This is a genomic window from Kitasatospora sp. NPDC058063 (genome assembly GCF_042885395.1).
Lineage (GTDB): Bacteria > Actinomycetota > Actinomycetes > Streptomycetales > Streptomycetaceae > Kitasatospora > Kitasatospora lactacystinica.
Map to the genome: position 1 here is coordinate 56,913 of NZ_JBHVSD010000024.1, position 103,637 is coordinate 160,549.

Sequence of the window (103,637 nt, forward strand, 5' to 3'; positions counted from 1 at the left end):
CAGCAGCTGCGGCAGCAGGAGCAGGGACAGGCCGCGCAGCCCGTAGTAGACCGTCAGCAGCACCCGGGAGTCGACCCGGTCGGTGAGCCAGCCGCTGAAGACGGTGCCGAGCACGTCGAACACGCCGATCAGCGCGAGCAGGCTCGCGGCGGTGGTGACCGGCATGCCGTGGTCGTGCGCGGCCGGGATGAAGTGGGTGCCGACCAGGCCGGCGGTGGTGGCGCCGCAGATCGCGAAGGAGCCGGCCAGCAGCCAGAACGCCCGGACCCGCGCGGCGTTGCGCAGCACCCGCAGCGAGCGGGCCAGGGCTCGGCCGTCGGTGACCGTCGCGGCCGGGGCCTCGGTCGCACCGTACGGGAGCAGGCCGAGGTCGGCGGGGCGCTCGCGCATCAGCAGCAGCACCGGGACGGCGACGGCGCTGGCGGCGAGCGAGACCACGACCACGGCCGAACGCCAGCCGTGCTGCTCGACCAGCCAGGCGCCGATCGGCAGGAAGACCAGGTTCCCCGCCGCTCCGGCGGCCGTCAGCACTCCGGTGACCAGGCCCTGGCGGGCCCGGAACCAGCGCCCGGTGATGGTGGTGGCGAAGGCTCCGGCCATCGAGCCGCTGCCGAGGCCGACCAGCACGCCCCAGCAGAGCACCAGTTGCCAGGGCTCGCGCATCAGCATGGTCAGCCCGGAGCCGACCGAGATGGTCAGCAGCGCGCAGACCACCACCAGGCGCACCCCGAACCGGTCCATCAGGGCGGCGGCGAAGGGGGCGGTGAGGCCGTAGAGCGTCAGGTTGACGGAGGTGGCGCTGGAGATCGTCCCGAGCGACCAGCCGAACTCGTTGTGCAGGGCGTCCATCATCAGGCTCGGCGTGGAGCGGAAGCCGGCCGAGCCGAGCAGGACGAGCAGGGAGACGCCGGCCACCACCCAGGCGTAGTGCACCCGGGGGCGCTCGGCCGGGTCGGGCGGTTCGGAGCGGGATGCGGGGGCGAGGGCGCTGCGTTCGGTCACGCGAACGAGTGTTCCGGGCCGCCCGGGGCCGGACGAGTGGCCTGAATGACAGCTTTCGCAAGATTCGGGCCATGGCCCGCTGTAGCCTGGCCCGGACCCACCGACGCCCGAGGGGACGGCATGGCACACCTGGTCGCGGTACTCGCCCTGGAGGGCGTGATCGCCTTCGAACTCGGCATCCCCGCCCGCATCTTCGGCGGCGCCAAGGACCCGGCCGGACGGCCGCTGTACGAAGTGGCCACCTGCACCCTGGACGGACGGCCGGTCACCACCAGCGCCGACTTCCGGGTCATGGTCGACCACGGGCCCGAACTGCTGGAACGGGCGGACACCGTACTGATCCCGGCCTCCGCCGACTCCGCTCCGGCCGTCGCCGACGCCTGCTTCACCCCGCCCCTGGCCGCCGCGCTGGCCCGGATCCGGCCCGGCACCCGGCTGATGTCGATCTGCACCGGCTCCTTCATCCTGGCCGCCGCCGGCCTGCTGGACGGCCGCCCGGCCACCACCCACTGGCGCTACACCGAGCGCTTCGCCCGGCTGTTCCCCAAGGTGCGGCTGGACCCCGACGTGCTCTACACCGACGACGGCGACATCCTCACCTCCGGCGGGGTGGCCGCCGGGGTGGACCTGTGCCTGCACGTGGTGCGCCGCGACCACGGCAGCGCGGTGGCCAACGCAGTGGCCCGCAACTGCCTGGTACCGCCGTGGCGCGAGGGCGGGCAGAAGCAGTACGTGGAGGCCCCGAGCCCGGTGGACTCCGGCGGCAGCGGCACCGCCGCGGTGCGCGCCTGGGCGCTGGAGCACCTGGACCGGCCACTGGCGCTGCGGCAGCTCGCCGACCGGGCGGGGATGAGCGTACGGACCTTCACCCGGCGCTTCCGCGAGGAGACCGGCGCCAGCCCCGGCCAGTGGATCACCACCCAGCGCACCGAGCGGGCCCGCCAGTTGCTGGAACGGACCGATCTGACGATCGACCAGGTCGCCCGGGAGTCCGGTTTCGGCACCGCCGCCTCGCTGCGACTTCAGCTGCGCGGCCGGCTCGACGTCGCACCGAGCGCCTACCGGCGCACCTTCCGCTCCGTCCCGGAAGACCGCGCCTCCTGAGCGCGGCCCGGCGACCGCCCGACCGGTGGCCGGATCCCGTCGCGCGCCGGCGGCGGATCGGATGGCGGCAGGCCGCGCCCACCCCGAGCACGGTACGGCAGGCCGCCATCCAACCCCGGCGCGCGAGCCCTGATCCCGCGCCACACCCTCCGCACTCGCCGAGGAGCGGCCCGTGACCGGCCGTCCGCGGTCCGCCCTGCCGGCACGAATCCCCTGGACAGCGGCACCGCGGCGGTGGACGGACATCCCCTCGGCGTCCCCTCGCGACGGAGCGCCGCACCCAAGCGTGATCAGTCGGATACGTCACGTCAATGGGTAGTCCGAAATTCGGAATGGTTGCGTCACCTTTCGGCCGGTGATCGGCACCGTGATCGGCACGGTCCGACGGCCGCCGCGAAAGCCGCTATTGCGCCAAAGCCGCCCAGTCGACGTCGACCAGCGGATCCGCGGGACGGGCGTCGCTGCCGATCTCGCACCAGACCCGCTTGCCCGAGTCCTCCGGGTACCAGCCCCAGCGCTCGCAGAGCAGTTCGACCAGCTCCAGGCCGCGTCCGTTGGTCGCGTCCTCGTCCGCGCCCGCGTGCCGCGGCGTCGGCGCGGCCCGGCTCGCGTCGGCGACCTCCACCCGCAGCGGGGCGGCCGGTCCGCCCTCCTGCGGGCCGTCGGCCACCGGCAGACAGAGCCTCAGCACGGCCGGACAGCCCGTGTGCACCACGGCGTTGGTCACCAGCTCCGAGACCACCAGCACCACCGTCTCGGCCATCGGCGCGTCCGGGTCCACCCCGTGGTTCAGCAGCCGCGAGCGCACCCATCGACGGGCCCGGCCGACCTCGGCGGGGTCAGCCTGCACCGCCAGCTGTACCTGAAGAACCTGCACCGCTCCACCACCCGCACTCGCAGTTCGGCCATAGTCCCGATCGGGCCGGATCGGCCGGCGGGCCCTCGCACGTCGCCCGGCGCCACCCGAGCCGTGCCCGGGCGCCCGCCCGGTCTGTCCGTCCGCGCCCGCTCGCCCGCGCCGTCTCGTCGGTCGGGCACCCGGCCGCGACACGAATACGCCTCAGGATGGGCGGGGGGACGGACCGCAGCAAGCGCTTCGGGCATATTCCGGCGATCGGGCGACAGCGCGGTGCATACTGTCCCGCTCACTCTCGCGAGGCTCGTACCGGTGATCGTCCGACCCGGCCGACCCGCTGGTCCCGCAGTCGGGAACCTACCGCCGTGCGCCCCGCGCACCCCGCCCGCCACTCACGAACCACCCGTGCGACATATGTCCGACGGCTCTCGAACGGTGGCATCGGCGGACGGGTCCCACCGGCCGACCGTCGTACCGTCCGACGATCCGGCCCGGGCGAGGGGCCCAGAGGGACCCGGCGAGGGATCCGGGCCGGGAGGCACATCCATGAGGAGGGGTGATCCGCCAGGAACGGTTCCGTTCTTGCCGCAATCGCCCCCGGCGCCGCCCGGCCGCAAGATACCGTTGGGTAAGCCAGCGACCCCGGTCAGGAGGGTGGTTCCCGATGGCCACCCCGGAGCGGACCCCGCGCTGGGACGAGCAGTTGCAGCGCCGCCTCGCCCGCGGCGAGGAGACGGCGCTCGGCGAACTCTACGACCAGCTCGCACCGATGGTGCACGGCCTGGCCGGACGGATACTCGCCGACCGGGCCGCCGCCACCCAGCTCACCCGGGAGGTCTTCGCCCACGTCTGGGAGCACCCCGAGGACTTCGACCCCGACCGGGGCACCCTGCGCTCCTGGCTCGGCGCGCTGACCCACCACCGCGCGGTCGAACGGCTGCGGGCCCGGCGGGCCGCCGAACTCGCACCGGGCGCGGAGGCCGAGATCCGCGCCGTGGCCACCGCCGCGAGGATGCAGTACGTGGTCGACTCCCTGCCCCAACCCCTGCGTGAGACCATCGCGGTGACCTACTACGACGGCCGCACCTACCGCGAGACGGCCCGACTGCTCGGCATCAGCGAGCAGGCCGCCAAGCAGCGGATGCGGCTCGGTCTGGAGCTGCTGGCCACCGAACTGGCCGACGAACGCGCCCGCCAGGACGGCACCGGGGACGGGAACGGGGAGACGTGAGCAGCACTGAGGAGCGGCACGACGCCCTGCGCTCGATGCTCGGCGCGTGGGCCCTCGGCGCCTGCCCGGCCCGCGAGGCCGCCGAGTTGGAGCAGCACCTGCGCGACTGCCGGGAGTGCGCCGAGGAGGCGGCCCGGCTGCGCGAGGCGGCCGACTGGCTCTCCCTGGACGAGCCGCTGGACCAGCCCGGCTCGCTGCGCCAGCAGGTGCTCGACTGGTGCCTGGCCCGTCGGCCGGCCCAACTGCCCGTCCCCGCCTGGGGCATGCCGTACACGGCGGAGACCGCCAAGCTCGACGCGCTGCTGCGCGACCTCGGCCCGGAGGAGTGGCAGGAGGTGGCGGAACTGCCGTGGCACGGCGGCACCGAGCGGCTGCGCCCGGCGGAGGTGCTGGGCCACCTGACCGCGGTGGACGGCTTCCTGGCGCTGGCACTCGGCCTGCCCGACCCGGTGCCGGCCGCTCCGGGCCCACCCGCCGCACCGGCCGGGCGGCGGGTGCCCCCGCAGGAGCCGGCCGCCGGACCGTCCGTGCCGCGCGTCCCGCCGCAGGGCGGCCGGTACGCCGGGGTCACCGCGCGCACCGCCCGGCTGATCGCCGACCAGGCCGGCCTGGCGCCGCAGTCGGTGCGCTCCCGCTGGCGGCGGCAGGCCCACGACCTGGTGCGCAGCGCCGCGCTCGTGCCGCAGGGCAACACCCCGGTCGACTACGGCTTCGCGGTGCTGCCGCTGCGCGACGCCTTCGTGGACCGCGCCTTCGAGTGCTTCGTGCACGGCGAGGACGTGGCCCGGGCGGTCGCCTACCCGTACGACCCGCCGACGCCGCAGCACCTGCGGCAGATGGTGGAGCTGGTGGTCCGGCTGCTCCCCCGGGCGCTGGCCGGGCTGCGCGCGGCCCGGCCCGAGCACGCCGGGGCGCCGGGTGCGCCGGAGGGCGGGGCCCGGACGGCCCGGCGGGTGCGGCTGATGGTCGACGGCCCGGCGGGCGGCGAGTGGCTGATCGCCCTGGACGGCGACGGCGCGGCCGTCGGCAGCGGCGGCCCGCCCGGCGGGGAGCCGGTGGCGTCGATGGTGCTGGACGGCCTGGAGCTGTGCCAGCTGGCCGCCGCGCACCGCGACCCGGACCGGCTGCCGGTCGGCGAGCACGGCGACCGGGCCGCGGTCCGCGAGGTGCTGCACGCGCTCCCGCTGCTCTCCCGGCCGTAGCGGCCCGCCGTCCGCGCGAACGCCTACGCAAAACGCCCGCGCGGAGCGGTCACGCGAAACGCCTGCGCGGACCGGTCACGCGAAGACGACCGTACGGGTCCCGTCCAGCAGCACCCGGTGCTCGCTGTGCCACTTCACCGCGCGCGCCAGCGCCTGGCACTCGACGTCCCGGCCGAGCGCGACCAGCTGGTCGGGGCTGACGTCGTGGGTGACCCGGGCCACCTCCTGCTCGATGATCGGGCCCTCGTCCAGGTCGGCGGTGACGTAGTGCGCGGTGGCGCCGATCAGCTTCACGCCGCGCGCGTGCGCCTGGTGGTACGGCTTGGCGCCCTTGAAGCTCGGCAGGAAGGAGTGGTGGATGTTGATCACCCGGCCGGACAGTTCGGTGCACAGCCGGTCGGAGAGCACCTGCATGTAGCGGGCCAGCACGACCAGTTCGACGTTCTCCTCGGCGACCAGGTCGAGCAGCCGCTGCTCGGCCTCGGCCTTGGTGTCCTTGGTGACCGGGATGTGGTGGAACGGGATGCCGTAGCTCTCGGTCAGGTCCCGCAGGTCGGTGTGGTTGGAGACGACCGCGGCGATCTCCACCGGCAGGGCGCCGATCCGGGTGCGGTAGAGCAGGTCGTTCAGGCAGTGCCCGAACTTGCTGACCATGAGCACGATCCGCATCCGCTGCTCGGTCGGGTGGATCTGCCAGTCCATCCCGAAGGAAGCGCCGATCGCGGAGAAGCTGGCCCGCAGCTTGTCGGCGGTGACGGGCTCGGGGGCGGAGAAGTGCACCCGCATGAAGAAGAGCCCGCTGTCACCGTCCCCGAACTGCTGGCTGTCGATGATGTTGCAGCCGGTCATGAAGAGGTAGCTGGAGACAGCGTGGACGATGCCCTGCTTGTCGGGGCAGGACAGCGTGAGGACGTACTGGGCGCTGACCGGCTGCTGTTCCACTGGGAGTATCCCGTTCTGAGGTCGTGACGTGCGTGGATGGTCCAGCGTGTCACATCCCGGACACCCGCCGCCCCGCTGCCCGTACTGCGGGACGGCGGCGGTCCGGCGGGTCAGAGCTTGGTGAGGATGCGCAGCACGTCCAGCGACTTGGGCGACGCGTCCGGGTCGTCCCCGTCGCCCGAGGCCAGCACGACGTGCGCCTCGCGGGCGGCCCGGACGGTCTCCGGCCAGCCGGGGTGGCCGAGGTAGGCGGAGGCCGGCGCGTCCGCACCGACCTCGTGCAGCATCTGCACGGCCCGCAGCACCGCGACGTCCACCAGCGCGGCCTCGGCGGAGTCGCGGAGGATCGTCCCGATGTACTTCTCGGCCGACCAGCGGTCCAGCCAGGTGTCCTCGACGAGGCGGTAGACGGCGTCGGTCACGTCGCCGTACCCCTCCCGGCCGGTCAGCCAGGTCTCCTGCTGGAAAGCGGGGTCGGACAGCATGTGCAGCGCCGAGCGCAGTCGGGCTCGCCAGCGCCACCAGGGCAGGTCGTTGAGCGGCATGCCGCCCATCGTGCTGGAGCGGTGCCCCGGACGAGAAGGGTTTCGGGCGGACCGATACGAAGAATCTGTGCTGGCGGACATGGTGAACGATCGTACGTTCCCCGTCTGTTCGTGCTCCACTCGCGATCTACACGCGTACCACTCCGGATTTCGGCGGCCGTTCGCCATCCGTTCGCATTTCGGCCCTCTCGGCTTGTGACGCCGGGGCTTGGCTTGCTCCGGTGCGCCGGAGTGCGCCCCAGAGAGGGAATAGCGATGACCAGCCGAAGGGACTCCTTCCAGGCCCGTCCCCCGATCGTGCGGCGCCGCCGCCGACGCCCGATCGCAGCCGCCGCCACCGCCGCGGCCCTGCTCCCCACCCTCTTCTCGGCCTCCGCGTGCGGCGGACCGGCCGATGCCTCGACCACCGGCGACGACCTGACCGTGATGACCTGGGCCCCGGCCGGCACGGGCTCCGCCGACCGCCCGGGCATGACGGCGCTCGCCTCCGCCATCGGCCAGGACGTCAACGCCAAGGGCGGCGTGAACGGCCACCGGCTGCGCGTGATCACCTGCAACGAGCACAACACCGCGGACGGCGCCCGCGCCTGTGCCCAGCAGGCGGTGGACGCCAAGGTGGTCGCCGTGATCGGCTCCTACAGCCAGTGGGGCGAGGCGTTCATGCCGGTGCTGGAGCGCGCCGGCATCCCGCTGATCGGCGGCTACGGGCTCTCCCAGCCGGAGTTCTCCAGCCCGCTGTCCTACCCGGTGGACGGCGGCATGCCGGCGCTGATCGCGGGCAACGGCCGCCAGCTGGTGGACGCCGGCTGCCGGACCGTCTCCCTGGTCCGCCCGGACACCCCGGCCGGCGACAACCTGCTCGGCTACCTGGGCACCGCCCTGCGGCCGGCCGGGATCAGGCTGACGGACGTCAAGGCGCCCGAGCAGTCCTCCGACTACACCCCGGTGATCCGCAAGGCGATCGGCAAGGACGAGCCGGGCAACTGCATCACCAGCGCCCTGGCCGCCGAGCCGACCGGCAACCTGCTGGACTCCTACCGGCGGCTGAACGCGAAGAACACCCGGATCGCCTCGGTGATCGGCAGCGTCCAGCAGTCGGTGGTGGACTCCACCGGCGGCGACTCCGGCCCGCTCGGCGGCGCCTACGTCACCAGCTGGTACCCGCCGGAGTCGGCGAAGATCTGGGACGGGCTGCGCGCGGTGGTGCGCACCGACACCACCGGCGGGCACCCCATCGACGTCTCCGACCCGGGCGTGCAGACCACCTGGGTCGCGTACGAGGTGTTCCGGACGGCGGTGCAGAAGCTGGCGGAGGGCGGCCGGACGGTCACCCCGAAGACGGTCTCCTCGCTGCTGGACAGCGGGGAGGGCATCGACGTCGGGATCACCCCGCCGCTCAACTGGGGCACCACCAACATGCTGCCCAGCGGCGGGTCGCCGCGGCTGGTGAACACCTGGGTCACCTACCAGGTGGTCAAGAACGGCCGGATGACCCTGCAGCAGCCGGGCTTCGTGGACATCCGCTGGGCGCTCACCGGGGGCCGTCCGCCGGCCTGACGCGGGCTGACCAGGGCGAGAGAGGGGGACGGGCCTTTGCGGCCCGTCCCCCCTCGTTCACCGGCCACCGTCGTTCACGGACCGGCGTCCCCCGTCGACCGCCGTCGCTCAGAGGTCGCCGTCGCTCCGGTTGGGCAGTCCGGTCTGGGCGGCGATCGCGTTCCAGAGCGTGGCGGACTGCTTCTTCGCGGTGGTCGCGGTGCCGCTCGCCTGGACGGCGTTCTTGTAGTGCTGGTTGTCCTGCTTCTTCGCGTCGCAGGAGCCCTGCGCGTCCTGCGCCCAGAGCGCGTACTCGTCGTCGGCCTGGGCCGAGGCCGTCCAGGCCGCGTTGAGCTGGTCGACCAGCTGCTGACCGCCGGGCAGCTTGTCGGCCTTCAGCTGGCCGAGCTTGCTCTGGAGCTCGCGCCGCTTGCCGGCCGCGGCCGTCAGCGCCTGCTGGGACTCGGGCAGCTTGTCGCACTTCTGCACCGAGGCGACCGCGGAGACCACCGAGCTGCGGCTGTCGCTCGCGGTGCCCAGCAGGTCCGACAGCGGCTGCGCCTGGGCCTTGACCTCCGGGTCGACGGCCGCGCCGGAGCCGCTCGCGCTCGGCGCACCGGGGGTGGTGGTGGCGCCGGCGGTGGCGGCCGCCGGGGTGGTCTTCCCGTCGTCCTTGGTCTCGTCGCCGCCGCTCATCAGGACGGCGACCAGGATGCCGGCCGCCGCGCAGCCCGCCACCACGCCGCCGATGATCAGCTTGTTGGACGAACGTCCGCCGCGTCCCGAGCCGCCCGCCCGGGTCGCGTCGTGCCCCTGGTCGTACCCCTGGCCGTAGTCCTGCCCCTGCTCCGGGGCGTAGCCCTGGTGGTGGTCCTGGGCCGGGTAGGCCGGCTGCGGCTGGGCGGCCGGCGGATAGGCCTGGTACCCCGGCGCGGGCTGCGGCTGCGGGTAACCGGGCTGGGCCTGCGCCGCCGGGTAGCCGGCCGCCTGCGGGTCGCCGGCGGGGTACGGCGGCAGGTACTGGGTCTCCGGAGCCGGATCGGGCTGCGGGGCACCGTACCCGGGCTGCGGCGCGCCCCACGGGGCCCCCTGCCCCGGCATCGGCCGGCCCGGCAGCGAGTGCCCGGGCATCGACTGGCCCGGCGCCGGCTGCGCGGGCATCGCCTGGGTCGGCAGCGCGTGCGCGCCCTCGCCGAGGTACTCCGGCTGCCCGGACGGCTGTCCCACCGGCGGCACGGCCGAGTGGCCCTGCGGCTGGCCCGGCTGCCCCTGCGGCTGGCCCTGCGGCTGGCCGGGCTCGGGGCGGAACAGGTCGTCCAGGTTGAAGTCACCGGAGTTCGGGTACGAGCGGCGCTGACTCAACGCGATTCCTCACCTGTGCAGGACCGCGCACTGACGGCGGACCACATCTCGTCGGTTCTTGGGAGCATCACAGTTCCTTGGACGTCGCGCCCACGCTACCGGTTCGCCTCACCGGGTGACCACGTGGGCGGGACATCCATCACGCTCCCTGCACAGACGATCCGCGACCGCCCAGGGCCCGGGCCGCCCCCGGGCCCGAGGCGCGGAGGCGGGCCCGCGCCCGGGACACGGAGACCGGCCCGGCGTCCGCTAGGCCGCCTCGGCGTCCGCGCGGGCGTGGAACTCCCGGACCACCCGCTGCTCCCGGTAGGGCTCCAGCCGGCGCCGGAACTCGTCCAGGTACTCCACGCCCCGGTTGGACCGCAGCCCGCTCAGCAGCCGGACCGCCTGGGCGCCCGTCTCGCAGGCGCGTTCCAGGTCCCGCTGCTGGAGCTGGGCGGTGGCCAGCAGGACGAGGTCCACCGCACGGCGCCGGACCCGGGTCGGCGGGTGCAGGTCGAGCGCCCGGCGGGCGTAGTGCTCGGCCTGGCCGGCCTGCTCCAGGTCCCGGTGGCAGTGGGCCAACTCGTCGGCGAGGTAGGCGTCGTCGAAGTGGGCGATCCAGTCCGGGTCGTCCTCCGGGCGGCGCCGCTCCATCATCTCCAGGGCCCTGGCCGACACCGTCTCGCAGGAGCGGGCGTCGCCGAGCAGGGCGTGGCCGCGGGCCTCGGCGGCGTAGAACATCGCCATCGCCGTCGGGGTGGCCACCGAGCGGGCGCCCTCCTGGGCGGCGCGGGCGAGTTGGGCGATCTCCCGCGGGTTGCCGAGGGTCGCCGCCAGGTGGCTCATCGAGGCGGCCAGCACGTAGCCGCCGTAGCCGCGGTCGTCGGCGGCCTGGGCCAGCCGCAGCGCCTGGATGTAGTAGCGCTGGGCGAGGCCGGGCTGCCCGGTGTCCACCGCCATGTAGCCGGCCAGTTCGGTCAACCGGGCCACGGCGGCGAAGAGTTGGCGACCGGTCTCCTCCCGGTAGGCGCCGCCGAGCAGGCCGGAGACCACCGAGTTGAGGTAGTGCACCACCACCGGGCGCACATGGCCGCTGCCGAAGCGGTGGTCCAGGTCGACCAGCATCGTGGTGGTCGCCCTGATCGCGGCCACGTCGGTCGGGCCGACCCGGGGGCCGCCGGCCCGCGCCACCACCGGGTCCGGCGGGGTGATCAGCCAGTCCCGGCTGGGTTCCACCAGCGCGGAGGCGGCGACCGTCGCGCCGGTCAGGAAGTCCCGCCGGCCGACGTCACTGCGCCAGAGCTCGCAGACCTGCTCCAGGGCGGCACCGATGGTCGGCGCGAACTGGAGCCCGATGCCGGAGCTCAGGTTCTTGCCGTCCGCCATGCCGATCTCCTCGACCGACACGCTGCGGCCGAGCTTGCGGCCCAGGGCCTCGGCGATCACGGCCGGCGCCTGCCCGCGCGGCTGCTGCCCGCGCAGCCAGCGGGCCACGGAGGTCTTGTCGTACCGAAGGTCCAGCCCGTGCTCGGCGCCGCAGAGGTTGACCCTCCGGGCCAGGCCGGCGTTGGAGCAGCTGGCCTCCTGGATCAGTTGCTGCAGACGCTCGTTGGGCTGTCGTGCGACGAGTGGTCTCGCGGCCATTGGGCTTCGCCTCCCCACACCCTCCGGTCCCGGCCGGCGGGCGACGATTCTGCTGATCTGTTGCCGACTGTCCGACCGTCCAAGGAATCTGACACCAGGTTAGCGATCAGCAACGCCAGCGGGATACCCACGGTGACGAACCGCACCCCCCTTGCGCCCTGGGAAATGCTCCTGTGCGCCCCCACTGCGCCTGCCCTCGGCCCCACCAACTCGGTCGACTAACCGGAACGGGTGACATTGCCGGGATGCACCCAACCGGGCGCCATCGGGCCGTAACCAGCCTCACACACGGTAGTTGAGTACCCCGTGGAAGACATCCCCGACGCCTCGGACCGGAACGAGAAGGCCGCTCCACCCCCCTTGCTCGTCGAAGCCGTCGGCTACGCCGAGAACCGCCACTGGGAGGTGGCCCCGGGCGCCTGGCTGATCGACGACGGCGGCGGCGGTGTCCGCTGCTCCTGCGGGGACCACCGCTGCACGCTGCCGGGCGCCCACCCGCTGGACGCGGACTGGGCGCGGACGGCGAGCGCCGGCCCCGGCGCGGTGCGGAGCTGGTGGACCGACCGGCCCCGGGCGTCGATCCTGCTGCCCACCGGGCGCTCGTTCGACGTGCTGGACGTCCCGGAGACGGCCGGCTGCCTGGCGCTCGCCCGGATGGAGCGGATGGACCTCCAGCTCGGCCCGGTCGTGGTCCAGCCCGCCGCGCCCGGGCGGATCGGGCGGCGACTGCACTTCCTGGCACTGCCCGGGGCCGCGGCCAGGCTCCCGGAGATGCTCCGCCGGCTCGGCCGGCCGCCGGGCCGGCTGGACCTGGTCGCCCGGGGCGAGGGGGACTGGACGGTCGCCCCGCCGTCCCGGATCGGCTCCCTCGGGTACGCCCAGTGGGCCCGCTCCCCCTCCGCGCTCAACCGCTGGCTGCCGGACGCCGCCGAGCTGATCGGCCCGCTGGCCTACGCCTGCGCCCGCGAGACGCCCTCGGGCCGCGCCGCCCGGGCCGCCCGGCCGACGCCGGTGGGCTGAGTTCCGCCGGTTCCGCCCGGCCCCTCGAACGGCCGCCCTCCGCCGATCGGGTGAGGGTGCGCACCGCGCGACACAACGCGCGCGAGTGACGGGCCTTGTCCCCCACCGGGGACGGGGCCCGTCATACGCATGTCCGGATAAGGCTTCCGTGTACCCGCTGGTCAACGGGAGAAGCCCCTCGTACGAGTGACGGCACTCAAGGATTGCCATGATCGGCCGAGGGGAGGAATTGCGGTGTGTGGGGACGCCGGCAGGGGCGCTCGGACGGGGAAGCCGGGCGGCGGCGACGGAGGGGAAGCGGGAGGGAAAAGGAGGGGACGGGGAGGGGCGGGAGGGAACGGGGAGGCGAGCGGGCCCGCTGCATGGAGAGCAGCGGGCCCGCTCGACTGTTCGCGTCCGGCGCCTCAGGCCTGGGCGACGAAGACGTGCTGGGCGATGTCCTTGCCCAGCTCCGCCGCGTTGTCGCCGGTGCCGACCAGCACGCCGCCGACGCCGGCGCTCACCTTGACCGTGGAGCCCGGCCGGACACCGGCCCGGCGCAGGGTGCTCATCAGCGCGCTGTCGGTCTGGATCGGCTCGCCGATCCGGCGGACCACCACGTCGGCCCCGGCCTCGCCCGGCTTGACGGTGTCCAGCGGGACGAGCCCGGCGTCGAAGCCCTCGCCCTCGGCCTTGGTGTCGCCCAGCTCGTCCAGGCCCGGGATCGGGTTCCCGTACGGCGACTGGGTGGGGTGGCCGAGCATGGCGAGCACCTTGCGCTCGACCGTCTCGCTCATCACGTGCTCCCAGCGGCAGGCCTCCTCGTGCACCTGCTCCCACTCCAGGCCGATCACGTCGACGAGCAGGCACTCGGCGATGCGGTGCTTGCGCATGACGCGCACCGCGAGCCGGCGGCCCTCCTCGGTCAGTTCGAGGTGGCGGTCCCCGGCGACCTGGAGCAGCCCGTCGCGCTCCATCCGGCCGACCGTCTGGCTGACCGTGGGGCCGCTCTGTTCCAGGCGCTCCGCGATCCGGGCACGCATCGGGACGATGCCCTCCTCCTCCAGCTCCAGGATGGTGCGAAGGTACATCTCAGTGGTGTCGATCAGCCCAGACATCGCCGCTGGCTCCGTTCTTCGGTGTCCTCACCGCCAATTCTGACGTACCGGACCGACAACCGGGCCCGCCCCGGGGCTCCGGAGGCCCGTTTTGTTCCTGTTGACAACGATGCCACCGGGGCGCGACCGTGCTCGCCGAAGCTTTCTCCACCGGCGGTCTGGACCACCCGGACCACCCCACCCGGCCGGAATCCCCCACCGGCAGAGAGCGAAGGCAGCAGATGAACGACCTGGTCGGCCGGTACTTCGACGCCGCGATCTCCCACCTCCAGCGGGTCCGCGAGGAGGAGGCCGACACCATCGAGGCCGCCGCCGCGCTGCTGGCGGAGGCGATGACCGAGGGTCGCCGGGTCTTCACCTTCGGTGCCGGGCACTCCGCGCTGCCGGCCCAGGACGTGGTCTACCGGGCCGGCGGACTGGTCCCGGTGAACCTGCTGAACGTGCCCGGGACCGCCGGGGTGACCGTGATGCCCGCGCCGCTGTCCAGCGCGCTGGAGCGGGTCTCCGGGCTGGCCACCGCCACCCTGGACCTGACCCCGGCGACCGCCGGGGACCTGCTGTTCGTGATCTCGCTCTCCGGCCGCCAGGTGATGCCGGTCGAGCTGGCCCGCTACGCCCGGGACCGCGGCCTCAAGGTGGTCGGCGTGACCTCGCTGGCGTACCCGCGGGAGGTGCCCTCGGCGCACCCGACCGGCACCTACCTGAAGGACCACTGCGACGTGGTGCTGGACAGCAAGATCGCGGTCGGCGACGGCGAGCTGACCCACCCGGGCGCCGAGACCACCTTCGGCCCGGTCTCCACCATCGTGACCAGCGCGCTGATGCAGGCCGTGGTCGCCTCCGCGGTCGGCCGGCTGGCCGACCGGGCGGCCGCCGGGGAGTGCCCCGCGCCGCCGCTGTTCCGCTCCGGCAACGTCCCGGGCGGCACCGAGTGGAACGCCGAGCAGATGGCCGAGAACACCGAGCGGGTCTTCTACACCTACTGAGCGGCACCCGCCGGGCCGCACCCGCCGGCCGCGCGCACCGGCCCGCACTCCGCCCGGCCGCACCGGCAGGTCGCCCGCGCACATCCGCCGACCGGTGCGCGCCCCCGCCACCTCCCGCACGCTGGGTACCGGCATGAACACGGGGAGTACCGGACAACCACCGGGGCTTCCCGGCCACATCCGGCCGCCCCGGCCGTCACCAGGCGTACCGGCGAGTCCCCCGGGGCAGGAGAGCGGTGCGACCGGAGCGACTGGTGGGGGCCGAACATGGCGTCTGTTGCGGGACGGACCGGGTGGGTGCGTGAGCGGGACCTGCTGCCCGAGTTCTTCTGGGCCGCCGACTCCGCGTCGCTGCGCGGGCAGCGGCGCTCGGTGCTGCTCTCCGCCTGGGAACTGGTCCTGCTGGTGGTCGCCGCGGCGACCGGCTCGGCCGACGGCGAGCCCTGGGCCTGGCCCGCGGCGGCCGCCTACCTCGGCGCGATCGTGCTGGCGGTGGTGATCAGCCGGCAGAACCCGCAGGGCCTCTGGTACGAGGGGCGGGCGGCCGCCGAGTCGGTGAAGACGCTGGCCTGGAAGTACGCCGTCCGGGCCGACGCCTACCAGCCCCCGCCGCGCGCCCTGCCGGACGCCGAGGGCCTGTACCGCTTCCAGCTCTCCGGGGTGCTCGGCGCGTTCCGGGACAGCCCGGTGGCCGTCCCGGACGCCGGGGTGGAGATCACCCCGGCCATGCACGACCTGCGCGGCCAGCCGCTGGCGGTGCGCCGCGAGGTGTACCTGGCCGAGCGGATCCAGCTGCAGCACGACTGGTACCGCGCCAAGGCCCGCTACTGCGCCCGCGCCGGGCACTGGGCCGGGGTGCTGGGCGTGCTGCTGCCGGCGCTCGGCCTGGTGCTCGCCCTGCTGCGGGCGCTCGGCGCGTTCAGCTACGACGCGCTGGGCACGGTCTCGGCGGTGGCCGCCTCGGTCGCCGCCTGGGCGCAGCTGCGCCAGTACCGGCCGCTGGCCGCCGCGTACGCCCTGGCCGCCGAGGAGCTGGCGCAGATCCAGCGCCAGCTCGCCCAGCTGGACCTGGAGTCGATGGAGGCCGAGGAGATCTGGGCCCGCCTGGCCCGGGACGCCGAGGACGCGATCTCCCGCGAGCACACCACCTGGCAGGCCCGCCGGGAGGTACGCACCACCACCGACCGGGAGCACGCAACCGACCCGGAGCACTGAGGAGGCCGCAGGTGTCGTTACGGATGATCAAAACGGCGGACGACCGCGCGCTCGCCGTCGAGTCCCTCGGCGACCCGCGCGGCCGTCCGGTGTTCCTGCTGCACGGCATGCCCGGCAGCCGGGTCGGCCCGCACCCGCGCAGCACCGTGCTGTACCGGCTGGGCGTGCGGCTGATCTCGTACGACCGGCCGGGCTACGGCGACTCGACCCGGCTGTTCGGCCGCCGGGTGAGCGCCGCGGCCGCGGACGTGCGGACCATCGCGGACGAGTTCGGGCTGGACAGCTTCGCGGTGCTCGGCCGCTCCGGCGGCGGCCCGCACGCGCTGGCCTGCGCGGCGCTGCTGCCGGGGCGGGTCAGCCGGGCGGCGGTGCTGGTCGGCCTCGCGCCGCGCAACGCGGCCGGCCTGGACTGGTACGCGGGGATGACGCCGTCCAACGTCCGCGCCTACCAGGAGGCCGAGCGCGGGCACGGCCGGATCGCCGACGCGATGGAGTTCCGCTCCCGGCAGATCAAGGACGACCCGGTCCGGCTGCTGAACGGGCTGCGCACCGAACTCTCCGCCGCCGACCGGGAGGTGGTGGCCGACAGCGGACTGCGGCGGATGCTCCAGAGCAACTACCGGGAGGCGTTCCGGCACGGCGCCGACGGCTGGATCGACGACGTGCTGGCCTTCACCGCCGACTGGGGGTTCGAGGTCGGGTCGGTCCGGGTGCCGACCTGGCTCTGGCACGGCGCGGACGACCAGTTCTCGCCGGTCGACCACTCCCGCTGGCTGGCCGACCACATCCCGGACGCCGAACTGTTCCTGGAGCCCGGCGCCGCGCACTTCGGGGCGTTCCGGGTGATGACCACCGCGCTGGCCTGGGCCGCGGGCTGGGGCGGCCCGGGCTCAGACCTCCACCGGCGTCAGGGGCGCTGAGCCGCCGAGCACCGCCAGCACGTTGTCCACCGCCAGGCCGCCCATCGCCTGCCGGGTGCGGACGGTGGCGCTGCCCAGGTGCGGGGCGAGCACCGCGCGCTCCTGGGCGAGCAGCGCGGACGGGACGGCCGGCTCGTGCTCGAAGTTGTCCACGGCGGCGGCGAACAGCGCGCCGGACTCCAGCGCGGCGGCCAGCGCCTCCTCGTCCACCACGCCCGCGGTCATGCTGACCACCACCGCGCCGCGCGGCAGCAGGGCGAGGCGGCGGGCGTCCAGCAGGTGCCGGGTCCCCTCGGTGAACGGGCAGGTGACGACCAGCACGGTGGAGGTGGCGAGCAGGTCCTCCAGCGGCTTCCAGTCGGCGCCCTCGGCCTGACCGGTCGGCAGTTCGCGGCGGTTGTGGTAGCTGACCGGCATGTCGAAGGCGCGGGCCCGGCGGGCCACCGCCCGGCCGATCCGGCCCATGCCGAGCACGCCCAGCGGGGTGCCGGCCAGCTCCAGGCCGAGCAGGAAGTTCGGCGCCCAGGTCCAGGACGCGCCGGAGCGCAGCAGCCGTTCGCCCTCGCCGAGCCGGCGGGTGGCGGCCAGCAGCAGTGCCCAGGCCATGTCGGCGGTGGCGGTGGTGAGCACGCCCGGGGTGTTGGTGACCAGGACGCCGCGTTCGGCGCAGGCGGCCACGTCCACGTTGTGGTAGCCGACGGCGTGGTTGGCGACGACGGCCAGCTGCGGGCCGGCCGCGTCGAGGAACCCGGCGTCCACCCGGTCGTCCAGGGTGGTGATCACGGCCCGCCGGCCGCGGACGGCGTCCAGCAGCGCGGCCCGGTCCATCGCCAGGTCGGAGTCGTGGCAGGTGGCGGCGTGGTGCGCGGTGAGCCGTTCGACGACGCCGGGGGCGAGGCGCCGGGTGACCAGGACCGGGGGCGGGGTGCTCATGGTCAGGGAGCGTACCCCCGGTCCGGCGGCGCACCCTCGTCCGGCCGCGCGCCCCTGGTTCGGGTGCGCGGCCCTCGCCGGCAGCGCACCCCGCCCCCCTTCCCGGTCAGACCGGCTGCGGCTCCAGGTCGCGGTTGATCCGCTTCCAGCCCCGCGCGGAGACCGTGTTGGGGTGCTCCTCGCCGACCTGCCGGATCAGCTCGGAGATCGCCCGCGCCCTCAGCTCGGCCGCCTGGGTGTGCCGCCCGCCGGACCGCAGGGTGATCGCCAGGTTGGCCTCGCAGGCCACCGCGTCCGGGTGCTGGGCGCTGTAGCGGTCGCACAGCCCCTGGTACGCGGCCCGGCCGAGCCGCTCGGCGCGGTCCAGCTGCCCGTCGTCGCCGTACGCGTTGGCCAGGTTGATCATCGCGTTGAGGGTGTACGGGTGCTCCGGCCCGACCGAGCGGGTCAGCCCCTCCACGGTGAGCCGGCCGCGCTCGATGGCGCCCGGGACGTCGCCGCTGCCCCGCAGGTAGATGCCGAGGTTGTTGGCGCAGGCCAGGGTGAACGGGTGCTCGTCGCCGAACAGCCGCCGGTGACCCTCGAAGACGGTGGAGCAGAGGTCGCGGGCGGCCTCCTTGTCTCCGGAGGCGCTGTGGTCGGCGGCCAGGTTGAGCGCGCAGGCGAGCGCGTCGGGGGCGTCGGCGCCGTAGCGCTCCAGGTAGCGCTCGTAGGTCTCCTTGGTGATCCGGCGGGCCTCGGCGAGCTGGCCGATCCGGCGCAGCGAGACGGCCAGCGACTTGGCGTTGCGCAGGTTCTCCGGCAGGTCCGGGTCGAGCACGTCGCCGAGGTCGGAGGTGACCTCCTGGAGCAGGTCCACCGAGCCGCGGTAGTCGCCGAGTTCGCGCAGGTCGCGGGCCAGGTTGGACTTGGTGGACAGGGTGTAGGGGTGCTTGGGGCCGAGGACGGCGGTGCGCCGGTCGAGGGTCTCCTGGTCGAGTTCGCGGGCCGCCTCGCTGTCGCCGACCAGCCGGTAGTCGATCGCCAGGTTGTTCGCCATGGAGAGCGTGCGCGGGTTGTCGTCGCCGAACAACTCGCGGAACTGGTCGAGGATTTCACGGTCGAGGTCGAGCGCGGCCTGGAACCGGCCGAGCGCCCGGCGGTCGGCGCCGAGCGAGCCGGCCGTCATCAGGGTGTACGGGTGGTGCTCGCCGAGCAGGCCCCGCTGGCGCTCCAGGGTGTCCTCGTCCAGGGCCAGCGCCTCACCGTAGTTGCCCTGGGAGCGCAGCACGTTGGCGAGTTGGAAGCGCAGCAGCAGGGTCTGCCGGTCGTTCTCGCCGAGCTTGCCGGTCCACTCCACGTCCAGGGCGTGGCCGAGGTCGCGGGCGCGGTCGAGCTCGCCGCGCTTCCACAGGTAGCGGACCCGGTCGATGAGCAGCTGGCGGGTGTCCGCCTCGTCGCAGTTGTGCGCCTTGGACGGCGACAGGTGCGGCCAGATCTCGTCGAAGGCGGGCCAGTTGGCCGGGTCGTCGGTGTCGCCGAGGACGGGCCGGGCGCCGGTGAGGATGCGGTGCACCTCGTGGACGGCGATCTCCTGCTCGTCGGCGGTCATCCCGGCCCGGATCACCGCCTGGACGAGCCGGTGCACCTGGAAGCTGTTGCTGCCGGCGTCGACCTTGGCCAGCGCGTACCGGCCGATCGCCTGGATCACCTTGCCCAGCATGAACTTGTCGCTGAGGTCGGCGTCGAACTTCACCAGCGCCCGGATCATCTGGTCGCTGTAGAAGAGGTTCATCGAGATCGGCTCGGGCGCGAAGAACGCGCAGAGCTGGAGCAGCCGGACGGCCGCCGGGGACTGCTGGCGCAGCCGTCCGATCGACACGTTCCAGGTCGCGGCGACCGGCGTCGGGTAGTCGGCCGGGCGGCCGACGGCCAGTGCGCGGGCGGCCTCGGCGTGCAGCTGGGAGACGTAGGTCTCCACCGGGGTGCCGGTGGTGTCCAGCCAGGCGGCGGCCACCTCGACGGCCAGCGGCAGGTCCCCGACCGCCTCGGCGACCCGGTCGGCGTCCGGGCGGGAGAGACTGCGGGCGCGCCGGCACAGGTGCTCGACGCTCTCGCCGCGGGTGAAGACGTCGACCTCCAGCGCCTCGGCGTGCCCGGTCCAGGCCTGGTTGCGGGAGGTGACCAGGATGTGGCCGGAGCCGCCGGGGAAGAACCGGCGGATCTCGGCGGGCTCGTCGGCGTTGTCGAAGATCAGCAGCCAGCGCGAGGTGGGCACGCCGCGCCGCAGCGCCTCCCTGGCCGCCTCGGCGGCCTCGGTCACCGAGTCGCCGACCCGCAGGCCCAGCCGGCGGGCGAGTTCGGCCAGCGCCGGCGCGACCAGCTCGGTCTGCTCGGCGTCGATCCACCAGACCAGGTCGTAGTCGGACATGAAGCGGTGGGCGTACTCCAGCGCCACCTGGGTCTTGCCGACGCCGCCGAGCCCGTACAGGGTCTGCGGGGTGGGCAGCACGGCCGCCATGCCGCCGCGCAGCTGGTTGCGCAGCTGCTCCAGAACGGCGGAACGGCCGGTGAAGGAGGGGTTGCGCGGCGGGACGTCCCACACCGAGGGCTTGCTGCCGGGGAAGCGCGGGCCGCCGCTGGGCGCGTCGTCGAGCGGGGTGTCGCCGCGGCCGAGCGCGCGCAGCAGGCTCTGGATCGACTGCGTCTCGTCGCGGCCGACCAGGTCGACCGGGTTGCGGTTGCTGAACGGCGCGGTGAGCCGCACGTCGCCGACCCGGACGGGCAGCAGCTGGCGGCGGGTGCCGGAGGGGTCGGAGCTGACCACCGACTCCCACAGCGCCCGCGCCTGCGGGGAGCGCTGGTAGGCGGGCGAGAGCACGGCGACCGTCCGGTACGCGGAGTCGATGCCGCGCTCGGTCTCCTCGCGCGGGTCGGTGCCGGCGCTGAGGTCGCGCGGCAGCACCCGGAAGCCGGCCCTGGTCAGGACGGACTCGATCCAGTCCGCCCACATCCGGTCCTCGGGGACGTAGGAGAGGTAGAGGTCGGCGGGCACGGAGGGGCGGCGGCGGGTGAACGCGTCCACGAAGCGCAGCCGCACCTCCTCGTCCACCGGCGGCAGGCCGGCCGCCCGGCCCTCGGTGATCATGGAGGTGAGCCGCTCGCAGGCGGCCAGCATCGAGGTGGGCGTGCCGGTCTGGTCGCCGAAGGTCGCGAGGATCTCCTCGTAGGCGTAGAACGGCCGGTACGGGATCTCCACCGAGCCCCAGTACTGGGCGAGTTCCTCGCCGTCGAAGCCGGCCGGCAGCCCGTCGAAGCGGACCCGGGCGAGGGCGCGGCCGGCGTCGGCCTTCTCCTTCTCGCCCTCGTCGATGCGCATCGGGACGGGCAGGATGCGGATGCCGCGCTCGCGGTAGCGGTCGTGGATGTGCTGGGCGATCCGGGAGGCGCCGTCGATGGACTGGTCGCTGAGGGTGAAGCAGACCACCAGGTCGTCGGGCATCTGGACGGTGCAGATCTCGGCGATGTCGGACAGGCCGGTGCGGGAGTCGATCAGCACGTAGTCGTAGCGCTTGGCCATGTCGGCCTTGAGGGCGTCGAAGAACTGCCCGCCGTCGAAGCGGTCGTAGAAGATGTCCCAGTCGAGGTGGGTGACGGCCTCGGAGTAGTCCCGGTTGAACTGGCCCGCGGAGAGGAAGTCCAGGCTGCCGCCGGCCGGGAAGTGCGGCCAGGTGAGCGAGAGCGCGTGCGGGTGCACCCGGGCGAAGTCCAGGTGCCAGCCCTCGGCGTGCTCGACCGGGCGCAGCGCCTCCTCGCGGTACTCGGCGATCAGGTCCATCATCCCGGTGGTCCCGGCCAGCGAGGCCGGGTCGAGGAACGGGTGGAAGAACTTGGCGAGGCCGGGCGCCTCCAGGTCCCAGTCCACGGTGAGCACGCGGAAGCCGTTGGCGGCCAGGATCCAGGCGGTGTTGGCGAGCGCCATGGTGCGGCCGGTGCCGCCCTTGTACGAGTAGAAGGTGATGATCCGGCCGTTGCGGTCCTGTTCCGCCGCCTGCCGCTCGGCCTCCCGCTGGGCGGCCAGGTCGGCGGAGGTGAGCCCGCCGAGACGGAGGTTCCTGGTGCGGTTGTCAGTCATCGCGGTCCTCGTCCTCCCAAGGGCGCCATCCCGTCATCGGGTTCATCGCCGTCGTCGCGGTACGGGTCGTGCTCGCGGTGCGGGTCGTGCTCACGATGCGGGTCGCGCTCACGGTGCGGGTCGCGCTCGCGGTGCGGGTCGTCGCCGTTGTCCCGACGTCGGTGGGTGGTGCTGGTGGTGCGGCCGGTGCCGTTGCCGCCGGCTCGGCCGTCGGAGCGGTCGTCCCGGTCGTCGCCCCGGTCGTCCTCGAAGGGGTCGGCCGGGGATCCGTCCGGTCCGTACCCGCCCGCGCCGCGCCGGAACGCGTCCCGCAGGCTCGGCCGGGGCGGCGGCGGTTCCTCCGGTTCGGCCCGGGTGCGGCCCTCGAACGCGTACTTGGCCTTCATCGCCGCCCGGGGCAGCGCGTCGTCGAAGTCCTCCAGGGAGTGCAGCCCGGTCGGTCCGGTCGCGCCGAGGAAGCTCGGCCGGCTCGCCCGCCGGGTGATGCGCAGCGTCTCGTCGGTCAGGTCGCCCAGCTCGTCGGCGCGGTCGGCGCACTCCGGGTCGTCGCCGTTGAACGGCTCCAGGATGCTCACCCAGGTGGCGTCCGAGCGGTCGAAGCGCCGGACCAGTTCGCGCCGGCGCGGGTCGCGCAGCGCCCAGCGGTCGAGCAGCAGCAGGCCGGGCGCCTCGGCGTTGCCCCCGATGATCGACTCGACCTCCTCGTCGAACTCGTGCACGGTCGGCTGGAACCCCAACTGCCGGGCGAGGCGCGCCGCGTGCTGGGCGATCGGCGAGCCGACCGGCCGGTACGGGTGCCAGTCGGTGCGCCGCTCGCCGTAGTAGTCGGGGCTGCGGTCGGCGGGCAACTCGTTCTGGTGGTAGGCGAGTACGGAGATCCGCAGCTGCTTGGTCGGGGCGGTGACGTTGAACGCGCTCGGCAGGCCGTTGAATCCCAGCCGCCGCCCGACCGGGATCACCGTCTCCTCCGCGACCTGCACGATCCGGGCCGCCAGCCGGTGCACCGCCAGCTCGTAGGCGGAGCGGAAGTAGCTGAGCTTCATCAGGGCGTACAGGCCCTCGGTGGCGTACTCGGGCCCGAAACTCGCGTGGTTGAACTGGAGTTCACTGGCCACGTTCGGCAGCCGGTAGCGGCTCATCGGCGCCCACAGCACCGGGACGATGCCGCTGGTGCGCTCGGAGTCGAGGTTCGCCGGGTAGACCGGCCGGCGGGTGAAGGCGTGCCATTCCTGGCCGCACGGAACGCTGTTGAAGTACCTCGGCGAGTACAGGGGTACGAAAACCCGGCAGGTCGCCAACTCGTCGGACAGTCGTTCGGCCCACAGCTCGCCCTGGTGCATGGACTCGTCCATGAAGCCGACCGCGGCCCCGTCCGGGACCGTGGTGAGCTGGAGCACCGCCTCGCAGAGGTCCCGGTACAACTGCCTGACCCAGTGGTTCGGGTCGCTCGCGCCCCGCGCACCGGCCTTGGGGGTGTGCGCGTAGGAGAGGAAGAAGTACGGCCGGGCGTCGTCCTCGTCCCAGCCCCGGTCAGTCACACGCGCCTCCCCCGGGCCCGTCGGCAAACCTGCCTCCCGCAGCCCCCGTGCGGCGGGGCTTCAGTGTAGGAACGACTGACACCCCAATGGAATAGCACAACGTCTCGCACGAATTGACATGACCGAAACGATGCCGCCAACCGTGCACTGGGACCAGTACCCTCGATACGGCCGCCACGCACCACCAGGAGGGCACTCGTGGACCACCTCGACTGGCAGAGGTCCAGCACCAGCAGCGACAAGGATGACTGGATCGAGATCGCCTCCGAGGGCGACCACGTCTACATCCGGCAGTCCGACGACCCCACCCTCGTCGTCACCACCACCCGCATCAAGTTCAACGCCTGGGTGCTCGGCGCCAAGGCCGGCGAGTTCGACCACTTCGTCGCCTGACCCGCCCGACCCCGCCCGGCCGGCACCCCGCCGGTCGGGCGCTCGGCCGGCCGAGCCCGAGGATCACCCCCCGTAGCGGGCGGCCAGGGCCCGTACCGTCCTGGCGATGCGGTCACGGAGTTCGGCCGGTTCCAGCACCTCGACGTCGGCGCCCAGCCGCAGGAACTCCCCGTGCGCGTGGTCCAGCGACTCGATCGACACCCGGGCCTCCGTCCAGCCCTCGTCCGCGGCGGCGACCCCGAGGCGCCGGGCGCCCTCCGGGGTGAGCCGGACCAGCGCCTCCCCGGTGTGCAGCCGGGCCCGGAAGTCGGCGAGGTAGCCCGTCCAGTACGCGCCCAGGCCGAAGCCGTCCGGCACCGCGAACTCCTCGTCCAGCGCGCGCAGTCCGACGACCTGATCGACCCGGTACGTACGCATCCCGCCCGGACCGGCGGCGACCAGGTACCAGCGCCCGGCCTTGAGCACCAGCCCGTACGGCTCCACCCGCCGCTCGATCTCCTCCGGCGCCCGCCAGCGCCGGTACCGCAGCACCACCGCCCGCCGCTCCCACACCGCGGCGGCGACGTCGGCCAGGTGCGGGGTCTCGTCCGCCGCGCCGTACCAGCCGGGCGCGTCGAGCAGGAAGCGCTCCTGGATCCGCCCGGCATGCTCGCGCAGCTCCGCCGGCAGGGCCGCCCGCAGTTTGAGCTGGGCGGCGGTGAGCGCCTCGCCGAGGCCCAACTCGGCGGCGGCGCCCGGGAGTGCGGCGAGGAAGGCGGCCTGGGCCTCGTCGGCGGTCAGCCCGGTGAGGCGGGTCCGGTAGCCGTCGACCAGCCGGTACCCGCCGGCGTGCCCGGCGTCGCCGTACAGCGGGACTCCGGCGGCGGCGAGCGCCTGGACGTCCCGGTAGACCGTACGGACGGAGACCTCCAGCTCCCCCGCCAGCTGCTCGGCGGTCAGCCGGCCCCGGTTCTGGAGCAGCAGGAGCAGGGCGACCAGCCGACTCGCGCGCATGCCGCCCAGTATCCACTGACAGGAGGTGTCAGGAGAGTGCTCCTACGCTGCGGCGCATGAACGACTTCACCCGCACCGGGGCGGCCACGGCATGAGCCTCGTCGTCGAACTCCGCCAGTACACCCTGCACCCCGGCGCCCGGGAGACCCTGATCGAGCTGTTCGAGCGCGAGTTCGTGACCGGCCAGCAGGCGGTCGGCATCACCGTCGGCGGCCGCTTCCGCGACCTCGACGATCCGGACCGCTTCGTCTGGCTGCGCGCCTTCCCCGACATGGCCGACCGGCGGCGCGCCCTGGAGGCCTTCTACGGCGGCCCGGTCTGGCGGGAGCACCGCGACGCGGCCAACGCCACCATGGTCGACAGCGACGACGTCCTGCTGCTGCGCGGCCCCGGATTCACATCGCGTGCGGGCGGCCGCGAGGTCCTCGCCACCATCTGCCACCCGGCCGCTTCGGCGGCCGTCCACGGCGGCGCCTTCGACTCCTTCGCCACCGAACACCTGCTCCCGGACCATGCGTTGCACCGCACCGAGCACGCCGAGAACGATTTCCCCCGGCTGCCCGTCCGCACCGGCGAGGACGTCCGCGTCTGGTTCGGCCCCGCCGAGCCGGCCCCCTGGCCGTCCCGGCGGCTCCGGCTGGAACCAGTCGCGCCGTAGCCGCCGGGTGCACGCCGGCGTGCCCGTTGTGCCCGCTCCCTCAGGGGCCCATGACGTTCGCCCCCGCGGCCCGGCGTGGGCCGGGGCACGGGGGACGAGGCCGGCTCACGCGCCGGGGTGCGCGGGCAGGGCGAGCCAGTCCAACCAGGAGATCTCACGGCCGAGGAAGCGGGGCCGCTCGAACGGCCAGTCGGCGGCGATCCACCGCGGCACCAGGGCGTCCATGGCCCGCTCGACCTCGCTTCCCACCAGCTCGTCCACCACCCACCAGGCGATCTCGCCGTCCGCACCGGCCTTCGCGGGCGGGTCGATGTAGACGCAGCCGATCAGGGCCGTCTCGGCCGCGTCGAGCAGCGCGTAGTTGAAGGACTGGTGTGCGGCGATCTCCTTCTCGTGCCGCAGCAGGTCGGCCTGGTTGGCCTCGAAGGTCATGGTGGCCGCGGGCCAGCCCCAGGCCGGACCGAAGAGGGTCCACAGCCGTTCGCGCGAGCCCATCACAGCCGGGTAGTCGAGCGGGGCATCCGCCTCCCGGACCGGCCGCAGGTGATGGGCCCCGCCCGGCAGCGGCACCTGGACGGGATGGACGAAGTCATCGGGAAGCCAGCTCATGGCGCCCGACCGTAGCACCGCGCGGACGTCCGGCCCCCCTGGATTTTCCCCGCACCCGCCGCCCCTCCACCCTCCGCCGAATCACCAACCCCCTGACGTCTCGCATGGGAAGTCGGCCGGGCCGACTTCCCGCGCACGCGATGGGGACGGGCGGGGCGAGGAGGAGGGGCGGGACCGGGTGTCGAGGGGTGAGAACGAGGAGCGGGTTTCAGGGGCGGCCGCGGCGCAGGACAGCCTCGGCGAGGTCGACGGCCTCCCGCACCGGGACGAGCCGGCAGTCGGCGGTGCCGATGCGGGCGGTGGTGATGCCGCGGGCGGTGCGCAGGACCTCCTCCCCGAGCCGGTCGAAGTGGAGGTCGTCGAGGTCGGGGGCCCGGAAGGTGGTCCAGCCGTCCGCCCCGACGCAGCGGTACTCGCGCACCGGGACGTCGGGCATCCGCAGGTCGGCCAGGTGGAAGGCGGTGAACCGGCCCATCGGCACGCCGAGCATCAGCACTCGGGCGTCCAGTTCGTAGAGCCGCCCGAGCGGCGACTCCGGGCCGAGGTGGGAGGTCAGCGGGTGGCGCCCGGTGATCTCCCGGGCGAGCCGGCCCACGGCCGCCCAGGAGGTCTGCGGGTGGTGGCTGCGCAGTGCGCCCGGGTGGGTGCGGACCGCCTCCGACAGCGCCCCCATGGAGGGCGAGGCCGGGGTGGTGGCCGGATCGAAGCGGGGCATCCGGGCCTGGTAGTCGGCCACCGCCGCCGGGGAGAGACCGGCGGTGGCGCGCTGGTGGACGCGGGAGGTGGCGGAGTTCTCGGGTGTGGCGGTGTAGGCGACCAGGGTGCCGTCGGGGCCGAGGAGTTCGAGCAGGGCCTCGACCACACCGGCCGCCCCTCCGGGCACCGGTCCGAGGGCGCGCAGGGACGCCTGGACGTGCAGCACCGTGCCCGGACGGACCCCGAGGTCGGCGAGGTCGCGGACGAGGGGATGGACGGGGGAGGCGACGGCGACGCCGCCGCGGGGTTCGGTGAGGATGGCGTTTCCCCGGGGTTGATGGCCCCGGGCGAGGGAGGACCCGGGGCGGCGGGAGTGGGAGGTCAGACCCCGGCCCGTTCGCGCCGTACCCGGTCGGCCGCCTGCTCGGCGGCGGCGGGCAGCGGCAGGGCGAGCCAGGGTGCCACGGTGGCACGCATGCCGTCGGCGAAGCGCGAGCCGGTCCCGGTCAGGGCCCCGGACGACGCCAGCCGCTCCACGGCTTCGGCGGTGTACCGCCGCCAGAGCGCGAACTGCTCCCGCGCCCGGTCGGCGGCCGGTCCCGGCAGTCCGTCGTACGCGCGGGTGCGGGTGCCCCAGTACTCGGTGACGGCCAGGTGGGCGTACGTGCCCTGGAGCAGCCCTTCGAGCGGCCGGGGGTCGGGCCGCCAGGGGGCGAGGTACAGCGTGGTGTCGGCGCGGTCGTACAGGTCCGTCAGGTCCAGCACCGCGCCGAGCTTGACGTGCTGGAACTCGTGCGCGAGCAGCAGGGCGAGGGTCGGCGCGGTGGCGGGCCGGGCGATGCCGACCGCACCGTACGCCTGTCGGGCCGCCGAGCTGACGTCCCGGCCGGTCGGGCCCGGCCGCAACGGGGTGACCGTCGCCAGGCCGGCCCGGATGCCCTCCGCGTACCCGGGCAGGTCCCGCCCGAGCAGCTCCCAGGCCTCGCGCAACGCGCCCGTCCAGTCGAGCAGTTCGCCCTCGGACAGGCGGTCCGCCACCGGGTGGTCGTGGCAGTCGCGCAGCGGGTCGGTGTCCTCCAGGGCGACCGTCCAGCCGCCGGCCAGCCGGATCCGCCGCAGCGGCTGGTCCGGCACGGTGTGCACCGAGCCGTCGGACGCCCGCACCTCGAAGCCGTCGGCCCGCCCGGTGACCACGGCCTCGCCGTCGGGTACGGCGATCCGGCCGAGCGTCGGCAGGTGCAGCCACCCGCCGCGGACGGGCACCGCCACCGCGTCCCCCCGCCCGGCCCGCACCGCGGCGGCCGCGGCGAGCGCGGCCAGTGGGCCGAGCCCGACCGGCAGGTCCCCGGCGAGTCTGCGGGCCGCCCAGGAGCGGGCGTACGGGTGGGCGAGCACGGTGTCCACGGCGGCGGGGGCCGCCGTGTCGAGCTCCGTCAGCAGGGCCCACGCCTCGGCCCGCCCCTGTCCGGAGGCGTCCCAGGCGGCGGCCAGCATCGCCCGGGTGAGGGCGAGTTGGGAGCGGCCGAGCGCGGCGATGGTCTCCGCGCTCCCGTATCCGCGCGCCAGCTCGTCGAGTTGCGACGGGGTGAGCGCGCCGGGCGGCAGCGGCTCGGCGCCGGGCCGGGCGGCCTCGGCCGTCCGCGCCGGAACGCCGGTCGAACCCCCGTTCCCCGCAATGCCGTTGATGAACGTCATGAGATCACCGCAGTAGACGGAGGGATGGTCGAAGCTGCCTCCTCCATCGTCGCTCCGATAGCGGTGGGCGTACAGCCCGCCACCGCAGGAGCGGACCACGGAGCAGGCGCGGCAGGCCTCGCTCAGCCCGGCCAGGCCGGACTGGCGGGCGGCGATGCCGGGGTGGCGGGCCAGGTCGTCAAGGCTGTGCGCGAAAACGTTCATGCCGGTGACGGGCGCGCCGTCGTACGCGGTCTTCAGGCTGTCGGCCTGCTCGAAGGTCCCGTCCGTCTCCAGGACCGCCAGGTCGGAGGGCTCCAGGCCGAGCGACTCGGTGAGACTGGAGAATCCGCGCAGGGTCCGGTGCACGGACTCGAAGGTCCGTACGGCGAACGGCCGTCCGTCCGCTTCCCACAGCCCGTGGACGGTCAGCAGCCAATCGGCGTACGGGGTGGTGGCCGGTCCGGCGGGGCGCGCGGGCGGATCGTCCCAGGTGGCATGCGGAAGCAGGAAGTCCACGGCGGGCGGGCGGAGTTCGGCCAGCGCCCGGTACACGGCCACCGGGTCGTTCTCGACGTCCATCGTGCACAGCAGCCCGGCGAACAGGTGCCGGTACTCGGGCGCGTTCAGCAACGCGACCGCCCGCAGCACCTGCGGGTGGCTGCTGCGTCCGTCGGCGAACCGCCGGTGGCGGTCGTTGGCGGCCCGGTCGCCGTCCAGCGAGATGCCGACCTTGATGTCCTGCTCCGCGAACAGCGAGCAGAAGTCCCGGCTCAACAGCACGCCGTTGGTGTGGATGCGCAGGTCGAGCACGCAGCCGGGCGGGAGTGCCGCCCGGAGCGTCCCGGCGGCGCGGCGCAAGCGGTCCGGGCCGGCGAGCAGGGGTTCTCCCCCGTGCAGGACGACCCGGACGGCGGGCAGCCGGTGGGCGGCCGCGTGCTCACCGATGCGCTCGGCGGCCTTGGCCATGATCCCGTCCGCGATGACCTTCGGCCGGGAGCGCCAGCTGCTGTCCGCATGCTCGTAGACGTAACAGTGGTCGCAGGCCAGATCGCACCTGCTGTGCATCTTGACCACGAACTGCGTCAACGGCAGCGGAATCGACGTCGTCATGGAACTGTTCGGCTCGGTTCGGTCTGCTCGGTCTGGGTTCCGCTCGGAGGTCCGGGTCGGGTCAGATCGAGGAGTTGAAGGCAGCGACCGGCACGAGGCCGGATTCCGCGCCGGGGAGCGCGCGCTGGAGCCGGGAGGCGAGCTCTTCCGCGCCGAGCGCGGCGAGATCGGAGAGGGAGGGGCGTTCCGGCGTCTCCTGAGGGTCAGTGAGCTTGCCGGCCGGCCTGATGCTGGTTACCGGAGTCATATTCGTTTCCTTAGGCGCGGTTAGGACCTGCCGAGGGTGGGTAAGCCCACCCGGTTGCGACCAATGTAGTGCCAGCGAAGACTCCGCGCGGCACCTTGCGGACTCACGTTGAACTCCCCAGGCGGTCCACGTCGCACGACAGCGCGCTGAGCCCCCAGAATTCACCCGTTCAGCGGTCGCGCACTTCGCCCTGGCGCACGCCGAAGCGCACCGCCGGGACGAGCGACCGGACGAACACCCGGGCCCGCATCCGGAGGAGAACCCGGAGGAGGACCCGGACGGGAACCGGGACCAGCACCTGAACCAGTACCTGGGCACACCCCGGGAGTGCCCGGGGAAGCCCTCCGACAAGCACACCATCCGGCCAAGCGTCCGATGTCCGGGATTCATTCCCCCGGCTCGCCGAGCTCCCGGACGGTCCGCACCAGCTCCTCGGTGAACTCCAGCCCGCTCGACGTCAGTTCGCCGCAGCCCAGGAGCGTCCGCCCGGCGGCCAGGGTGTGCGTCCGCCAGCGCGCGAACTCCCCGTGCGCGCGGGCGGCGTCGCCCGGCCCGGCGGCCGCCTCCGCCCGCCAGAAGTCCGCCACGCCCAGGTGCGCGTACGCCCCCTGGAGCAGCGCCCCGGCCGGGCGCGGGTCGGGCCGCCAGGGGGCGTGGTGGACGGCCGGGCCGTTGGGGCGGTGCAGCGGCACCAGGTCCAGCAGGGCGCCGAGTTGGACGTGGAGGAACTCGTGCACCAGGGCCAGCGCCAGCAGCACCGGATCGCCCGGCAGCGAGGCCGCCACCGCTCCGTAGGCCCGCCGGGCGGCGGCGCTCACCGCCTCCCCGCCGGGGGCGGGCCGCAGCGGGACGACGGTGGTCACGCAGGCCGCGACGGCCGCCGCGTGGCGGCGGTGACGGCGCACCAGGATGTCCCAGGCCTCGGACAAGCGCTGTTCCCAGAGCCAGAGTTCGTCGTCGGCGAGCGGACCGGCCGGCGGACGTCCGTAGTCCACCCGGCGCGGGCCGGCGTGGTCGATCGACGGCGCCCAGCGCAGCCCGTCGCACTCCAGCGCGAGGGGCGCGCCGGAGCCGGGGCGGAGGAACTCGCCCAGCCCGCCGAGCGGAACGTCCTCCCCCGCCGCCGCGCCGCGCAGGCAGTCGGCCGCCCAGGCGTCCAACTCGGGCCGCAGCAGCACCTCCTCCCACTGCTCCCGGTCGTCCCGCTGCAGCGCCCGGACCCGGGCGTACGCCTCCCGGTAGCCGTCGTGCTCCGGCACCGCCCGGCGCAGCGCCAGCAGCAGCAGCGCCCGCTTGCTCAACTGCCCGCCGCGCAGCAGCCGGACGGCCTGCGGCCCGCCGCGCGCGCCCGCGATCGCCCGGAACGTCTCCCGGTCCACGCCGTGCCGGGGCAGCCCGTCCGCCCCGCGGGCGCCCGGTACCCCGGCCGCCACCACCTCGCCCGTACCCGCCACCGGTCCTCCTCCTCGTCCGTTCGGCTCCCGGCCCGGTCGGCCGGCCCATCGCCCAACCCGCCGGGTCCGCCCGCAGTCTCCCCGCGCCGGGGCGGATCAGCCGGACGGCGGCCGGGCATGACCCGGACGGGTGAGCCGAACCGCCGCCCGCCGACGCCCGACGCCCGACCGGAACCCACCGCCCACCGCCCAACGCCCGCCCCGCACCGGTCCTCAGCTCCCCGCCAGCCCCGCCACCCCCGCCCGCAGGCGCCCCGCGATGTGCCGGACCAGCCGGTCCAGGTCCGCGCAGTACACCGACGGGTGCCCGAAGCCGTCCCCCGCGTACCGGTGCGCGTACAGCCCCCCGCCGCAGACCCGGGCCAGCGGGCAGCCGGCGCAGACCGGCCCGAGGCCCGCGAGGCCGCGCTGGCGGGCCCGGAAGGCCGGGTGCGCGCCCGCCCGCGCGAAGCCGTGCCGCCACACGTCCAGGCCGGTCCCGGGGGCGCCGTCGTAGGCCACCTTGAGGCTGTCCGCCTGCTCGATCGTCCCGTCCGCCTCGACCACCACCAGGTCGACGGGCGCCAGCCCGACCGCCTCGCTGGCCGCCCGCCCGCCGAGCAGCAGCACCGCCAGTTCCTCGAACAGCCGCACCCCGGTCTCCCGCCGCGGCGCGTCGTACCAGCGGTCGAAGGCGGCGATCAGCCACTGCCCGTACGGCGCCGGCTCCGCGCCCGACGGCGGCGCGTCCGGCACCGGCCGCGGCCGGACGCCGGGCGGCGGCTCCCGCCAGGTCGCGTGCGGCAGCAGCAGGTCGATCCGGGGCGGCGCGAACTCCAGCAGCGCCTCGTAGGTGGCCACCGGGTCGGACTCCAGGTCGACGACGCACAGCAGGCCGGCGAAGAGGTCCCGGTGCCGGTCCGAGCCGAGCAGCCGCACCGCCTCGGCGGTGCGTGCCCAACTGCCCGCGCCGGAGGGCAGTCTGCGGTGCCGGTCGTGGCCGGCCCGGGTGCCGTCCAGCGAGACCCCGACCGCGACCCGGTGGCGGTGCAGCACGTCGAGCAGGGCCGGTTCGTCCAGCAGCCGCAGCCCGTTGGTCTGCACGGTGAACCGCGTCCGGGGCCGGACGGCCGCCAACTCGGCCAGCAGCGCGTCCAGATGGGCCGCGCCGACGAGCAGCGGCTCGCCGCCGTGCAGCACCACGGACACCTCGTCCAGCCCGTGCTCGGCCGCGTGCTCCTCGATCCGCCGGGCGGTGCGGCGGACGGTCGCGAGTTCCATCCGCCGCGGCCGCTCGCGCCAGCTCTGGTCCGCGCCCTCGTACACGTAGCAGTAGTCGCAGGCCAGGTTGCACCGACTGTGGATCTTCAGCAGGAACTGCCGGAACGGCACCATGCCGGTGAGCCTAGGCCACGCCGGCCGACCGTCCGTCACACGTGCGGCGGCTCCACGTCGGAGTCCAGCCGCGTCCCGGCCCGCACCGCGATCGTCGTCGGGTGCTCCTCCCCCAGGGTGATCCGGGCCCGCCGGATGCAGTCCGCCCGCAGCTCCGCCGCCCGCTCGGCGTACCCGAGGGCGGCCATCGACAGCGAGAGGTTGGAGTTGATGCCGATGGAGTCGTAGTGGTCCTGGCCGAGGGCCTCGGTCATCAGCGGCGCGGCCTCCAGTTCCAGGTCGAGCGCGTCCTGGAGCTCCCCGGCCAGCGACAGGTCGTTGGCGTGGTTCATCATCGCGATCGGGATGTAGAGGTGGTGCGCGCCGAGGACGGTGCGGAACTGCGCCAGCGTACGGCCGGACAGGTCGCGCGCCTCCGTCGCGCGCCCCGCCAGCCGCAGGTACACCGAGAGGTTGTTGGCGCCGGCCAGCGTCACCGGGTGGTTCTCGCCCAGGTAGTCGCGGTACCGCGCCAGCGCCCGTTCGGCCAGCGGGATCGCCCGCCCGGTGTCGCCGAGCGCGTTCAGGTCGCTGGCCAGGTTGGTGGCGGCGGCCAGGGTGTCGGGGTGCTCGGGGCCGTTGATGTCCAGGTAGCGCTGGTAGATGTCCTCGTCGATCTCCAGGGCCTCGTGGTACCGGCCGGCCCGGCGCAGCGCCACGGCCAGGTTCTTGCGGGCGCGCAGGGTGTCGGTGTGGCTGTCGCCGATGGTCTGCTGGTAGATCCGGACGGTCTCCTCCAGCAGGTCCAGGGCCTCCCGCAGCCGCCCGGTCTCGCGCAGGTCGCGGGCGTAGTTGGAGGCCGAGGAGAGCGCGTAGAGGCTGTGCGCGCCGAGCGCGTCGCGCTGCTGGAGGTAGTTGCTGCGGTGCCGTTCCAGGGCGGCCCGGCGGTCGCCGGCCAGGTAGTCGGAGACGGCGAGGTTGTTGGTGATCATCAGGGTGCGGGGGTGGTCCGGGCCGAGGGTGCGCCGGGCGGCGTCCAGGGTGCGGCGGTCGAGCGCCCGGGCCTCGTCGTAGCGGCCGAGGAAGCGCAGGTCGGCGCCGAGGCTGTTGGCGACGGCGAGGGTGTGGGAGTGCTCCGGGCCCAGGGTCGCGGTGAAGCGCTCCAGGATGTCCCGGTCCATCTCGTACGCCTCCTGGAGGGCGCCCTGGGAGCGGCGGATGTTGCTCAGCTGGGTGCGCAGCATGAGCGTCTGGGCGTCGTTGTCGGCGTCGAAGCCGGGCCCGCCGTAGCCGTCCTGGCGCCAGTGCTCCAGGGTCCGTTCGGCGAGTTCCCGGCCGGACTCGTGCAGGCTGCGCTTCCACTGGTAGCGGACCGAGTCGATGATCCACTGCCGGACGTCCTCGTCGGCGCTGTCGAGCGCTCCGGACGGCCAGAGGTGGGGCAGGAGTTCGGCGTACTCGGCCCAGTTCACGGGCACGTCCGGGTCGCCGGGGTTGGCGGTGGCGAGCGCGGCGTGGACGACGCCGCGCAGTTCGGCCCGCCGCTCCTCCTCGACCTGGTCCCGCAGCACCGCCTGGACCAGCCGGTGCACGGTGATGGTCTCGCTGCCCTGGTCGGTGCGGGCGAGCCCGAAGCGGTTGATGGCGCGCAGGAACTCGCCGATCGCGAGCTTGTCGCGGGGCGCGCGTGGGGGCAGCCGCAGGGCGCGGGTGACGGCCCGGCTGTAGAGCAGCCGCATCGGGATGGCGTCCGGGCCGAAGAAGGCGCAGATCTCCAGGATCTGGGCGGCCGGGGCGTTCATCCGGCGCAGTTCCTCGACCGAGATGCGCCAGGTCGCGGCGGCCGAGTGCGGGTAGTCGGCGGCGCGCAGCCGGGTGCGCTCCAGCATCTCGGTGAGCTCTTCGTCGAGCAGTTCGAGGTAGGTGGCGATCGGCATCGACGTCTCCTGGAGCCAGACGGCGGCCTGGCCGACGGCGAGCGGCAGGTCGCCGAGGCGCTGCGCGACCTGGTCGGCGTCCTCCGAGGAGAGCCCGCCGTTGAAGCGGCGCAGCAGCCGGACGCTCTCCTCGCGGAGGAAGACGTCGACCTCCACCAGGCCGGCGTGCCGGGCCCAGCCCTGGTTGCGGGAGGTGATCAGCACGTGCCCGCCGGAGGAGCCGGCCGGCTGCCAGGGGGCGAGCTCCTCGGGGGTGCCGGCGTTGTCGAAGACGAGCAGCCACCGGCGGTACGGCTGGCCGCGGCGCAGCGCGTCGAGCACGGCGGCGGCGGTGTGCGCGACGTCGTCGCTGGTGGGCACGCCGAGCCGGGGCGCGAGTTCGGCGAGCTTCTGCGGGATGTTGGCGGGCTCCTCGGCGGGCACCCACCAGACCACGTCGTAGGCGGCCTTGAAGCGGTGCGCGTACTCGGCGGCGATCTGGGACTTGCCGGCGCCGCCGAAGCCGTAGAGCACCTGGCTGAGCACGGCGGCGGGCCCGCCGGTGAAGCGGTTGCGGAGCAGTTCGAGCAGCTTGCCGCGGCCGATGAAGGCGGCGTTGCGCGAGGGCGCCTCCTGGACCTGCGGGGCGGTGCCGGGGAACCGCGCGGGGGCGGCGAACTCCCCGCTGTCGGTGTCCGACTGGCGGCTGCTGCCGGGCGGTGGGCCGAGTTCGGCGTAGAGCTGGGACTCGGCGCCGACCGCGGAGGAGCGGACCAGGTCGGGCACCGGCGGCCCGGTGAACGGGCGGGGCACCGGCTCGTCCGAGTCCTGGAGCCGGAAGGCGACCAACGACGGTGATCCGGAGGCGAGTTCGCGCCCCTGGAGGAGCTGCCAGACCTCGGCCGCGCGGGGCAGCGCGGTGTACTCGGGCGAGAGCAGCGCGAGCAGCCGGCCCTGGCCGTCGACCGGCCCGGCGACCTCCGGCGGCCGGGAGCCGCTGTACGGCTCGGCGGCGCTGTGCAGGGAGGTCTGGTAGCCGAAGCGGGTGAGCGTCCCGGCGGCCCACTCGGCCCACATCCGGTCCTCGGGGGCGTAGCTGACGAACACCTGGCGCGGAACCGCCCGGGCGGAGCGCAGGTAGGCGCCGTAGAGCCGGCGGCGGGTCTCGGCGGTGAGCGGGCGCAGGGCGCGGACCCGGCCGTCGGTGATCCAGCCGGCCAGCCGCTCGAAGGCGTTGAGCAGGCTGCGGGCCTCCTGCGGCCGGTCGGCGACGGTGGCGGGCACCTCCTCGTAGGCGTAGAAGGGCTTGTACGGCACCTCGACGTCGGCCCAGTAGCCGGCCCGGCGGTCGCCGGCCAGCCAGCGGCCCAGGTAGGGGGCGAAGGCCTCGCGGGCGTAGTCGCGGCCGGCTTCCAGGCGCTCCTGCTCGGCGTCCTCGACCCGCATCGGCACCGGCAGGACCCGGATCGCCCGCTCCTCGGCCGCGGCGATGTCGCGGGCCGCGTCGACGCCGCCGCGGATGTTCTGGACGCTGAAGGTGAAGCAGTCCACCACGGTGTCGGGCATCAGGACGGTGCAGATGCCGGAGGTGTCGCTGACGCCGGTGCGGCTGTCGATGAGCACGTAGTCGTAGCCGCGGGCCCAGCGGTCGCGCAGCTCGCGCAGGAACTCACCGCCGCGGATGTCCCGGCCGTGGTAGAAGCTGCGCCAGTTGAAGCTGGTGACGGCGGCGGCGTAGGCGGCGTTCTGCCGGCCGGCGGGCAGGAAGTCGAGCCGGCCGCCGGGCGGCAGGTCGAGGGCGAGGCCGCAGACGTAGCCGTCCAGGCGCCCGGGCTCGTCCAGCCAGGCGGCCGGGGACTGCCCGACCGGCCCGGCGGTGGAGGGCAGCGCCTGCTTGACGTAGGAGCGCAGCAGGTCGATCAGGCCGTCGGTGGAGTGCAGTTCCGGGTCGACCAGCAGCGGGTGGTAGTACCGGTGGAGGCCGGGCGCCTCCAGGTCCCAGTCGACGACCAGGACGCGCAGGCCGCGGCTGGCGAGGATCCAGCCGACGTTGGCGAGCGCCATGGTGCGGCCGGTGCCGCCCTTGAAGGAATAGAACGTGACGACCGATCCCGGTCCGCCGCGCTCCGGATCCGCGCCGGGCTCAGTGGTCATCGTTCTTCTCCCCCCTCAGCGGGACAGCGGTGTCCTTGCCCCGGCTCTGGTGCGGCAGGTCGGTGGAACCCGGGAGGCCCCGGTTGACGCGTGCGGGCCCCCGGCGGGGCCCCGGCGGGCCGGCCGGGATGGTCAGCCCGGGCATCGCCGGGCCGGCGTCCGGGCCGCCGGGGCCGAGGCCGAAGGCGTCGCCGCCATCGTCCCCCCAATCCAGGTTGTCGTCCATGAGCTTGTTCTGAGCGACCGTCACCATGATGGTGAGGTCGTTGTCGAAGCTCTCCCGGCTCACTTTGACCCGGAACAAGTGCTCCAGGTCGCTCCGGCGCAGCCAGTTGCGCCGGAACACGTCGCGCACGCCCGCCCAGAGCGCGTCGCGCTCCGGCCCGTCGGCCGGGTCGCCGCTGCCGGCGGGCACCATCACGCCGGTGACGGGGTGGTTCTGCTCGTCGTACGCGCGCAGCGCGGAGCGGTAGCGCTCGGCTCCGGCCACCCACGGGTCCACCAGCAGGATGCTGACCTGGCTGTCCTCGCGGGCCTGGTCGAGCTTGTCGGCGAGGGCGGTGTCGACCTCCTCCAGCGTGGTGGTGTGTCCGGCGCCGGTGATCACCTGCTGGGCGCGGGCCGCCAGGGACGGCTGGACGGGCGGGTGGTAGGGCGCCCAGTGCCACGGCTTGGAGCCGTACCAGCCGCCCTCGGCGGCGGACTCCGAGGCGCGCCCGGCCGCGATGAACAGCCGCACCATCCCGGGGGCGGACGCCGCGGGCGGCGCCGCCGGGGGCGGGAAGTAGCCGCGCACGGCGCCCAGGTCGAACTCGGGCAGCTCGCCGAGCCGGCGCGCGGCCGCGTCCCGGACCCGCTCCGCGACCACCCGGACGACCTGCTCGTACGCCCCGCCCTGCGCGGTGCGCAGCAGCGCCCGCAGGCCGTACCGGGCGTAGGCCTCGCCCATGTCCGGCTGGGCCCACTGGATCTTGTTGACCTCGTCGGCCAGGTCGCCCGGCTCGACGGGTTCCCAGAGCACCGGGACGAGCGCCGGGATGAGTTCCCCGGTCTCCTCGTGGTGGCGCCGGACCCGGCCGCGGAAGGCGGTCCACTCCTTGCCGCAGTAGAGGCTGGTGAAGTAGGCCGGGGAGTAGAGCGCGATCATGGTCCGGCTGCGGCCGAGCATCGTGGCCAGCCGCTCGGCCCAGTCGTCGCCCAGGCGCAGCTGTTCGGTGTCCCGGTAGGCCAGTTCCTCGCCGCGCACGCCGGTGCCGACCAGCCGCCCGAGTTCGTCCCGCAGGTCGTTGAAGAACTGGTTGACGAAGGCGTCCTCGGCCTCGAAGTCCCGACGCGCGTAGCTGAAGAAGAAGTACGGCCGGTGTTGTTCGTGCTCCATCACCTGTTCCCCCCGTGCCCAACGGTCCGCGACGGCGCTGGTTTCATACCCCAGCATGTCCCGAACTCCACCGTCCACGCTGGCGAGTTGGCGGATTCGGCCGCCTCGGGGGGTTTAGCCGGTGGTCAGGCGCACTTCCCCGGCCGGGGGCGCTCCGGCGCTCAGGGGGCGCACCGGCGGGGGGCGCGGGCGCCCGTCGGGCTCGACGCGCCGGGCCCGGGGGCGCGGGCTCCTGCGGTGCTACCGGTCGAGCGCCGACTGGAAGGCCGCGAGCGGCTCCGCGCCGGGGGTCAGGGCGTCCGCGACCACCCGGCGCAGCAGGTCACCGAGGACGGTGTCGGGCAGGGCGTCGAGTTCGTCGAGCGGCAGGGCGGCGACGTCGACCAGGTCAGAGCCGAGTCCAGCGGCGGTTCCCGCACCGGTGACGCCCATCAGTCCCTCACTCAGTCCCTCACTCGATCGTGTCGGCACGGCGGGCCGCCGGCCGGAGCTGCATCGGCCCAGGTCCGCGACGGGCATCCTACCGGACGGATGACGGTCCATCAGCTCCGCGCGGACGCCGCGCGGAGCCTTTGGGCCGAAGGGATCACGGGCAGAGCCGCTCCACCCGCCACCCCGTCGGGTCGGACGGGTCGGCGACGTAGCGGAGCCGGTCGTGCAGCCGGTTCTCCCGGCCCTGCCAGAACTCGACGCTCTGCGGGACCACCCGGTACCCGCCCCAGAACGGCGGGACGGGCACGCCCTCGCCCTCCGGGTAGCGCCGCTCCAGCTCGGCGTAGCGCTGTTCGAGGACCTCCCGGCCGCCGACCGGGCTGGACTGCTCGCTGGCCCAGGCGCCCAGCTGGGAGCCGTGCGGGCGGGTGCGGAAGTAGGCGGCGGTCTCGTCCCGGCCGACCTTCTCCACCCGGCCCTGGACGATCACCTGGCGGGCCAGCGCGATCCACGGGAAGAGCAGCCCCGCGTACGGGTTGGCGGCCAGCTCGGAGCCCTTGCGGGAACCGTAGTTGGTGAAGAACACGAAGCCGCGCAGGTCGTAGCCCTTGAGCAGGACGGTGCGCGAGCTGGGCCGCCCCTCGGCGTCGGCGGTGGAGAGCACCATGGCGTTGGGCTCCACCACCCCGGCGTCGTCCGCCTCGTGGAACCAGCGGGTGAACTGGCCGATCGGCTCGGGCGCGAGCCGCTCCTCGACCAGGCCCTCGTGGCTGTAGTGCTTGCGCATCACGGTGAGGTCCGGGCCGGGGCGGGCCTCGTCGGCCAGGGTCCGGTTGGCGGGGCTCGGGGGCATCGACTGGGCGCGATCCGGGGTCTGCACGCCAACATCATCCCGTACGACAAGCAACGGGCGCCGCTACCTCCGGACAAACCCCGGTGGGAGATGAGGTGACCCGCCGCCGCTTGACCGCCCGCCCCGAGGGGAATTGTCCGGAACAAGGCGTTTGACTCCGGGGATCGCAGGGGTTCCGGGGCTCCCCCGGGCACGACCGGCCCCTCCGGCGGGAAAGTCGAGCGGGCCCGCGGGAAACATCACCACGGTGGTGTATGGCGCAATGCACCCCGTGCCTGTCACTCTGGCACCGAGTGCCAAACACCATTCGGTCACTGGTGCGCCGCCCCACCACGGCGGAGCGCCGATCACAGAACTGAGGGAGCCGTCGCATGTCCGATTTCGTACCCGGGCTTGAGGGAGTCGTCGCGTTCGAGAGCGAGATCGCCGAACCCGACCGTGAGGGCGGCGCCCTGCGGTACCGCGGTGTCGACATCGACGACCTGGTGGGCAACGTCTCCTTCGGCCACGTCTGGGGCCTGCTGGTGGACGGCAAGTTCAACCCCGGCCTGCCGGCCGCCGAGCCGTTCCCGATCCCCGTGCACTCCGGCGACATCCGGGTCGACGTGCAGTCCGCACTCGCCATGCTCGCCCCGGTCTGGGGCCTCAAGCCGCTGCTGGACATCGACGCCGAGCAGGCCCGCGACGACCTCGCCCGGGCCGCCGTGATGGCCCTGTCCTACGTCGCCCAGTCGGCCCGCGGCCAGGGCCTGCCGATGGTCCCGCAGAGCGAGATCGACAAGGCCGAGACGGTCGTCGAGCGGTTCATGATCCGCTGGCGGGGCGAGCCGGACCCGAAGCACGTCAAGGCCGTCGACGCCTACTGGACCTCGGCCGCCGAGCACGGCATGAACGCCTCCACCTTCACCGCCCGGGTCATCGCCTCCACCGGCGCCGACGTCGCGGCCGCCCTCTCGGGCGCGGTCGGCGCGATGTCCGGCCCGCTGCACGGCGGCGCGCCGTCGCGCGTGCTCGGCATGATCGAGGAGATCGAGCGCACCGGCGACGCGACCGCCTGGGTCAAGAACGCCCTGGACAAGGGCGAGCGCCTGATGGGCTTCGGCCACCGCGTCTACCGCGCCGAGGACCCGCGCGCCCGGGTGCTGCGCCGCACCGCCAAGGAGCTCGGCGCGCCGCGCTTCGAGGTCGCCGAGGCGCTGGAGAAGGCCGCGCTGGAGGAGCTGCACAACCGTCGCCCCGACCGCGTGCTGGCCACCAACGTCGAGTTCTGGGCCGCCATCATGCTGGACTTCGCCGAGGTCCCGGCGCACATGTTCACCTCGATGTTCACCTGCGCGCGCACCGCCGGCTGGTCGGCGCACATCCTGGAGCAGAAGCGCACGGGCCGGCTCGTGCGCCCCTCCGCGCGCTACATCGGCCCCGGCCCGCGCCGCCCCGAGGAGATCGAGGGCTGGGACGCCATCGTCCGCTGATCCCCTCCCCTGGGATACCGGACGAGCGTCCGGACAGTGCCCCTGAGCAGCGGGTCCGGCTCCGGCCGGGCCCGCTGCCGCACATCTCCGGCCCGCCTCCGGGCAGCAGTGATCACGGTCTCAGCGGGCGGACGGCCGTACCCCGCCGAACCCTCCGGCCGGTAGGCTGCGCGCGTGGCTCAGATCCAGATCCCCGCTGACATCAAGCCCGCAGACGGCCGTTTCGGCTGCGGACCGTCCAAGGTGCGCCCCGAGGCCCTGAGTGCCCTCGCCGCGACCCAGACCTCCCTGCTCGGCACCTCGCACCGCCAGGCCCCGATCAAGGACCTGGTCAAGCGCGTGCGCGAGGGCGTGAGCAGCCTGTTCTCGCTGCCGGACGGCTACGAAGTCGTCCTCGGCAACGGCGGCTCCACCGCCTTCTGGGACATCGCCGCCTTCGGCCTGGTGCGGGAGAAGTCCCAGCACCTGGACTTCGGCGAGTTCTCCTCGAAGTTCGCCTCCTCGGTCAGGGCCGCGCCGTGGCTCGGCGAGCCGACCGTGATCAAGACCGCCCCGGGCACCCACCCGCTGCCGGTCGCCGAGGCCGGCGTGGACGTCTACGGGCTCACCCACAACGAGACCTCGACCGGCGTCGCGATGCCGATCGGACGTCCGGTGGGCGCGGACGAGGGCTCGCTGGTCCTGGTGGACGCGACCTCGGGCGCCGGCGGCCTGCCGGTGGACATCACCGAGACCGACGTCTACTACTTCGCCCCGCAGAAGTCCTTCGCCTCCGAGGGCGGCCTGTGGCTGGCGACGTTCTCCCCGGCCGCGCTGGAGCGCGCCGCCGAGATCGCCGGCTCCGGCCGCTACATCCCGCCGTTCTTCTCGCTGCCGACGGCCATCGACAACTCGTCGAAGGACCAGACGTACAACACCCCGTCGCTCTCCACGCTCTTCCTGCTGGCCGACCAGCTGGAGTGGCTGAACGGCAACGGCGGGCTGGACTGGGCGGTCGCCCGCACCGCGGACTCCTCGTCCCGGCTGTACTCCTGGGCCGAGAAGTCCGCCTACGCCACCCCGTTCGTGGCGAACCCGGCCGAGCGCTCCCAGGTGGTCGGCACCATCGACTTCGACGAGTCGGTGGACGCCGCCGCGGTCGCCAAGGCACTGCGTGCCAACGGCATCGTGGACACCGAGCCGTACCGCAAGCTGGGCCGCAACCAGCTGCGCATCGCGATGTTCCCGGCGATCGACCCGGCGGACGTCGAGGCGCTCACCCACTGCATCGACCACGTGGTGGAGCAGCTCGCGAAGGTCTGACCGGTCCCCCGAGGACACGGCCGAGGGCCACCGCCGACGGGCGGTGGCCCTCTCGCCGTTCCGGGGCCGGGCCGGGGGTCCTCCCGCCGGGGGCGTGTCCTAGGGCGTGTCTGACCATTCGAGTCGGATCAGGGCGCGGCGTCGGGGTGCGTGCATCGCAAGGCGGAGGAGGGAGCCACTGCGGAGCATTGGCGACCGACGACAACGCGGCGAGGTGCGTGCCCCGGCGTCGCGCACCCGGCGGGAATTGTCAGACACGCCCTAGCGGCCGACCAGCGAGCTGATCAGCACGACGACCAGCATCAGCACCAGGGTGCCGGAGACGATGCGCATACGAGTCTTGGGATCCACGGTCATCGAGCGTACCTGCGGCCCGCCCCGGACTTCTCCCGGGCCCCGGCCCCGGGCCCCGCGGCCCCGGTCCTGGAGCCGCCCCGGGGGGCCTCAGCTCCAGTCCGCCAGCGGCCAGGTGTACAGCGACTCGTAGTGGACCGAGCCGCCGCCCGGGTCGCTGCGCACCAGGTGCAGCCCGGTGGCGTCCCACTCCGGCCCCCGGTAGTCGGCCAGCGCCGCCACCAGGCCGTCCAGCTCGGCCGCCGCGACCCGCTGCACGGCCCTGCGGTGGCCGCGCGAGGAGCCGGCCCGGGCGAGGGTGAGGTGCGGGTGGAAGGCGTAGTCGTCGGTCGCCCCGGTGACCTCGGCGGTGGCCGCGGTGACGGCGTCGGCCAGCCGGCGCAGCGCCCAGGCCTGGCCCTCGACCCCGGCCCAGAGCACCCGGTCGCCGAACCGCCCCGCGCCCGCGATCCGCAGCCGGTGCACCGGGTGGACCTCGGCGACGGCGGCCAGGCCCGCCGCCAGCTCCGGCAGCCGCTCGGCCGGCACCTCGCCCAGGAAGGCCAGGGTCAGGTGCCAGCCCTCGACGCCGGTCCAGCGCAGCCGTTCCGCCCCGGGCAGCTCCCGCAGCGGCGCGACCGCGTCGAGGAGCCCCTGCAGCGCCTCGACGGGTGGCAGCACCGCCACGAACAACCTCATGGATCAATCTTCCCGCGCACGCCGGTTCGGGATAGAACGGATCCATGATCGATCCCAGCGGCGTGAAGATCCGCACCGGAGGCCCCGAGGACATCCCCGACGTCCTCGCCCTGCTCGACGGCGCCGTGGCCTGGCTGGCCGGCCGCGGCCGCACCGGCCAGTGGGGCGACCGGCCCTTCAGCACCGACCCGGCCCGGGTGGAGCACATCGCGAAGTACGGCGCCGAGCCGTTCCTGATCCGTCTCGCGGTGGACGACCGGGGCCGTACGGTCGGCTCCTGCGTGCTGTCCGAGGAGCGCGGCGCGTACGTCCCCGCCGTGGCCGAGCGCGAGCTGTTCGTCCGCAACCTGGTCACCGACCGCACCCGCAAGGGCTCGGGCATCGGCGCCGCGCTGATCGCCGACGCGGTGGAGGAGGCCCGCCGCCGCGGCATCGGCCTGCTCCGGGTGGACTGCTACGCCGGCGCCGACCGCGGGCTGGTCGCCCAGTACCGGGCGCTCGGCTTCACCGAGACCGAGGGCTTCGAGGTCGAGCGGCCGGACGGCGCCTGGCCGGGCCAGGTCCTCGCCATCCGGCTCTGAACCGCCACGGGCCCCCGGGACGCCTCCCGGGGGCCCGACGGACGGTCAGCAGGCCGCGGCCAGCTCCGACTTGGCCGCCGGCGCGGTCCGCGGCACGAAGGCCACCACCCGGCCGCCGCGGCCCGGGTGCAGGTCGAACCGCACCCGCAGGTCCGCGCTGCGGGCCAGCACCAGGCCGACCGTGCCGGCCGCCGCCGCGGACACCAGTCCGCAGGCCAGCAGGCCGAGCCGGGGCCCGTACGAGGCGGTCACCCAGCCGACGATCGGGGCGCCGATCGGCGTGCCGCCGGTGAAGACCAGCACCAGCAGGCCCATCACCCGGCCGCGCATCGCGGGGTCGGTGGCCAGCTGCAGCGAGGAGTTGACCGAGGTGTTGAAGCTCAGCCCGAAGACCCCGACCAGCATCAGCAGCAGCGCGAAGGTCCAGTAGTCGGGCGCGAACGCGGCGACCACCTCCAGCGCTCCGAAGGCCAGCGCCGCGCCGACCAGCCGGCGCAGCCGCGGCACGCCCCGGCGGGCGGCGAGCAGCGCACCCGTCAGCGACCCGATCGCCATCGCGGTGTTCAGCAGGCCGTACTGGCCGGCGCCGACCTTGAAGGTGTCGTACGCGAAGCCGGAGAGCAGCGTGGGGAAGTTGAAGCCGAAGGTGCCGATGAACCCGGCCAGCACCATCGGCCAGAGCAGCTCCGGCCGCTCCTTGACGTACCGGAGCCCCTCGCGCAGCTGACCCTTCTCGCGGGCGATCGGCTCGGTCGGGCGCAGTTCGCTCTCCCGCATCGCGAGCAGCCCGCCGATCACGGCGGCGAAGGACAGCGCGTTGACGGCGAACGCCCAGCCGCTGCCGACCGCGGCGATCAGCAGGCCCGCGACGGCGGGGCCGACCAGCCGGGCGGTCTGGAAGTTGGCGGCGTTCAGGCTGACGGCGTTGGCGAGGTCCTTGGGCCCGACCATCTCGGAGACGAAGGCCTGCCGGGTCGGGTTGTCCACCACGGTGACCAGGCCGAGCAGCAGTGCGAAGGCGTACACGTAGTACGGCGTCACCACGCCGCCGACGGTCAGCACCGCGAGGCCTGCGGCCAGCAGGCCCATCGCGCCCTGGGTGAAGACCAGCAGCCGGCGCTTGGGCATCCGGTCGGCGAGCACGCCGCCGAACAGGCCGAGCAGCAGCATCGGCAGGAACTGCATGGCGGTGGTGATGCCGACCGCGAGCGGGCTGCCGGTGAGGCTCAGCACCAGCCAGTCCTGGGCGATGCGCTGCATCCAGGTGCCGGTGTTGGAGACCACCTGGCCGGCGAAGTAGTAGCGGTAGTTGCGAACGCGCAGTGAGGAGAACATCCCCCCGGGCCTGGTGAAGCGGGTGCCGGTCGGGGACGAGGCCGCGTGGGCGCGGCGCTGGGCGGCGGAGTCCGCCGCGGTGCGTTCGTCGGGGTCGTCGTCGCCGTTGCCGGGCAGCCCCGTGGGGGCGGGTGCCTGGGCGTCGGCGGCCGCGGCAGTGGCCGCGGCGGGGTCGGTGGTCGGGTCGTCGGTGCGGATGGCGGCGGCGCTGGCTGCGGCCGGCGGTGTCACGTTGGTCTCCCCTCGTGGCGCGACGGCCATGGCGGTGGCCGTCGCGCTCCTGGTGTCGGTGGTCGGTCCTGCGGTGATGCGGGCTCCTTCTTCTCCCGGCGGCCGGCCGGGGTCGGTGTGCCTCTGAGGTGTGCGAGCCGCACGTGGGCGAGCTACAGGTGGGCGAGCTTGTAGAGCACGGGCGCGGCCTCCCTGAGGACGGCCCATTCCTCCTCGTCGAGCCCCTGGGCGAGTTCGGCGAGCCAGACGTTCCGGCGTCGACGACTCTCCGCGAGAATCGTCTCGGCCTGCTCGGTGCTGCTGACGACCACCTGGCGGCGGTCCTCGGGGTGCGGTTCGCGCCGCACCAGCCCCTTCTCCTCCAGCATCGCGACGATCCTGGTCATCGAAGGAGGCTGCACGTGCTCCTTCCGGGCGAGCTCACCCGGCGTCGCCTTTCCGCACCGGGCGAGGGTGCCCAGCACTCCCATCTCGGTGGGACTCAGCGACTCCTCCACCCGCTGGTGTTTGAGTCGTCGGGAGAGGCGCATCGTGGACGATCGCAGCTGACTGATCGCTGCGAGGTCCTGCTCGGACATCTCGGGCATCTCTTTAGCCTACGTCATTACTCTCGCTAAGGAAAATGAGATCCGCCGCCGTGCCGGAGGGTCACCGCGGTGCCATATTGGTCATGGGCCCCAGCTCTCTCCCGGAAGGGCCGACCTGCCATGTCCGACCTCGCCACCGAGCAGTCCGAGCGGTCCCAGCGGTCCGAACAGCCGCAGCCGTCCGAGCGGTCCGCGCGCACCGGGCCAGGCGACACCGGCTTCGCCCGGCTCGCCATGGTCACCATCGACTGCGCCGACCCGGTCGCGCTGGCCTCGTTCTACGGCGAGCTGCTGGGGTGGGAGACCAGGCACGCGGACGAGCGCTTCGCGATCCTGGACAACCCCGAGGGCGGCAGCCCGCTGGGCTTCGGCCGGGTGACCGGCTACCGGCCGGAACCGTGGACGGAACCGGACGGCAGCAAGCACTTCCACCTCGACTTCTACGTCGACGACCTGGACGAGGCCACCGCGAAGGCCCTCGCGCTCGGCGCCACCGAGCCCGCCTACCAGCACGGCCGCACCCTGCGGGTGCTGATCGACCCGGCCGGCCACCCGTTCGGGCTAGCCCCCCTGGAGTGAGCGCCGACAGCGGACCGCAGCCACCCGGAGGCGGTGCGCAGGCGGTGTCAGGGCTTGGTGCCGGGATCATGCAGGCCGCGTAAAGGCCCATCCTGACCTGGGACTTCACGAAAAGCACGAACATTGTGCGACCGCCGGGCAGTGGTTACTCTCCCGGATTGTCAGGGGCACCACATGCCAGGCTCCTCCCCTGCGGGAGCACGTTCCCGCTCCGGTGCCCGCCGCCGCGCGCCTTCCCCGGCCAGCCGCGTCCGCCCGCGCCCCGGTGCCCTCAACCCTCCTCCAGGGAGCTCCATTGGGTGAGATCCACCATGCCGACCACGGCTGGGTGACACCGGCGGTCTCGTACTTCGTCGCCTGCGTCGGCGCCTTCGTCGCCCTGCGCAGCGCCCGCTGGGCACTCGTCTCCCGGGGCCGCACCCGGGCCGTCTGGCTGCTGTTCGCCTCGACCTCGCTCGGGGCCGGGATCTGGTCCATGCACTTCATCGCGATGCTCGGCTTCTCCGTGACCGGCGTCGAGATCGGCTACCGGCCCGACCTGACCGTGCTCAGCCTGCTGGTCGCCGTCGCCGTGGTCGGCGTCGGGCTCTTCACCGTCGGGTACTGGCGGCGCCGCGTCCTGGCCCTGCTGGTCGGCGGGCTGACCACCGGTCTGGGGGTCGCCGCGATGCACTACCTGGGCATGGCCGCGATGGTCCTGCCCGGCACCCTCGGCTACGACCGGCCCACCGTGGCCGCCTCGGTGGCCATCGCCGTGGTCGCGGCCACGGCCGCGCTCTGGGCCGCGCTCAACATCCGGGGCACGCTCGCCGTGCTGGCGGCGGCGCCGGTGATGGGCGTGGCGGTCTGCGCGATGCACTACACCGGCATGGCGGCGCTCTCCGTCCAGCTGGACCTCTCGCGCTCCACCGAGGCCGGCGTGATGGCGCTCCAGTTCATCTTCCCGCTCGGGGTCGGGCTGGGCTGCTACGTGTTCTTCGGCTCGCTGGCCTTCGCGGTCTCGCCGAGCCGGTCCGACTCCCAGCCCCTGCTGGCCGGTCCGGCCGCCCCGCTGCCTCCGCGGCCCCCGCGCGCCTCCGGGACCGCGCGGGCCGCGGGGGCCGCGCGCACCCCGGGCGACCAGGGCAGCCCGCTGCTCCCGCAGCGGCGGCCGCTGGGCGGGGCCGCCCGGCGCTGAGGCCGGGCACGGGAGCGGGGGCCCGAGCGGGCGTCCGGCCGGGCCCCCCACCCCGGCCGGGCGCCGCCCGTCCCCGCTCCCACTGTCCGAAGGCCCCGCCGGGGCCCGGGCCGGCCGTTACGGCTGTCCGGGCCGCCCGAGCAGCCCCGCCACGTGCTCCGGCGTGGCCACCGGGCAGACCTTGTGCACGAAGTCCCGCCGCAGCGCGTGGTACGGCTCGCCCGCCCGGTAGAAGTTGGCGTGCATCCGGCGCAGTTCCTCCGCCCGGTACTCCACCAGCGGCTTGGCCTCCTCGTCGGCCGCGCGGCGGCGCTTCTTGTCCACCAGCCGCCCGGTGAGGTCCGGCGCTGCGGCGATCCGGGCCGCCTCGCGCGCCACCCAGCGGCGGAACCCGGCCGCGTCCCCGCCGACCGTGCGGTCCACCAGGCCGATCCGGCGGGCGTGGTCGGCGCCGACCGGCAGCGCCTCGGCGGTGAGCCGCTCGGCCTGCTCGGCGCCGACCCGGCGGGGCAGGGTGTACGTCCAGTACTCGGAGCCGTACAGGCCCATCAGCCGGTAGTGCGGGTTGAGCACCGCCGACTCCCGGCACCACACCTCGTCGGCGGCCAGCGCCGCCATCAGCCCGCCGGCGGCCGCGTTCCCGGCCAGCGCCGCCACCGTCACCTTGTCCGTCGTGGTCAGCACCGCCTCGACGAAGTCGTCCATCGCGTTGATGTTCTCCCAGGACTCCAGCGCCGGGAAGGCCGAGCCCTGGATGACGTTGAGCTGGATCCCGTTGGAGTAGAAGTCCCGGGGCGCGCCGAGCACCAGCACCGAGGTCGGCCGGTCGGCCGCCTCCCGGTAGGCGGTGAGCAGCCGGCGGCACTGCTCGGTGCTCATCGCCCCGCCCGCGTGGGCGAATTCGAGGAAGCCGACCTCGCCCTCCTCGCGGTAGCGCAGCTCCGACCAGGTGTCCCGGCGGCCCGCCCGCTCCGGACTCACCGGCACCTCACGGACCCGGTACAGCTCGTCGGCGAGCACCGTGGCGGCCGGCAGCTTGAAGGTGACCGGCCCGCCGGGGGTGCGGCGCGGGCGCAGCTGCGGTATCCACACCGCGCCGTCCACGGTGGCCCGGCAGATCGCGCCGTCCCGGGTGGCCAGCACGGCGCCGGGCACCGGGCCGCGCAGTTCGTCCTCGGGGTGGCCGCCGTGCAGGAAGAACTCCCGTCCGTACAGCTCGTCCAGGACGCCGGGCTGGGAGTCGGCGGCGCGCAGCCTGCGCAGCACGGTGGCGGTGCCGTCCCGCTCCCAGTCGATCCGGCGTTCCTCCTGGCGCAGGAAGGGGCGCGCTTCGCCGTGCACGTCCGGCCGGGCGTAGTCCAGCGGCTCGGGGGTGAACAGCCCGCCCTCGTACCGCTGGACGGCCAGCAGGACGGCCTCGGCGGCGGCGTCGGCGAGCTCGCCCCGGTACAACTCGCTCTTGCCGCAGGCGGGGACGGGGAATTCGACGGACGCCCAGATGTCGCCGGCGTCCATCTCCGCGACGGCCTGCAGCACGGTGACGCCCCAGCGCTCCACCCCCTCGGTGATCGCCCGGTCGAGCGAGGAGGGGCCGCGGTCGCCCTTGGGGCCCGGGTGCACGATCAGGACGGTCCGGGTGGACCAGATGTCCTGCGGGACGGCCTTGGTGAGCATCGGGCAGATGATCAGCTCGGGGTCGGTGCGGGCCACCGCCGCCCTCATCCGCTCGTCGTCGAGGGCGAGTTGGACGGCGACCTGGTGGCCGCGCTCGCGCAGGGCGGTGTGGACGCGCTGGGTCAGGCTGTTGAACGCGCTGGCGATCAGGAGAATGCGCAAGGAGGGCCTCCGGCGGGAACTGGGGTCGCGCGCAGGCGATGAAACCAGGGCATGGACACGTAATGATTACGGTCCGTACCTGGGCGCTCTACCCTCACGCACCCCGCACACCTGCGCCCCGCGTTTCGCCGGATCTCCCCAAGTCCCCGCTCCGGTCGAGTACCCTCCGCCGCCCGGCCCGGCTCAGCGCGGGAACGCCCTGCGGGCCCGCCAGGTGGTGTGCTCCCGGGAGACCGCGTCCTCGGCCTCGGCGGCCAGCCGGGCCCAGCCCTCCTCGGCGTCCGGCGCCCGGAGGTCGAGGTCGGACAGCTGGTTGCCGACGTTCTCCAGCTCGCGCGCGGCCAGTTGGTAGGCGGCGGCCAGCGGGCCGAGCTGCTTGAGCTGCGTCCAGGCGATGATCGCCGCGGCCGCGGCCGAGGTGGCGCCGAACACGTGCACCGGCAGCGCGCCGGTGGCCTGGGCGACGGCCGCCGCGGCACCGACGATGATCAGCACCGCGACACCGAGCCCCCAGGAGACCGCCTGCGAGTCGCAGGCCTCGGCCCGGGAGCGGTACCAGGTGCGCTGGCCCTCGACCCGGGTGCGCAGGTAGAGGGTGCGCCGCGCGGTCAGGCTCTCGGCGCGCCGGCGGCGCATCTCCGGGGTGATCTCGGCGACGCTGCCGGGCGGCACGATCTCCGGGTCCTCGAAGGCCCGCAGCACGTCCTCGACCTGGAGCAGGTAGCCGTGGTCGACGTCCGCGGACTCGGCCGGGCCGTCGAACGGCCGGGCCCGGACGGTGTACTTCCAGGCCAGCGTCTTGACCGACTCGGCCGCCGCCCGGGCCTGGTACCAGCGGCCCTGCGGGTTGCTGCGGCGCAGCCGGGACCAGAAGTAGCCGGCCACCAGGAAGGCGGCGACCGAGAACAGCGGCCAGACGTCGAAGTCGGCCTTGTCGTCCGGGCCCGGGAACGACCCGATCACCGCGGCGACCACCAGCATCGCGATCAGCCCGCGGTACCAGCGCAGCGTCTCGCGCTGGCCGTCCAGCGAGGCCTTGTCCGTCGTCCAGAACAGCTCCGGCAGCAGCTGTGCCTCGACGCCCCCCGGCGGATCCTGTTGCACCATCGGTCGAGTCCCCTCCCCCTTCTCCGTCCAGGCAGTATTCCCGCCGCCAACTCGCCTACACGAGTGCCTTTTTGACAACTTCTGACGGCCGGCCGTTGCCCGCCCTCCCGGTAACCGGTAGAAACGGTTACATGCCGCTGCACTGGAAGCTCGTCATCGACTGCGCCGATCCGCACCGCCAGGCCGCCTTCTGGGCCGCCGCCCTGGAGTACAGGCAGGAGGACCACGGCTCGCTGATCACCCGGCTGCTCGCCGCCGGCGCGGTCGGCCCGAAGGACGTCACCGAGCTGGACGGCCGTCCGGCCTGGCGCTCCCTGGCCGCCGTCCGCCACCCCGAGGACCCGTTCGATCCGGCCTCGGACACCGGCCTCGGCCGCCGTGTCCTGTTCCAGGCCGTCCCCGAGCCCAAGCGGGGCAAGAACCGCCTGCACCTCGACGTCCACCCCGGCCCGGGCGAGCGCGAGGCCACCGTCGCCCGCCTCGGATCCCTCGGCGCCACCGTCCTGCGGCACGTCGAGGAGCCCGGCGGCGCCTGGACCGTCATGGGAGACCCGGAGGGCAACGAGTTCTGCGTCCACTGACCGGACGGCCGCCCGCGGGAACGCCGGAGCCCCGCCCTCCCGGAACGGGGGGACGGGGCTCGGTCGGCGTACGGCGTCAGAGCAGGCCGAAGGCCGGCATCAGGTAGTAGAAGGCGAACACCGTCGCCACCGCGTACATCGGGACGGGCACCTCGCGGCCGCGGCCGGCGGCCAGGCGCATCACGCAGAAGACGATGAAGCCCATGCCGATGCCGTTGGTGATGCTGTAGGTGAACGGCATCATCACGATGGTCACGAAGGCCGGGATCGCGATCGTGTAGTCGGCCCAGTCGATCGCCTTGATCGAGTTGGCCAGGATCAGGAAGCCGACGGTGACCAGGGCCGGGGTGGCGGCCTGGGCCGGGACCATGGTGGCGAGCGGGGTGAGGAAGAGCGCCACCACGAAGAGCAGGCCGGTGACGATCGAGGCGAAGCCGGTCCGGGCGCCCTCGCCGACGCCGGCGGTGGACTCGACGAAGCAGGTGTTGGCGGAGGCCGAGGTGGCGCCGCCGGCCGCGGTGGCGATGCCGTCGACCATCAGGACCTTGTTGATGCCGGGCAGGTCGCCCTTCTCGTCCAGCAGGTGGGCCTCGTCGGCCACGCCGAGGATGGTGCCCATCGCGTCGAAGAAGCAGGACATCAGCACGGTGAAGACGAAGAGCAGGCCGGTCAGCACGCCGACCTTCTCGAAGCCGCCGAACAGGCTGACCTTGCCGACCAGTCCGAAGTCCGGCGCGGAGACCGGGTTGCCCGGCCAGGTCGGGACGGTGAGGCCCCACTTGGCCGCCGGGACGTCGGCCACCTTGTCGATGACCGCGGCGAGCGCGGTGGAGACCGCGATGCTGATCAGGATGGCGCCGGGCACCTTGCGGATCAGCAGGACCAGGGTGAGCAGCAGGCCGACCACGAAGATCAGCACCGGGAAGCCGAGCAGGTGCCCGTTGCTGCCGAGCTGGAGCGGGACGGTGGTGTGGGCGGCGTCCGGGATGCGGCTGACGAAGCCGGAGTCGACCAGGCCGACCAGGCTGATGAACAGACCGATACCGATCGCGATGGCCTTGCGCAGGCCGAGCGGGACGGCGTTCATGACGCGCTCGCGCAGACCGGTGGCGACCAGCAGCATGATCGCGAAACCGGCCAGCACGACCATGCCCATGGCGTCCGGCCAGGTCATCTTCGGAGCGAGCTGGAGCGCCACGATCGTGTTGACGCCGAGGCCGGCGGCCAGGCCGATCGGGACGTTGCCGATGACACCCATCAGCAGGGTGGTGAGACCCGCGGTGAGGGCGGTGGCGGTGACCAGCTGGCCGCTGTCCAGGTGGGCCCCGGTGACGTCGGTGCCGCTGGCCAGGATGATCGGGTTCAGCACCAGGATGTACGCCATGGTGAAGAAGGTGGCGACACCACCGCGGATCTCGCGCGGCAGGGTGGAGCCTCGCTCGCTGATCCGGAAGAAGCGGTCGACGGCGCTCGTGGGGGGCTTCGGCGCGGCGTCGGCGGGTTCGGGCGACTCGGTGGTCGGCTGGACCACAGGCATGCGTGCGTCCTCTGTGGGGGAGCTGAGGAGAGGGTGGGGGACGCCCGGGGCGACGGTGGCCGGGCGCAGATCTTTAAGTATGGTTTCCCGATCGCACACGCGCTATCTTCGCGCGTAGAGCCTGCGGGGGGCCTGCAGGGGGTCCGCGGGGGGTCCCGGCACCCGCGCAGCCGCCCCACCGCACCGTACGCTAGACCCCATGCCCAAGACGCCACTGCACCCCTCTCCCCCTCCGCTGGAGGCCAACGACGTCGCCATCGTCGGCGGCGGCACGGTGCTGTGGTTCATCGCCTTCCTCGCCCTGCTCCCCTTCCAGGGCAGCCTCTCCGCGCACGGCCACGGCACCTGGCCCTGGATCTGCCTCTCCGGCGGCCTGCTCGGCCTGATCGGCCTCTGGTACTGCCGCGCCCGGCGGGACGCGATCGCCCGCAGCCGCGCCGCCGAGGCGGCCGGACCGGCGCCGGGGCACACGGCCGAACGGGCGACCGGGGACGACGGCCAGGGTCCGGCCACCCGGTCGGACTGAATGGTCCTTTAGTAGCACGCACCGGACATAAGGCGCCCGTAGAGTCGGTGCCATGACGCAGCCTGCCCAGCCAGCGGAAGAGCGGCCGACCGACGAAGACCGCCCGGACGGAGCGCACCCCCTCGGCCTGCTGCCCGGCAGACGCGGCGGCCTGACGGCCTCCGAGGTGGCCGAGCGGGTCGCGAAGGGTCAGGTCAACGACGTCCCTGTACGGTCCAGCCGGTCCACCCGGGAGATCGTCCGGGCCAACGTCTTCACCCGCTTCAACGCGATCATCGGCGTGATGTTCGGGATCATCCTGATCGTCGGTCCGATCCAGGACGGCCTGTTCGGCCTGGTCATCGTGGCCAACACGGCGATCGGCATCATCCAGGAGCTGCGCGCCAAGAAGACCCTGGACAGCCTGGCCCTGATCGGTGAGGCGCGACCGCAGGTCCGCCGGGACGGCGCCGTCCAGCAGATCGGCGTCTCCGAGATCGTCCTCGACGACACCGTGCTGCTCGGCATCGGCGACAAGGTGATCGTGGACGGCGAGGTCACCGAGGCGGACGGCCTGGAGGTCGACGAGTCGCTGCTCACCGGCGAACCCGATCCGGTCCTCAAGCAGCCCGGCGCCCAGGTGATGTCCGGCAGCTTCGTGGTGGCCGGCGCCGGCGCGTTCACCGCCACCAAGGTCGGCCGCGAGGCCTACGCGGCCCAGCTCGCCGAGGAGGCCAGCAAGTTCACCCTGGTGAAGTCGGAGCTGCGCTCCGGCATCGACAGCATCCTGCGGATCATCACCTACCTGCTGATCCCCACCGCCCTCGGCCTGATCATCAGCCAGCTGGCCGTCGAGGGCCGGGACTGGCGGGAGGCCGTACGGCGCATGGTGGCCGGCATCGTGCCGATGGTCCCCGAGGGGCTGGTGCTGCTGACCTCGGTCGCCTTCGCGATCGGCGTGGTCCGGCTCGGCCGCAAGCAGTGCCTGGTCCAGGAGCTCCCGGCGATCGAGGGCCTGGCCCGGGTGGACACCGTCTGCCTGGACAAGACCGGCACCCTCACCGAGGGCGGCATGGACGTGATCGACCTGCGGGTGCTCTCCGACGGGGAGCCCGGCGCCGTCGCCCCGGAGACGGTCCAGCACGCCCTGGCCGTGATGGCGGGCGCCGACGCCCGCCCCAACCCGTCCATGCAGGCGGTCATCGACGCGTACGGGCGCGGCGACGACGGCGCCCGCTCCGGCCACGACGGCTGGCGGGTGATCGAGGCGATGCCCTTCTCCTCCGCCCGCAAGTGGAGCGGCGTGCAGCTGCTGGAGCCGCAGGGCGGCGAGGCCAGCTGGCTGCTCGGCGCGCCCGACGTGCTGCTGCCCGCCGGACACCCGGCACTGGCCGAGGTGGACGAGCTGGGCGCCCGGGGCCTGCGGGTGCTGCTGCTGGGCCGCACGCCCGTCCCGCTGGACTCCCCCGACCCGGCGGCCGACCTCACCCCGCTGGCCCTGGTGGTGCTCCAGCAGCGGCTGCGCTCGGACGCCGCCGAGACCCTGCGCTACTTCGAGAGCCAGCGGGTCCGGGCCAAGGTCATCTCCGGCGACGCGGCGGTCTCGGTCGGCGCGGTGGCCGGCCACCTGGGCCTGCCCGGCGCCGACCACCCGCTGGACGCCCGCTCCCTGCCCGCCGACCCGAAGGAGCTCGCCGAGACCGCCGACCGGACCAGCGTCTTCGGCCGGGTCACCCCGCAGCAGAAGCGCCAGCTGGTCGGGGCGCTGCAGTCCCGCGGCCACACCGTGGCGATGACCGGCGACGGCGTCAACGACGTGCTCGCCCTCAAGGACGCCGACATCGGCGTGGCGATGGGCACCGGCTCCGACGCCACCAAGGCGGTCGCCCAGATCGTGCTGCTGAACGACTCCTTCGCCTCGCTGCCGTCGGTGGTGGCCGAGGGCCGCCGGGTGATCGGCAACATCGAGCGGGTCGCTTCACTCTTCCTGGTGAAGACCGTCTACTCGGTCCTGCTGGCGCTCCTGGTGATCTTCACCCATTCGCCGTACCCGTTCCTGCCCCGGCACTCCACCGTGCTGTCCTCGCTGACCATCGGCATCCCGGCCTTCTTCCTCGCGCTCGCCCCCAACGACGAACGGGCCCGCACCGGGTTCGTGAAGCGCGTGCTGCGGCTGGCGATCCCCGGCGGGGTCATCGCCGGCACCGGCACCTTCGTCGCCTACTCGCTCGCCCGCGCCGACCACGCGACCGACCTCAAGGCCGACACCAGCGTGGCCACCCTGACGCTCTTCCTGATCGCCCTCTGGGTCCTCGCCATCGTCGCCCGCCCGTACAACTGGTGGCGCCTGCTGCTGATCGCCAGCATGGGCGGCGCCTTCGCGCTGGTGCTGCTGGTGCCCCCGCTGAAGTCCTTCTTCGACCTCTCCCTGGTCGGCTTCCGCGACCCGCTGATCGGCGTCGCCATCGCGGTGGTCTGCGGCATCGCCCTGGAGATCACCTGGCACTTCATGAAGCGCCGCGGCATGGAGTGACCCGCCCGCGGGCCCGCCGGTCGGGGCGGGCCCGCGGGGGGGCGGGCCCGCGGGGGGCGCTCAGCCCTCGAAGTCGCGGGCGGCCGAGAGCTCGTAGGCGCGGTCCGGCTCGCTGAGGGCGGCCAGCACCTCGAAGCGGCGGTGCCACTGCCCGACCGACCAGGCCAGCCCGGCGGCCAGGCCCTCCGGAGTGGCCGCGTGCAGCAGACCGGGCACCGGCGGGACCTCGAACTCGTCGTCCTCGTCGCCGGCCTCGGCCAGCTCCGGGTCGTACGGCGGCTCCGGGGCGTCCGCCCCGGTGTCCCAGCGCCAGTCCACCGCCGCCTCGCCGCCGTCCGGCCCGACGACCAGCAGCTCCTCGTGCTCCTCGTAGGCGACCGGGCAGCCGGGCAGCAGTTCCCGCACCACCGCCGGGACCCGGTGCAGCACGCCCTCGGAGAGCACCCGGCCGCCCGCCACCTCACTGGCCAGCGACACGTGCAGCCGCTCGGCGAGGTCGGCGGCCAGCGCCGGGGCGACCGGCAGCAGCGGGTACGGGTGCAGCAGCTGGACCAGGTCGGGGGCGTCCGCGACGACCGCCTCGGTGGCGTCCACCACCACCGTGTGGTCCGGCCGGCGCCCGGTGTCCGGGTCCAGCGGCGGCAGCGCCCGCACCACGTCCAGCGGCTCGATCCGCCCACGGTCCACCCGGGCCAGCGCGGTGTGGATGCCGTGCAGCTGACGGTGGCCGACCTCGGCCTCCGGGTCGGTCATCCGGTCCAGCACCTCGTCCGGCCCGTGCGGCTCGGCGAGCAGCGCGGCCAGCGTGGTGCGCACCCCGAGCGCGTGCAGGAACTGGTCGTCCAGGGTGGTGCGGGCCTCGTCGTACAGGCCGCGCAGCAGCGGGTCGGCCCCGGCGGCGCGCAGACCGGCCGGCTCCCGGCCCGCCAGCACCGGGTGGTCGCGCAGCCACCACGCGGTGTACGGCGGCAGGTCGGCGTACGAGCCGTCCGGCAGCAGGGTGCGCACCGGGGCGACCACCGCGTCCCGGTACGGCGGGCGGGCCAGCGCCGCGAGCGCCTCCGGCCAGGCGTCGTCGTCCACCAGGTCGAGGTCGCGCACGGCCAGCAGCTCGGCGGCCACCGGCGGGACGCCGACCGCCTCGTCGGCCTGCAGCGCCTCCAGCGCGTCCTCGGCCCACTCGGCGAGCCCGTCCGGCGCCTCGTCCAGCAGGCCGGTGGGGTGGCCGCCGGCCGCGCGGTCGGCCGGGACGGTGGGGTCGAGCCGCTCCAGGTCGTCCGGGTCGAGCACCACGTCCTCGGCGCGCACCAGCACGAAGTCGGCCAGCACGCCGACAGCGGTCAGCACCTCCGGCCCCCAGCGCTCCAGCAGCTCGTCGTCCACCCAGCCGGCGTCCTCCTCGCGGGCGAGCGCGGCGAACGGGCTCCCGGGCAGCACGAGTTCGCCGGCCCGGGCGGGCTCGCCCTCGTCGTCGAGCAGCGCGAGCCGGGCCAGCCAGGGGTGGGCACCCGGCTCCGGGGCAGCGGCCTTCACCAGGGCCAGGACGGCGTCGGCGAGTTCGAGCGCCGCGTCCAGGTCGTCCTCGGCCAGGTCGTAGGAGCGGGCGACGGCGGCCCGCACCTCGGGGGTGTCCAGCACCCCGGCCGGGGTGGCGGTGCCGGCGCCGAGCTTGGCCAGCAGCGGGTGGGCCGCCTCGGGGTGGGCCAGGCGCAGGTCGAGCGCGGCGAGCGCGCCCGCCAGCGACTCGGGGTAGCCGGGGAAGGCCGCCCAGTCGGCGTCCTCGGAGGGCAGCAGGACGCGCCGCGGCCCGGTGACCGTCCGCCCGTCGGCGAGCGGGACGGGCAGCGCGCCGAGCGCCTCCGGGTCGGCCGCGCCCAGCGCCGCGTACAGGTTGCGCCACCAGGCGGGCTCGCGGTCCAGCCCGCCGAGCTGGTCCACCACCTCGGCCAGCGGCACCCGGCGCACGTTCAGCACCCGCAGCTCGGTGCGGCGCTCCAGGCCGGCCGGCAGCAGCCCCGGGAAGATCGGCGAGAGCGCCTCGACCACCGAGCCGTCCGCGCCCTCCAGCAGCGTCGCGTCCCGCGGCCGCAGCGCGGGCGTGCCCTCCTCGACCGGCGCCGGGTGCGGCAGGAACGGCGTCTCGGGCAGCCGGGAGAGCACCTCGGCGCGCAGCGCGTTGTCCAGCGCGCCCTGGCCGAGCGGGGCCGGGACGAGGCCGAGCGAGCCGAGGTCGGCGCCGCGGGCGCGCAGCAGCTCCGCGTAGCTGTCGGCGGCGCGCTCGGTGAGGAAGTCGGCCAGCGGGCCGGGGGCGACGTGCCGGCGGGTGGAGTCCAGCGGGTACGAGGCGATCAGCAGCGCGGGCAGACCGACCGGCTCGTCGCTGGGGGTGGGCGCGTGCAGCACGGAGGCGATCCCGGGCCGCTGCGGGACGCCGTCCGGGCCGACCGGGACGGCCCAGGTCACCGTCCAGTACGGGCGGGCGCGCTCCTCGGTGGGCCGGTCGCCCAGCAGCTCGGCCGCGAGCGTGCCGGAGGCCCCGACGGTCTGCCAGACCGTCTGCCGCAGCCGGCCGCCCGCGTCGTCGGTGACGGTGACCTCGGTGACCCCGTCCGGGCGGGTCTCCGCGGCGTCCCGGGTGAGCGTCCGGGTGCCGTCCGGGGTCTCCACCACGACCTCGCGCAGGCCGGGCAGGGTGAGCAGCAGCGCGTCGTCGATCCCGGCCAGCAGACGGCGGGTCAGGTCCTCGGCGGCGGCGTCCCGCAGCGGCAGCACCACCACCGTGTCGTAGCCCGCCGGGGCCGGGCCCTCGGCCGCGAACGGCAGCCGCAGCAGCGGCACGTGGCCGTCCCGGCGGCGCAGTTCGTCGGCCAGCTCGGGCTGGGCCGCGGCCAGCGCCCGCGCCTCGCCGAGCGACCAGCGCACCCCGCCGGTCGCGCTCAGCACGGCGGGCTCGTCGGTGACCGCGAGGACGGCGGCGAAGCCGACCCCGAACCGGCCGACGGCGGGCGTCTCACCGCGCTTGGAGGAGGCGCGCAGGGTGGACAGCGACTCGACGGCGGCCTCGTCCAGCGGGGCGCCGGTGTTGGCGGCGGCGAGCACGCCGTCGGCGAGGGTCAGCCGCAGCCGGCCCGGGCCGTGCCCGGCCCGGACCGCCGCGTCGGCCGCGTTCTGCGCCAACTCGACCACCAGACGGTCCCGGTAGCCGCCCAGCGCCAGCTCCTCCTCCGCGTTGGCGTCCTCCCGGAACCGGGCCGGCGAGGCGGCCCAGGCGGCCAGCACCCGTCGGCGCAGCGCGGCGCTGCCGAAGGGGTCCGCGAGGTGCTCGTCCGTGCCGCTGCCGATGATCCGAGGTTCCACTGGACCTGCCGCCTTCCGCTGCCCTGTTCGTCGTAGGGCATTCTTCCCTGCCCCACTGACTGCTCCCGACCACGGGCCCCGCCGCCGGCGGGCCGGGGACGGCGCCGGCGGCGGACCTGACGGCCTTTCCGCCGCCCGCCCGGCACCCGCCGTCCGCCGTCCGGAAAGCACCGCGGCCCGCGCCGGTCGTTGACCGGGCGGGCCGCTGGAGCCTGGGCGCGTGCCCGGCTCAGGAGTGGCCGAGCTCCTCGGCCGGGGCGTCGGGTTCGACCGAGCCGGAGGCACGGTCGGGGTGCAGCGGGAGCGGCTCGACCACCAGCTCGTCCAGGATCAGCTCGGACGGCGCCGGCGGGGCCGGGATGACGGCCGCCTCGGAGTGCCCGCCGCAGCCGTACGCGAAGGAGACGATCTGGCCGTCGGCCGGGCCGAACTCGTTGCCGCACACGCCGAAGGCCTGTCCGAGCGAGCCGCCGATCGGGACCAGGAAGCCGCAGCTCGCGCACGAGGCCGGGGCGGCCTGCGCCATCGGGGTCTGCGAGCCGTGGGACTTCTCCCAGCGCTCCGCGGCCAGGTGCAGGCCGAGCCGGGAGAGCACCCGGCTGCGGCCGAGGCCCAGCTCCTCGGCGACGGCGTCGATCCGGGCACGGGCCGGGGCGGGCTGGACGTGCGGGTCGGTGACGACCAGGTCCTCGTCCTGCGCCAGGGCGACCGCGGAGTTCGGCGCGGGCTCGTCCTCGCCGGTCCAGCCGGGCTCCAGCCGCAGGTCGTCGGCGCCGGTGGGCAGCAGGTCGCCCGGGCCCATGTCGCCCGGACGCAGCCGGTCGCTCCACGGCACCCACTGGGGCGCGAGCACCGCGTCGGGGCCGGGCAGCAGCACGACCTCGTCCAGGGTCACGTTCTTGGCGCGCGGCGCACGGGCGACGGTGACCGCCCAGTGCCAGCCGCGGTAGGCCGCGTCGAGGCACTCGAAGGTGTGGGTGACGACGCGGTCGGCGTCCGCCTGGACACCCAGGTGCAGCCCGACGGCCTCCGCACCGACGGCCTCCTCGGCGGCCTGACGGGCGAGTTCGACGGCCTCGGCACAGAGCCGGTCGGGGGTACGGCTTCGCATCGCAGCACTCACGGCGTCGATTCTCTCCCAGTTCTTCTGTCGCCCACGGCGTGTTGCCTGTTCCGTCGCGGCTCGGTGTCCCTCGTCCATTCTGCGTGACCGGGAGCCCCCTCGGGTACCGGCCGCGCCGCTCGACCGGCCTGCCGGCGCCCCGGCGGGTCGGCGGGTCGACCTTGGGCAGGCTACCCGTCGGTCGGCGCCCCGGCACAGTCCGGGGCGGACCCGGCCCTTCCGGGACCGCGCCGAACCGGGCCCGCTCCCGCGTCGGCTCGGGGATTCTGGGGCAGGATGGGCTTGTGGCGGACCACGACCCGTCGCAGCACGCACTGCGCGACCCACGGGCCGGCAGCCCCGACCCTACGGACGCCGTGCCGCGACAGCAGCCCCCGGTCCCCGGCGCGGACGAACCGCAGCCGGCGGACGGCCCCGGGCCGCCCGCGGACACCGTGGACCCCTCCGGGGCCGAAGCCCCGGACAGCCCCGACCGGGCCCCGCGGGAGCCGGACGGGGACGAGGACGAGGCCCCCGAGCCCCGCCGGCACTTCCTGATCCGCACCGCCTCCGCCGCCGGCTCCCGCACCGGCAAGGTGGTGCACGGCACCGGCCGCCGGATCCGCCGGGCCACCGCCGCCGAGGGCGCGGGCGAGTCCGGCCTCGCGAAGCTGATCGAGCTGCACGCGCTCAACTCCTTCGGCGACATGCTGATCACCGTCGCTCTGGCGTCCACCATCTTCTTCTCGGTGCCCACCGGCGAGGCCCGCGGCCGGGTCGCGCTCTACCTGCTGATCACGATGGCCCCGTTCGCCCTGCTGGCCCCGGTGATCGGCCCGCTGCTGGACCGGCTGCCGCACGGCCGCCGGGCGGCCATGGCGATGGCGATGCTGGCCCGGGCGGTGCTGGCCTGGACGATGGCCGGGGTGATCGTCGGCGGCGGCATCGCGCTCTACCCGGAGGCGCTCGGCGTGCTGGTCGCGTCCAAGGCGTACGGCGTGGTGCGCAGCGTGGTGGTGCCGCGACTGCTGCCGAGCCGGCTGTCCCTGGTGAAGGCGAACTCCCGGGTCACCCTGGCCGGACTGCTGGCCACCGGCGTGGCGGCCGGGGTGGGCGGGCTGCTGCACCTGGTCGGGCCCGGCTGGCCGCTGCGCGGCGCCTTCCTGGTGTTCGTGGTCGGCACCCTGATGGCCTTCCACCTGCCGCCCGCGGTGGACTCCGCCAAGGGCGAGCAGCGCGCCGTCCTGCACGCCGAGGTGCACGGCGAGGGCTCGCACCTGATCCACCACAGGCCGCCGCCGGTCAAGGCCTCGCTGCGCACGGTCGGCCCCTCGGTGATCCTGGCGCTGCGGGCGATGTCGGCGATGAAGTGGCTGGTCGGCTTCCTGGTGATGTTCCTGGCCTTCCTGCTGCGGGAGGAGCCGATCGGCGGGCTGCAGCCGACGGTGGCGCTGGGCCTGGTGGCGCTGGCCGCCGGGACGGGCAACGCGCTGGGCTCGGTGCTCGGGTCCTGGCTGCGCACCCGGGGCCCGGAGAAGACCATCAGCGCGATGCTGCTGCTGGCGACCTGCGCGACGGCCGCGGCCGCGCTCTGGTACGGCGTGGTGACGGTGGTCGTGGTCGCCGCGGTGGCCGGGATGGCGGCCTCGCTGGGCAAGCTGGCGCTGGACGCGCTGATCCAGCGGGACGTCCCGGAGGCGGTGCGGACCTCGGCGTTCGCCCGTTCGGAGACCCTGATGCAGCTGTCCTGGGTGGCGGGCGGCGCGGTCGGCATCCTGCTGCCGCTGAACGGGAAGCTGGGCCTGTCGATCGCCGCCGGGGTGGTCGGCCTGGCGCTGCTGTGGACGCTGCGCTCACTCCTGCGGGTGGGGCCGCGGCGGCACCCGGCGACGCCCCGGGTCGCCTGACCGCGACGGCGCGGCAACACGCGGTGCCGACCCCCGCGTCGCGTGATCGGCCGGGCCCGGTAGATTCTGACGCATGAGCCTCAATTCCCGTGCCATCGCCGCCCTCGGCGCCGTCGTCGTGGTCGGCGCCGCCACGGTGGGCACCTCCGTCGCCATTGCCGCCGGCCAGACCGAGCACATCTCGCACCGTGCCACCCTCACGGTCGGCAACTCCTCGATCGTCGCGGACCCGCTGTGCTGGAACGCCGGCAGCCCGCTCACCGACGACCAGCAGCAGAAGTGCCAGGAGGACGCGACCAAGGCCCTGCGCGACGGCACGCTGCCCACCTCGGACGTCGTGGGGAGCGACCGGGTCGGCATCGGGGTCTCCCCCAACGTGGCCGACACGGGCTGGTGGGCCTTCACCAACGGCGGCTCGTCCAACCAGGGCGGTCGCTACACCCTGTTCTCGGCCGCCAAGGGCCCGACCTGGTCCGGCGCCCAGCCGGCGAACAAGGTGCTCAACTCCAGCGGCAAGACCGTGGTGACCGTGGTCGAGGGCGACCCGAACCAGGAGGCCCCGATCGCCGTCTGGTACTTCCAGCTGAAGACCGAGGGCGCCACCTCCAACAACGGCTGACCGGTCCTGCGATGACCGCGCCCGCCGTCACCGACGGCCGCACCGAGCAGTCGGGCCCCGCACGGGCCCGGCTGCTCGTCGTCGTCGCGGTGGCCGCCGAGGCCGAGGCCGTGCTGCGCGGCCTGCCCGGTGCGACCGCCGCGCTGCCGCTGCCCGGCGGCACGCTGCACCGGGCCCAGGAGGTGCCGGTGGACGTGCTGGCCGCCGGGGTCGGCCCGGCCGCGGCCGCCGCCGGTGCCGGTGCCGCGCTGGCGGCCCACCCGTACGCGCTGGCCGTCTCGGCCGGGATCGCCGGCGGCTTCGCCCCGCTCGCCCCGGTCGGCTCCACGGTGCTGGCCGACGCGATCGTGGCCGCGGACCTCGGCGCCGAGACCCCCGAGGGCTTCGCCGACGTCACCGAGCTGGGCTTCGGCACCGTCCGGCACGCCCCGCCCCCGGCCGCCGTCGCGCTGGTCGCGCGGGCGCTGGACGGTCCGGGCCTCGCCGTCGGCCCGGTACTGACCGTCTCCACCGTCACCGGCAGCGCCGCGCGGGCCGCCGAACTGGCCGCCCGCCACCCCGGTGCCGTCGCCGAGGCGATGGAGGGCTTCGGGGTGGCCGAGGCCGCCGCCCGGTACGGCGTGCCGGCCCTCGAACTGCGCACGGTGTCCAATCCGGTGGGCCCGCGCGACCGGGCCGCCTGGCGGATCGGCGAGGCGCTGGCCGCCCTGGAGCGGGCCTTCGCCGCGCTGCCCGTGCACGACCTGGCCGCGCGCCACGAACCGGACCCGGCCGCGCGGCACGAACCGATTGAGGAGGCCGGCCGTGGCTGAACGGCTGAGCATCGCGTACTCGCCCTGCCCGAACGACACCTTCGTCTTCCACGCCTGGGCGCACGGCCTGGTGCCCGGGGCGGACGCCCCCGAGGTGACCTTCGCCGACATCGACGTCACCAACGGCCGGGCCGAACGCGGCGAGCTGGACGTGCTGAAGATCAGCTACGGCGCGCTGCCCTGGGTCCTGGAGGAGTACGCCCTGCTGCCCTGCGGCGGCGCGCTGGGCCGCGGCTGCGGCCCGCTGGTGCTCACCCTGCCGGGCGTGGCCTCCCCCGCCGACCTGGCCGGGAAGACCGTCGCGGTGCCCTCCGAGCGCTCCACCGCCTACCTGCTGTTCCGGCTCTGGGCGGCGAAGGCGGTGCCGGGCGGCTTCGGCGAGATCGTCGTCCTGCCGTTCCACGAGATCATGCCCGCCGTCCGGGACGGCCGGGTGGACGCCGGCCTGGTGATCCACGAGGCACGCTTCACGTACCAGCAGTACGGCCTGCACAGCCTGGCCGACATGGGCGAGGCCTGGGAGCAGGAGACCGGCCTGCCGATCCCGCTGGGCGCGATCGTCGCCCGGCGCTCGCTCGGCGCCGAGCGGCTGCGGGCGATCGCCGACGCGATCCGCGCCTCCGTGCGGCAGGCCTGGGCGGACCCGGCGGCGAGCCGCGAGTACGTGCTGGCGCACGCCCAGGAGATGGACCTGGACGTCGCCGAGCAGCACATCGGGCTGTACGTCACCGAGTTCAGCGAGGACCTCGGCGAGGAGGGCTACGCCGCCGTCCGCGCGCTGCTCACCCGGGCCGCCGCGGAGGGGCTGGTGCCCCCGCTCGACCCGGGTGCGCTCGCGTTCTAGCCGTCGGCCGGCCGACGGTCAGACGTCGAACTGGTCGGCCACCGCGCGCAGCAGGCCGGCCAGCTTCTGGCCGGTCGGCTTGGCGGGGTAGCGCCCGCGCTGGAGACCGGGCAGCACCGCGTCCAGCGTGGTGATCAGGTCCTGGACGATCGGTGCCATGTCGTCGGCGCTCCGGCGCTGGGCGGCGGCCACCGAGGGCAGCGCCTCCAGCAGCTGCACCGCCATCGCCTGGTCCCCGCGGTGCCCGGCGACCACGCCGAACTCGACCCGCTGGCCCGGCTTCAGCGACGTGACACCGGAGGGCAGCGCCTTGGTGTGGACGAAGACGTCGCCGCCGTCGTCGCGCGACAGGAAGCCGAAGCCCTTCGTCTCGTTGAACCACTTGACCTGGCCGGTGGGCATCTCGAACAGTCCTCGAATGGGTGTGGGGGATCCCGGCCCGGGCCGGGGATCACTGGGTGGTGGGAAAAGACGACCGGCCTCGACTCGGCGCCCGTGGGCGCTCATGGCCGGCACGCGGTCAGGAGCAGACTAACCGTCCGTCACTGCCTCATCCGCGTTCCGCGAGGGATCCGCGTTCCGAGGCCCGGTCGGGGCGGCGGGACCGGGATCTCGCGGTCACGGGCAACCCGGCGCCGGCACGGCCGTGGCGCGGCTCCGCGCGGTCCATCGGCTCACACCCCCCGGGTCTGAGGACGCGGGGCGCACCTGTAGCGCCCCTCGGCACCCCGTGCATACCCCCGCTCAACAGGGATCAAAACGTTCAGCTGCCGGGAAACTGCGCAACGTGACCGACCCGCTCCGGTGGCGGCCCCCGGCCGCCGCTCTGCCAGACTGGGGACAGTGCCGACCGGCCCGGAGGAGTGAGCAGACGTGAGCAGCCAGAGCACCGACCCCGGCGACGTGTACGTCAAGGCCGGGGCGATCGTCTTCGGTCTCGGCGCACTCGCCACCCTGGTCACCTTCGTCCCGCTGTTCCTGCACCTGACGCCGCTGCCGACGGCGGCCTACTGGCTGAGCATGCTGATGCCGGCCGGTTTCCTGGCCGCGCTGACCGGGCTGCTGCTGAACGCGCGGTCCCAGCGCCGCCGGAGCGCGCCCGTCGAGTCCTGAGGACGGCCGGGACGGCCGCCGAGGACCGGCTGCGGGCCCGCGCGGACCGCTACGGGCCCGCCTGACCGCCACGGGCCGCCGCAGGCCGCAGCGGGCCTGCGCTAGCGTTCGGCCAGGTGCGCGGCGAGCCAGTCCGGGAAGTCGGTGAGGTCCGCCAGCACCACGTCCGCACCCGCCTCGCGCAGCTCCTGCGCGCTGTACGGGCCGGTGGGCACGCAGACCGCGACGGCGTCCGCGCGCCGGGCGCCCCGGATGTCGCCCAGGTGGTCGCCGACGTAGACGCTCGCGCCGTGCTCGCGCAGCGCGTCGCCCTTGGTCTCCGCCCACAGGTCGCCGATCACGGTGTCCGCGGCCAGCCCGGCGTGCTCCAGGTGGAGGCGCGCGTTCGGCTCGTACTTGCCGGTGATCACCGCGACCCGGCCGCCGTGGGCGCGGACCGCCTCGACGGCGGCGTGCGCGCCGGGCAGGGCCACGGTCGGGGCGAAGGCGAGGTCGCGGTAGAGCTCGCGGTAGCGGTCGACGACCCGCTCCACGTCGGCCTCCGGGAACCAGTTGCGGATCTCGTCCAGCAGCGGCGGGCCCAGCCGGGTGACCACCAGGTCGGCGTCGATGTAGGTGCCGGTCTCGGCGGAGAGCGCCAGGTAGGTGGCGCGGATACCCGGCCGGGTGTCCAGCAGCGTCATGTCGAGGTCGAAGCCGACGGTGAGCGGAGTGGGTGGGGTCGCGGACATGCCGTCAGGCTACCCAACCGGCGCCGCGGACCACGAGGCGATTTGCCCGGGCTTCTCGGCTGAACTTAGGTTTACCTGAGTTGTCTGCGGAGAGGGCCCATGACCGACACCAGCGCACCGCCCGGCGCACCGCCCGGCGCACCGCCCGGCTCGCCGTACCGCGCGCCTCGGCGCCGACCACTGTGGCTCGCCGCCGCCCTCGCCGTCCTGGCCGCCGCGGTGCTGCTGAGCCTGGCGGTCGGCAGCCGGACCATCCCGTTCGGCGACACCCTCGACGCCCTGCTGCACGGCGGCGACACCGCCAACGCCGTGGTGATCCGCGAGCTGCGGGTGCCGCGCACCGTTGTCGGCCTGGCCGTCGGCGCGGCGCTCGGCCTGGCCGGGGCCGTCATGCAGGGCCTGACCCGCAATCCGATCGCCGACCCCGGCATCCTCGGCGTCTCCCAGGGCGCGGCGGCCGGCGTGGTGGTCGCCATCTCCGGCTTCGGCGTCTCCACCCTCACCGGGTACGTCTGGTTCGGCTTCGTCGGCGCCGTGATCGCCACCGTGCTGGTGTACGGGCTCGCCGGGCGCGGCCGGGGCGGCGCCACGCCGATCAAGCTGGCGCTGGCCGGCTCGGCGACGTCCGCCTTCATCGCCTCGCTCAACACCCTGGTGCTGACCACCGACGCGGCCACCATGGACCAGTTCCGCTTCTGGCACGTCGGCTCGCTCTCCGGGCGGACCTCGGACGTGGCCTGGCAGCTGCTGCCGTTCCTGGCCGTCGGCACGGTGCTGGTGGTCGCGGTGGCGCGCGGACTGGACGCGCTGGCGCTCGGCGACGACACCGCGAAGGGGCTGGGTGCCAAGACCGGCCTGGTCCGGGCGGTCGGCGCGCTCGGCGCGACCGTCCTGACCGGTTCGGCGGTCGCGGCGGCCGGTCCGATCGCCTTCATCGGCCTCGCCGTCCCGCACGCGGCCCGCGCGGTGGCCGGCGCCGACCACCGCTGGATCCTCGGCTTCTCCGCCGTCCTCGGCCCGGCGCTGCTGCTGCTCGCCGACACCCTCGGCCGGGTCCTGTTCCCGCCGTCCGAGGTCCCGGCGGGCGTGATGACGGCCCTGGTCGGCGTCCCGGTGCTGGTGGCCCTGGTCCGCCGCCGGAAGGTGGTGGCGGCATGAGTTCCGTCCCCGGCGCGACTCCCGGCCCCGGCGCGACTCCCCGCCCCCGCAACGGTTCCGTCCCCCTGCGCGGGTACTCCGTCGTCCGGGCCGGACGGGCGTCGTTCCTGCTGCACCGGCGCTCGGTGGCCGTCGCCGCCGGGCTGCTGGCGGCGCTGGCGGCGACCGTGGTGGCCGCGCTCTGCCTGGGCGAGTCCACCGTCCCGCCGGGCGAAGTGGTCAAGGTGGTGCTCGGGCGGCCCAGCCCGCACGAGCTGGTGGTCGGCGAGTTCCGGCTGCCCCGGGTGGTGGTCGGGCTGCTGGTCGGCCTGGCGCTCGGGCTGGCCGGGGCGCTGATCCAGACCGTCGCCCGCAATCCGCTGGCCAGCCCCGACGTGGTGGGCGTGACCTGGGGCGCGACCGCGACCGTGGTCGGCCTGATGGCGTACGGCGTGGTCGGCTCGACCGGCCAGGCCCCGTACGCGGCGGTGGCCGGCGGGCTGGTGGCCGGGCTGCTGGTGTACGCGCTGGCCTGGCGGCGCGGCCTGCACGCGCATCGCTTCGTGCTGATCGGCATCGGCATCAGCGTCGCGCTGTCCTCCCTCACCTCCGTCTTCCTGACCAAGGGCGACGGCTTCCAGGCCCAGGCCGCCAAGGTCTGGATGACCGGCAGCCTGAACGGCGCCGGCTACGACCAGGCCGGATGGCTCGCCCGGGTGCTGCTCGCCGCCCTGCCGGTCGCGCTGTGGGCCGCCCGCGCCCAGCGGTCGATCTCCTTCGACGACGCCACCGCCGTCGGCCTCGGCCTGCGCCTGGACCGGATCCGCCTCGGCATGGCGCTGCTGGGCATCGTGCTGGCCTCGTGCGCGGCCGGGGCCGCCGGGCCGGTGGACTTCGTCGCGCTGATGGCCCCGCAGATCGCGCTGCGGCTGGCCCGCTCGGCGCAGATCCCGCTGTTCTGCTCGGCGCTGACCGGCGCGCTGGTGGTGGTCCTCGCCGACCTGATCGCCCGGCGGCTGCTCGCTCCGACGGAGCTGCCGGTGGGCGTGGTGACCGGCATGGTCGGCGCCCCGTACCTGATGTGGCTGCTGATCCGATCCCGCCGTGGAGGTTCCTGATGTCCGCTCACCGTCTGGAGGCCCGGGGCCTCACCCTGGCCTACGAGGCGCGCACGGTCGTCGAGGACCTGGACGTGGCCGTTCCGGACGGGCGGGTGACGGTGATCGTCGGCCCGAACGCGTGCGGCAAGTCGACCCTGCTGCGGGCGCTCGGCCGGCTGCTGAAGCCGGTCCGGGGCGCGGTGCTGCTGGACGGCGAGGAGCTGGCGCGGATCCCGACCAAGCGGATCGCCCAGCGGCTCGGCCTGCTGCCGCAGTCGCCGACCGCCCCGGAGGGCATCTCGGTGGCGGACCTGGTCGCGCGCGGCCGCCAGCCGCACCAGAGCTGGTGGCAGCAGTGGTCGCCGGAGGACGAGGCGGCGGTCGCCGAGGCGCTGGAGCGCACCTCCACCGCCGAACTGGCCGAGCGGAGCATGGACGAGCTGTCCGGCGGCCAGCGCCAGCGCGCCTGGATCGCGATGGCGCTCGCCCAGGGCACCGACATCCTGCTGCTGGACGAGCCGACCACCTACCTGGACATCGCGCACCAGGTGGAGGTGCTGGACCTGGTCCGCCGGCTGAACGTCGAGCGCGGCCGGACGGTCGTCGCGGTGCTGCACGACCTCAACCAGGCCGCCCGGTACGCGGACCACCTGGTGGCGATGCGGGACGGCCGGGTGGTGGCGCAGGGCCCGCCCGCGGACGTGGTGACGGCCGAGCTGGTGCGGGAGGTGTTCGGGCTGGACTCGGTGGTGGTGCCGGACCCGGTGACCGGCACCCCGCTGGTCGTGCCGGGCGCCCCGTGGGTGGCGCTGACCCCGGACGGCGCTCCCGCTTAACGGCACTTTAGCTGCCATTTCGGACATAATCGACGGCGCCCCGACCCGCCCGCGCCGCCAGAGGACCGCCGATGCCCCGGATCTCCCGCCGCACCCTCCTGACCGGCCTCGGCGCGGGCGCGCTCGCGGCGGCCGCCGGCTGCACCACCCGGCACCCGGCCCCCGGGGCCGCGGACGGCCCCGCCACCGGCGCCTGGCCGTCCCCGGCTCCGGTGCCGCCGGTGACGGTGAACGCCGCCACCGGCCCGGTCGTGGTGCCGGGCGCGCCGATGCGGGTGGTCGTGCTGGACACCGACGTGCTCGACTCCGCGCTGACCCTCGGCATCACCCCGGTCGGCGCCGCGCTGCCCGGCCGCGACACCAGCTACCCCGAGTACTGGCCGGCCTCCCGGACGGCCGGGATCCGGCTGGTCGGCCCGGTCGGCGCACCCGACCTGCCGACCGTACGGGCACTGCGGCCGGACCTGATCCTCTCCAACCAGACCCGCGACGGCGACCGCTACGAGCAGCTGCGGGAGATCGCCCCCACCGTGCTCACCCAGACCTCCGGGGCGCCGTGGAAGGCCGACTTCCAGCTGCACGCCCAGGCGCTGAGCCGGGAGGCGGCCGGGGCGGCCTTCGCCGGCGCGTACCAGAAGCACGCCGGACAGGTCGCGCAGGCGCTGGCGGCGGCGAAGCTGTCGGGGCGCAAGGTGAGCCTGGTGCGGTTCGTGGAGGGCGGCGGCATCCGGCTGTTCGGGCGGCAGAGCTTCCCGGGGACGGTGCTCTCCGACGCCCAGATCGGCCGGCCCGACGCACAGAACGTCGACCAGTCGGACTTCGAGATCCCGCCGGACCAGCTCGCCCGCGCCGACGGCGACCTGCTGCTGTACGCCACGTACGGCGATCCGGAGCTGTCCGGCGCCACCGCGGCACTCGCGAGCCCGGGGTGGCAGGCGCTGGGAGCCGTCAAGGGGCACCGGGCGTTCCCGGTGGACGACCAGCTGTGGTTCCAGGGGATCGGGTACACCGGGGCCAACTACGTGCTGGACGAGCTGCAGCGCTTCCTGGGGGCGTAGCCGGAGTCCGGCGCGACCCCGCGTACCGGGCCGGGGAGACACCGACGGCGGCGGTGAAGTCCCGGGTGAGGTGCGCCTGGTCGGCGTAGCCCAGCTCGGCGGCGAGCGCGGCCAGGTCCAACCCGCCGTCCGTACCGGCGCGTTCGGCGGCCTCGTGGAGACGGGCCCGGCGCAGCACCCACTTCGGGGAGGCGCCGACGTACTCGGCGAACAGCCGCTGGAGACGGCGGACGGTCAGGCCCAGCTCGGCGGCCAGCTCGTCCACCCGGCGAAGGTCCGGCGTGCGGGTGATCCGGTCCACCACGGCGGCGACCTCGGCGGCGACCGGGTCGGGCGCGGGCAGCCGGGGGCGGAGGAAGGCGTCGGCGAGCGCGGCCGGATCGCCGGGCGCCCCGAGGACCTCCGCGTTGAAGCGGTCGGCCCCGGGCCCGAAGTACTCGGCGGCGGACACGGAACGGTCGGCGAGCCCGCTCACCGGGTGCCCCGCGAGGGCGCGGAAGGCGCCGGCACGGAACCGTACGCCCAGCACGTGCCCGGCGCCCTCCAGCCGGCGGACGAAGAGCGAGCGGTCCACCCCGTACACCCGCGCCCCCTGCGCCTCGAAGACCAGGTGGACGTTGGGGTGGGCGAGCACCTTCTGCTCGTACGGCGGCAGGCCGTGCAGGTCCCAGCGGACCAGCCAGTAGTACTCGACGAACACCGCCACGGCCGGGTCGGGCGCGAGCCGGTCCACGGTGATCAGCTCGGCCGCCCGGGCGGGGTGGAGCACGCCCCGGCCGAGGTCGGGAGTGTCCGGGGAGGCCCGGGGGTCCGGTGAGCCCGGGGAGACCGGAGTGTCCGGGGAGGCCGGGGAGTCCATGCCCATGCCGCCAGGCTAGTCGTCGCGTTTCTTCAAGACCCGCCGGTGCGGCCCGGCCCAGAATCGGGGCCATGAACGCCCACCCGATGCACCCGCTCCTGACCCGCGCCGCCTCCGCCGCTGCCGGTGTCGCCGCCGCCGTCCCGGCCGACCAGCCGCTGGACGCGCCGACGCCCTGCCCGGAGTTCGACACCCGCGCGCTGATCAACCACTGGGTGCTCTACACCTCGCACGGCCTGGAGCACCGGGCCCGGCGGATCGAGCTGCCCGAGGAGCTGAACGCGCGGGACTTCGCCGCCGACGCCGACTGGCGCTCCGCCTACGCGGCCCAGCTGGAGCGCGCGGTCGCGGCCTGGGCGGACCCGGCCGCCTGGGAGGGCGACGTCGACCTCGGCGGCAGCCCGATGCCGGCCGTCGGCATCGCCCGGATGCTGATCCTGGAGCTGCTGCTGCACGGCTGGGACGTGGCCCGGGCGACCGGCGGGCGGATCGAGGTCGACGAGGAACTCGCCCTGCTGACCGGGGAGATCGTGGCGGAGAACGCCGAGCTGTACCGGCAGTACGCGGGCTTCGCCGAGGCGGTGGCCCTGCCGGAGGACGCCCCCGCGTGGGACCGCGCGCTGGCCGCCTCGGGCCGCGACCCGCGCGGGAAGGCCTGAGCCGGGGGCACCGGGCCCGGCTGGGCATGATCACGAGCGGTACGGGATCAGCCCTGCCGCAGCGCCGCCCTCAGCCGGGCCATCAACAGCCGTACGGCCGGGGAGGGTTGGTCGCGGCGGGCGACCAGCCCGAGCCGGGCCCGGACAGCGGCGTCGGCCAGCGGGACGGCCCGCAGTCCGTCGCCCGCGGCGGAGGAGGCACTGAGGACGGCCACGCCCGCGCCGCGCTCGGCGAGCCGGAGCAGGGCGACCGGGGAGCTGGCCTCGATGTCCACCCGCGGGTCGAGACCGAGCCGCCGGCAGGAGCCCCGGTAGGCGGCACGGATGCCGGTGCCCGGGGAGAGGCAGAGGATCTTCTCGCCCCGCAGGTCCGCGAGCCGCAGCCGCGCCCGGTCCAGGGCGTGCCCGACGGGGACGACGGCGGCGATCGGCTCGTCGATGGCGACGGTGGCCTCCAGGCCCGGGAAGACCTCGCCCGCGTAGCCGATCAGGGCCAGGTCGAGCGAGCCGGCCAGGACCTGCGCCTGGAGGTCCTCGGAGTGCCCCTCGTGCAGGCTGAGTTCGATGCCGGGGTGACTGCGCCCGAGGTCGGCGACGGCGTCCAGGAAGGGCGGGATCGAACAGCCCGTGATCATGCCCAGCCGGACCCGGCCGCGGACGGCGTCCGCGAACTCGGCGGCGGTGTGCTGGATGGCGTCGAGGGTGGCCAGGGCGTTCTTCGCCAGCGGGAGGACCGCTTCGCCGGCCGGGGTGAGGCGCACCTGCCGGCCCGCCCGGTCGAGCAGCAGCTGGCCCAGTTCGCGCTCCAGCTTGGCCACTTGGGTGCTGATGCCGGACTGGCTCACGTGCAGCCGGGCCGCGGCGGCGGTGAAGGTCCCCTCGTCGACCACGGCGGCGAAGTAGCGCAGCTGGTGCATCTCCATGACCGGTGACGATATTCGACCGGGTGCTCCATCCGCTCGGCCGATCGGCCCGCCGGACGAGCCACCCGCCCGGGGACGGGCCGGCGGACGCCCGAACGCCCGAACGCCCGGGCCGCGGCCGCGCGGGGCGGTCACGGCCCGGCCGACAGCCGCGGCCCGCCGATCACGCAGCACACCCTTCTTCCATCATCAGTAGAGATAGGTGCCATCTGATTCATCTGTTGGACGGATGGTCGTGGTGGCCGGGAGCATGGAGGCATGACGACGACGAAGACCGCGCGTGAGCTTGCCGAGACCTACTTCACCGCCTGGGAGGCGGGCGACTTCGAGACCGTCCGGGGACTGCTGGCCGAGGACGTCGACTTCGTCGGCGCGCTGGGGACGGCCTCCGGGGTGGAGGAGGCGCTGGCCGGGCTGAAGGGGCTCGGGCAGGTGCTGGAGAAGATCGACGTGAAGGTCCGGGTGGCCGAGGGCGACGAGGTGATCACCTGGTTCGAGCTGTGCACGAGCATCGCCCCGCCGGCGCCCACGGCGAACTGGATGCACGTCGAGGACGGGAGGATCACCCGGATCCGGGTCACCTTCGACCCGCGCGGCCTGCTGGCCGGCTTCGAGCGGAAGGCCTGAGGCCGACGGGCCCCGGACAGGCCCTGCAGGGCCCGAGGCGCGGGCCCTGCAGGGCCCGGACAGAACCGGCCGCGGCCGGCCGGCCCTACCCGGCCTCGTGCTGCGCGTACCTGGTCGTGAAGCCCAGGACCGCCACGTACCGGCCCTCGGCCGCCTTCGTGACCTCGCTCGGCCGCACGGGCTGCCAGGCCAGGTACGCGGACCGCTGCCCCTCGTCGTTCCGGTAGCGCCGGCTTCCGTACTTCTCGTACCAGTAGTCCTCGCCGGAGGTCAGGAGTTCGGGGCCGGGCGGCCGGGTGACGTTCACGGCCAGTTCCGTCCGCACCGCCTCGCCCGTCGCCAGCGCGAACTCCACGGACGGGGCGATCGGCCTGGCCGCCGCCTCAGCCGCCTCCTCCGGGGTCGGGTCGGCGGGCGGCTGGTGGTCGTACTCGTCGGCCGCGACCAGGCTGTTCCACCTCTGCGAGCTGCGCCAGCCCTGGCCGTCCAGGTACCGGTCCAGATCGGCCAGCCGGGAGCGGACGTCACCCCCGTCGAAGGCCAGGTAGACGTTGACCGTCCGCTCGCAGGCCACCGGCAGCCAGGTGCCCCGGCTGAACAGATCACCGCGGTAGTCGGTGCGGCACACGTCGACCGTCGACCTCCCCAACCCCTGCGCCCACGGCAGCAGTTCGGGCAGCCGGTCGATCCGGTCGGCCATCCGCTCCTCGGCCGCCCGGCGGGCCTCGACGGTCACCGCGGTCTGTGCGAGCCCCGGGACGTCCGGAGCGGCCGGGATGGCCGTGGCGCGGTAGAGCCGCCACCCCGCCCAGCCGCCGAACACGACCGCCGTCCCCAGGACCGCGATCATCACCCACCGCAGCCAGAACCGAACCACATCCACCTCCGGCCTCCGCCCACCCCGCTCGGGCATCGTACGGGCGCGAACGCGCAGCCGTACGGTCGGTGCCGCAGGACGGCCGGTCCGTACGGGACGTCGGCCGGTCCGAGCTCCCGCGCGGGACAGCGGCGTTCAGGCCCTCCCGCGCCTCCCGCCGCGGCGGAGGTGACCGCCGGCCGCCGCGGCGGAGGCGACGGTCACCCGTCGGAGCGGAGCGGCTCACCGGCCCGGTGCAGGTGGGCGAAGATCTCCCGGTAGGAGCGGAACAGGCCGGTCTCGCAGTACGGGACGCCCTTCTCGGCGCAGAACTCCCGGGTGATCCGGGCGGCCCGCCCCAGCGCCGGGGTCGGCATGCTGGGGAACAGGTGGTGCTCCACCTGGTAGTTGAGGCCGCCCATCAGCGAGTCGACGAGCAGCCCGCCGCGGACGTTGCGCGAGGTGAGCACCTGGCGGCGCAGGAAGTCGAGCTTCATCCCGGGCGTCACCATCAGCATGCCCTTGTGGTTCGGGGCGAAGACGGACCCCAGGTAGACCCCGAGCAGCGCCTGGTGGACGGCCAGGAAGGCGACCGCCTTGCCGGCCGGGAGCGCGGCGAACACCAGGCCGAAGTAGCCGGCGAAGTGGACCACCAGCAGCACGCCCTCCAGCACCGGGCGCTTCATGACGGGGCTGCGCAGCGCGCGGAAGCTGTTGAAGCTGAGGTTGAGGCCCTCCAGCAGGAGCAGCGGGACGAACAGGTACGCCTGCCGGCGGCCGATGAACCGGGCGAGGCCGCTCGCCTGCCGGGCCTGCCGCTTGGACCACACCAGGAGTTCGGGTGCGACGTCCGGGTCCCGTTCCTCGTGGTTCGGGTTGGCGTGGTGGCGGGTGTGCTTGTTCATCCACCAGCCGTAGCTCATGCCCATCAGCAGGTTGGCGGCGATCCGGCCGCCGATCTCGCTCGGCAGCCGGCGGTCGAAGACCTGGCGGTGCGCCAGGTCGTGGGAGAGCAGGCCGATCTGGGCGAAGACGACGGACATCGCCGCCGCCAGGCCGAGCTGCCACCAGGTGTCGCCCAGCGCGAACAGGGCGTACCAGCCACCGAGGAAGGCGGCGAGCGCCAGGCCCACGCGGACGGCGTAGTAGCCGGGGCGCCGGTCGAGCAGGCCCTCGGCGGCTATCCGGCGGGTCAACTGGGCGAAGTCGCTGCCACCGCTCCCCGGCCGGGGGGAGGGGGCTTCGGGCGCTTCGGTCGTCATCACGGGCTGCGCGGGCATGCCCCGAGTCTGGCGGCGGCCGGCCCGCCCGCAGAACGGGGAAAGCACCCGTCCCGTACGGGTGTTAACCCCCTTGCCGCGAGGGGTGCCGGCCCGCCACCGGGATCGGCGGGGCGGGGCGGCGGCGGGGTGGGGAGCCGGCCGCGGCGGGGATCGACGGGGCGGCGATTCGGCGGGGCGGGGGTTGGGCGGGCGTGCCCTCAGCCGGCTTCCGGCCGGCCGAACAGCTCGTCCAGGTGGTACGCGAGGACCGCGAGCGCCTGCTCACCGGTGCGCTGGCCGCCCAGGACGCTGGAGCCGAGTCCGTTGACCATCGCCAGCAGCCCGGCCGCGACCGTGTCGACGTCCCGCTCCGGCCCGATCTCCCCGGCCTGCTGCGCCGCGCGCAGCTGCTTGGCGAGGAAGCCCTCCAGCACGACCGGCGGCTGCGCGGCCTGCTTCTCCAGCACCTCGGGGTCGCCGAGGACCAGCGTGTAGTACGCCGCGTACGTCCTGGTGATCCGGCGGCTCTCGGCGTCCGTCGGCAGGATGCAGGACAGGACCGCCGTCACCACCTCCCGGGGGGCGCGCGCCGGGCCGATCCACTGCTCCATCCGGGTCTGGAGCTGGGTGCCGAGCCTGGCCAGGGCGTCCAGGAGCAGGCCCTCCTTGGTCGTGAAGTAGTACTGCACGAGTCGCAGGGAGACGCCGGCCTCGGTCGCGACCGCCCGCATGCTGGCGGACTGCAGGCCCTGGGTGTCGGCGATGCGCAGCAGGGCCTCGGCGATCTGCCGGCGGCGTTCCTCGTGGTCGACCTTCGCGGTCATGTTCCGGCCTCCGTACGTCCGACCCGTTCTCCTGGTACACCCGTATCATGCATGTGATACACATGTACCATGCGAATCAGCGAGTTCAGGAACGGCAAGGCCGAAGCCCGCTTCCGCACCGCCTACGAGCGCGCGCTGACCGAACTGCGGCCCCGGCCGTGGACGCCGCTCGACGTCCCCACCGGCTACGGCACCACCCGCGTCTACCGCACCGGCCCCGCCGAAGGACGGCCGATCGTGCTGCTGCCCGGTTCCGGCGGCAACGCGCTGATGTGGCACGGCTACCTCGACACCCTCGCCGCGCAGCACCCCGTGATCGCCGTGGACACCGTCGGCGAACCGGGCGCCAGCGTGCAGAGCGCCCCCATCGCGGACGGCCGCGACGCCGCCCGCTGGCTGGAGGACCTGCTCACCGCCCTCGACCTGCCCACCGCCCACCTGGTCGGCTGCTCCTACGGCGGCTGGATCGCCCTCAACCACCAGATCCACCACCCCGGCCGGACCGCCGGACTCACCCTGGTCGACACGGCCGGCCTGGCCGACCTGGACCGCCGCTTCTACACCTGGATGATCCTCGGCGGCCTCGCCGCCATGGCGCCGCGACCGCTGCGACCCCGGCTGGCCCGACTGGTCGGCAACAGCGCCGTCCTGGAGACCGAACTGATGGCCCTGGTCCGCGCCTCGATGGGCTTCCGCCGCCGGCTGCCCCCGGCCGCCACCCTCACCGACGAGGAACTCGGCCGGCTCACCGCCCCCGCCCTCTTCCTCCTCGGCGAACGCAGCGCCCTGCACGACTCCCGGGCCGTCGCCGACCGCCTGCACCGGCTGGTTCCCGCCGCCCGGGTCGAGATCGTCCCCGGCGCGGGACACTCGCTGCCCACCGACGACCCCGCGGCGGTCACCGCCGGGATCCTCGGCATGGCCGCGCGGCAGACCGGCTGACCGGGCCGCCCGTCGGCCCCGCCGCCGCTACGGCCGCTCCACCGGCCCGCCGAGCGCGGCGCGGACCAGACGGATGACGGCCGGGGTGGCGGCGGTCGGACCACCACCGCCGCCGTCCGGCGTGCCCGCCGTCCCCGTCCCCGTCCCCGTCCCCATCTCCGCCTCCGCCTCCGCCTCCGTCTCCAACGCGTCGTAGGTCTCGAAGGCGGTGAGGACGAAGAGCAGGCTGGCCGCGTCCGGCGGGGCGGCGGGCAGCCGGCCGACCAGGACGGCGGCACCCTCGCGGCGGCGGGCGTCGCGGTCGGCGATGACCCGGCCCACCTCCTCGTCGAGCGCGGCGAGGGCCCGCAGCCGCCGGGTGCAGACCCGGTCGACCGCCCAGAAGCCGCCCATCACCTCGACGAAGCGGTCCACCGCTGCCCAGGGGTCGGCCAGGGTGAAGGCTTCGGCGAGCCCGGCCATACCGCCCTGCGCGGCGAGGGCGTCGCAGACCGCCTCCAGCAGGCCCGCCTTGGAGCCGAACTGGTAGTAGACGGTCGCCCGGGCGACGTCCGCGCGGCGGGCGACGGCGTCCAGCGAGACCCCGCCGGTCTCGGCCAGGTGCGCGCGGGCGGCCGCGACGATCCGGGCGCGGGTCTCGTCGACCTCCGCCTGCCGCTGTCCCATCCGGTAGGACCGGGGGCTCATCCCGCTCGCCTCCACTCGTTCCGCTCGTCCGCGTGAACTGGCAGTATCGCCGATCGGTTCACCCGGGCGGGGCCGCCCCGGCGCCCGCCGGGACGGCCCGGCCGCTCAGAGCATGACCCGCCCGCCGCTGACGTCCAGGGTCTGCCCGGTGATCCAGGAGGACGCGTCCGAGCCCAGGAAGAGCACCGCCGAGGCGATGTCCACCGGCTCGCCGAGGCGGCCCAGCGGGTGCGCGGCGGCGACCGCGGCCTGCACCTCGGGCGGCATCTGCGCCGCCGTCCGCTCGGTACGGACGGCACCCGGCGCGACGGCGTTGACCCGCACGCCCTCACCGGCGACCTCCAGGGCGAGGTGCCGGGTGAACATCAGCACGCCCGCCTTGGCCGTGGCGTAGGCGGCGGAGGCGCCGCTGGGCAGCCGGCCCGCCGTGGAGGCCATGGTGACGATCGAACCGCTGCCGCGGGCCAGCAGGCCGGGCAGGAAGGCCTGGACGGTGAGGAAGGTGGCGGTGAGGTTGCCGTCCAGCACGGCCCGCCAGTGCTCCTCGGTCTCGCGGACGGTCGGCACCGGGTAGCCGTCGCCACCGGCGAAGGCCGCCAGGACGTCGACCGGGCCGAGGTCCTGCTCGATCCGGGCGGCGGCGGAGCCGAGTGCCGTCGCGTCCGTACAGTCGGCGACCAGCCCGAGCGCCCGGGCGCCCTCCGCCCGCAGCTCCCCGGCCACCTCCTTCAGCGCCGCCTCGTCGCGGCCGAGGACGGCGACGGCCGCGCCCTGCCGGGCGAAGGCGCGGGCGGTCTCCGCACCGATGCCGCGGCTGCCGCCGGCGATCACGACCACCCGGTCGGCCAGATCGGGGTACCGCACCTGCAGAACTCCCATGTCCCATCGCTCCTTTGGACTTGCACTCGCGGTGTGCTGTGGTTCACTTGGATTCATTCATACAGTCCGTCTGAATGAATGACAAGCACCGACCCGGGCACCGCCCGAGTCCCGAAGTCCCCGAGTCCCGGAATCCTGAGGAGGAACCGATGAGGATCGCAGTCGTGGGCGCCACCGGACGCACCGGCCGCCTGGTGGTCGACCTCGCACTGGCGGCCGGACACACCGTCACCGCCGTCGCCCGCGACCCCGCCCGGCTACCGGCGCACACGCACGGCAGCACGCTCACCGCGCGGGCCGACGTCGGCGAACCCGGCTCCCTGCACGGCCCGTTGAACGGCCAGGACGCCGTCGTCGCCACCCTCGGCAGCACCGGCCGCGGAGCCACCACCGTCTTCTCCGACGGCGCCCGGGAGCTGACCGCGGCGGTCCGGGACGGCGGCGTCCGGCACCTGGTGACGATGAGCTCGGCGGGCCTGGACACCAGCCGGCTCCCGTTCGCCCAGCGGATGGTCACCAGGCTGGTGGTCGACCGGCTGTACCGGGAGATCCACCACGACCTCGCCCGGATGGAGGCGGTGCTCGCCGGCTCCGACACCGCCTGGACGGTCGTCCGGGTGCCGATGCTCAAGGACGGACCGCCGTCCGCGGGCCCGCAGATCTCCTACGACCGGCCGCTTCCCCGCGCCGGCACCGCCACCCGCGCCACCGTCGCGCACTGGATCGTCGGCCACCTCGGCGACCCGGCGACCTTCCGCCGCCTCGTCCACCTCGCCGACGACTGACTCCCGGCCCGCGCTCCGTCGGCAGCAGCCGCGTCACCCGGGCCGTGAGCGCACGAGCCATGAGCGCCCGGACCATGGAGCCACCGAGCCGCGAACGGCCGTCACCCGACGGCCACCGCTGATCGCCCCCGGCTCAGCCCTGCTGCTGCGGCGGGCGGCGGCGCATGGCGAGCAGCAGCAGGACCACCGCCGACAGCACCGCGGCCAGCCGCAGCACGTTCGGGGCCGACGACCAGCTGATCTGGCCCAGCGGCGAGCCCGACTGGAGGCCGCCGCCCTGCCCCCCGGCCTGTTTGGCCTGCCGCATGGAGTAGAGGGTGGTCGCGCTCATCGTGACCAACGGAATGCCGAGGATCACGAACTTGCGCATCAGGTCGGAGATCTGGCGGGACAGGTAGCCGAGGCCCCAGCCGGCCAGCATGGCCGGGAGGAAGCCGGAGACCGCGCCGCCGACCAGCAGGCCGCAGGAGAGCAGGATCAGCGGGGAGGGCTTGCGGGCGGGCGCGTCCTTCTGCGCCTCCTGGCCCTTGCCCTTCGCCTTTCCCTTCGCCTTGCCCGCGGCCTTCCCGGCAGGGGCGGCGGGCGCCGCCGGGGCCTGCTTGAGCCGGCCCCGGCGCGGCTTCTTCCTCAGGTCCGCGGCGGGCACCGCCGGCTCCGGCGCGGGCTCGGTCTCCTCCCCGGTGCGCTGCTCGGGGATGGGCTTCGGCGCGGGCCGCGGCCCGTCCGAGAAGTCGAAGAGGGTCATCGTCCACGGGCCGGTGCTCGACACCGTGGGCGGCGGGATCGCGTGCGCCCGCGCCTCGGCGGTGGCCAGGTCCGGCGGGTCCAGCGGTACGGACGGGATGCCGGCCGCGCTCGGCGCCGGCGGGTCGTACACGCTGTCGGGGTCGAAGTCCGGCACGGGCCCCGGGGCGGGGACGGGAGCGGAGGAGGGGGCGGACGGAGCCTCCGCGGCGCCGCCGGAACCGGAGCCCGCGCCGGCCTCCGGGCCGCCGCCCGAGCGCTCGCTCCACGGCCCGCTCTTGCGCCACCACTCGCCGTCCGTCATCACCGACCACCCCGCCTCGCCCGTACCGGCCGCCCACCGAACCGCCCTCGGCGTGACGCTACCCACCCCGCCCCCGCCCGCGCGAGTCCGTCCGCGGGTCCGGCGGTGCGCCGCGGGTGCGGCGGGCCGAGGGACACCCTGTCGTCCCCGCGCCCGACTAACCTAGGTCGAATGACCACACAGCAGGGCCCTCAACGCCGGAGCAGGTCCGCCACCGGCCCGCGCACCCTCGCCGAGGAACTGCGCGCCCGTCCGGACGACGCGCTCGCCGCCCTGCTCCGCTCCCGCCCCGACCTGCTGAACCCCGTCCCCGGCGACCTCACCCAGCTGTCCGCCCGGCTCTCCTCGCGCGCCTCCGCGCTGCGCGCCCTGGAGCGGCTCGACCGCTTCACCCTCCAGGTCGCCGAGGCGCTGGCCACCGCCCCGGACGGCACCTCGCTGAGCACCGTCCGCACCCTGCTGACCGGCCCGGCGAAGGTCAAGCCGCACCCCGGCGCGACCCCGCTCACCCCCGCCGACCGGTCCGCCGTCGCCACCGCCCTGCCGCGCGCGATCGCCACCCTGCGCGACCGGGCGCTGCTCTGGGGCCCGGACAACGGGCTGCGGCTGGTCCTCGCCGTCCGCGAGGCGCTCGCCCCGACCACCGGCAACCCGGGCCGCACCGGCCTCGGCCCCACCCTCGCCGACGCCACCATCGGCATGTCCCCGGCCCGGCTGCAGCAGCTGCTCGCCTCCGCCGGGCAGCCCGCCACCCCGGACCCGGTCAGCGCCGTCGCCGCGCTCACCGCACTGCTCACCGACCGCACCCGCTGCGCGGCGCTGCTCGACACCGCGCCCGAGGCCTCGCGGCGGCTGTTGGAACGGCTGGTCTGGGGCCCGCCCACCGGCACCGTCCCGGACGCCGCCCGCCCGGTCACCGCCGAGGACGCCCAGAGCCCGGTCGAGTGGCTGCTCGCCCGCGGTCTGCTGCTGCCCAACAGCCCCGGCAGCGTCGTGCTGCCCCGCGAACTCGCCCTGCACCTGCGCGGCGGCCGCACCCACCGCACCGTCGAGCCGGTCCAGCCCGAGCCCGCGCCCGCCGCCGCCCCGCGCGGCCCCCTGGCCGTGGACGGCGCCGCGGCCGGCCAGGCGCACACCGCGGTCAAGACCGTCGAGGAACTGCTGGACGGCTGGGGCCTCACCCCGCCGCTGACCCTGCGCGCCGGCGGCCTCGGCGTGCGCGACCTCAAGCGCACCGCCCAGTCCCTGGAGAGCACCGAGCGGCAGACCGCCTTCTGGCTCGAACTCGCCTACACCGCGGGGCTGCTGGCCCCCGACGGCGAGGTGGACGAACGCTGGGCCCCCACCCCGGGGTACGACACCTGGCTGCACCTGGACACCGCCGAGCGCTGGTCCGTGCTGGCCTCCGCCTGGCTCGCCGCCACCCGCGTCCCCGCCCTCACCGGCACCGCGGACGGCCGGGGCAAGCCGCGCGCCGCCCTCGGCCCCGAACTCGACCGCACCCTCGCCCCCTCCGTCCGCCGCGCCGCCCTCGCCCTGCTCGCCGAACTCCCGCCCGGCACCCCGGCCACCGCCGAGGAACTGCTGCCCACCCTGCGCTGGCAGCGCCCGCTGCGCGGCGGCCCCACCGGCCCGGACGGCCGCGAACTGCGCGACGAGCTCACCGCCTGGACCCTCGACGAGGCCGAACTCCTCGGCATCACCGGCCGCGGCGCCCTGGCCGCCCCCGCCCGCGCCCTGCTCACCGCCGAGTCCGACCCGGCCGAGGTGCTCGCCCCGCTGCTCCCCCAGCCGCTGGACCACGTGATCCTCCAGCCGGACCTCACCGCGATCGCCCCCGGCCCGCTGCTCACCCCGCTCGCCCAGGCCCTCGCCCTGTGCGCCGACATCGAGTCCAAGGGCGGCGCCACCGTCTACCGCTTCACCCCGGCCTCGGTGCGCCGCGCCCTCGACGCCGGCCGCACCGCCACCGACCTGCGGTCCTTCCTGGAGCAGCACAGCCGCACGCCCGTCCCGCAGCCGCTCGCCTACCTGATCGACGACGTCGCCCGCCGGCACGGCGTCCTGCGGGTCGGCGCCGCCTCCTCCTACCTGCGCTGCGACGACCCGTCCCTGCTCGGCGAGGTGCTCGCCGACCGCCGCTCCGCCGACCTGCGGCTGCGGCTGCTCGCCCCCACCGTCCTCGCCTCCCAGGCCGCCCCGGACGTGCTGCTCGCGACCCTGCGCACCATGGGCTACGCCCCGGCCGCCGAATCCGCCGAGGGCGACGTGCTGATCACCCGCCCGGACAGCCACCGCACCCCGCCCCGGACGGCCCCCGTGCCCGTCCCCGACGGCCCGCCCGCGCCCGACGACACCCTGCTCGCGGCCGCCATCAAGGCCATCCGGGCCGGCGACCGCGCGGCCACCGCCACCCGCCGCGATCCCGCCTCCGACCCGCGCCGGCTCCCCCGCACCGCCGCCGCGGAGACCCTGGCCGCCCTGCAGACGGCCGTCCTGCTCGGCGAGCGCATGTGGATCGGCTACCTCAACGCCGAGGGCATCGCCAGCCAGCGCATCATCGACCCGGTCAAGGTCGAAGGCGGCTTCGTCACCGCCTTCGACCACCACGCCGACGAACTCCGTACCTTCGCCCTGCACCGCATCACCGGCGTCGCGGAACTCGACGAGTGAGTCCGGGGCCTCAGTGCCCCTGCTGCGCCTCCTTCATCTTGTCCTGGACGGCCTTGTCCGCCAGGCTGCCGATCTGCCCCTGCCCGACCGGCATCGAGCCGCCGGTGACGGTGTCCGCCAGCAGGAACCCGGGCGCCGCGAGCAGGCCGCCGGGCCCCTCGCCGATGCCCGCGAGGGCGTGGGCCGAACCGGCCGAGGAGGCGGTGGCCGCGAAGGCCGAGCCCATCAGGGCGAGGGCGGTGAGAACACGCTTCGACTTCTTCATGGCCAGCTCAACGAGCGAGTACGCACCGTGGTCACTCGAAGTAATTGACGGGCCGGTCCCATCGGCGTAGTCCGGAAGCAGGGGATTCCGACAAGGAGGCACCCACCATGCTCGGCGAATTGATCGGTGAGATCCAGGGCGAGGAGACCGGCCGACGCGTCCTCGCCGCCGGAGACGGGCACCCGGTCGTCGAGGTGTCCATCAAGGGCACCGGCAGCTACTACGGCACCGCCGTCAGCACCATCGCCACCTACGAATCCGAACTGCGCTCCGACGGCTCCCTGTTCGGTGAGGGCCAGGGCGTCGACATGACCGCCGACGGCCAGGGCGTCGGCTGGCACGGCAGCGGCATCGGCCACTTCACCGACGGCGGAGGCACCAGCTTCCGCGGCGCGATCTTCTTCTCCACCGCCTCGCCCGCCCTCGAACGCCTCAACGGCGTCGTCGGCGTCTTCGAGTTCGAGACGGACTCCGGAGGCAAGATCACCGGCAAGTTCTACGAGTGGAAGTAGCCGCCCGGGAACCGGCCCGCCCACGCTCCCGGCGGAATGCGCGACACTGGAGGGTCTGCGTCAAACCACCCTGTCAGCCAGTGGAGGGCTTCCCCGCGTGAACGACGGACCGCTCATCGTCCAGAGCGACAAAACTCTTCTCCTGGAGATCGATCACCCCAAGGCCGGCGACTGCCGTCGCGCCATCGCGCCGTTCGCCGAGCTGGAGCGGGCGCCCGAGCACGTGCACACGTACCGGGTGACGCCGCTCGGCCTGTGGAACGCGCGGGCGGCCGGGCACGACGCCGAGCAGGTGGTGGACGCCCTGGTGACGTACTCGCGCTACCCGGTGCCGCACGCGCTGCTGGTGGACGTGGCGGACACCATGGGCCGGTACGGCCGCCTCCAGCTGCTCAAGCACCCGACCCACGGGCTGGTGCTCACGACCACCGACCGGCCGGTGCTGGAGGAGGTGCTGCGCTCGAAGAAGATCGTCCCGCTGGTCGGCGCCCGGGTCGACCCCGACACCGTGGTGGTGCACCCCTCCGAGCGCGGGCAGATCAAGCAGGTGCTGCTCAAACTCGGCTGGCCCGCCGAGGACTTCGCCGGCTACGTGGACGGCGAGGCGCACCCGATCGACCTGGACGAGGACGGCTGGCAGCTGCGCCCGTACCAGGCGCAGGCCGTCGAGGGTTTCTGGCACGGCGGCTCGGGCGTGGTCGTGCTGCCCTGCGGCGCCGGCAAGACGCTGGTCGGCGCGGCCGCGATGGCGCACGCCAAGTCGACCACGCTGATCCTGGTCACCAACACCGTCTCGGCCCGCCAGTGGAAGCACGAGCTGGTCAAGCGCACCTCGCTCACCGAGGACGAGATCGGCGAGTACAGCGGGACGAAGAAGGAGATCCGCCCGGTCACCATCGCCACCTACCAGGTGATGACGACCAAGCGGAAGGGCGTCTACGCCCACCTGGAGCTGTTCGACGCCCGCAACTGGGGCCTGGTCGTCTACGACGAGGTGCACCTGCTGCCCGCGCCGGTGTTCAAGTTCACCGCCGACCTCCAGGCCCGCCGCCGGCTCGGCCTGACCGCCACGCTGGTGCGCGAGGACGGCCGCGAGGGCGACGTGTTCAGCCTGATCGGCCCCAAGCGCTTCGACGCGCCGTGGAAGGAGATCGAGGCCCAGGGCTACATCGCGCCCGCCAACTGCTGCGAGGTGCGGGTCACCCTGACCGACTCCGAGCGGCTCGCCTACGCGACCGCCGAGCCGGAGGAGCGCTACCGCTTCTGCGCCACCACGGCGACCAAGCGGCGGGTGGTGGAGGCGCTGGTCAGGAAGCACGAGAAGGACCAGACGCTGATCATCGGCCAGTACATCGACCAGCTGGACGAGCTCGGCGAGGCCCTGGACGCCCCGGTGATCAAGGGCGAGACCAGCAACGCCCAGCGCGAGAAGCTCTTCGACGCCTTCCGGAACAAGGAGATCGGCGTCCTGGTGGTCTCCAAGGTCGCGAACTTCTCGATCGACCTGCCCGAGGCCACCGTGGCCATTCAGGTCTCCGGGACCTTCGGCTCCCGCCAGGAGGAGGCCCAGCGCCTCGGCCGGGTGCTGCGTCCCAAGGCGGACGGCCACGCGGCGCACTTCTACTCGGTGGTCGCCCGCGACACCGTGGACCAGGACTTCGCCGCCCACCGGCAGCGCTTCCTGGCCGAGCAGGGCTACGCGTACCGGATCATCGACGCGGACGACGTGCTGTAGGACGGCTGTCCGGCACCGGTTCCGTACCGGACACCGTCGCGTTCAGTACCGGACACCGTCGCGCCCGAGGAAGATCACGCGCGCGGCGGTGTCCAGGGCGATGCCGACGTTGCGCACGACGGTGCTGAGCGGATTGCGGTGACGCCCGGAGACGGCGGTGGCGCCGGCCGGGCCGGATCGGGGGATGCGGTTCGTGGTGCTCATGTCTTCAACGGTAGGCACCCGGGCGGCCGACGGCATCACTCCAAAGGCCGTATCCGCAGGTGCACGGGTCGTCCTGCCGGTGTACGGCCGCCCCCGACACCCCGCAGGGAGGAACCCCGAGACCCCGTGGGGAGGAACCCCGAGACCCCGCGGGGGCCCACCCCGGGAGCCGCCGGGCTGGAACCGCCGGGCGGACGGGTCTAGGATCGTCCGTCTGCCCCCTCCCGAACCGTGGTACCTGCTGAAGTCCCGCAGGCAGCCGGGGGAGGTGCCGACCGCACGGCAACCGGTCGGCGTGCCCACCGTGAGCTCCTACGATCCGCTGCGCCCGCCACCGGGGCAGCCGGGAAGGTTCGCTGTGCCCGCCACCCCCATCACCGACCCCCTCCAGCGCGAACGCGACCACCTGGCCGCGTCCCGGGCCGCGCTGCGCGCCATGCGCGAGGACGTCGAGTCGCTCGACATCCGCGACGTGACCGGCACCTGGGTCACCGCCCTCGTGCTCCAGAACCAGATCGAGGCCAGGATCGCCGCACTGGCCGACCTCTCGCACACCCCGCTGTTCTTCGGCCGCCTCGACTACCTGCACGCGATCAGCGAGGAACTGAGCGAGGGCAGCGGCGGGGAGAACTTCTACATCGGCCGCCGGCACGTCCACGACGCCGACGGCGACCCGATGGTGATCGACTGGCGCGCGCCGGTCTCCCAGCCGTTCTACCGGGCCAGCCGCACCGCGCCGATGGACGTCGAGCGCCGCCGCCGCTTCGGCTACACCGGCGGCGAACTCACCGCCTACGAGGACGAGCACCTCAGCGATCCGGCCGAGGACGACACCGCCTCCGCCCTGCTGGCCGCCGAGATCGAGAAGCCCCGCGTCGGCCCGATGCGCGACATCGTCGCCACCATCCAGCCGGAGCAGGACGAGATCGTCCGCTCCGACATCACGGGCACCATCTGCGTCCAGGGGGCGCCCGGCACCGGGAAGACCGCCGTCGGCCTGCACCGCGTCGCCTACCTGCTGTACGCGCACCGCGAGCGCCTCGCCCGTACCGGCACCCTGGTGATCGGGCCGAACAACGCCTTCCTGTCCTACATCGAGCAGGTGCTCCCGGCCCTCGGCGAGCTGGACGTCGCCCAGGCCACCGTGCAGCAGCTGGTCGGGCACGTCGAGGTGAGGGGCGAGGACGACCCGCAAGCGGCCCGGCTGAAGGGCGACGCCCGGATGGCCGAGGTGCTGCGCCGGGCGGTGCGCTCGAACATCACCCTGCCCACCGAGCCCTGCGTGGTGGTCCGCGGCTCCCGCCGCTGGCGCGTGCCGGTGTACGAACTGGCCGAGATCATCGAGGAGTTGAAGGGCCGTGAGGTCCGCTACGGTGCGGCGCGGGACGCCCTGCCGCAGCGCATCGCGCACGCCGTGCTGCTGAAGATGGAGCAGGGCGGCGAGGCCCCGGACGACCGGGTGCAGGACGCGGTGGCCCGCAACAGCGCCGTCAAGGCGGTGGTCAAGGAGTGCTGGCCGGCCGTGGATCCGGCGAAGGTCGTCCTGCGGCTGCTCTCCGAGCCGGAGTTCCTGGCCACGTGCGCCGAGGGCGTGCTGACGCCGGAGGAGCAGCAGGCGGTGCTCCGGCCCAAGCGCGACCGCTCGGTGCGGACCGCCCGCTGGACGGCGGCCGACGCCGTCCTGGTGGACGAGGCGACCGACCTGGTGCAGCGCACCCCCTCGCTCGGGCACGTGGTGCTGGACGAGGCCCAGGACCTCTCCCCGATGCAGTACCGCGCGGTGGGCCGGCGCTGCACCACCGGCTCGGCGACCGTCCTCGGCGACCTCGCCCAGGGCACCACCCCGTGGGCGACGGCGAGTTGGCCGGAGGCGCTGCGCCACCTGGGCAAGCCGGAGGCGCACATCGAGGAGCTGACCAAGGGCTTCCGGGTTCCGGAGGAGGTCATCGCGTACGCCTCCCGGCTGCTCCCGGCGATCGCCCCCGGCCTGGCCCCGGCCTCCTCGGTCCGTGAGGCCCCGGGCTCGCTGACGATCCGCCGGGTCGCCGACGGGGACACCACGGAGGCGGTCCTGGCGGCCTGCCGGGAGGCGCTGGGGCACGAGGGCTCGACCGGCCTGATCGCCGCCGACGCCCGCATCCCGCAGCTCGCCGAGGCGCTGACCGCCGCGGGCCTGCCGCACCTCTCCCCCGGTGCCGAGACCAGTGCGGAGGCCCGGCTCACCCTCGTCCCGGCCTCGCTGGCCAAGGGCCTGGAGTACGACTACGTGGTGCTGGACGAGCCGGCCGCGGTGATCGCCGGGGAGCCGGACGAGCGGACCGGCCTGCGGCGGCTGTACGTGGCGCTGACCCGTGCCGTCTCCGGGCTGACGGTGCTGCACGGCGAGCCGCTGCCGGAGCAGCTGCGGTAGCGCGCGAGAGGGCCGGTCCGCGGACCGGCCCTCTCGCCCGGTGGCCGGCCGCGGCCGGCCACCTCGGGCGCGCGGCACGGGCTCTCAGTGCGGACTCTCGGCGCGGTGCTCGGCCCGGGCGCGCGGTACGGCGCCCGCCGCGGGCTCTCAGGCGTCGATCAGCGCCCGCCACTCGGCGACCTTGGCCGCGTCCACCGGTGTCCGCCAGCCGTCGACCCGCACCGCGCCGCCGACGTGGAAGGCGTCGAAGCCCTCCGCCCGCAGCTCCTTCAGGTGCTCGGCCCGCAGGCCGCCGCCGATCAGGATCCGCTGCCGGTACCCGGGCTCGCCGGCCCGGGCCAGCTCGGCCGACAGCACCTCGCGCCCGGCGTCCACCCCGGCGGCCGCGCCGGAGGTGAGGAAGGTGTCCAGGCCGGGCAGCCCGCCGACGGCGGCCCGCAGGGCGGCCCGGTCGGCGCTGTGGTCGATGGCCCGGTGGAAGGTCCAGCGGCAGCCGGCGATCGCCCCGGCGACGGCCGTGGTGGCGGCCAGGTCGACGGCGCCGTCGGCGTCGAGGAAGCCGAGGACGAACTCCTCGGCCCCCTCGGCCCGCAGCGCGGCGGCCCGGGCGCACAGCTCGTCCACGTCGCCGGGGGCGAAGCCGTCCCGGATCCGCAGCATGACCCTCAGTGGGATGCCGACGGCGGCCCGGATCCGGCCGAAGTCCTCGACGGACGGGGTGAGCCCGTCGGCGGCCATGTCGGTGACCAGTTCGAGCCGGTCGGCGCCGCCCGACTCGGCGGCCTGGGCGTCCTGGGGCGTCAGCGCGATGACTTCGAAAATTGGTCTAGACATATTCGACAGCCTGCCACATCCGTCCGCCCCCGGAAACTCCGAGGAGGCCGTTCCGGTCACCCGGCGACGGCCTCCCCGCTCCTCCCGGTCAGGCCGGTCCCCGGACCGCCCCGACCGCCTCCCGCCGCCCGAACCGGTGCACCGCCACCGCCACCAGCAGCAGCACGGCCACCGTCGGCGCCACCAGCGGCAGCAGGTGCGAGACCCCGCCGGACTCGCGCCAGATGTTGAACACGCAGCCGGGGCCGGTCAGCACCAGCACCGCCGCCCCCACCGCCGCCGGCGCCATCCGCCCGCGCAGCCCGGCGAGGGTCAGCAGCAGCGGCACGATCAGCATCACCACGACCCACTCCCGGTCCAGCGGGAAGTTGGTGTCGTCCCAGCTCTGGGCCGTCTCCAGCAGTGCGCCCACCGCCACCGAGGCCAGCACCAGGCCGCCCGTGCGCCAGGTCGGCCGGGGCAGCAGGTCGGTCGGCGCCGCGACCAGCAGCAGCGCGGCCGCGACGAACGGCAGCGTGGCCATCCCGATGTAGCCGCTCCACCACAGGCTGAAGTAGGGGGACACCGCGGCGTCCGCCAGGTCGTTCCACACGGCACCCACCAGCTCGTACAGCGCCGACGCGCCCAGGATCAGCGCGCTGCCCCGCACCGCCGCCCACCGTCCCAGGAGGGCCGCCACCACCAGCAGCGCGGCGGCCACCGGCGGGCAGAACATCGCGAACCGGGTCCCGAACGAGTCGTCCCAGGAGAACCGGGTGGCGACCCGGTCCGCCGTGGTCAGCCAGGCCGCCAACGCCGCCCCGGCCACCGCCCCGGCGAGCATCGGCGCGAGCAGCGCCAGCAGCCGCCCGGCCGGCGAGGCCCCGGTCAGTCCGAGCCGCACCCGCAGCCCGTACACCGCCAGGCCGAGAACCTCCCGAGCGACCGCCAGCCGGCCGCCGGCCGCGGTCGTGTCGGCGAACACCTCGGCCAGTTCCTCGCCGCGCTCGCGGCGGTACCGCTCCGGGTAGAGCTGGAGCGCGGCCCGCAGCACCGCCGAGGGCGCCGCGCCGATCGTCGGCGTGCTCATGAGAGGCCTCCCCCCGCCGCGGGCCGCCCCTGCGACCCGGCCTTGCCCGGCAGCATCGACCGGATCCTGCTCAGCCGGCGCTCGGCCTCGGTGGCCACCGCCCGCAGCCGCTCCGCCTCGGCGGCCAGCGCGTCCCGGCCCGCCCCGGTCAGCGCGTAGCTGCGCCGGGCCCGGCCGTCCACCACCTCCTCGGCGGCGACCTCGATCAGGCCCTGGCCCAGCAGCCGGTCGAGCGCCCCGTAGAGCGTGCCGGTGCGCATCCTGACCCGGCCGTCGGAGATCGCGGCGATCTCCTGGATGAGCGCGTAGCCGTGCCGCGGGGCGTCGGCCAGCGCGGTGAGCAGCAGCAGCGTGGGCTCCTGCATGGAGCGTTCAGTCATACGACTACATATATCGTCAACCTACCTATAGGTCCAGCGCCCGGCCGGGCCGCCACAATGGTCGCCATGCCGACCACCGAGCACGACCCGTCCGCCGCCGGGCACCGGCCGCCCACTCCCGGGCACCGGCCGCACGGCGAAGACCCGCTCACCGAAGGCCCGCTCACCGAGGGCCTGCTCGCCGCCTGGACCGCCCTGCTGCACCGCTGCGGGGCCGCCGCCGAGCCCGAACCGTACGGCCGGGAGCTGCTGCGCCGCTGGTCGGAGCCGCAGCGCCGCTACCACACCGTCACCCACCTGCACGCCGTGCTGGAACACGTCGACGAGCTGGCCGGGCACGCCGACGACCCGGAGGCCGTCCGGCTCGCGGCCTGGTTCCACGACGCCGTCCACCGCCCCGACCGCACCGAGAACGAGGAGCGCAGCGCCGCCCTGGCCGTCCGCGCGCTGACCGCCGCCGGACTGCCCGCCGAGCGGGTCGCCGAGGTCGAGCGCCTGGTGCTGCTCACCGTCGGCCACGACCCGGCCCCCGGCGACCGCAACGGCGAGGTGCTCTGCGACGCGGACCTCGCCGTCCTCGGCGGCAGCCCCGAGGCGTACGCGGCGTACGCGGCCGCCGTCCGCGAGGAGTACGGCTTCGTCCCCGCGCCGGACTTCTCGGCCGGCCGGGCCGCCGTCCTGCGCCACCTGCTCGCCCTGCCCGCGCTCTACCGCACTCCCGCCGCCCGCGAGCGCTTCACGGCCGCAGCGCGGACCAACCTGACGGCCGAACTCGGCTCCCTCTGACGGCCGTCAGCCCCGGCGCGCGAGCACCCGGTCCGCGGCGGCCATCCCCGCCATCACGGAGGGGACGCGCCCCAGCACGGCCCACCAGGCGTCCTGGTCGGCCCCCAATAGCTCGACCGCGGCCCACCACAGCCCGAGCCCGCAGCACCCGCCCGCCGCACCCCACACCCAGCGCTTCATACCGCCACGGTACGCACGGGTCTACGCGAGCTTCCCCACGGGTGCCACCACCGCGCCCTGCTTGCCGCACACCCAGTGCGGGTCCGGCCCCAGCTCGGGCTCCACGCCCAGGGCGTGCGGGTCCCCGTCGGCCGCGCAGTCGGCGCACAGCGGCCAGCGCCCGTACGCCTCCAGCAGCGCGTCCTGGACGTCCTGGGCGACCAGCCCGAGCACGTACTCGGTGCCGTCCGGCCACTGCTCCAGCCACCAGCGGCGGTGCGTCACGGCCTGCTCCACCAGCGAGACGACGGCGGCGTCCGCCACGTCCCGTGCGGTGAGGTCGGCCAGGATCAGTGCCCGCGCGTTGTGCAGGGCGGTCTCGATGTCGTCAGCAGCCATCCGTCCATTCTCCGTCGACACGTCCGGAACGCCGAAACGCCCGGAGCGCCCGGAGCGCCCGGAGCGCCGACACGTCCGAACGCCGAAACGCCGTGTGGGCGGCCCCCCGAAGGGAACCGCCCACACGGACGAGGTCCAACCGATCCGATCGAAAGCGATCAGGATCAGAAGTCCATGTCACCGCCCGGCATGCCGCCGCCGGCGGCCGCGGCGGCCTTCTCCGGCTTGTCGGCGATGACGGCCTCGGTGGTGAGGAACAGCGCCGCGATGGAGGCGGCGTTCTGCAGCGCGGAGCGGGTGACCTTGGCCGGGTCGATGATGCCCTCGGCGATCAGGTCGACGTAGGTGTTGGTGGCCGCGTTCAGGCCGTGACCGGCGGGGAGGTTGCGCACCTTCTCCACCACGACGCCACCCTCCAGGCCGGCGTTGGTCGCGATCTGCTTGATCGGGGCCTCCAGCGCGACCTTGACGATGTTGGCACCGGTGGCCTCGTCGCCGTCCAGCTCCAGCTTGTCGAAGGCGACACCGGCCTGCAGCAGGGCGACGCCACCACCGGCGACGATGCCCTCCTCGACGGCGGCCTTGGCGTTGCGGACGGCGTCCTCGATGCGGTGCTTGCGCTCCTTGAGCTCCACCTCGGTGGCCGCGCCGGCCTTGATGACGGCCACGCCGCCGGCCAGCTTGGCGAGGCGCTCCTGGAGCTTCTCGCGGTCGTAGTCCGAGTCGCTGTTCTCGATCTCGGCACGGATCTGGTTGACGCGGCCCGCGACCTGCTCGCTGTCGCCGCCACCGTCGACGATGGTGGTCTCGTCCTTGGTGATGACCACCTTGCGGGCGGTGCCCAGCAGGTCGATGCCGGCGTTCTCCAGCTTGAGGCCGACCTCCTCGGAGATGACGGTGCCACCGGTGAGGATGGCGATGTCGCCGAGCATGGCCTTGCGGCGGTCACCGAAGCCCGGGGCCTTGACGGCGACGGACTTGAAGGTGCCACGGATCTTGTTCACGACCAGGGTCGACAGGGCCTCGCCCTCGACGTCCTCGGCGATGATGACCAGCGGCTTGCCGCTCTGCATGACCTTCTCCAGCAGCGGGAGCAGGTCCTTGACCGAGCCGATCTTGGAGTTGGCGATGAGGATGTACGGGTCCTCGAACGTCGCCTCCATGCGCTCCAGGTCGGTGGCGAAGTAGGCGGAGATGTAGCCCTTGTCGAAGCGCATGCCCTCGGTGAGCTCGAGCTCCAGACCGAAGGTGTTGCTCTCCTCGACGGTGATGACGCCTTCCTTGCCGACCTTGTCCATGGCCTCGGCGATGAGCTCGCCGATCTGGGTGTCGGCGGCCGAGATGGAGGCGGTGGAGGCGATCTGCTCCTTGGTCTCCACGTCCTTGGCCTGGGCCAGCAGCTGGTCCGAGACGGCGGCGACGGCCTTCTCGATGCCGCGCTTCAGGGCCATCGGGTTGGCGCCGGCGGCGACGTTGCGCAGACCCTCGCGAACCAGGGCCTGGGCGAGCACGGTGGCGGTGGTGGTGCCGTCACCCGCGACGTCGTCCGTCTTCTTGGCGACCTCCTTGACGAGCTCCGCACCGATCTTCTCGTACGGGTCCTCGAGCTCGATCTCCTTGGCGATGGAGACACCGTCGTTGGTGATCGTGGGGGCGCCCCACTTCTTCTCCAGCACGACGTTGCGGCCCTTGGGGCCGAGCGTGACCTTCACCGCGTCGGCGAGCTGGTTCATGCCACGCTCAAGGCCGCGGCGAGCTTCCTCATCAAAGGCGATGATCTTGGCCATCAGAAGTGGTCCTCCGGGACACGGTCGACTGCTCGGACCAAGGGGTGCCCGCGACGGACGGCCCTGGTGCGCGGAGGTCCATTCCCTCCGCTCCCGGGGGCCTCACCGACCCGGTCCGCTGTCACTCTCACACTGTGAGTGCTAACGCCAATGATTAGCACTCCGGGTGGGCGAGTGCAAGCCCAATCGACAATCCGCGAGCCGCCGCCGGGGCCGCCCGGGAACGCCGACGGGCCCGTGCGACACGAGTCGCACGGGCCCGTCGAGAAGCGAGAGGTCACCAGCCGCAGGGCCGCGCCGAGCTCCTGGGGTCGGAAGGGGTCAGACCGCGGCGCGGACCATGTCCGCCTGCGGGCCCTTCTGTCCCTGAGAGATCTCGAACTCGACCCGCTGGCCCTCCTCGAGGGTGCGGTAGCCGTCCATCTGGATCGCGCTGTAGTGGACGAAGACGTCCGCACCACCGTCGACCGCGATGAAGCCGTAGCCCTTCTCCGCGTTGAACCACTTGACGGTGCCCTGAGCCATTCCGAACTCCCCTAGTGCTGTGCTGGCCCTTCACGCGCCCGCAGGTCGCGGGCCCGGGTTGGTTGAAGGCCGGCCCGGGGAACCCCCCCTGGGCGCAGCCGTGCACGCCGCAACCCTCCGTGCAGGACGCCAGGCGGCTTCCGGCGAGCGGGTGATTGCGTCGACCGCCGCTGAATGTATCCGGATCGACGCCCTCTGCAACAGGGCCAGCCACCGGTAATTCCGCCTCGATGTCAAGGGACAGGACGGGCCGAATCGGAATAATCTCGGCATTTCACGCCGGACATAGCGGACGAATTACTCAAATGTCCGCGGGAATTCTGACATCCGCCTGACATGTTTCACGGGCCGGTCCCGCCGGCCGGACGCCCCCGGGCCGAGCACTGCGGGGGCCGAAAGGGAAACCCTGTTCCCAACCGAGCCACACTCTACTCCGACTCGACCGGGAAATATTCCGGCCGGAATGCCAGCGGTCGCCCGCGCATACGGGAAACGGAATTCCGTACGCGCGGGCGACCGCGGGTTGGTCGCGAAGGCTCAGCAGCCGCCGGCCACCGCCGGGATGATCGAGATGCCGGCGCCGTCCTTGATCTCCGTCGCCAGGCCCTCGGCGAAACGCACGTCGTCGTCGTTCACGTAGACGTTCACGAAGCGGCGCAGCTTGCCGGTGTCGTCCAGGATGCGGGCCGAGATGCCCGGGTGGTTCTTCTCCAGGTCGGCGACGACCTCGGCCAGGGTGACCCCCTCGGCGGTCACCACGGCGGCACCGTCGGTGTAGGTGCGGAGGATGGTGGGAATGCGGACGTTGGCGCTCATGACTCTCCTTGCGGGGGGCGGGGCCGATCGGGTGGTTCAGGCGGACGCGAGGCCGGCGGCGCGGAACGAGTCCAGCGTCGGGCGGATGACGGCGGTCATCCCGGAGTCGGAGACGGCGTCCAGGGTCTTCAGGCCGTCGCCGGTGTTGATCGCGACGGTCTCCTTGGCCGGATCCAGCTGCCCGGTCTCGACCAGCTTCTTCAGCACGCCGACGGTCACCCCGCCCGCGGTCTCGGCGAAGATGCCCTCGGTCCGCGCCAGCAGCCGGATCGCCGCCACGACCTCGGCGTCCGTGACGTCCTCCACCGCGCCACCGGTGCGGCGGGCGATGTCCAGCACGTACGGGCCGTCGGCCGGGTTGCCGATCGCCAGCGACTTGGCGATGGTGTCCGGCTTGACCGGCTTGATCACGTCCCGGCCGGCCTTGAACGCGGCCGACACCGGCGAGCAGCCCTCGGCCTGGGCGCCGAAGATCCGGTACGGCCGGTCCTCGACCAGGCCGAGCCTGATCAGCTCCTGGAGGCCCTTGTCGATCTTCGTCAGCTGCGAGCCCGAGGCGATCGGGATCACGATCTGCTCCGGCAGCCGCCAGCCGAGCTGCTCGCAGATCTCGTACGCCAGCGTCTTGGAACCCTCGCCGTAGTACGGCCGCAGGTTCACGTTGACGAAGCCCCAGCCCTCGCCGGCCGAATCGCCGATCAGCTCCGAGCAGAAGCGGTTCACGTCGTCGTAGTTGCCCTCGATGCCGACCAGCTCGCCGCCGTACACCCCGGCCATGACGACCTTGCCCTGCTCCAGGTCGTGCGGGATGAACACGCAGGACCGGAACCCGGCCCGGGCCGCCGCCGCCCCCACCGCGCCGGCCAGGTTGCCGGTGGAGGAGCAGGACAGCGTGGTGTACCCGAACGCCCGGGCCGCCTCGATCGCGCAGGCGACCACCCGGTCCTTGAACGAGTGCGTCGGGTTCCCGGAGTCGTCCTTGACGTGCAGCTGGGCGGTGAAACCGAGCTCCCGGCCCAGGTTGTCCGCCTTCACCAGCGGGGTCCACCCCGGGTTCAGATTGGGCTTCGACGCCACGTCGGCCGGAACCGGCAGCAGCGGCGCGTACCGCCAGATGGACGCCGGACCGGCCTCGATCCGCTTGCGCAGCTCCTCGGCGCCCTCGCTGCCGAACTCGTAGGCGATCTCCAGCGGGCCGAAGCACTCCAGGCAGGCGAAGCTGGGGCCGAGCGGGAAGCGGGTGCCGCACTCGCGACAGGACAGCGCGGCGGCGGGGCCGAGGTCGACGGAAACAGGTGCGGCGGTGTCGATAGCCATGATGGCGAGGCCTCTCTCCTCATCTTCCCCGTGGCACGGTCGCGCCACAGGCCGGAATTGGCACCTGTCCCGCCGGGGCCTGTCGACAGACAGCCGCGCGGGAAGGTTGCCGGGACGTCAACGGGCCGTTCCCTCAGTCCCTCTGGATGAGCTTGTGAAATTGTGGTGGTGCTCAACGGCGACCCCGGCGTGCAAAGGTCCGACCGCTGTACGAAGACTGTATCCGAAGGCGTCAATCCTGAACGGGTGCGTCCGCCACGCGAGATGACCCGTCCCACCGACCCCGCCGAGGAGACCTCCGTGCCCGCCGAACCGATTCCCGAGCTCCTCCCGCAGGCGGCGTCCTGGCTGCGCCGCCGCTCCTGGAGCGCGGCCGACCGGCCGGTCCGCACCATCCTCGCCGCCAAGGAACGCACCGGCTGCACCGTCAGCGTGGTCCTCCCCGCCCTGGACGAGGAGGCCACCGTCGGCGACATCGTCCGCACCATCCGCCGCGAGCTGATGGAACGCCTCCCGCTCGTCGACGAACTCGTCGTCGTCGACTCGGGTTCCACCGACGCCACCGCCGCCGTCGCCGCCGAGGCCGGCGCCCGGGTCGAGCACCGCGACGCCGTCCTGCCCCGGCTGCCCGCCGTTCCCGGCAAGGGCGAGGTGCTCTGGCGCTCGCTGCTGGTCACCCGCGGCGACATCGTCTGCTTCGTCGACGCCGACCTGCGCGAATTCGACCCGGCCCTCGTCTCCGGCATCCTCGGCCCGCTGCTGACCGACGAGTCCATCCAGCTGGTCAAGGCCATGTACGACCGCCCGCTGGAATCCGAGGGCGCCGTCCTGCCCGCCGGCGGCGGCCGGGTCACCGAACTCGTCGCCCGGCCCCTGCTCAACCTCCACTGGCCGGAACTCGCCGGTTTCGTCCAGCCCCTCGGCGGCGAGTACGCGGCCCGCCGCTCACTGCTCGAACGGCTGCCCTTCCCCACCGGCTACGGCGTCGAACTCGGCCTGCTGGTCGACGCCCTGGAACTGGCCGGCCTGGACGCCCTGGCCCAGGTGGACGTCGGCGTCCGGCACCACCGCCACCAGGACGGCCAGGCCCTCGGCCGGATGGCCGCCACCATCTACCGGACCGCCCTGGAACGCCTCGACCGCACCCATCGCCTCAAGGCCTCCGCCGACCTCGTCCACCCCCAGCTCACCCAGTTCACCCGCGACCCGGAAACCCGCGCCTTCACCGCCCACACCCACCCGGTGACCGCCCTGGAACGCCCCCCGATGCACACCGTCCCCGAATACGCGACCCGTCATTGAGGGGTTTGCCGCCCCGAACCCCCGGCAACATCCCAACCATGGGCGATCTCACGACCAACCGTTCGAGCGCGACCGGCACCGCCCCCGTCCTGGTTGCCTCCAACCGGGGACCGGTGTCCTTCAGCACCGCCGACGACGGCACGCTGACCCTGCGCCGCGGCGGCGGCGGACTGGTCTCCGGCCTCTCCGCCATCGCGGACCCGAACGCCGTCTGGGTCTGCGCCGCCCTCAACGACGCCGACCGCAGAGCCGCCGCCGAGGCGCCGCGGGGCCGCCTCGACCTGGCCGGCCACGAGGTCGGCGGCCAGGCCGTACGGATGCTGGACATCGACCCGCAGACCTTCGCCCGCGCCTACAACGGCGTCGCCAACTCCACGCTGTGGTTCGTCCACCACCTGCTCTACGCGACCCCCACGGCACCCGCCTTCGACGCCGGCTTCCGCACCGAGTGGGCCGCCTACCGGGCGTACAACGAGGCCTTCGCCGAGGCCCTGGCCGCCGAGGCCGCACCGAACGCCGCGGTCCTCGTCCAGGACTACCACCTCTCCCTGGTCCCGGCCCTGCTCCGGGCGGCCCGCCCCGACCTGCGGATCGGCCACTTCTCGCACACCCCCTGGGCCCCGCCCGAGTACTACCGGATGCTGCCCGACGACGTCGCCCGGGCCGTCCTCACCGGCATCCTGGGCGCCGACCGGGCCGGCTTCCTGACCGAACGCTGGGCCCGCGCCTTCGCCGCCTGCTGCGAGGACCTCCTGGACGCGACCGTCGACCACGACGCGCTCACCGTCACCCTCGACGGCCGCACCACGGGCCTCGGCGTCCACGCCCTCGGCGCCGACGCCGACTTCCTGCGCGAACGCGCCCACCGCCCCGACGTCGACGAACGCCTCGCCGCCCTCCGCCGGACCGTCGGCGACCGCCGCACCGTCGTCCGGGTCGACCGCACCGAGCTGAGCAAGAACATCGTCCGCGGCCTCCAGGCCTACCGGCACCTGCTCCGCACCCGCCCCGAGTGGCACGACCGGGTGGTGCACATCGCCTTCGCCTACCCCTCCCGCACCGACCTGGCCGAGTACCGCGACTACACGGCCACCGTCCAGCGCCTCGCCGACGAGATCAACACCGAATTCGCCACCCCCGCCTGGCAGCCGCTGCTCCTCCACGTCGACGACGACTTCCCGCGCTCGCTCGCCGCCTACCGCCTGGCCGACGTCGCCCTGGTCAACCCCATCCGCGACGGCATGAACCTGGTCGCCAAGGAAGTCCCGGTGGTCTCCGACAACGGCTGCGCCCTCGTCCTCTCCCGCGAGGCCGGCGCCCACGCCGAACTCAAGGACGACGCCCTCACCGTCAACCCCTACGACGTCATCGCCACCGCCGACGCCCTCCACGCCGCTCTCACCATGGACCCGAAGGAGCGCGCCGACCGCACCGGGCGCCTGGCCGCGGCGGCCACCGCGCTCCCCCCGCAGCAGTGGTTCCTGGACCAGCTCAACGCCCTGTGAGCGCCTCCCCGAGAGCCCCCAGCAGCTCCACCACCCCCTCCGGCCCGGCGACCACCAGATCCGCCCGGTCGGCCAGCTCCCGCACCGGCGCGTCCCCCACCGCACCGGCGCACACCAGCACCCCGGCCACGCCCTCGCCCCGCAGCTTCTCCACCGCGGCGAAGGCCGCCACGTCCCCCAGGTCGTCCCCCGCGTAGAGCACCGCACGGGCCCCCCGCTCCCGCAGGAACCCGGTCAGCGCCGCCCCCTTGTCCACCCCCGGCGGCCGCAGCTCCAGCACCAGCCGCCCGGGCTCCACCACCAGCCCGTGCTCGGCCGCCAGGTCCCCCACCGGCGCCCGCAGCAGCTGCAGCGCCTCCTCCGGCGCCGCCGTCCGCCGGGTGTGCACGGCCACCGACCGCCCCTTGTCCTCCACCCACGTCCCCTCGGGTGCCCCGACCCGCTCCAGCACCCCCGGCAGCACGTCCCGCACCCGCGCCACCCCGGGATGCGCCTCCGGCGCCGAGAGCTTCCCGTCCTCCCACCGCTCGGCCCCGTAGTGCCCCAGCACCACCACCCCCGGCAGCCCCGCGAACCCCCCGTACTCCACCGCCACCGCGGCCGGCCGGCCCGTCACCACCACCACGGCCCCCACCACCGAGCCCAAGCGCCGCAGCGCCCCCGCCACCCCGGGGTGCGCCCGTGCCCGCCCCGGATCCGCCACGATCGGCGCCAGGGTCCCGTCGAAGTCCAACCCGATCACGGCGTCCCCGGGCGCCGCCAGGACGGCCCGCAGCCCGTCCCGCCCAGCCTCGGTCCCCGGCACGAACATCTCTTCAAAGCCCATACCGAAGCCCTACCCCGGACCGCCGCCTCCGCACCCACCCGCGCGGCGCCCGCCACCCCTTTCCCCCACCCGGCGCCCAGTCGCCCTCCCGGGAGCCGCCCCCGTCACCGGGCCCCCCGCCGGGCCTCCCGGATCCGCCGCAACCGGTTCACCAGCACCGGCGCGTGCGCCAACGCCGCCTCCCGGTCCAGCAGGGCGTTCAGCACCTGGTAGTACCGCGTCGAGGAGAGCCCCAGCTCCTCCCGGATCGCCCGCTCCTTGGCCCCCGCCGTACGCCACTGCCGCCCTTCCAGCGCCAGCACCGCCCGCTCCCGCTCACTCAGCCCGCCCGGTTCGCCCACCGGAACCACCTCCGTCCACCGCTACGGAGTGTCATTCTCGCGCGCAACCCCGACACACCCTGCTCGCCCCACCGCTCCCCGCGCCCGGCTAGCGTCACCCCCATGACCACGCCCAGCTTCGCCCTGCACGTTCCCGCCGCCGACCTCGACCCCGACCCGCTGGACCCGTCCCAGGTCGTCTCCGGTTCCCCCGAGGTCACCGGCAAGGTGCTGTCCGAGTCCGCCGACGGCCGCCACCTGCGCGGTCTCTGGCAGATCACCCCCGGTGTGGTCACCGACGTGGAGGCGGACGAGATGTTCGTGGTGCTCAGCGGCCGGGCCACCATCGAGATCGAGGGCGGCCCGACCCTGGAGGTCGGCCCCGGCGACTGCGCGGTCCTGCGCGAGGGCGACCGCACCACCTGGACGGTCCACGAGACCCTCCGCAAGGCCTACGCCATCACGCTCCCCTGAACCGGCGCCCCCACCGGGGCCGGGGCGGATCCCCACGCCCGACCCCGGCCCCCGGTCCTACTTGCGGACCTTGGCCGCCTCCTTCACCGCCGCGTCCTGCAGTCCCCCGAGCACCTGCTTGGGATCCCCGGTGACGGCCTGCCCGATCCCCGCCTTGATCCCGTTGCTGACCTCGCCCCAGGCCGGGTCGCCGAACGGGTAGAAGCTCGCGTTGGTCAGCCCGACCGCGAACTGCTTGAGGTCCTCGTGCTTGGGGTCCGACGACATCTGGGCGAAGGCGTCCTGGGTGACCGGCAGGAGGTTGTACTGCTCGTCGAACTTCAGCTGGTTGTCCTTGCCGTAGACGAAGGACAGGAACCTCTTGATCTCGTTCTTGTGCCCGTTCGCCTTGAACGCCATCATCCAGTCGGCGACCCCGAGGCTCCCGGTCCGCCCGATGCCGTCCTTCTTGGGGATCGGCGCCGTCCCGAAGTCGATCTTCCCGGCGGTCGCCATCCGCAGCAGCGTCGGGTGCCCGTTCAGCATCGCGACCTTCCCGGCGGCGAAGTCCTGGAACACCGGGGTGCGGTTCATCCTGCCCGGGTCCGGGTAGGTCAGCCCGGTGCTCACCAGGTTGCTCTTCAGCCAGCCGAAGGTCGCCTGGTTCTGGGCGCTGTCGATGGTGTAGTTGCCGACGTCGTCGGAGATGCTGCCGCCGCCGCTCAGCGTCCACAGCATCGATTCGGCCGGCGCCTCCTCCGGCCCCAGCGGCAGCCCGTACGGGGTCACCCCCGGCACCTTGGCCTTGATCTTCTCCGCGTCCTGCCGCAGTTCGTTCCAGGTGGCGGGCGGCTGGGTGATCCCGGCCTGCCGGAACATCGCCTTGTTGTAGAAGAGCACCCGCGACGAGGAGACGAACGGGATCCCGTACTGCGTCCCGAGCACCTGCCCGGCGTGGGCGAAGGTGTCCAGGAACCTGGCCTGGGTGTCCACCGAGAGCACGTCGGAGGCCGGGTAGAGCCGGTCCGCCGCGACCTGGTCCGCGAAGCCGCCGGTCTGGAGCAGGTCCGGCGACTTGCCGGCCGCGATCATGTCCTCGACCTTCTTGCCGATCTCGGTCCAGCTGTCCACCTCGACGCTGACCTTGATCCCGGGGTTCGCGGCCTCGAAGTCCCTGGCGACGGTGTCCCAGTAGTGCTGGGAGCTCGTCTCGGGGCTCTCCCCGTAGTCGGCGGCGACCAGCCTGAGGGTGACCGGTCCGTCGTCCTGCCCGCCGCAGGCACTGACCGCGGTGAGGGCCAGTGCCCCGGCCAGCGCACCGCCGAGCACACGGGTGGGAACGTGGGCGCGCCTGTTCAACGCGGGTACCGCCTTCGGGGGGATGAACGTGGATGTACGTCGACCGGATCGGGGGAAATCCGGCGGGGGGAGGCGCAACACTGCCAAACCCGCCGACCACTGGTCCACACCACCGGCCGAGGCCGCCCCGGTAGTTATCGAAGTGCGCGGAGTCATTGCACAATGCGCAACAAAACCCCCGCCCCCACCCCGCACATCCCGTTCGGCACCCGGCCCCGCCCCCGGGCGCAAAGCCCCGCACACCCCCGCAGCTGCGACAAAGCTCACCCAGTATGGACCAGACCAATCCGACAACTGGACTAGACCTCTTCTACCCGCCCAAGGGAAACTGTCCTCCGTGAAGCACGTCATCGCACTCGATGTAGGCGGCACCGGCATGAAAGCCGCGCTGCTCGCCCAGGACGGCTCCGTGCTGTTCGAAGCACGCCGACCGACCGGGCGGGAGCACGGCACGGACGCCGTCGTCGCCGCCATCCTCGACTTCGCCGCCGACCTGGCGGACGAGGGCCGCAGCCGCTTCGGCGTCGCCCCGCTCGCGGCCGGCGTCGCCGTCCCGGGCACGATCGACGAGAAGAACGGCATCGCGGTCTTCTCCGCCAACCTCGGCTGGCGCGACCTCCCGCTGCGCAAGCTCCTGGGCGAGCGCCTGGCCGGACCGGACGGCGGCCCGATGCCGGTGGCCCTCGGCCACGACGTGCGCTCCGGCGGCCTGGCCGAGGGCCGGCTCGGAGCCGGCCGCGGCGTCGACCGCTTCCTGTTCATCGCCCTCGGCACCGGCATCGCCGGCGCGATCGGCATCGGCGACCGGATCGAGGCGGGCGCGCACGGCTACGGCGGCGAGATCGGCCACGTCGTGGTCCGCCCGGGCGGACCGCCGTGCGGCTGCGGCGCCCGCGGCTGCCTGGAGACACTGGCCTCCGCCTCCGCCGTCTCCCGCGCCTGGGCCGAGGCCAGCGGCGACCCCGACGCCGACGCGGCATCCTGCGCCGCCGCGGTGGACGCCGGGGACGACCGCGCCCTCGCGGTCTGGCAGCAGGCCGTCGACGCCCTCGCGGACGGCATCGTGCTGGCCCAGAGCCTGCTCGACCCGTCCACGGTGATCGTCGGCGGCGGGCTGGCCGAGGCCGGCGACACGCTCTTCACTCCGCTGCGCGCGGCCGTCACCGAGCGACTGACCTTCCAGATGCCCCCGAAGGTCGTACCCGCCATGCTCAAAGACACCGCCGCGTCCCTGGGCGCGGGCCTGCTCGCCTGGGATCTGCTCACCATGGAGGTGACCGCGTGACCACCGCGGACCGTGACCGCATCACCCTGGCCGGCGCCCGCCTGGTCCTGCCCGGCGGCGTCGTCGAGGGCGACCGCCTCGCCGTCGAGGGCGAGCGCATCGCCGGACTCGGCGGCGACACCGCGCCCGGCGACCTCGACCTGACCGGGTACACCGTCGTCCCCGGCTTCGTCGACCTGCACGTCCACGGCGGCGGCGGCGC

General features: G+C 74.3%; 93 protein-coding genes, 1 pseudogene and 1 riboswitch (1 of these 95 only partly in view). Of the genes and pseudogenes, 41 read left to right on the top strand and 53 right to left on the bottom strand.

The features are described from left to right. A protein-coding gene (locus ACFVUY_RS33000; protein ID WP_387691526.1) for an MFS transporter crosses the window boundary here: on the bottom strand, positions 1–1,002 show its 5' portion. 315 nt of this gene lie to the left of the window's left edge; only the first 1,002 of its 1,317 coding nucleotides appear in the window; the start codon lies at positions 1,000–1,002; its stop codon lies off the left edge, out of view. Positions 1,003–1,122: 120 nt separating this feature from the next. On the opposite strand from ACFVUY_RS33000, the gene ACFVUY_RS33005 reads away from it, so the two are divergent. Beyond that, positions 1,123–2,106 carry a GlxA family transcriptional regulator gene (locus ACFVUY_RS33005; RefSeq protein WP_387735951.1) on the top strand — a complete coding sequence of 328 codons (984 nt, stop codon included), beginning with the start codon at positions 1,123–1,125 and terminating at the stop codon, positions 2,104–2,106. A gap of 403 nt (positions 2,107–2,509) precedes the next feature. Here ACFVUY_RS33005 and ACFVUY_RS33010 read toward each other — a convergent pair whose 3' ends face one another. Beyond that, complete coding sequence (locus ACFVUY_RS33010) at positions 2,510–2,983, bottom strand: ATP-binding protein (protein ID WP_387735954.1); 474 nt, start codon at positions 2,981–2,983, stop codon at positions 2,510–2,512. 643 nt (positions 2,984–3,626) lie between these two features. Between ACFVUY_RS33010 and ACFVUY_RS33015 the strand changes: the two genes are divergently transcribed. Then, positions 3,627–4,193, top strand: coding sequence for a sigma-70 family RNA polymerase sigma factor (locus ACFVUY_RS33015; RefSeq protein WP_387691531.1), 567 nt, complete (start codon positions 3,627–3,629; stop codon positions 4,191–4,193). Then, positions 4,190–5,395: a zf-HC2 domain-containing protein gene (locus ACFVUY_RS33020; protein ID WP_387735956.1), complete on the top strand. Its 1,206-nt coding sequence runs from the start codon at positions 4,190–4,192 to the stop codon at positions 5,393–5,395. The genes ACFVUY_RS33015 and ACFVUY_RS33020 overlap by 4 nt, the downstream gene beginning before the upstream one ends. 75 nt (positions 5,396–5,470) lie before the next feature. Here the strand turns inward: ACFVUY_RS33020 and purU are convergent, their stop codons facing one another. Beyond that, a complete protein-coding gene (gene purU, locus ACFVUY_RS33025) occupies positions 5,471–6,337 on the bottom strand; it encodes a formyltetrahydrofolate deformylase (RefSeq protein ID WP_387735959.1) in 867 nt (288 codons plus the stop codon). Between the two features lie 110 nt (positions 6,338–6,447). Beyond that, positions 6,448–6,882 carry a hypothetical protein gene (locus tag ACFVUY_RS33030; RefSeq protein WP_387691537.1) on the bottom strand — a complete coding sequence of 145 codons (435 nt, stop codon included), beginning with the start codon at positions 6,880–6,882 and terminating at the stop codon, positions 6,448–6,450. Between the two features lie 255 nt (positions 6,883–7,137). Here ACFVUY_RS33030 and ACFVUY_RS33035 point away from each other — a divergent pair, with 255 nt between their 5' ends. Beyond that, the gene (locus ACFVUY_RS33035; protein WP_380538391.1) at positions 7,138–8,439 is read left to right on the top strand and encodes an ABC transporter substrate-binding protein; all 1,302 of its coding nucleotides are present in this window, start codon (positions 7,138–7,140) and stop codon (positions 8,437–8,439) included. 108 nt (positions 8,440–8,547) lie between these two features. Here ACFVUY_RS33035 and ACFVUY_RS33040 read toward each other — a convergent pair whose 3' ends face one another. Then, positions 8,548–9,780 (bottom strand): hypothetical protein, encoded by a 1,233-nt coding sequence (locus ACFVUY_RS33040; RefSeq protein ID WP_387735962.1) that lies wholly within the window; start codon positions 9,778–9,780, stop codon positions 8,548–8,550. Between the two features lie 249 nt (positions 9,781–10,029). Further along, on the bottom strand, positions 10,030–11,406 hold the full coding sequence (locus ACFVUY_RS33045) for a transcriptional regulator (RefSeq protein ID WP_359902173.1): 1,377 nt from the start codon (positions 11,404–11,406) through the stop codon (positions 10,030–10,032). A gap of 306 nt (positions 11,407–11,712) precedes the next feature. On the opposite strand from ACFVUY_RS33045, the gene ACFVUY_RS33050 reads away from it, so the two are divergent. Then, complete coding sequence (locus tag ACFVUY_RS33050; protein WP_387691542.1) at positions 11,713–12,426, top strand: bifunctional DNA primase/polymerase; 714 nt, start codon at positions 11,713–11,715, stop codon at positions 12,424–12,426. A 404-nt stretch (positions 12,427–12,830) separates the two neighbouring features. Here the strand turns inward: ACFVUY_RS33050 and ACFVUY_RS33055 are convergent, their stop codons facing one another. Further along, positions 12,831–13,523: a metal-dependent transcriptional regulator gene (locus ACFVUY_RS33055; protein WP_049649967.1), complete on the bottom strand. Its 693-nt coding sequence runs from the start codon at positions 13,521–13,523 to the stop codon at positions 12,831–12,833. Between the two features lie 221 nt (positions 13,524–13,744). Between ACFVUY_RS33055 and ACFVUY_RS33060 the strand changes: the two genes are divergently transcribed. The 3 genes from ACFVUY_RS33060 to ACFVUY_RS33070 all read left to right on the top strand — a co-directional run bounded on the left by ACFVUY_RS33060 (position 13,745) and on the right by ACFVUY_RS33070 (position 16,644). Then, positions 13,745–14,509, top strand: a complete 765-nt coding sequence (locus tag ACFVUY_RS33060) for a sugar isomerase domain-containing protein (RefSeq protein ID WP_387691663.1) — start codon at positions 13,745–13,747, stop codon at positions 14,507–14,509. Between the two features lie 297 nt (positions 14,510–14,806). Beyond that, positions 14,807–15,724, top strand: a complete 918-nt coding sequence (locus ACFVUY_RS33065) for a DUF4231 domain-containing protein (RefSeq protein ID WP_387691545.1) — start codon at positions 14,807–14,809, stop codon at positions 15,722–15,724. 23 nt (positions 15,725–15,747) lie between these two features. Then, positions 15,748–16,644, top strand: coding sequence for an alpha/beta fold hydrolase (locus tag ACFVUY_RS33070; protein WP_359902164.1), 897 nt, complete (start codon positions 15,748–15,750; stop codon positions 16,642–16,644). Here the strand turns inward: ACFVUY_RS33070 and ACFVUY_RS33075 are convergent. The 3 genes from ACFVUY_RS33075 to ACFVUY_RS33085 form a co-directional block, all read right to left on the bottom strand. After that, positions 16,615–17,577 carry a D-glycerate dehydrogenase gene (locus tag ACFVUY_RS33075; protein ID WP_359902161.1) on the bottom strand — a complete coding sequence of 321 codons (963 nt, stop codon included), beginning with the start codon at positions 17,575–17,577 and terminating at the stop codon, positions 16,615–16,617. The genes ACFVUY_RS33070 and ACFVUY_RS33075 overlap by 30 nt on opposite strands. Positions 17,578–17,683: 106 nt before the next feature. After that, positions 17,684–21,691, bottom strand: coding sequence for an FxSxx-COOH system tetratricopeptide repeat protein (gene fxsT / locus ACFVUY_RS33080; protein ID WP_380351892.1), 4,008 nt, complete (start codon positions 21,689–21,691; stop codon positions 17,684–17,686). Next, positions 21,688–23,229: a TIR-like protein FxsC gene (locus tag ACFVUY_RS33085; protein ID WP_387735965.1), complete on the bottom strand. Its 1,542-nt coding sequence runs from the start codon at positions 23,227–23,229 to the stop codon at positions 21,688–21,690. The genes fxsT (ACFVUY_RS33080) and ACFVUY_RS33085 overlap by 4 nt, the downstream gene beginning before the upstream one ends. Positions 23,230–23,427: 198 nt before the next feature. Here ACFVUY_RS33085 and ACFVUY_RS33090 point away from each other — a divergent pair, with 198 nt between their 5' ends. Continuing rightward, a complete protein-coding gene (locus tag ACFVUY_RS33090; RefSeq protein ID WP_359902156.1) occupies positions 23,428–23,622 on the top strand; it encodes a DUF397 domain-containing protein in 195 nt (64 codons plus the stop codon). A 63-nt stretch (positions 23,623–23,685) separates the two neighbouring features. Here the strand turns inward: ACFVUY_RS33090 and ACFVUY_RS33095 are convergent, their stop codons facing one another. Further along, positions 23,686–24,615: a helix-turn-helix transcriptional regulator gene (locus ACFVUY_RS33095; protein WP_387735968.1), complete on the bottom strand. Its 930-nt coding sequence runs from the start codon at positions 24,613–24,615 to the stop codon at positions 23,686–23,688. 91 nt (positions 24,616–24,706) lie between these two features. On the opposite strand from ACFVUY_RS33095, the gene ACFVUY_RS33100 reads away from it, so the two are divergent. After that, positions 24,707–25,273 (top strand): NIPSNAP family protein, encoded by a 567-nt coding sequence (locus ACFVUY_RS33100; RefSeq protein WP_387735970.1) that lies wholly within the window; start codon positions 24,707–24,709, stop codon positions 25,271–25,273. Between the two features lie 105 nt (positions 25,274–25,378). Here the strand turns inward: ACFVUY_RS33100 and ACFVUY_RS33105 are convergent, their stop codons facing one another. The 10 genes from ACFVUY_RS33105 to pdxH form a co-directional block, all read right to left on the bottom strand. Next, positions 25,379–25,882, bottom strand: a complete 504-nt coding sequence (locus ACFVUY_RS33105; protein ID WP_387735973.1) for a GNAT family N-acetyltransferase — start codon at positions 25,880–25,882, stop codon at positions 25,379–25,381. A gap of 208 nt (positions 25,883–26,090) precedes the next feature. Further along, positions 26,091–26,804, bottom strand: a complete 714-nt coding sequence (locus tag ACFVUY_RS33110; protein WP_359913879.1) for an AAC(3) family N-acetyltransferase — start codon at positions 26,802–26,804, stop codon at positions 26,091–26,093. Positions 26,805–26,959: 155 nt separating this feature from the next. Then, complete coding sequence (locus ACFVUY_RS33115; protein ID WP_387735976.1) at positions 26,960–29,365, bottom strand: FxsB family cyclophane-forming radical SAM/SPASM peptide maturase; 2,406 nt, start codon at positions 29,363–29,365, stop codon at positions 26,960–26,962. A gap of 61 nt (positions 29,366–29,426) precedes the next feature. Further along, a complete protein-coding gene (locus ACFVUY_RS33120) occupies positions 29,427–29,612 on the bottom strand; it encodes a hypothetical protein (protein ID WP_387735979.1) in 186 nt (61 codons plus the stop codon). 386 nt (positions 29,613–29,998) lie between these two features. Further along, complete coding sequence (locus ACFVUY_RS33125) at positions 29,999–31,066, bottom strand: aKG-HExxH-type peptide beta-hydroxylase (protein WP_387735981.1); 1,068 nt, start codon at positions 31,064–31,066, stop codon at positions 29,999–30,001. A gap of 213 nt (positions 31,067–31,279) precedes the next feature. Further along, a complete protein-coding gene (locus ACFVUY_RS33130; protein WP_387735983.1) occupies positions 31,280–32,440 on the bottom strand; it encodes an FxsB family cyclophane-forming radical SAM/SPASM peptide maturase in 1,161 nt (386 codons plus the stop codon). A 35-nt stretch (positions 32,441–32,475) separates the two neighbouring features. After that, entirely contained in the window at positions 32,476–36,489 is a 4,014-nt protein-coding gene (fxsT, locus tag ACFVUY_RS33135) for an FxSxx-COOH system tetratricopeptide repeat protein (RefSeq protein WP_387691566.1), read from the bottom strand. Beyond that, entirely contained in the window at positions 36,479–37,867 is a 1,389-nt protein-coding gene (locus ACFVUY_RS33140; RefSeq protein ID WP_387691568.1) for a TIR-like protein FxsC, read from the bottom strand. The genes fxsT (ACFVUY_RS33135) and ACFVUY_RS33140 overlap by 11 nt, the downstream gene beginning before the upstream one ends. Before the next feature lie 240 nt (positions 37,868–38,107). Further along, positions 38,108–38,299, bottom strand: coding sequence for an FxSxx-COOH cyclophane-containing RiPP peptide (fxsA, locus tag ACFVUY_RS33145; RefSeq protein ID WP_359913861.1), 192 nt, complete (start codon positions 38,297–38,299; stop codon positions 38,108–38,110). Between the two features lie 154 nt (positions 38,300–38,453). Further along, the gene (gene pdxH, locus ACFVUY_RS33150) at positions 38,454–39,152 is read right to left on the bottom strand and encodes a pyridoxamine 5'-phosphate oxidase (protein ID WP_387691665.1); all 699 of its coding nucleotides are present in this window, start codon (positions 39,150–39,152) and stop codon (positions 38,454–38,456) included. A gap of 371 nt (positions 39,153–39,523) precedes the next feature. Here pdxH and ACFVUY_RS33155 point away from each other — a divergent pair, with 371 nt between their 5' ends. Beyond that, entirely contained in the window at positions 39,524–40,624 is a 1,101-nt protein-coding gene (locus ACFVUY_RS33155; protein WP_387691571.1) for a citrate synthase 2, read from the top strand. 174 nt (positions 40,625–40,798) lie between these two features. Then, positions 40,799–41,926 (top strand): phosphoserine transaminase, encoded by a 1,128-nt coding sequence (gene serC / locus ACFVUY_RS33160; RefSeq protein WP_387735986.1) that lies wholly within the window; start codon positions 40,799–40,801, stop codon positions 41,924–41,926. Positions 41,927–42,370: 444 nt separating this feature from the next. On the opposite strand, the gene thpR is transcribed toward serC, so the two are convergent. Then, a complete protein-coding gene (gene thpR / locus ACFVUY_RS33165) occupies positions 42,371–42,958 on the bottom strand; it encodes an RNA 2',3'-cyclic phosphodiesterase (protein WP_387691575.1) in 588 nt (195 codons plus the stop codon). Positions 42,959–43,002: 44 nt separating this feature from the next. On the opposite strand from thpR, the gene ACFVUY_RS33170 reads away from it, so the two are divergent. After that, the gene (locus tag ACFVUY_RS33170; RefSeq protein WP_387735989.1) at positions 43,003–43,539 is read left to right on the top strand and encodes a GNAT family N-acetyltransferase; all 537 of its coding nucleotides are present in this window, start codon (positions 43,003–43,005) and stop codon (positions 43,537–43,539) included. A 45-nt stretch (positions 43,540–43,584) separates the two neighbouring features. On the opposite strand, the gene ACFVUY_RS33175 is transcribed toward ACFVUY_RS33170, so the two are convergent. Continuing rightward, positions 43,585–45,135: an MFS transporter gene (locus ACFVUY_RS33175; protein ID WP_387735991.1), complete on the bottom strand. Its 1,551-nt coding sequence runs from the start codon at positions 45,133–45,135 to the stop codon at positions 43,585–43,587. 122 nt (positions 45,136–45,257) lie between these two features. Next, entirely contained in the window at positions 45,258–45,692 is a 435-nt protein-coding gene (locus ACFVUY_RS33180; RefSeq protein ID WP_030235202.1) for a MarR family winged helix-turn-helix transcriptional regulator, read from the bottom strand. Between the two features lie 120 nt (positions 45,693–45,812). Between ACFVUY_RS33180 and ACFVUY_RS33185 the strand changes: the two genes are divergently transcribed. Next, positions 45,813–46,271 carry a VOC family protein gene (locus ACFVUY_RS33185; RefSeq protein ID WP_359905722.1) on the top strand — a complete coding sequence of 153 codons (459 nt, stop codon included), beginning with the start codon at positions 45,813–45,815 and terminating at the stop codon, positions 46,269–46,271. Between the two features lie 295 nt (positions 46,272–46,566). Continuing rightward, a complete protein-coding gene (locus tag ACFVUY_RS33190) occupies positions 46,567–47,448 on the top strand; it encodes an MHYT domain-containing protein (protein ID WP_387735993.1) in 882 nt (293 codons plus the stop codon). Between the two features lie 117 nt (positions 47,449–47,565). Here the strand turns inward: ACFVUY_RS33190 and ACFVUY_RS33195 are convergent, their stop codons facing one another. Beyond that, on the bottom strand, positions 47,566–49,284 hold the full coding sequence (locus tag ACFVUY_RS33195) for a hydrogenase maturation protein (RefSeq protein WP_387735995.1): 1,719 nt from the start codon (positions 49,282–49,284) through the stop codon (positions 47,566–47,568). Positions 49,285–49,467: 183 nt separating this feature from the next. After that, a complete protein-coding gene (locus ACFVUY_RS33200) occupies positions 49,468–50,391 on the bottom strand; it encodes a DUF4231 domain-containing protein (protein ID WP_387735998.1) in 924 nt (307 codons plus the stop codon). Positions 50,392–50,522: 131 nt separating this feature from the next. On the opposite strand from ACFVUY_RS33200, the gene ACFVUY_RS33205 reads away from it, so the two are divergent. Beyond that, positions 50,523–50,972 (top strand): VOC family protein, encoded by a 450-nt coding sequence (locus tag ACFVUY_RS33205; RefSeq protein WP_387736000.1) that lies wholly within the window; start codon positions 50,523–50,525, stop codon positions 50,970–50,972. A 76-nt stretch (positions 50,973–51,048) separates the two neighbouring features. Here ACFVUY_RS33205 and ACFVUY_RS33210 read toward each other — a convergent pair whose 3' ends face one another. Then, positions 51,049–52,509 carry an NCS2 family permease gene (locus ACFVUY_RS33210; RefSeq protein WP_387736003.1) on the bottom strand — a complete coding sequence of 487 codons (1,461 nt, stop codon included), beginning with the start codon at positions 52,507–52,509 and terminating at the stop codon, positions 51,049–51,051. A gap of 199 nt (positions 52,510–52,708) precedes the next feature. Here ACFVUY_RS33210 and ACFVUY_RS33215 point away from each other — a divergent pair, with 199 nt between their 5' ends. Together ACFVUY_RS33215 and ACFVUY_RS33220 are read left to right on the top strand one after the other, a co-directional pair. Next, positions 52,709–53,035, top strand: coding sequence for a DUF2530 domain-containing protein (locus tag ACFVUY_RS33215; protein WP_359905737.1), 327 nt, complete (start codon positions 52,709–52,711; stop codon positions 53,033–53,035). A 52-nt stretch (positions 53,036–53,087) separates the two neighbouring features. Continuing rightward, a complete protein-coding gene (locus ACFVUY_RS33220; protein ID WP_387736005.1) occupies positions 53,088–55,547 on the top strand; it encodes a cation-translocating P-type ATPase in 2,460 nt (819 codons plus the stop codon). A gap of 60 nt (positions 55,548–55,607) precedes the next feature. On the opposite strand, the gene ACFVUY_RS33225 is transcribed toward ACFVUY_RS33220, so the two are convergent. Together ACFVUY_RS33225 and ACFVUY_RS33230 are read right to left on the bottom strand one after the other, a co-directional pair. Next, positions 55,608–58,904 (bottom strand): sacsin N-terminal ATP-binding-like domain-containing protein, encoded by a 3,297-nt coding sequence (locus ACFVUY_RS33225; RefSeq protein ID WP_387736008.1) that lies wholly within the window; start codon positions 58,902–58,904, stop codon positions 55,608–55,610. A gap of 229 nt (positions 58,905–59,133) precedes the next feature. Next, the gene (locus ACFVUY_RS33230; protein WP_359905871.1) at positions 59,134–60,015 is read right to left on the bottom strand and encodes a DUF3027 domain-containing protein; all 882 of its coding nucleotides are present in this window, start codon (positions 60,013–60,015) and stop codon (positions 59,134–59,136) included. Between the two features lie 548 nt (positions 60,016–60,563). On the opposite strand from ACFVUY_RS33230, the gene ACFVUY_RS33235 reads away from it, so the two are divergent. The 4 genes from ACFVUY_RS33235 (at position 60,564) to ACFVUY_RS33250 (ending at position 64,188) form a co-directional block, all read left to right on the top strand. Further along, complete coding sequence (locus ACFVUY_RS33235; protein WP_387691668.1) at positions 60,564–61,913, top strand: MFS transporter; 1,350 nt, start codon at positions 60,564–60,566, stop codon at positions 61,911–61,913. Between the two features lie 73 nt (positions 61,914–61,986). Next, positions 61,987–62,532, top strand: coding sequence for a hypothetical protein (locus ACFVUY_RS33240; RefSeq protein WP_387691595.1), 546 nt, complete (start codon positions 61,987–61,989; stop codon positions 62,530–62,532). Between the two features lie 11 nt (positions 62,533–62,543). After that, positions 62,544–63,344 carry a futalosine hydrolase gene (locus ACFVUY_RS33245; protein ID WP_387691597.1) on the top strand — a complete coding sequence of 267 codons (801 nt, stop codon included), beginning with the start codon at positions 62,544–62,546 and terminating at the stop codon, positions 63,342–63,344. Further along, on the top strand, positions 63,337–64,188 hold the full coding sequence (locus ACFVUY_RS33250; protein WP_359905752.1) for a 1,4-dihydroxy-6-naphthoate synthase: 852 nt from the start codon (positions 63,337–63,339) through the stop codon (positions 64,186–64,188). Before ACFVUY_RS33245 ends, ACFVUY_RS33250 begins: the two co-directional genes overlap by 8 nt. A gap of 18 nt (positions 64,189–64,206) precedes the next feature. Here ACFVUY_RS33250 and ACFVUY_RS33255 read toward each other — a convergent pair whose 3' ends face one another. Further along, positions 64,207–64,590 carry a cold-shock protein gene (locus tag ACFVUY_RS33255; protein ID WP_359905755.1) on the bottom strand — a complete coding sequence of 128 codons (384 nt, stop codon included), beginning with the start codon at positions 64,588–64,590 and terminating at the stop codon, positions 64,207–64,209. Positions 64,591–65,061: 471 nt separating this feature from the next. Between ACFVUY_RS33255 and ACFVUY_RS33260 the strand changes: the two genes are divergently transcribed. Further along, the gene (locus ACFVUY_RS33260; RefSeq protein WP_380538335.1) at positions 65,062–65,301 is read left to right on the top strand and encodes a hypothetical protein; all 240 of its coding nucleotides are present in this window, start codon (positions 65,062–65,064) and stop codon (positions 65,299–65,301) included. Between the two features lie 101 nt (positions 65,302–65,402). On the opposite strand, the gene ACFVUY_RS33265 is transcribed toward ACFVUY_RS33260, so the two are convergent. Continuing rightward, a complete protein-coding gene (locus ACFVUY_RS33265) occupies positions 65,403–66,032 on the bottom strand; it encodes an HAD family hydrolase (protein WP_387691600.1) in 630 nt (209 codons plus the stop codon). A 99-nt stretch (positions 66,033–66,131) separates the two neighbouring features. Between ACFVUY_RS33265 and ACFVUY_RS33270 the strand changes: the two genes are divergently transcribed. The 4 genes from ACFVUY_RS33270 (at position 66,132) to ACFVUY_RS33285 (ending at position 70,163) form a co-directional block, all read left to right on the top strand. Continuing rightward, entirely contained in the window at positions 66,132–67,190 is a 1,059-nt protein-coding gene (locus ACFVUY_RS33270) for a FecCD family ABC transporter permease (RefSeq protein ID WP_387736010.1), read from the top strand. Further along, the gene (locus ACFVUY_RS33275; protein WP_387736013.1) at positions 67,187–68,287 is read left to right on the top strand and encodes a FecCD family ABC transporter permease; all 1,101 of its coding nucleotides are present in this window, start codon (positions 67,187–67,189) and stop codon (positions 68,285–68,287) included. Before ACFVUY_RS33270 ends, ACFVUY_RS33275 begins: the two co-directional genes overlap by 4 nt. After that, positions 68,287–69,105 carry an ABC transporter ATP-binding protein gene (locus tag ACFVUY_RS33280; RefSeq protein WP_387736015.1) on the top strand — a complete coding sequence of 273 codons (819 nt, stop codon included), beginning with the start codon at positions 68,287–68,289 and terminating at the stop codon, positions 69,103–69,105. Before ACFVUY_RS33275 ends, ACFVUY_RS33280 begins: the two co-directional genes overlap by 1 nt. Positions 69,106–69,176: 71 nt before the next feature. Continuing rightward, on the top strand, positions 69,177–70,163 hold the full coding sequence (locus ACFVUY_RS33285; protein WP_359905773.1) for an iron-siderophore ABC transporter substrate-binding protein: 987 nt from the start codon (positions 69,177–69,179) through the stop codon (positions 70,161–70,163). On the opposite strand, the gene ACFVUY_RS33290 is transcribed toward ACFVUY_RS33285, so the two are convergent. After that, a complete protein-coding gene (locus ACFVUY_RS33290) occupies positions 70,054–71,028 on the bottom strand; it encodes a DUF6597 domain-containing transcriptional factor (protein ID WP_387736017.1) in 975 nt (324 codons plus the stop codon). The two genes, ACFVUY_RS33285 and ACFVUY_RS33290, sit on opposite strands and share 110 nt — an antisense overlap. A gap of 65 nt (positions 71,029–71,093) precedes the next feature. On the opposite strand from ACFVUY_RS33290, the gene ACFVUY_RS33295 reads away from it, so the two are divergent. Further along, positions 71,094–71,681: a TIGR03086 family metal-binding protein gene (locus tag ACFVUY_RS33295; protein ID WP_387736020.1), complete on the top strand. Its 588-nt coding sequence runs from the start codon at positions 71,094–71,096 to the stop codon at positions 71,679–71,681. A 47-nt stretch (positions 71,682–71,728) separates the two neighbouring features. Here the strand turns inward: ACFVUY_RS33295 and ACFVUY_RS33300 are convergent, their stop codons facing one another. Further along, positions 71,729–72,604: a LysR family transcriptional regulator gene (locus tag ACFVUY_RS33300; protein WP_387691614.1), complete on the bottom strand. Its 876-nt coding sequence runs from the start codon at positions 72,602–72,604 to the stop codon at positions 71,729–71,731. Positions 72,605–72,862: 258 nt separating this feature from the next. On the opposite strand from ACFVUY_RS33300, the gene ACFVUY_RS33305 reads away from it, so the two are divergent. Continuing rightward, complete coding sequence (locus ACFVUY_RS33305; RefSeq protein WP_387691616.1) at positions 72,863–73,231, top strand: nuclear transport factor 2 family protein; 369 nt, start codon at positions 72,863–72,865, stop codon at positions 73,229–73,231. A gap of 85 nt (positions 73,232–73,316) precedes the next feature. Here the strand turns inward: ACFVUY_RS33305 and ACFVUY_RS33310 are convergent, their stop codons facing one another. From ACFVUY_RS33310 to ACFVUY_RS33320, 3 genes are all read right to left on the bottom strand, one after another. After that, complete coding sequence (locus tag ACFVUY_RS33310) at positions 73,317–74,114, bottom strand: hypothetical protein (RefSeq protein WP_387736023.1); 798 nt, start codon at positions 74,112–74,114, stop codon at positions 73,317–73,319. 194 nt (positions 74,115–74,308) lie between these two features. Then, positions 74,309–75,349: a fatty acid desaturase family protein gene (locus ACFVUY_RS33315; protein WP_387736060.1), complete on the bottom strand. Its 1,041-nt coding sequence runs from the start codon at positions 75,347–75,349 to the stop codon at positions 74,309–74,311. Positions 75,350–75,567: 218 nt separating this feature from the next. Further along, a complete protein-coding gene (locus tag ACFVUY_RS33320) occupies positions 75,568–76,173 on the bottom strand; it encodes a TetR/AcrR family transcriptional regulator (protein ID WP_387736026.1) in 606 nt (201 codons plus the stop codon). A gap of 69 nt (positions 76,174–76,242) precedes the next feature. On the opposite strand from ACFVUY_RS33320, the gene ACFVUY_RS33325 reads away from it, so the two are divergent. Next, positions 76,243–77,115, top strand: coding sequence for an alpha/beta fold hydrolase (locus ACFVUY_RS33325; RefSeq protein WP_387736029.1), 873 nt, complete (start codon positions 76,243–76,245; stop codon positions 77,113–77,115). Between the two features lie 27 nt (positions 77,116–77,142). Here the strand turns inward: ACFVUY_RS33325 and ACFVUY_RS33330 are convergent, their stop codons facing one another. Then, a complete protein-coding gene (locus ACFVUY_RS33330) occupies positions 77,143–77,802 on the bottom strand; it encodes a TetR/AcrR family transcriptional regulator (RefSeq protein ID WP_387736031.1) in 660 nt (219 codons plus the stop codon). A 105-nt stretch (positions 77,803–77,907) separates the two neighbouring features. Beyond that, complete coding sequence (locus ACFVUY_RS33335) at positions 77,908–78,681, bottom strand: SDR family NAD(P)-dependent oxidoreductase (RefSeq protein WP_359905802.1); 774 nt, start codon at positions 78,679–78,681, stop codon at positions 77,908–77,910. Between the two features lie 149 nt (positions 78,682–78,830). On the opposite strand from ACFVUY_RS33335, the gene ACFVUY_RS33340 reads away from it, so the two are divergent. After that, the gene (locus ACFVUY_RS33340; RefSeq protein WP_387736035.1) at positions 78,831–79,466 is read left to right on the top strand and encodes an NAD(P)-dependent oxidoreductase; all 636 of its coding nucleotides are present in this window, start codon (positions 78,831–78,833) and stop codon (positions 79,464–79,466) included. Positions 79,467–79,599: 133 nt separating this feature from the next. Here ACFVUY_RS33340 and ACFVUY_RS33345 read toward each other — a convergent pair whose 3' ends face one another. Further along, a complete protein-coding gene (locus tag ACFVUY_RS33345; protein ID WP_387736038.1) occupies positions 79,600–80,514 on the bottom strand; it encodes a hypothetical protein in 915 nt (304 codons plus the stop codon). A gap of 171 nt (positions 80,515–80,685) precedes the next feature. Between ACFVUY_RS33345 and ACFVUY_RS33350 the strand changes: the two genes are divergently transcribed. Then, entirely contained in the window at positions 80,686–83,187 is a 2,502-nt protein-coding gene (locus tag ACFVUY_RS33350; protein ID WP_387736040.1) for a helicase-associated domain-containing protein, read from the top strand. A 10-nt stretch (positions 83,188–83,197) separates the two neighbouring features. Here ACFVUY_RS33350 and ACFVUY_RS33355 read toward each other — a convergent pair whose 3' ends face one another. Beyond that, positions 83,198–83,452: a hypothetical protein gene (locus tag ACFVUY_RS33355; protein ID WP_049652328.1), complete on the bottom strand. Its 255-nt coding sequence runs from the start codon at positions 83,450–83,452 to the stop codon at positions 83,198–83,200. Positions 83,453–83,559: 107 nt separating this feature from the next. On the opposite strand from ACFVUY_RS33355, the gene ACFVUY_RS33360 reads away from it, so the two are divergent. After that, on the top strand, positions 83,560–83,964 hold the full coding sequence (locus ACFVUY_RS33360) for a hypothetical protein (RefSeq protein ID WP_387736042.1): 405 nt from the start codon (positions 83,560–83,562) through the stop codon (positions 83,962–83,964). Between the two features lie 97 nt (positions 83,965–84,061). After that, complete coding sequence (locus tag ACFVUY_RS33365) at positions 84,062–85,699, top strand: DNA repair helicase XPB (RefSeq protein ID WP_359905817.1); 1,638 nt, start codon at positions 84,062–84,064, stop codon at positions 85,697–85,699. Between the two features lie 42 nt (positions 85,700–85,741). Here the strand turns inward: ACFVUY_RS33365 and ACFVUY_RS33370 are convergent, their stop codons facing one another. After that, the gene (locus tag ACFVUY_RS33370) at positions 85,742–85,903 is read right to left on the bottom strand and encodes a hypothetical protein (protein ID WP_359905820.1); all 162 of its coding nucleotides are present in this window, start codon (positions 85,901–85,903) and stop codon (positions 85,742–85,744) included. Positions 85,904–86,261: 358 nt separating this feature from the next. Here ACFVUY_RS33370 and ACFVUY_RS33375 point away from each other — a divergent pair, with 358 nt between their 5' ends. Continuing rightward, positions 86,262–88,313, top strand: coding sequence for a HelD family protein (locus tag ACFVUY_RS33375; protein ID WP_387736044.1), 2,052 nt, complete (start codon positions 86,262–86,264; stop codon positions 88,311–88,313). Between the two features lie 147 nt (positions 88,314–88,460). On the opposite strand, the gene ACFVUY_RS33380 is transcribed toward ACFVUY_RS33375, so the two are convergent. The 3 genes from ACFVUY_RS33380 to ACFVUY_RS33390 form a co-directional block, all read right to left on the bottom strand. Beyond that, entirely contained in the window at positions 88,461–89,147 is a 687-nt protein-coding gene (locus tag ACFVUY_RS33380) for a copper homeostasis protein CutC (protein WP_387691638.1), read from the bottom strand. Positions 89,148–89,235: 88 nt separating this feature from the next. Beyond that, entirely contained in the window at positions 89,236–90,216 is a 981-nt protein-coding gene (locus ACFVUY_RS33385) for a hypothetical protein (RefSeq protein ID WP_387736046.1), read from the bottom strand. Then, on the bottom strand, positions 90,213–90,596 hold the full coding sequence (locus ACFVUY_RS33390) for a PadR family transcriptional regulator (protein ID WP_380349060.1): 384 nt from the start codon (positions 90,594–90,596) through the stop codon (positions 90,213–90,215). The genes ACFVUY_RS33385 and ACFVUY_RS33390 overlap by 4 nt, the downstream gene beginning before the upstream one ends. A gap of 66 nt (positions 90,597–90,662) precedes the next feature. On the opposite strand from ACFVUY_RS33390, the gene ACFVUY_RS33395 reads away from it, so the two are divergent. Continuing rightward, on the top strand, positions 90,663–91,382 hold the full coding sequence (locus tag ACFVUY_RS33395; protein ID WP_387736048.1) for a hypothetical protein: 720 nt from the start codon (positions 90,663–90,665) through the stop codon (positions 91,380–91,382). A gap of 6 nt (positions 91,383–91,388) precedes the next feature. Here the strand turns inward: ACFVUY_RS33395 and ACFVUY_RS33400 are convergent, their stop codons facing one another. The 6 genes from ACFVUY_RS33400 to thrC all read right to left on the bottom strand — a co-directional run bounded on the left by ACFVUY_RS33400 (position 91,389) and on the right by thrC (position 96,385). Next, the gene (locus ACFVUY_RS33400) at positions 91,389–91,562 is read right to left on the bottom strand and encodes a hypothetical protein (RefSeq protein WP_387691642.1); all 174 of its coding nucleotides are present in this window, start codon (positions 91,560–91,562) and stop codon (positions 91,389–91,391) included. A 21-nt stretch (positions 91,563–91,583) separates the two neighbouring features. After that, a complete protein-coding gene (locus tag ACFVUY_RS33405; RefSeq protein WP_359905840.1) occupies positions 91,584–91,940 on the bottom strand; it encodes a hypothetical protein in 357 nt (118 codons plus the stop codon). Between the two features lie 164 nt (positions 91,941–92,104). Beyond that, complete coding sequence (groL, locus tag ACFVUY_RS33410; RefSeq protein WP_359905842.1) at positions 92,105–93,727, bottom strand: chaperonin GroEL; 1,623 nt, start codon at positions 93,725–93,727, stop codon at positions 92,105–92,107. A gap of 321 nt (positions 93,728–94,048) precedes the next feature. Next, entirely contained in the window at positions 94,049–94,252 is a 204-nt protein-coding gene (locus ACFVUY_RS33415) for a cold-shock protein (protein ID WP_030289665.1), read from the bottom strand. A 537-nt stretch (positions 94,253–94,789) separates the two neighbouring features. After that, positions 94,790–95,068: a MoaD/ThiS family protein gene (locus tag ACFVUY_RS33420; RefSeq protein ID WP_387691645.1), complete on the bottom strand. Its 279-nt coding sequence runs from the start codon at positions 95,066–95,068 to the stop codon at positions 94,790–94,792. 36 nt (positions 95,069–95,104) lie between these two features. After that, positions 95,105–96,385, bottom strand: a complete 1,281-nt coding sequence (thrC, locus tag ACFVUY_RS33425) for a threonine synthase (RefSeq protein WP_387736050.1) — start codon at positions 96,383–96,385, stop codon at positions 95,105–95,107. 16 nt (positions 96,386–96,401) lie between these two features. Next, positions 96,402–96,538: riboswitch (SAM riboswitch) on the bottom strand. A gap of 111 nt (positions 96,539–96,649) precedes the next feature. Between thrC and ACFVUY_RS33430 the strand changes: the two genes are divergently transcribed. Then, positions 96,650–97,687: a glucosyl-3-phosphoglycerate synthase gene (locus ACFVUY_RS33430; protein WP_387736052.1), complete on the top strand. Its 1,038-nt coding sequence runs from the start codon at positions 96,650–96,652 to the stop codon at positions 97,685–97,687. Between the two features lie 38 nt (positions 97,688–97,725). Then, positions 97,726–99,192 (top strand): trehalose-6-phosphate synthase, encoded by a 1,467-nt coding sequence (locus ACFVUY_RS33435; RefSeq protein WP_387736054.1) that lies wholly within the window; start codon positions 97,726–97,728, stop codon positions 99,190–99,192. Here the strand turns inward: ACFVUY_RS33435 and otsB are convergent. Continuing rightward, positions 99,179–100,003: a trehalose-phosphatase gene (gene otsB, locus ACFVUY_RS33440; RefSeq protein WP_387736062.1), complete on the bottom strand. Its 825-nt coding sequence runs from the start codon at positions 100,001–100,003 to the stop codon at positions 99,179–99,181. The two genes, ACFVUY_RS33435 and otsB, sit on opposite strands and share 14 nt — an antisense overlap. Positions 100,004–100,122: 119 nt before the next feature. Beyond that, positions 100,123–100,368: a DUF3263 domain-containing protein gene (locus ACFVUY_RS33445; protein WP_380349064.1), complete on the bottom strand. Its 246-nt coding sequence runs from the start codon at positions 100,366–100,368 to the stop codon at positions 100,123–100,125. Between the two features lie 93 nt (positions 100,369–100,461). Here ACFVUY_RS33445 and ACFVUY_RS33450 point away from each other — a divergent pair, with 93 nt between their 5' ends. Continuing rightward, on the top strand, positions 100,462–100,812 hold the full coding sequence (locus ACFVUY_RS33450; RefSeq protein ID WP_387736056.1) for a cupin domain-containing protein: 351 nt from the start codon (positions 100,462–100,464) through the stop codon (positions 100,810–100,812). Positions 100,813–100,869: 57 nt separating this feature from the next. Here the strand turns inward: ACFVUY_RS33450 and ACFVUY_RS33455 are convergent, their stop codons facing one another. Beyond that, entirely contained in the window at positions 100,870–102,150 is a 1,281-nt protein-coding gene (locus ACFVUY_RS33455; protein WP_387691658.1) for an extracellular solute-binding protein, read from the bottom strand. A gap of 337 nt (positions 102,151–102,487) precedes the next feature. Here ACFVUY_RS33455 and ACFVUY_RS33460 point away from each other — a divergent pair, with 337 nt between their 5' ends. Together ACFVUY_RS33460 and ACFVUY_RS33465 are read left to right on the top strand one after the other, a co-directional pair. Further along, positions 102,488–103,435, top strand: coding sequence for an ROK family protein (locus ACFVUY_RS33460; protein ID WP_359905868.1), 948 nt, complete (start codon positions 102,488–102,490; stop codon positions 103,433–103,435). Further along, a pseudogene (locus ACFVUY_RS33465) lies at positions 103,432–103,637 on the top strand (N-acetylglucosamine-6-phosphate deacetylase); the annotation flags it as partial. The gene ACFVUY_RS33460 and the pseudogene ACFVUY_RS33465, both read left to right, overlap by 4 nt.

Bases quoted from the DNA above. Each gene is read 5' to 3' on its own strand.
- ACFVUY_RS33005 (WP_387735951.1), top strand. From the start codon at position 1,123: ATGGCACACCTGGTCGCGGTACTCGCCCTGGAGGGCGTGATCGCCTTC.
- ACFVUY_RS33015 (WP_387691531.1), top strand. From the start codon at position 3,627: ATGGCCACCCCGGAGCGGACCCCGCGCTGGGACGAGCAGTTGCAGCGC.
- ACFVUY_RS33030 (WP_387691537.1), bottom strand. From the start codon at position 6,882: ATGCCGCTCAACGACCTGCCCTGGTGGCGCTGGCGAGCCCGACTGCGC.
- ACFVUY_RS33035 (WP_380538391.1), top strand. From the start codon at position 7,138: ATGACCAGCCGAAGGGACTCCTTCCAGGCCCGTCCCCCGATCGTGCGG.
- ACFVUY_RS33045 (WP_359902173.1), bottom strand. From the start codon at position 11,406: ATGGCCGCGAGACCACTCGTCGCACGACAGCCCAACGAGCGTCTGCAG.
- ACFVUY_RS33055 (WP_049649967.1), bottom strand. From the start codon at position 13,523: ATGTCTGGGCTGATCGACACCACTGAGATGTACCTTCGCACCATCCTG.
- ACFVUY_RS33060 (WP_387691663.1), top strand. From the start codon at position 13,745: ATGAACGACCTGGTCGGCCGGTACTTCGACGCCGCGATCTCCCACCTC.
- ACFVUY_RS33070 (WP_359902164.1), top strand. From the start codon at position 15,748: ATGATCAAAACGGCGGACGACCGCGCGCTCGCCGTCGAGTCCCTCGGC.
- ACFVUY_RS33075 (WP_359902161.1), bottom strand. From the start codon at position 17,577: ATGAGCACCCCGCCCCCGGTCCTGGTCACCCGGCGCCTCGCCCCCGGC.
- fxsT (WP_380351892.1), bottom strand. From the start codon at position 21,691: ATGACTGACAACCGCACCAGGAACCTCCGTCTCGGCGGGCTCACCTCC.
- ACFVUY_RS33095 (WP_387735968.1), bottom strand. From the start codon at position 24,615: ATGCGCGCGAGTCGGCTGGTCGCCCTGCTCCTGCTGCTCCAGAACCGG.
- ACFVUY_RS33100 (WP_387735970.1), top strand. From the start codon at position 24,707: ATGAGCCTCGTCGTCGAACTCCGCCAGTACACCCTGCACCCCGGCGCC.
- ACFVUY_RS33105 (WP_387735973.1), bottom strand. From the start codon at position 25,882: ATGAGCTGGCTTCCCGATGACTTCGTCCATCCCGTCCAGGTGCCGCTG.
- ACFVUY_RS33115 (WP_387735976.1), bottom strand. From the start codon at position 29,365: ATGACGACGTCGATTCCGCTGCCGTTGACGCAGTTCGTGGTCAAGATG.
- ACFVUY_RS33120 (WP_387735979.1), bottom strand. From the start codon at position 29,612: ATGACTCCGGTAACCAGCATCAGGCCGGCCGGCAAGCTCACTGACCCT.
- ACFVUY_RS33130 (WP_387735983.1), bottom strand. From the start codon at position 32,440: ATGGTGCCGTTCCGGCAGTTCCTGCTGAAGATCCACAGTCGGTGCAAC.
- fxsT (WP_387691566.1), bottom strand. From the start codon at position 36,489: ATGACCACTGAGCCCGGCGCGGATCCGGAGCGCGGCGGACCGGGATCG.
- ACFVUY_RS33140 (WP_387691568.1), bottom strand. From the start codon at position 37,867: ATGGAGCACGAACAACACCGGCCGTACTTCTTCTTCAGCTACGCGCGT.
- fxsA (WP_359913861.1), bottom strand. From the start codon at position 38,299: ATGGGCGTCACCGGTGCGGGAACCGCCGCTGGACTCGGCTCTGACCTG.
- pdxH (WP_387691665.1), bottom strand. From the start codon at position 39,152: ATGCCCCCGAGCCCCGCCAACCGGACCCTGGCCGACGAGGCCCGCCCC.
- ACFVUY_RS33155 (WP_387691571.1), top strand. From the start codon at position 39,524: ATGTCCGATTTCGTACCCGGGCTTGAGGGAGTCGTCGCGTTCGAGAGC.
- thpR (WP_387691575.1), bottom strand. From the start codon at position 42,958: ATGAGGTTGTTCGTGGCGGTGCTGCCACCCGTCGAGGCGCTGCAGGGG.
- ACFVUY_RS33170 (WP_387735989.1), top strand. From the start codon at position 43,003: ATGATCGATCCCAGCGGCGTGAAGATCCGCACCGGAGGCCCCGAGGAC.
- ACFVUY_RS33175 (WP_387735991.1), bottom strand. From the start codon at position 45,135: ATGGCCGTCGCGCCACGAGGGGAGACCAACGTGACACCGCCGGCCGCA.
- ACFVUY_RS33180 (WP_030235202.1), bottom strand. From the start codon at position 45,692: ATGCCCGAGATGTCCGAGCAGGACCTCGCAGCGATCAGTCAGCTGCGA.
- ACFVUY_RS33185 (WP_359905722.1), top strand. From the start codon at position 45,813: ATGTCCGACCTCGCCACCGAGCAGTCCGAGCGGTCCCAGCGGTCCGAA.
- ACFVUY_RS33200 (WP_387735998.1), bottom strand. From the start codon at position 50,391: ATGGTGCAACAGGATCCGCCGGGGGGCGTCGAGGCACAGCTGCTGCCG.
- ACFVUY_RS33205 (WP_387736000.1), top strand. From the start codon at position 50,523: ATGCCGCTGCACTGGAAGCTCGTCATCGACTGCGCCGATCCGCACCGC.
- ACFVUY_RS33210 (WP_387736003.1), bottom strand. From the start codon at position 52,509: ATGCCTGTGGTCCAGCCGACCACCGAGTCGCCCGAACCCGCCGACGCC.
- ACFVUY_RS33215 (WP_359905737.1), top strand. From the start codon at position 52,709: ATGCCCAAGACGCCACTGCACCCCTCTCCCCCTCCGCTGGAGGCCAAC.
- ACFVUY_RS33220 (WP_387736005.1), top strand. From the start codon at position 53,088: ATGACGCAGCCTGCCCAGCCAGCGGAAGAGCGGCCGACCGACGAAGAC.
- ACFVUY_RS33230 (WP_359905871.1), bottom strand. From the start codon at position 60,015: ATGCGAAGCCGTACCCCCGACCGGCTCTGTGCCGAGGCCGTCGAACTC.
- ACFVUY_RS33240 (WP_387691595.1), top strand. From the start codon at position 61,987: ATGAGCCTCAATTCCCGTGCCATCGCCGCCCTCGGCGCCGTCGTCGTG.
- ACFVUY_RS33245 (WP_387691597.1), top strand. From the start codon at position 62,544: ATGACCGCGCCCGCCGTCACCGACGGCCGCACCGAGCAGTCGGGCCCC.
- ACFVUY_RS33255 (WP_359905755.1), bottom strand. From the start codon at position 64,590: ATGCCCACCGGCCAGGTCAAGTGGTTCAACGAGACGAAGGGCTTCGGC.
- ACFVUY_RS33265 (WP_387691600.1), bottom strand. From the start codon at position 66,032: ATGTCCGCGACCCCACCCACTCCGCTCACCGTCGGCTTCGACCTCGAC.
- ACFVUY_RS33270 (WP_387736010.1), top strand. From the start codon at position 66,132: ATGACCGACACCAGCGCACCGCCCGGCGCACCGCCCGGCGCACCGCCC.
- ACFVUY_RS33275 (WP_387736013.1), top strand. From the start codon at position 67,187: ATGAGTTCCGTCCCCGGCGCGACTCCCGGCCCCGGCGCGACTCCCCGC.
- ACFVUY_RS33280 (WP_387736015.1), top strand. From the start codon at position 68,287: ATGTCCGCTCACCGTCTGGAGGCCCGGGGCCTCACCCTGGCCTACGAG.
- ACFVUY_RS33285 (WP_359905773.1), top strand. From the start codon at position 69,177: ATGCCCCGGATCTCCCGCCGCACCCTCCTGACCGGCCTCGGCGCGGGC.
- ACFVUY_RS33290 (WP_387736017.1), bottom strand. From the start codon at position 71,028: ATGGGCATGGACTCCCCGGCCTCCCCGGACACTCCGGTCTCCCCGGGC.
- ACFVUY_RS33295 (WP_387736020.1), top strand. From the start codon at position 71,094: ATGAACGCCCACCCGATGCACCCGCTCCTGACCCGCGCCGCCTCCGCC.
- ACFVUY_RS33300 (WP_387691614.1), bottom strand. From the start codon at position 72,604: ATGGAGATGCACCAGCTGCGCTACTTCGCCGCCGTGGTCGACGAGGGG.
- ACFVUY_RS33305 (WP_387691616.1), top strand. From the start codon at position 72,863: ATGACGACGACGAAGACCGCGCGTGAGCTTGCCGAGACCTACTTCACC.
- ACFVUY_RS33315 (WP_387736060.1), bottom strand. From the start codon at position 75,349: ATGACGACCGAAGCGCCCGAAGCCCCCTCCCCCCGGCCGGGGAGCGGT.
- ACFVUY_RS33320 (WP_387736026.1), bottom strand. From the start codon at position 76,173: ATGACCGCGAAGGTCGACCACGAGGAACGCCGCCGGCAGATCGCCGAG.
- ACFVUY_RS33325 (WP_387736029.1), top strand. From the start codon at position 76,243: ATGCGAATCAGCGAGTTCAGGAACGGCAAGGCCGAAGCCCGCTTCCGC.
- ACFVUY_RS33330 (WP_387736031.1), bottom strand. From the start codon at position 77,802: ATGAGCCCCCGGTCCTACCGGATGGGACAGCGGCAGGCGGAGGTCGAC.
- ACFVUY_RS33335 (WP_359905802.1), bottom strand. From the start codon at position 78,681: ATGGGAGTTCTGCAGGTGCGGTACCCCGATCTGGCCGACCGGGTGGTC.
- ACFVUY_RS33340 (WP_387736035.1), top strand. From the start codon at position 78,831: ATGAGGATCGCAGTCGTGGGCGCCACCGGACGCACCGGCCGCCTGGTG.
- ACFVUY_RS33345 (WP_387736038.1), bottom strand. From the start codon at position 80,514: ATGACGGACGGCGAGTGGTGGCGCAAGAGCGGGCCGTGGAGCGAGCGC.
- ACFVUY_RS33350 (WP_387736040.1), top strand. From the start codon at position 80,686: ATGACCACACAGCAGGGCCCTCAACGCCGGAGCAGGTCCGCCACCGGC.
- ACFVUY_RS33355 (WP_049652328.1), bottom strand. From the start codon at position 83,452: ATGAAGAAGTCGAAGCGTGTTCTCACCGCCCTCGCCCTGATGGGCTCG.
- ACFVUY_RS33360 (WP_387736042.1), top strand. From the start codon at position 83,560: ATGCTCGGCGAATTGATCGGTGAGATCCAGGGCGAGGAGACCGGCCGA.
- ACFVUY_RS33370 (WP_359905820.1), bottom strand. From the start codon at position 85,903: ATGAGCACCACGAACCGCATCCCCCGATCCGGCCCGGCCGGCGCCACC.
- ACFVUY_RS33380 (WP_387691638.1), bottom strand. From the start codon at position 89,147: ATGTCTAGACCAATTTTCGAAGTCATCGCGCTGACGCCCCAGGACGCC.
- ACFVUY_RS33385 (WP_387736046.1), bottom strand. From the start codon at position 90,216: ATGAGCACGCCGACGATCGGCGCGGCGCCCTCGGCGGTGCTGCGGGCC.
- ACFVUY_RS33390 (WP_380349060.1), bottom strand. From the start codon at position 90,596: ATGACTGAACGCTCCATGCAGGAGCCCACGCTGCTGCTGCTCACCGCG.
- ACFVUY_RS33395 (WP_387736048.1), top strand. From the start codon at position 90,663: ATGCCGACCACCGAGCACGACCCGTCCGCCGCCGGGCACCGGCCGCCC.
- ACFVUY_RS33400 (WP_387691642.1), bottom strand. From the start codon at position 91,562: ATGAAGCGCTGGGTGTGGGGTGCGGCGGGCGGGTGCTGCGGGCTCGGG.
- ACFVUY_RS33405 (WP_359905840.1), bottom strand. From the start codon at position 91,940: ATGGCTGCTGACGACATCGAGACCGCCCTGCACAACGCGCGGGCACTG.
- groL (WP_359905842.1), bottom strand. From the start codon at position 93,727: ATGGCCAAGATCATCGCCTTTGATGAGGAAGCTCGCCGCGGCCTTGAG.
- ACFVUY_RS33415 (WP_030289665.1), bottom strand. From the start codon at position 94,252: ATGGCTCAGGGCACCGTCAAGTGGTTCAACGCGGAGAAGGGCTACGGC.
- ACFVUY_RS33420 (WP_387691645.1), bottom strand. From the start codon at position 95,068: ATGAGCGCCAACGTCCGCATTCCCACCATCCTCCGCACCTACACCGAC.
- thrC (WP_387736050.1), bottom strand. From the start codon at position 96,385: ATGGCTATCGACACCGCCGCACCTGTTTCCGTCGACCTCGGCCCCGCC.
- ACFVUY_RS33430 (WP_387736052.1), top strand. From the start codon at position 96,650: ATGACCCGTCCCACCGACCCCGCCGAGGAGACCTCCGTGCCCGCCGAA.
- ACFVUY_RS33435 (WP_387736054.1), top strand. From the start codon at position 97,726: ATGGGCGATCTCACGACCAACCGTTCGAGCGCGACCGGCACCGCCCCC.
- otsB (WP_387736062.1), bottom strand. From the start codon at position 100,003: ATGTTCGTGCCGGGGACCGAGGCTGGGCGGGACGGGCTGCGGGCCGTC.
- ACFVUY_RS33450 (WP_387736056.1), top strand. From the start codon at position 100,462: ATGACCACGCCCAGCTTCGCCCTGCACGTTCCCGCCGCCGACCTCGAC.